The organism is Cedecea sp. P7760, assembly GCF_013386425.1.
GTDB classification, from domain to species: Bacteria; Pseudomonadota; Gammaproteobacteria; order Enterobacterales; family Enterobacteriaceae; genus Cedecea; species Cedecea selenatireducens.
Genome location: NZ_JACARU010000006.1, coordinates 57672 through 161378, shown reverse-complemented (window position 1 = coordinate 161378; position 103707 = coordinate 57672). Strand labels below are relative to the sequence as shown.

Below are 103707 nucleotides of genomic sequence, written 5' to 3'. Positions count from 1 at the left end.
GTTCCACGTTGGCTGTTTTCCCCCTCTCCCTCTGGGAGAGGGCCGGGGTGAGGGTGGAATTGCTTCCCGGCTCTCATCGCCCCCGGCCATGACCCAACTCAGGCGGGGTTGACCTGCCGGGAGCTGCGAAAGAGAGCGATCGTCGGGAACGAATGGGGAAACAGGATCACGGGTGAACGGAACCTTAACCACTTTTTCATAGACAGAGACCCTTTATGCCGAAGAATCTTCCCCCTTCCCCTACACTTTTCAACCCCCTACGAAACCCATCAAAAACGCTATATGTTGCGTGGTTGCAAATTATTAAATCAACATCTAGTATTTCTCTCAGTAAGAACACACCACCCGTCGGGCAGCAAACTGCGGCGTTCCATTATTCTAAAGGGAAATACGAATCATGCGCATTACTATTTACACTAAAGATGATTGTGTTCAGTGCCATGCCACAAAACGGGCAATGGAGAGCCGCGGTTTTGCCTTCGAGATGATCAATCTCGACCTCAATCCGGAAGCGGCAGATGACCTGCGAGCCAAAGGATTTCGCCAGCTGCCGGTGGTGGTCACCGAAGCGGAAAGCTGGAGCGGTTTTCGCCCGGATATGATCAATCGCCTCTGCGTTGCCGCCAGCGTATGAGCACCCTCGTCTACTTCTCCAGCGAGTCGGAAAACACCCTGCGTTTTATCGAACGCCTTGGGTTGCCCGCCTTGCGCATCCCCCTGGAGGTAAAAGCGCGCCTGGAAGTGACGGAACCCTACATTTTAATCGTGCCCAGCTACGGCGGCGGCGGCATTGCCGGAGCGGTACCGCCTCAGGTGATCCGCTTTCTGAACAACCCGAACAATCGCGCGCTGATCCGCGGCGTGATTGCCAGCGGCAACCGCAGCTTTGGCGAAGGGTTTTGCCGGGCCGGGGACGTCATTTCACAAAAATGCCAGGTGCCCTACCTCTACCGTTTTGAGCTATTGGGCACCCCGCAAGACATCGACAACGTGCGTAAGGGAGTAAGCGAATTTTGGCAACGACAGAAGCAGTCCGTTTAGCGACGGAGAGCGTGGACTACCACGCGCTCAACGCCATGCTCAACCTCTATGACAAAGAGGGAAATATCCAGTTTGATAAAGACAAACAGGCCGTAGCCAGCTTCTTCGAGCAGCATGTGTTGCCGCGCACCGTCAGCTTCCCCAACCTGCAGGCAAAGCTGGATTACCTGGTTACCGAGCAGTATTACGACGAAGCCGTGCTGACCCGCTACTCCCGCCAGTTCGTCCTTGAGCTGTTTGACCGCGCCCACGGCAGCGGCTTCCAGTTTCAGACCTTTTTAGGCGCGTGGAAGTACTACACCAGCTACACCCTGAAGACCTGGGACGGGAAACAGTATCTGGAACATTTTCCGGATCGCGTTTGCATGGTAGCGCTGACTCTCGCTCAGGGGGACGAGCCACTCGCCGCACGCCTGATGGACGAGATGCTAAGCGGCCGTTTTCAGCCCGCCACGCCGACCTTCCTCAACTGCGGTAAGAAGCAGCGGGGAGAGCTGGTTTCCTGTTTCCTGCTGCGCATCGAAGACAATATGGAGTCGATTGGCCGCGCGGTTAACTCTGCGCTTCAGCTTTCCAAGCGCGGCGGCGGCGTAGCGTTCCTGCTCTCCAACCTGCGTGAATCTGGTGCGCCCATCAAACGCATTGAAAACCAGTCATCAGGCGTGATCCCGGTAATGAAAATGCTGGAAGACGCGTTTTCCTACGCCAATCAGCTTGGCGCTCGCCAGGGCGCAGGCGCGGTTTACCTCAACGCTCACCACCCGGATATTCTGCGCTTCCTGGACACCAAGCGGGAAAACGCCGACGAAAAGATCCGCATTAAAACGCTGTCGCTTGGCGTCACGATCCCGGATATCACCTTCCAGCTCGCCAAAACCAATCAGCAGATGGCGCTGTTTTCGCCTTATGACGTAGAGCGAATCTACGGCAAGCCGTTTGGCGACATCAGCGTCAACGATCTTTATCAGCAAATGGTGGACGACGACCGCATCCGTAAAAGCTGGATTAACGCCCGTGATTTCTTCCAGACGCTGGCGGAGATCCAGTTTGAGTCAGGCTACCCGTACATCATGTTTGAGGACACGGTCAACCGGGCGAACCCAATTGCCGGGCGTATCAACATGAGCAACCTGTGCTCGGAAATTTTGCAGGTGAACAGCGCCTCGACCTATGACGAAAACCTCGATTACGCGCAGATTGGCAAAGATATCTCCTGCAACCTCGGCTCGCTGAACATCGCCCATACCATGGACTCACCGGATTTTGGCCGCACGATAGACACGGCCATTCGCGGCCTGACGGCGGTGTCGGACATGAGCCACATTCGCTCGGTGCCGTCGGTTGAGGTGGGTAACGCCGCCTCCCATGCCATTGGCCTGGGGCAAATGAACCTCCACGGCTATCTGGCGCGCGAAGGCATCGCCTATGGCTCTCCTGAAGGGCTGGATTTCACCAATATCTATTTTTACACCATCACCTGGCACGCGCTTCGTGCTTCCAACGCATTAGCCCGTGAGCGGAACCAGCGTTTTGCAGGCTTTGAACAATCGCGCTATGCCTGCGGCGAATACTTCCGCCAGTACCTGGAGCAGGTGTGGGAGCCGAAAACGGAGAAAGTCCGTGCGTTATTTGCCCAGGCGGGCATCGCCATTCCGGGGCGTGAGCAATGGCAGCAGCTCTGCGACGACGTGCGCGAATACGGCCTGTACAACCAGAACCTGCAGGCTATCCCGCCGACGGGATCTATCTCTTATATCAACCACGCAACCTCGAGCATTCACCCGATTGTGTCCAGGATTGAGATCCGTAAAGAGGGCAAAACCGGACGCGTGTACTACCCCGCGCCGTTTATGACCAACGACAATCTTGAGTTTTATCAGGACGCCTACGACATCGGCCCGGAAAAAATCATCGACACCTACGCTGAGGCCACCCGACACGTTGACCAGGGGCTTTCGCTGACGCTGTTCTTCCGCGATACCGCCACCACCCGCGACATTAATAAAGCGCAAATTTATGCCTGGAAGAAAGGCATTAAGACGCTCTATTACATTCGTCTGCGTCAGCTGGCGCTGGAAGGCACCGAGGTGCAGGGCTGCGTGTCCTGCGCGCTATAACGCGAAGCACCATGCGAAAGTACAAGGAAAGAAAATGACGCAACTGACGCGCGTAAGCGCCATCAACTGGAACAAAATCGAAGACGAGAAAGACCTCGAGGTCTGGAACCGCCTGACCAGCAACTTCTGGCTGCCGGAGAAGGTGCCGCTCTCTAACGACATTCCTGCCTGGCAATCGCTCAGCGACCAGGAGCAGCAGCTCGTTATCCGTGTGTTTACCGGGCTGACGCTGCTGGACACGATTCAGAATACCGTAGGCGCCCCCGCGCTAATGGCCGATTCACTGACCCCACACGAAGAGGCGGTAATGTCGAATATCAGCTTTATGGAAGCGGTGCACGCCCGCTCCTACAGTTCGATATTTTCCACGCTCTGCCAGACCAAAGACGTGGACGCCGCCTACGACTGGAGCGAGCAAAACGACGCCCTGCAGCGTAAAGCCGCGATTATTCTGGGCCATTACCGGGACAACGATCCGCTGAAAAAGAAGATTGCCAGCGTGTTCCTCGAATCCTTCCTGTTTTACTCCGGCTTCTGGCTGCCGATGTATTACTCCAGCCGTGGCAAGCTGACTAATACTGCCGATCTCATCCGGCTCATCATTCGCGACGAGGCGGTACACGGCTATTACATCGGCTATAAGTACCAGAAAGCGCTGGCCCAGCAGAGTGTGGAACGCCAGACCGAGCTGCAAAATTTTGCCCTCGATTTGCTGATGGATCTCTACGATAACGAGCTGGCGTACAGCGAAACGCTCTACCGCGAGCTGGGCTGGGAAGACGAGGTGAAAGCATTTCTGAGCTACAACGCCAACAAGGCGCTGATGAACCTGGGTTACCAGGCGCTGTTCCCGGCTGAAATGGCGGAAGTTAACCCGGCCATCCTCGCCGCGCTGTCGCCGAATGCCGATGAGAACCATGATTTCTTCTCCGGCTCGGGCTCTTCTTACGTGATGGGCAAAGCGGTGGAAACCGAGGACGAGGACTGGGATTTCTAGTAGTCTGGCCGCTGAGCATTTTTGCGAGGTGGCCTATGTCGTTATTTCGTTGTTCTCTTTTCGCGCTGCTTTGCGGCAGCGCACCGTTAGCCTTTAGCGCGCCGCTGCTGCTGGATATGGCACAGCTGGCGCACAGTAAGCAAGAAATCAGCCAGCAAAACCCGGTTCTGATGCCCGCCTGGCAAGCCCTCAAACATAAAGCCGACCAGGCGCTTATTCATCCGCTCTACAGCATCACCCAAAAAAGCCCCGGATCTCCGGCGGGCGATCCTCATGAATATTACAGCTTTTCGGACTACTGGTGGCCTGACCCAAAAGCCCCCGCCGGCCTGCCGTGGGTGCGAAAAGATGGCCAGATAAACCCTGCTGCAGTCGGCAAGCAAAGCGACAAAGCCCGGCTAAACGGCATGACCAACGACGTCTGGAATCTGGCGCTGGCCTGGCAGCTTTCCGGCAACGCGGCGTATGCGGCAAAAGCCCGCCAGCAGCTGGTGAACTGGTTTATCACGCCGGAAACCCGGATGACGCCGAATCTCGCTAACGCCCAGAGCATTCCGGGGCGAAAAGGCGTGCGCGGTACCGGCATTCTCGACGGGCGTGGCTTTGTGCGGCTGATCGACGCCATTGAACTGCTGCACGACGGCGGCCAGCTGGACGAAAAAACCTGGAACGGGCTCAGGCAATGGTATCGCGATTATTATCAGTGGCTGACCACCAGCGAAAACGGCAGGAAAGAGGCCGCCGCTGAAAATAACCACGGCACCTGGTATGACGTTCAGGCCGCCGCGATTGCCCTGTGGCTGGGGGATAAAGACGCGGCAAAACAGCGTTTGATTTCTGCCACTCAGCGCATTCCGGTTCAGTTTGACGCCAAAGGCGTGCCGGTGACGGAAATTGAGCGCACGCGTTCCTGGCATTACAGCAACTTTATTCTGGATGCCTGGAACCCGTTAGGGCTGTTGGGTGAAAAGGTTGGGGTCAACGTCTGGCAGGCGAAAAGCGGCGAGCACAGCCTGCAAAATGGCTACCTGTATATCGCCGGGTTTGTCGATAGCCAGACTCCGTGGCCCTACCCCAATATGGAGCCGTTCAAACCTGATGAAGCGCTGGAAAATATTGTCACTGCCGCACATGCCTGGCGGGAAAATAATACCTTCCAGGACAAGGCAAAATGGCTGCTAAATCGAAATAAAACCGCCGTTATAAACTTAATATCAAAACCGTAATATTCCCGTCATTTCAGCCTGAATGCATCCCATTCAGGCTGAATATTCCCCACATTGACAAAAAATATCTCACCACATTAATCCACGCTCAGCCCAGCGTTCATGGGAAATTTCTCCCATATTCAAGGGATAGATATTTTCATATCACAAAACCGAGGGTTGCCTCAGATTCTTAGTATGTTAGGGTATATACAGGTCAATATTTCCACCAGGAAACATCTATAAATAAATCAAATACAGGAAGCCGTATATTGCATGGCAATTAAATTAGAAGTGAAGAATTTATATAAGGTATTTGGCGAACATCCACAGCGCGCATTCAAATACATAGAGAAAGGCATTTCCAAGAGTGAATTACTGGAAAAAACGGGTCTGTCGCTTGGCGTAAAAGACGCCAGTCTGGCCATTGAAGAAGGCGAGATTTTTGTCATCATGGGGTTATCCGGTTCAGGGAAATCCACCATGGTTCGCCTTCTCAATCGCCTGATTGAACCCACCCGCGGACAGGTACTGATTGACGGCATCGACATTGCCAAAATATCGGAATCTGAACTCCGTGAGGTGCGCAAAAATAAGATCTCAATGGTCTTCCAGTCATTTGCTCTGATGCCACATATGACGGTATTAAATAATACCGCATTCGGCATGGAACTCGCCGGAATGCCGGTCAAAGAACGCCAGGAAAAAGCGCTGGATGCCCTGCGTCAGGTCGGGCTGGAGAATTACGCGAACGCGTATCCCGATGAGCTTTCCGGCGGCATGCGCCAGCGTGTTGGTTTAGCCCGCGCGCTGGCTATTAATCCCGATATATTACTGATGGATGAAGCCTTTTCGGCACTCGATCCGCTAATTCGAACTGAAATGCAGGACGAATTAATTAAGCTGCAGGCGAAACACCAGCGCACTATCGTTTTTATTTCCCACGATCTCGATGAAGCCATGCGCATTGGCGACCGCATTGCCATTATGCAGGGCGGTGAAGTGGTGCAGGTCGGCACACCGGATGAAATTCTGAATAATCCGGCTAACGACTATGTGCGCACCTTCTTCCGCGGCGTGGACATCAGCCAGGTCTTTAGCGCCAAAGATATTGCCCGCCGTAGCCCGGCTGGCCTGCTGCGTAAAACCACAGGCTTTGGGCCACGCTCGGCGCTTAAGCTGCTGCAGGATGATGACCGCGAATATGGCTATGTCATTGAACGTGGGCAGAAATTCCTCGGTATCGTCTCTACCGATTCGCTGAAAGCGGCACTGGCTGCGGGCGAGGGTCTGGACAATGCGTACCTGGCTTCCCCGGAGGCGGTTTCCGCCGAAACCTCACTGAGCGATCTGCTCTCTCATGTCGGCCAGGCCCCGTGCGCGGTGCCGGTAGTCAGTGAAGAGGGGCAGTACGTGGGCATCATCTCAAAAGGGGTGCTGCTTCAGGCATTAGATCGTGAGGGGGCAAATCAATGAGTGACGCAACTAATCCATGGGATAACGGCAGCGCGGCGACCGACGCCGCAACCAATCAGGCCGCAAGCTCTGCAGACGCATGGGGCGCTCCGGCGTCGGATGCAGCCACCAGCGGGGGTGCCGACTGGCTGAACTCCGCACCGGCAGCGGCACCAGAGCATTTTAATATTCTCGATCCGTTCCACAAAACGCTGATCCCGCTCGACAGTTGGGTGACGCAGGGGATCGACTGGGTGGTGACCCACTTCCGCCCTGTGTTCCAGGGCATTCGCGTGCCGGTGGATTACATTCTTAGCGGCTTCCAGCAGCTGCTGTTAGGTATGCCTGCGCCGGTGGCGATTATCGTCTTCGCGCTGATCGCCTGGCAGATGTCCAGCCTCGGGATGGGCGTCGCGACGCTGATTTCCCTGATTGCCATTGGCGCGATTGGCGCGTGGTCTCAGGCGATGGTTACCCTGGCGCTGGTGCTTACCGCCCTGCTGTTCTGTATGGTCATCGGCCTGCCGCTTGGGATCTGGCTGGCGCGTAGCGAACGGGCGGCGAAGATTATTCGCCCGCTGCTGGATGCGATGCAGACCACCCCGGCGTTCGTTTACCTGGTGCCTATCGTGATGCTGTTCGGCATCGGTAACGTGCCGGGCGTGGTGGTGACGATTATCTTCGCCCTGCCGCCGATTGTGCGCCTGACTATCCTCGGGATTAAGCAGGTGCCGGCAGATTTGGTCGAGGCCACCCGTTCGTTCGGCGCCAGCCCGCGCCAGATGCTGTTCAAAGTCCAGCTCCCGCTGGCAATGCCGACCATTATGGCCGGGGTTAACCAGACGCTGATGCTGGCGCTGTCGATGGTGGTTATCGCCTCGATGATCGCCGTTGGCGGCCTGGGTCAAATGGTTCTGCGCGGTATTGGCCGTCTCGATATGGGCCTGGCAACGGTCGGTGGCGTGGGGATTGTTATCCTTGCCATTATTCTCGACCGCCTGACCCAGTCTATAGGGCGCGACTCCCGCTCCCGTGGCAACCGCCGCTGGTACACCACCGGCCCGCTGGGTCTCCTGACTCGTCCCTTCATTAAATAAGCCTGGCGGCGGCCTCGGGTCGCCCCTCGCCCCATCACCATTAAAAAGGAATAACGATGCGACACAACGCTATTTTAGCCACAGCTCTTGCGACACTCGTTTCCACCAGCGCTTTTGCGGCAGACTTGCCGGGCAAAGGCATCACCGTTCAGCCGATACAGAGCACCATCTCTGAGGAGAGCTTCCAGACGCTGCTGGTGAGCCGCGCGCTGGAAAAAATGGGCTACACCGTGAATAAGCCAAGTGAAGTGGACTATAACGTCGGCTACACCTCTATCGCCGCCGGCGACGCCACCTTTACCGCCGTTAACTGGCGGTCGCTGCATGATGATATGTACGCCGCCGCAGGCGGTGACAAGAAATTCTACCGCGAAGGCACCTTCGTGACCGGCGCGGCTCAGGGTTACCTCATCGACAAGAAAACCGCTGACCAGTACCACATCACCAATATTGAGCAGCTAAAAGACCCGAAAATCGCCAAACTGTTCGACAGCAACGGCGACGGCAAAGCCGACATGATGGGCTGTACGCCTGGCTGGGGCTGTGAGGCGGTGATTAATCACCAGAATGAAGCCTACAAGCTGGCGAACACCGTTACCGTCAACCACGGCAACTACTCGGCAATGATGGCCGACACTATCGCTCGCTTTAAAGAAGGCAAGCCGGTTCTGTACTACACCTGGACCCCCTATTGGGTAAGCGATGTGCTGAAGCCAGGTAAAGACGTGGTCTGGCTGCAGGTGCCGTTCTCTTCCCTGCCGGGCGTGCAGAAAGATATCGATACCAAACTGCCTAACGGCGCGAACTACGGCTTCCCGGTGAGCACCATGCACATTGTCGCCAACAAGGCATGGGCCGAGAAGAACCCGCAGGCCGCGAAGCTGTTTGCCCTCATGAAGCTGCCGCTGGCGGACATTAATGCTCAGAACGCGATGATGCATAACGGCAAGTCTTCCGAAGCCGATGTTAACGGCCACGTGGACGGTTGGATCAAAGCGCACCAGGCGCAGTTTGACGGCTGGGTGAAAGAGGCGCTGGCAGCGAAATAAATCTCCCCTCACCTCCCTTTATTTCTCCCTCTCCCTTCCAGGGAGAGGGCTGGGGTGAGGGTCAATAACCGCACGATCCGACACCCACCTTCCCTACTGCTGACATAATTTTTCGCTATTATTCAGACCTCTCTTTGGCAAGTTGAAGATAATAATGAAAAACAATACTCACGGACTCAGCCCGGCGCTGATCGGCCTGATGTCCGTCGCGACCGGCCTCGCGGTGGCCAGCAACTACTATGCGCAGCCGCTGCTCGATACCATCGCAAACGCCTTCTCACTCTCGGTAAACCAGGCAGGTTTCATCGTCACAACGGCACAGCTTGGCTATGCGGCCGGGCTGTTGCTGCTGGTTCCGCTTGGCGACATGTTTGAGCGTCGTGGGCTTATCGTCTTTATGACGCTGCTGGCGGCAGGCGGGATGCTGATCACCGCCACCAGCCAGTCCCTGTGGATGATGATTCTGGGCACCGCGCTGACCGGACTTTTCTCCGTGGTGGCACAAATTCTCGTGCCGTTTGCCGCCACGCTCGCGGCACCGGAAAAACGCGGAAAAGTTGTCGGGACGATTATGAGCGGGCTGCTGCTTGGGATCCTGCTGGCGCGTACCGTGGCCGGTTTGCTGGCAAGCCTTGGCGGCTGGCGCACCGTTTACTGGGTTGCCAGCGTGCTGATGGCGCTGATGGCGCTCGCCCTGTGGCGCGGATTGCCGCAGGTGAAGCAGGACAGCCACCTCAACTATCCGCAGCTGCTGAGCTCTATCTTCAGTCTGTTTATCAAAAATAGCCTGCTGCGCACCCGCGCCCTGCTGGGCTGCCTGACCTTCGCCAACTTCAGTATTCTCTGGACCTCAATGGCGTTCCTGCTGGCCTCGCCGCCGTTTAACTATTCCGAAGGCGTTATCGGCCTGTTCGGTCTGGCTGGCGCCGCAGGCGCGCTCGGTGCTCGCCCAGCTGGCGGGTTGGTCGATAAGGGCAAAGGACACCACACCACCACCATTGGCCTGCTGCTGCTGCTGCTCTCGTGGGTCGCGATCGCCTTCGGTCAGTTCTCGGCCATCGCGTTGATTATTGGTATTTTGGTGCTGGACCTGACCGTGCAGGGCGTTCACATCACCAACCAGAGTCTGATTTACCGCATGATGCCGGAAGCGCGTAACCGACTGACCGCCGGCTACATGACCAGCTATTTCATCGGCGGCGCGGCGGGCTCTTTGATTTCAGCGAGTGCTTACCAACATGCGGGCTGGAATGGCGTGTGTATCGCCGGCGCCAGCGTCGCCCTACTAAATTTGGTAGTGTGGTGGCGCGGATACCAGCGGCAGGCCGATTAGCTCGATATCGCCACTGCCCGTAAGGGAAATTGAAGATGTAATGACGGGGACAGTCTGTTAAGGTTGTCCCCGTTTACTAATTCGAGTGACATTAACGCAGGTTATTTATTAACACCGTATATGGATAGACCCGCAACTGTTTCAGCCGACAATCGCCACAGGGCGAAACTGTTCGTCAGACTGAAAAGCAGCTTTTCCATCGCCATTTCTCCTGTCCTCAAGGCATCAGCCTCCGGCTTCGATGCCGTTAAACGTCGTTACCCTACTCGAAACCCATTTTCTTCCCCCACGCTGCTTAGCGCTCTGGGCTATGGCTTAGCGTGGTTTACGCCGATGGTGGCAACAACCAAACGTATATAAACGTATACAAGCGCATATAAACGTATAAATAATGCATTTACTTTATTTGTCACCATCGTTACTATATCGGCTGAAACTAATGAGGTTATGCCAAAATGGATAGTTCGTTCACGCCCATAGAACAAATGCTGAAGTTCCGCGCCAAACGTTATCAGGAGTTCCCGTACCAGGAGGTTCTGTTGACGCGTCTTTGTATGCACATGCAGGGTAAACTGCTGGAAAACCGCAATAAGATGCTGAAGGCGCAAGGGATCAACGAGACCTTATTCATGGCACTCATTACCCTTGAGTCCCAGGAAAATCACAGCATTCAGCCTTCTGAGCTTAGCTGCGCGCTGGGTTCATCCCGCACCAACGCGACCCGTATCGCCGATGAGCTGGAAAAACGCGGCTGGATCGAACGCCGTGAAAGCGATAACGATCGCCGCTGCCTGCATCTGCATTTGACCGAAAAAGGTCACGAATTCCTGCGCCAGGTGCTGCCGCCGCAGCATAACTGCCTGCATCAGCTGTGGTCCGCGCTCGACGCCGGCGAAAAAGAGCAGCTGGAAATGATCACCCGTAAGCTGCTCAACCGCCTCGACCAGATGGAAGAGGACAAAGTGATCCTTGAAGCGCTGAGCTAAGCTGTCACCGTCTGCACGTCCGACTACAATCCGATGTCACAACTACTCTCAGGCCAGCAATCTCCTTGCTGGCCTGTCAGGTCTAACAGGTCGGCTCAGCTGACCGGAAATAATAATAAACAGGTGGAGATTAGCATGAGCGCAAATGCGGAGACTCAAGCCCCGCAGCAACCGGCTAACAAGAAAGGCAAACGTAAGAGTGCCCTGATCTTGTTGACCTTGCTCTTTGTCATTATTGCTGTGGCATATGGAATCTATTGGTTTTTGGTGCTGCGTCACTTTGAAGAGACCGATGATGCTTATGTCGCAGGAAATCAGGTGCAGATCATGGCCCAGGTCTCCGGTAGCGTGACCAAAGTCTGGGCAGACAATACCGATTTTGTAAAACAGGGTGATGTACTGGTCAGCCTCGACGGTGCCGATGCCGAGCAGGCGTTTGAGAAAGCAAAAACTCAGCTGGCCTCAAGCGTGCGCCAGACTCGCCAGTTGATGATCAACAGCAAGCAGTATCAGGCGAACATCGAACTGCAGAAAACCGCGCTGGCTCAGGCACAAACCGACCTGAACCGCCGTATTCCGCTGGGCAGCGCCAACCTGATTGGCCGCGAAGAATTGCAGCACGCCCGTGATGCGGTGACCAGCGCTCAGGCTCAGCTGGACGTTGCCGTTCAGCAATACAATGCTAACCAGGCGATGATCCTCGGCACTAAGCTGGAAGAACAGCCTGCCGTTCAGCAGGCGGCCACCGAAGTTCGCAACAGCTGGATGGCGCTGCAGCGGACTAAAATCGTCAGCCCAATGACCGGCTATGTTTCTCGCCGGGCCGTGCAGGTTGGCGCCCAAATCAGCCCGTCCACGCCGCTGATGGCCATCGTGCCGGCCAGCGGATTGTGGGTGGACGCTAACTTTAAAGAAACCCAGCTGGCACATATGCGCATCGGCCAGCCTGCCACCGTCATCAGTGATATCTACGGCGACGAAGTGAAGTACACCGGTAAAGTTGTCGGCCTGGATATGGGCACCGGCAGCGCCTTCTCGCTGCTGCCAGCGCAGAACGCCACCGGGAACTGGATCAAAGTGGTTCAACGCCTGCCGGTTCGTATCGAACTCGACGCCAAACAGATTGAACAGCATCCGCTGCGCATCGGTCTGTCCACGCTGGTGAACGTCGATACCAGCAACCGCGACGGGAGCGTGCTGTCATCCCAGACCCGCAGCACGCCAGCGTACGAAAGTAACGCGCGTGAGCTGAATCTGGCGCCAGCTAACCAGCTTATTGACCAGATTATTCAGGCCAATGCGGGTTAATAGAGCGGAGGGCGTATGGCACAACAAAAACCGCTAGAAGGGGCCCAACTGGTCATTATGACCATCGCCCTGTCGCTGGCGACCTTTATGCAGGTGCTGGACTCCACCATCGCTAACGTGGCTATCCCGACCATTGCCGGTAACCTGGGCTCATCCCTGAGCCAGGGCACGTGGGTTATCACCTCATTTGGGGTGGCCAACGCCATTTCAATCCCGATAACCGGCTGGCTGGCAAAACGCTTCGGTGAAGTGAAGCTGTTCCTGTGGTCGACCGTGCTGTTCGCTATTGCCTCCTGGGCGTGCGGCATGTCGAACAGCCTGACGATGCTTATCTTCTTCCGCGTGATTCAGGGGATTGTTGCCGGGCCGCTGATCCCGCTGTCGCAGAGCCTGTTGCTGAGCAACTATCCTCCCGCCAAACGCAGCATTGCGCTGGCGCTGTGGTCAATGACGGTTATCGTCGCGCCGATTTGCGGCCCAATTCTGGGCGGCTATATCAGCGATAACTACCACTGGGGCTGGATCTTCTTCATCAACGTGCCGATCGGCATTGTCGTGGTACTGATGGGCCTGCAGGCCCTGCGAGGCCGCGAAACCCGCACCGAGCAGCGCCGCATTGACGGCATTGGGCTGGCGTTGCTGGTATTGGGGATTGGTAGCCTGCAGATCATGCTCGACCGCGGTAAAGAGCTGGACTGGTTCAACTCGACGGAAATCATCGTGCTGACGGTCGTGGCGGTGGTCACTATCAGCTTCCTGATTGTGTGGGAACTCACTGACGACAACCCGATAGTCGACCTGTCGCTGTTTAAGTCGAGAAACTTTACCATCGGCTGCCTGTGTATCAGTCTCGCCTACATGCTCTATTTCGGCGCGATTGTGCTCTTGCCGCAGCTCTTGCAGGAAGTGTACGGCTATACCGCGACCTGGGCCGGGCTTGCGTCCGCGCCGGTAGGGATAATCCCGGTGCTGCTGTCGCCGATTATCGGCCGCTTCGCGCATAAGCTCGACATGCGTCGCCTGGTCACCTTCAGCTTCATTATGTATGCGGTGTGCTTCTACTGGCGTGCGTATACCTTTGAACCGGGGATGGACTTTGCCGCGTCGGCATGGCCGCAGTTTATTCAGGGCTTTGCGGTAGCGTGCTTCTTCATGCCGCTGACCACAATTACCCTCTCTGGGCTGCCGCCGGAGCGTCTTGCCGCGGCGTCGAGCCTGTCGAACTTTACCCGTACATTGGCGGGTTCGATTGGCACCTCGATAACGACCACGCTGTGGACGAACCGCGAGTCGCTGCACCATGCGCAGCTGACGGAGTCGATCACGCCGTTTAACCCGAACTCGGTTGAAACCTACAACCAGCTTCAGGGCTTAGGTATGACGCAGCAGCAGGCTTCCGGCTACATCGCCCAGCAGATAACCAACCAGGGGCTGATCATCTCCGCCAACGAGATTTTCTGGTTCTCGGCAGGGGTATTTATTCTGCTGCTTGGTCTGGTGTGGTTTGCCAGGCCGCCTTTCGGGGCGGGCGGCGGAGGCGGTGGCGCGCACTAGTGCACTTTATAAAGGAGCCTTCGGGCTCCTTTTTCTTTGCCCGAACCTGGCGGTTTCGCCATACAGGTTGTCAGCTTTGCGCCAGTATCAAACGTCGTTCTTCTCCAGGATAAACAGACCACACGACCTGGAGGATCCTGATGCTGACCAACCCATCGCAAAAATACCTCGCCCACGCGCCGATTCAATTAGCAGACCGCCAGTGGCCGGACAAAACCCTGACGCAGGCTCCCCGCTGGCTTTCCACCGACCTGCGCGATGGCAACCAGGCCCTGGCCGAACCGATGGACGCAGCCCGCAAGCTGCGCTTCTGGGATTTGCTGCTGAAGTGCGGTTTTAAAGAGATAGAGGTCGCCTTCCCTTCCGCCTCAGAAACCGACTTTCAGTTTGTGCGTCAACTGATTGAAGAAAATCGTATTCCCGAAGACGTAACCATCCAGGTGCTGACCCAGGCGCGCAGCGACCTTATTGAGCGTACCTTTGCTTCGCTTGAAGGTGCCCACAGCGCGACTGTGCACCTTTACAACGCCACGGCGCCGCTGTTCCGAAAGCTGGTGTTCCGTCAGAGTAAAGAAGAGATTATTCAGCTGGCGGTGACCGCCACTCGCCAGGTGCGAGCGCTGTGCGAGGCAAATCCACAGACGCGCTGGCGATATGAATATTCCCCGGAAACCTTTTGCTTTACCGAACCGGAGTTTGCCCTGCAAATCTGTGAGGCGGTGGCAGACGTCTGGGAGCCCTCGCCCGAGCGCCCAATGATTATCAATCTGCCCGCTACCGTGGAGGTGAACACGCCCAACGTCTATGCCGATCAGATTGAGTATTTCTGCCGCCGCTTTTCCCGCCGCGATGCGGTCTGTATCAGCGTGCATCCGCATAACGATCGCGGCAGCGGCGTCGCCAGCGCCGAGCTTGCCATTCTTGCCGGAGCAGACCGGGTTGAAGGCTGCCTGTTCGGCAACGGGGAGCGCACCGGCAACGTCTGCCTGGTCACGCTGGCGATGAACCTTTATAGCCAGGGGATCTCACCGCAGCTGGACTTCAGCGATATGAAGCAGGTGGTGGAGCTGGTCGAGCAGTGTAATCAGCTGCCGGTACATCCTCGTCATCCCTATGCCGGAAAACTCGCGTTTACCGCCTTCTCCGGCTCGCATCAGGATGCCATCAAGAAAGGTTTTACCGCACGTGGGGAATCCAGTTCAGCTTTGTGGGAGATGCCCTATCTTCCGGTCGACCCGAACGATATCGGCTGTAGTTATGAGGCAGTGATCCGCGTCAACAGTCAGTCAGGGAAAAGCGGTGCCGCCTGGATGCTGGAACAAAACCATGGCCTGGTATTGCCGCGAGGGCTGCAGCAGGACTTTAGCCGTCACGTGCAGGCGCAGACCGACAGAGAAGGAAGCGAGATGACGCTGAGCGCTCTGTGGCAGCTGTTCCGCGAGCTTTATGGCCCGCATCAAACCGCGCCACGTCAGCTACAGGACTACCGGACGGAGAGCCAGGCCGACGGCTCGCTCCAGCTGTGGGCCCGCGTTCAGACGCAGGACGGCGTTATCACTCTGCAAGGCAAGGGCAACGGCTTGCTTTCCGCCGCTGCGGACGCCATCAAGTCTCGCTTTGCTCTGACGCTTTCTATTGAGGATTATCATGAGCATACGTTAGGCAGACACAGCGAAAGCCGATCGGCAGCCTATATCCGCTGTACCTTTAAGCAAGGCATGAGCCGCTGGGGAACCGGCATTGATAACGACGTCTCACGCGCTTCGCTGCAGGCGCTGTTAAATGCGCTGCCAGCGGGTTAATCAGAGAGAAAGTAATCGCTCGGTGAAACGCCGAGCGTCCGACGGAACATGGCGCTGAAGGCGCTGTGGCTCTCATAGCCCAGATCCAGCGCAACACGCAGCACGGACTGCCCCAGGGCAAGGCGGTTGAGGGCTTCCATCAGCCTTGCCCTACGCAGCCATTCGCTAAACGCCAGGCCCGTTTGCTGGCGAAAATGGCGCAGCAGCGTTCGTTCACTGACGTTCAGCCGCTCAGCGGCCAGCGCGTTTGTCCACGGTTTACCGGGCTCAGCCTGAATCTGTCGGCATAAAGCCAGCAGGCCGGGAGACTGAGGTTCAGGCAGGTTGAACGGCAGCACGGCGATCACTCTGATTTCATCGAGGATCAGCTCATAAATACGCTCCGCCCGGCTGCCAGCGGCGTAGGCCTCCGGCAGTTGAAGAGAGGTGATAATCAGCTCGCGCAGTAAAGTGGATATCTGCACAACCTGGCACACCGAGGGTAAGTCAGCCCGGGCGAACGGATCGATAAAAAGCGTGCGCGCCGCCACGTTGCCGGTGATTTGCAGGCGGTGCTGAGTCCCCGCCGGCAGCCAGACGCCACGTCCGGGTGGAACAACCCAGATACCTTTTTCGGTTTCGACTCGCACCACTCCGCTCAGCGTATGCAATAGCTGCGCACAGTCATGACTGTGCCAGGGCTCCGTTGCGCCATGAGTATAGTCATGGGCAAACGGAACCAGCGGGCGCGTGGCAAAGCTGAATTGCAGGCTGGTGGACATAGTTTATTTCGCGAGCAAAAAGATGACGATAGCATACCGCAGACGTAAAAAAAGGAGCCATAAGGCTCCTTTTTACAGTTGGCACACCGCTAGATGTGCAGCTCCTGCAGCTTCTCTTTCGGCAGGGCCAGCTCATCGTTGCTGTTGACGCTAACGTCATGCTCGATGATGTGGCGCGCGATATCTTGCGCTTCCTGCAGAGAGTGCATCTGATACGTCCCACACTGGTAAACGTTCAGCTCAGGAATTTGGTTCTGCTCTTTCACCTTCAGCACGTCCTGCATTGCCGCTTTCCAGGCATCGGCCACGCGCTGCTCTGCAGGTACACCGATCAGGCTCATGTAGAACCCTGTGCGGCAGCCCATCGGGGAGATGTCGATAATCTCAACACCGTTTCCGTTCAGGTGGTCACGCATAAAACCGGCGAACAGGTGCTCCAGAGTATGGATCCCTTTTTCCGGCATCACTTCCTTGTTCGGGACACAAAAGCGCAGGTCAAACACCGTAATAGTGTCACCGTGTGGCGTGTGCATAGTTTTGGCTACACGAACGGCTGGCGCACCCATACGAGTATGGTCGACTGTGAAGCTATCCAACAACGGCATCTGGTCACCTCCGATAAAATGATTTTTTTTAAAATAATTGAAACTATTTTTACGCACGCGAGTCTGAGTATGTGAAAGACGCGCATTTGTTATCATCATCCCTGTTATTCAGAGATGAATGTTTGGCCACAAGTATGTGGCCATTTTCTTTTTTGTCAGGCCTTCTTCTCAAGCCAGCTATCAAACGACTCTGTATCCGCCGCTTCGATATCCCGCTGACGCTGCCATGAAGCATCATGCTCCTTCTGCAACGCATCCGCTGTTAAAATTTCCAACGGTTCCTGAACCAACTGCTGACGGTATTGTTCGGCCAGAGCCAGGCCGGTGCCGCCAATCCCGTTATCAATCATAGAACGCAAAATACGCGCTGAATACGTTAATTCCGGATCGTCGAAGCTGGCAACCAGCTGGTCGCAAACCTGCTGGTATTCCTGGCTGTCGGTCATGCCGTCGAGCGTTTCCGCCACGCGGCGCAGGTCAGCAAACAGGTCTTTACCCACTTTTGACAGCGGATGTTGCGCCGTTTCACAGCCAATGCCCAGAGTCAGCCCAGGCTTACGCCCTTCCAGAATCACACGGTTCCAGTTGGTGCGGGTACACAGCAGCTCGTCGCTGCTCATCTCCGGCGCATCGGCCAGCACGCACCAAATCATAAACAGATCGAGGAAGCGAACCTGCTGCTCATCCACGCCAATCGGCGAGAACGGGTTGATGTCCAGCGAACGCACTTCGATATACTCGATGCCGCCGCGCAGCAGCGCATCTGACGGCGATTCACCGTCACGCGTCACGCGTTTTGGACGAATCGGCGCATAGAGTTCGTTTTCAATTTGCAGCACGTTAGTGTTGAGCTGCAAATGCTTGCCGTCCTTCATCAAACCAATCTTAGCGTACTCTTCCGACGGCGTTTTAATCGCCCGCTTCAGCGCATCAACATAGGTGTTTAGATCGTTGAAGGTAATACCCAGATTGCTCTGCGACTTGTTGGTGTAGCCCAGGTCGCTCAAACGCAGCGAGGTGGCATACGGCAGGTAATACATGCCGCATTCGGTTTTCTCAAACGGTAAAGCGCTCTCTTTGCCCTGCAGGAACGAAGAGCAGATAGCCGGAGAAGCACCGAACAGGTAAGGAATAACCCAACCAAAGCGGTAATAGTTGCGGATCAGGCGGAAGTAGCCGGCAGAAATCGCCTCTTTGCCGCTTTCAGCGTCCTGCACGCCACATTTTGCCTGCCAGAAAGCCATCGGCAGGGAGAAATTGTAATGCACGCCGGAAATGGTCTGCATCAGCGCGCCATAGCGGTTTTTCAACCCTTCGCGGTAGAGCGTTTTAAAGCGGCCCGCGTTAGAAGAGCCATACTGAGCCAGCTCGATGTTCTGACCGTCATCGATGTAGCACGGCATACTCAGCGGCCACATGCGCTCCTCGCCCAGCTCACGCGCCGTATGGCGATGAACGTCGCGCAGGAAGGTGAGCATATGGTCAATGTCACCATCAACCGGGGTAATAAATTCCAGGAGGGCTTCGGCGAAGTCCGTGGTAATCCATTTATGAGTAAACGCTGAACCAAGGCTTTCAGGATGCCCGGTGGTGGCTAAATCGCCTTTTGGCGTCACGCGTAGCGTTTCACGCTCAAGACCACGGCAAATGCCTTTTACTGCTTCAGGGTGCTTTTCCAGCCAGGCCAAAGCCTGTGATACGTCCGGGATCAAATTGACCTCCCGCCTGTCGAATTTATTTTAATAAGCATAATTGTTTTCGCCGGTGATGAAGACTCATCCCACGCAATTAGTGCCACCACGCCATGCCTTGTACCGTTGCAGCCGCGACAACGATGTAGCGTAGCGCTTTACCAAGGCATAAAAAGAATATCACCGGCCCCCAGCTCAGGCGTAGCCACCCGGCCAGAAGGCACAACAGATCGCCTATTAGCGGCATCCAGCTCAATAACAGCGTGGCTGGGCCAAAACGAGTCAACCAGTCGGTCGCTTTCCCCTGCCAGCGCGATTGTATACGCTGCGGGAAAAAGCGCCCCAGAATAACGTTAGTCATACCGCCAAGGCTATTACCGATTGTTGCTATTATCACAAGAACCGATACCGGACCGCTACCGGCGACCAGAAGCGCCACGAGCACCGCTTCCGAGCTGCCCGGCAGCAGAGTTGCGCTCAGGAAGCTGCTGCTGAACAGTGAGAGGAGCGACAGCGTGTCGCTCACAGTAAGCGCACGTCCACCGCATCCATTCCCGCACTGCGCGCGGCCTGAAGGCCAAAATCGGCATCTTCAAAGACAACGCACTTCTGCGGCGTTACGCCCATCAGTTCGGCGCAGCGTAAGAAGGTATCAGGTGCAGGCTTATGGTGTTTAACATGATCTGCTGCCACCACCGCCGAAAAATAGTGGCGAAGGCCCAGGTGTTTAAGCAGGGCCTCTGCGATATCGCTTTCGCTACCTGTACCGACTGACATAGGCCGGCGGCCATGCCAGGCTTTTACCACTTCAATCAGCGGCAACGGGCGCACGGTGTCTAGCAGTATCGCGCGTACAGCAGCAGTTTTTTCGGCCGCAAGACTGTGGGGATCGAGATCGGCATTGTGGCTTTCAATAATTGCGGCGGCAATTTTCCAACTCGGCGCACCGTTCAGGGCAACCATCGCCTGCTCGTCGAAGCTCATACCATAGCGGCCAAGGGTTTCATGCCAGGCTTTACGGTGGGTCGGTTCCGTATCGAGAATTGTGCCGTCCATATCAAAGATTAAACCATCATAGCGGTCGTACATCTCACCCTCACTTCGCTGAATGTCGAGGCGTTACTTTAGCGTAAATGGCTGAAATTGTCGCTGTCTGTGGTCCGGGGGGTGTTGCGAAAAAGGAGTATTAAAAATTGGAGAAAACGTGCTAATAGGGGATTAAAAAGTGCGGGGAAAAATGGTGCATCCGGGAGGATGACTCGCCGAAGGCTCGCCCTAAAGGGCCGTTGCTGAAGCAACGTTATCCTCCCTGGTGCTGGCGGAGAAATTAACTTTCTCTGTCAAACCGTCATCGCTGATGACTGGGAAGAAAATGGTGCATCCGGGAGGATTCGAACCTCCGACCGCTCGGTTCGTAGCCGAGTACTCTATCCAGCTGAGCTACGGATGCATCGGGATTACTGCTTTTACTACGCGTCTCAATTATCAACATTTGATAATCGGGAGAAGATGGTGCATCCGGGAGGATGACTCGCCGAAGGCTCGCCCTAAAGGGCCGTTGCTGAAGCAACGTTATCCTCCCTGGTGCTGGCGGAGAAATTAACTTTCTCTGTCACACCGTCATCGCCGATGACTGGGAAGAAATGGTGCATCCGGGAGGATTCGAACCTCCGACCGCTCGGTTCGTAGCCGAGTACTCTATCCAGCTGAGCTACGGATGCATCGGGATTACTACTTTACTACGCGTCTCAATTATCAACATTTGATAATCGGGAGAAGATGGTGCATCCGGGAGGATGACTCGCCGAAGGCTCGCCCTAAAGGGCCGTTGCTGAAGCAACGTTATCCTCCCTGGTGCTGGCGGAGAAATTAACTTTCTCTGTCACACCGTCATCGCCGATGACTGGGAAGAAAATGGTGCATCCGGGAGGATTCGAACCTCCGACCGCTCGGTTCGTAGCCGAGTACTCTATCCAGCTGAGCTACGGATGCATCGGGATTACTGCTTTTACTACTGAATCAATGTCACTCATCATGCCGCAACACTGATGAAGATGGTGCATTCGGGAAAATGATTCGCCGTTTGCTCGCCCTAAGGGCCGTTGCTAAGCAACGTTATCCTCCCTGGTGTTGGCGGAGAAATTTATTTCTCTGTCACACTGTCATTGCTAATGACTCGGGGGGGAAATGGTGCATCCGGGAGGATTCGAACCTCCGACCGCTCGGTTCGTAGCCGAGTACTCTATCCAGCTGAGCTACGGATGCAAAATGGCGGTGAGGCGGGGATTCGAACCCCGGATGCAGCTTTTGACCGCATACTCCCTTAGCAGGGGAGCGCCTTCAGCCTCTCGGCCACCTCACCACACACGCCTCTTTCGAGTGCTTCGAGTTACTCATAAGAGCTTCTCGTCGCTGCGTGGCGCACATATTACTTTCTGGGACTTATAAGTCAAACAATTTTTCCCGACTCGCTATCGATTGCACAAATCACGCTCGATTAGCGTAATTTGGAGACAAAAAGAGTGTTTTATCAACAGGCAAACGGCGATAAGCGTGCAGAAACGGCCCGACGATAAACGAAGCAAAAGGAGTATTAACTGGAGAGAGAAAGGAAACTGCAGGAGAGGTGCGCCTCGCTGTAGCCCAGCGAGACGCGATATCTTTAGAAATTCGTTTGTTGGGATTTTTCAGCCTGGATACGTTGGTAGATCTCTTCGCGGTGCACAGAGACTTCTTTCGGGGCGTTAACACCAATACGTACCTGGTTGCCTTTTACCCCAAGCACAGTCACGGTCACCTCATCCCCAATCATAAGGGTCTCACCAACTCGACGAGTCAGAATTAACATTCTTTGCTCCTTGAAAGATTAAAAGAGTCGGGTCTCTCTGTATCCCGGCATTATCCATCATATAACGCGAAAATGTAGCGGATGACAAATAGATAAAACGGACTCTGTCATAGCATTACACTCTGTTATATCTAAGTTTAGCCGATATACACAACTTCAACCTGACTTTATCATTATTGATAATGTGTAAATGTTAGTACGCCATAACTGAGAACAGTTATGGCGCAATACACTTTTAGTTATTTTCAGAGTTTTGCCGTAACCCAGGCTTCAACACCGGCCAGTGCGCCCGGCAGTGCCGCCGCATCTGTACCACCGGCCTGAGCCATATCAGGACGACCGCCCCCTTTGCCGCCAACCTGCTGTGCAACCATCCCCACCAGTTCCCCCGCCTTAACGCGGTCGGTCACATCTTTGGAGACACCAGCAATCAGAGACACTTTCCCTTCTGCCACGGTGGCCAGAACAATCACGGCGGAGCCGAGCTGATTTTTCAGGTCATCGACCATGGTGCGCAACATCTTAGGTTCGACGTTGCTCAGCTCGCTTACCAGTAATTTAACGCCTTTTACTTCAACCGCTTTGCTGGAGAGGTTTGCACTCTCCTGCGAAGCCTGCTGTTCTTTCAACTGCTGCAGCTCTTTCTCCAACTGGCGGGTGCGTTCCAGCACCGAACGTACTTTCTCGTTCAGGTTCTGACTATCGCCTTTCAGCAGTTGAGCAATGTCGTGCAGCTGGTCGCTTTGCGCATGAAGATTAGCCAGTGCGCCTTCGCCGGTCACAGCTTCAATACGACGCACGCCAGCCGCCGTACCGGATTCCGCAACGATGCGGAACAGACCGATGTCACCTGTACGAGAAGCGTGAGTACCACCACACAGTTCGGTGGAGAAGTCCCCCATGCTCAGAACGCGCACGTGGTCATCATATTTCTCACCGAACAGCGCCATTGCGCCCTTCGCTTTCGCCGCTTCGAGATCCATAACCTTGGTTTCGACAGGCAGGTTACGACGAATTTGCGCGTTGACGATATCTTCTACAGCGCGGATTTCAGCCGGCTTCATCGCTTCAAAATGAGAGAAGTCGAAACGCAGGCCTTTATCGTTTACCAGAGAACCTTTCTGAGCAACGTGAGTGCCCAGAACCTGGCGCAGCGCAGCATGCAGAAGGTGCGTTGCGGAATGGTTCAAGCGAATGCGAGCGCGACGGGCTTCGTCAACTTTCGCCTCAACGCTGTCGCCCACTTTCAGCACGCCGGAAACCAGCTTGCCCAGGTGGCCAATCGCCTGGCCGTATTTCTGGGTGTCGTTGACCGCGAAGTCGACGCCGTTGCCTTTCACGGTACCTTTGTCACCAACCTGGCCGCCGGACTCACCGTAGAACGGCGTTTCGTTTAGCACAACGACGGCATCCTGACCCGCAGTCACCTGGTCAACGGACTTGCCGTCAACGAACAGCGCGGTCACTTTCGCATTCAGATCGAGGCTGTCGTAGCCTTTAAATTCAGAAGCAGAATCTACACGGATCATGCTGTTGTAGTCTGCACCAAAACCGCTGGACTCACGCGCACGACGACGCTGTTCTTCCATTGCGGCTTCAAAGCCCGCCTCGTCAACTTTAATGTTGCGCTCGCGGCAAACGTCAGCCGTCAGATCCACAGGGAAACCGTAGGTGTCATACAGGCGGAAAGCGGTTTCGCCATCCAGCGTGTCGCCCTTCAGCTTCGCCAGCTCGTCGTCCAGCAGCGCCAGGCCGCGTTCCAGCGTACGAGCGAACTGCTCTTCTTCGGTTTTCAGAACCTGCTCAACCAGCGCCTGCTGTTTTGCCAGCTCTTCGCCTGCAGAACCCATCACTTCGACTAACGGCCCAACAAGCTTGTAGAAGAAGGTGTCTTTCGCACCCAGCATATTACCGTGACGAATAGCGCGACGAATGATGCGGCGCAGAACGTAGCCACGGTTTTCGTTAGAAGGGGTGACGCCGTCGGCAATCAGGAACGCACAGGAACGGATATGGTCCGCAATAACGCGCAGGGATTTATTAGACAGATCGGTCGCGCCGGTCACTTCCGCTACGGACTGAATCAGCTTTTTGAACAGGTCGATATCGTAGTTGGAGTTAACGTGCTGCAGTACGGCCGCAATACGCTCCAGCCCCATACCGGTATCCACCGATGGTTTTGGCAGCGGCAGCATAGTGCCGTCAATCTGACGGTTAAACTGCATGAACACGATGTTCCAGATCTCAATATAGCGATCGCCGTCTTCTTCAGGGCTGCCCGGTGGGCCGCCCCAGATGTGATCGCCATGATCGAAGAAAATCTCGGTGCACGGACCGCAAGGACCGGTGTCGCCCATCTGCCAGAAGTTATCGGATGCAAAGGCTGCGCCTTTGTTATCGCCAATGCGAATAATACGCTCGCGCGGCACACCGACTTCTTTTTCCCAGATTTCATAGGCTTCGTCATCGGTTTCGTAGACGGTCACCCACAGGCGCTCTTTCGGCAGCGCGAACCAGTTTTCACCGGTCAGCAGTTCCCAGGCAAAGTTGATCGCATCGTGTTTGAAATAGTCGCCAAAGCTGAAGTTACCCAGCATTTCGAAGAAGGTATGGTGACGTGCGGTGTAACCGACGTTTTCCAGATCGTTGTGCTTGCCGCCTGCACGAACACAACGCTGAGAGGTTGTGGCGCGGGAATAATTACGCTTGTCGAGACCCAGGAAGACATCCTTGAACTGGTTCATCCCGGCATTGGTAAACAGCAAAGTCGGATCGTTGTTCGGGACCAGGGAGCTGCTCGCTACAACCTGGTGGCCTTTACTATGGAAAAAATCGAGAAACGCCTGACGGATCTCAGCGGTGCTCTTGCTCATAATTATCCTGGAATCAAGCTAACGAAGAGTTGTAAACCTGCCATGACGGCCGTAACGCGGACGGCTCAGGCCAGCTTACCTGGAAAAAAGTGGGAATAAGATAAGTTTTCTGGCGTGGGAAGTAAAATCCAGTGTGGCCCTAATCAGCAAAATTTCGCCAGATCTCCTGAATGTCTTCCATAAAGAAGCCACGATAGAGAAGAAAACGCTGCACTTTCGCCTTCGCCTGCCACTCCGTTGGCAGCGGTGTGCCAAACTTTCGCTCGGCCAGCTCGCGCGCCAGCGGCTGCCAGTCAATGTCACAGGCCATCATTGCCGACTCGCCAATGGCCCGATCGATGCCCTTTTGCTTCAGCTCCTGGCGAATACGCTGTGGCCCGTAACCTTTACGGCTACGGCTGGCAATAAAGCGTGACGCAAACTGGACGTCGTCCAGCCAGCGATGTTCATAACACCACGCAATGACCTTATCGATATCCTCCTGCGCTATCTCAGGCTCATCCTCTTTGGCAAATTTGGCCGCAAAGGCAGAAGGCGTAGCCAGCTTACGGCGCAGTTCGTGCTCGCTGTGGTCGCGCATGGCCAGAATACGGGTTGCCTTATCCAAAAGACGGGCAAAGGGACTACGGCGGGGGGAGGTGATGTTATCGGGCATAGGGTCGTGTGGCACAGGTCGATATCAGGGTGGGAGAAAGCACAAAGGGCCGCGTTAGCGGCCCTTTGTATTACTTAGAAGTCTTCGTTGGTTTCGACCGCGTTTTCGTTGTGGTCATCTACCGTGAAGTCTGGCGTGCCGTCCTGGTTATTCAGCAGCATTTCGCGCAGTTTCTTCTCAATCTCATCTGCCATCGGCTTGTTCTCTTTCAGGAAGTTGCTGGCGTTTGCCTTACCCTGACCGATTTTTTCGCCGTTGTAGCTGTACCAGGCACCCGCTTTTTCAATCAGCTTGTGCTTCACGCCCAGGTCAACCAGCTCACCGTAGAAGTTGATGCCTTCGCCGTAGAGGATCTGGAATTCAGCCTGTTTAAACGGCGCTGCAATTTTGTTTTTCACAACCTTCACGCGGGTTTCGCTGCCGACGACGTTTTCGCCATCTTTCACCGCACCGATACGACGAATGTCGAGACGGACAGATGCGTAGAATTTCAACGCGTTACCGCCGGTGGTCGTTTCCGGGTTACCGAACATGACGCCAATTTTCATACGGATCTGGTTGATGAAGATCAGCAGCGTGTTGGACTGCTTCAGGTTACCCGCCAGCTTACGCATCGCCTGGCTCATCATACGTGCCGCAAGGCCCATGTGAGAGTCGCCGATTTCGCCTTCGATTTCCGCTTTTGGCGTCAGCGCCGCAACGGAGTCGACGATGATGACGTCAACCGCGCCGGAACGTGCCAGCGCGTCACAGATTTCCAGCGCCTGCTCACCGGTATCCGGCTGGGAACACAGCAGGTTGTCGATATCAACGCCCAGTTTCTTAGCGTATACCGGGTCCAGCGCGTGCTCGGCATCGATGAACGCACAGGTTTTACCGCTACGCTGCGCGGCAGCAATAACCTGCAGGGTCAGCGTCGTTTTACCGGAAGATTCAGGCCCGTAGATTTCTACGATACGGCCCATTGGCAGGCCGCCTGCGCCCAGCGCGATGTCCAGAGAAAGTGAACCGGTAGAGATCGTTTCCACGTCCATGGAACGGTCTTCACCCAAGCGCATGATGGAGCCTTTACCAAATTGTTTTTCAATCTGGCCCAGTGCTGCCGCTAACGCCTTCTGTTTGTTTTCGTCGATAGCCATTTCTACTCCTGTCATGCTGAGTGATGCGATGATTCGCAACCCCGCGTTCTCAATACTGTTTCGTTGAGGCAATTATACTGTACAGTCATACAGTATCAAGTTTATTTTTTAGAAAATCATTCCACAGGCTTTGCAGGGCATATTCCGTCGCTTGCCGACGAACGGCATCCCGGTCTCCGTCAAAGCGCTGCATCTTTGCCGACGTTCGGCCCTGCTTTTCAGCAAAGCCAAACCATACGGTACCCACCGGTTTTTCATCACTGCCACCGTCTGGCCCGGCAATACCGCTGACGGACACGGCATAATCAGCTTTCGCTGCGGCAAGTGCGCCTTGCGCCATCTCAAGCACCACGCCTTCGCTGACGGCGCCATACGCCTCCAGCGTCAGCGTATTTACGCCGATCAGCTGATGCTTGGCTTCATTACTGTAGGTCACAAAGCCCCGCTCAAACCAGGCTGAACTCCCCGACACGTCGGTAATGACTTTCGCTATCCAGCCGCCGGTACAGGACTCTGCGGTGGTCACGGTGGCCCCAAGCTGCCCGAGGGCATTCCCTACCCGCTTGCTTAGCTCAAACAATGCGCTGTCTGTCATGCTGGCTCCGATTGTAGACATATCATTACCCAACACGATAGCATTTTACGGGCGTTGCAGGGGATTACATCAGGATGCTCGGGAAAGGTTCCAGAATTGAAACGGCCAGCGAAAGCTGGCCGGAGGGAGAGGACTATTTCATGCTGTTGGCGATGGTGTTCACGTTGTGCTTGAACGCCATTTCGTAGGTGCTTGCCGGGCCGCCAGGGCCTGAAAGCGCCTCAGGATAAAGCTCACCGCCAGGCTTCGCACCTGTTGCGCCTGCGATTTGTTTCACCAGGCGTGGGTCGGTCTGATTTTCGATGAAGTAGGTGGAGATATGTTCATCTTTCAGCTGTTTAATCAGAGAAGCAACATCGCTGGCACTCGCCTGCGCTTCGGTTGAAAAGCCCACCGGCGCCAGGAACGTCACGCCATAAGCTTCGCCGAAATACCCGAACGCATCGTGGCTGGTCAGCACCTTACGGTGAGTTTGAGGCACATCCGCAAAGCGTTTTTTCGCCCAGCTATCGAGTTGCTTCAGGCGTGCTGCATAGCCATCACCGCTTTTGCGGATAGCCGCTGCATCCTGTGGGTCGGCTGCAACCAGCGCCGCGGTGATATTTTCCGCGTAGGTTGCCCCGTTTGCCGCACTGTTCCACGCATGTGGGTCAGTAATAGATTTGCCGTCCTCTTCCATACTGCGGGTATTGATCCCCTGCGAAGCGACGATAACTTTCCCTTTATAGCCGGATGCCGTCACCAGGCGATCCATCCACCCTTCCATGCCTAGCCCGCTAACAATCACCACATCCGCGTTGCGCAGCGCCACGCTGTCTTTTGGCGACGGCTCGAAGCTATGCGGGTCGCCATCCGGCCCAACCAGGCTGGTGACCTTCACATGCTCACCGCCAACCTGTTTAGCCATGTCGGCCAGCACGGTAAAGCTTGCCACCACATTCAGCGTTTTAGCCGCAGCCATCTGGCTGGAAAGCGCCAGTGCCAGCGCAATACCTATCCCTAAACGTTTCATTTAACCCCCTTTATGATTGCCAATTTCCTACGCAGCAGGCTCCCTGCAAGCACGCTGCGCGGTCCGAAAAGTATTGAGATAAAGAATGCGACGCTCGCCGTAAGCACGATGGCCGGCCCGGCGGGTAACGAGGCGTAGAAAGACCACACCAGCCCTAACCAGGCGCAAATCAGGCCGCACACTACGGCAAGCGCGATCGACCCCGGCAGCGTCTTAGCCCAGCACCGCGCGGCAATGGCGGGCAGCATCATGAGGCCCACGGACATTAATGTGCCGAGGATCTGAAAACCGGCGACCAGGTTAAGCACCAGCAGCGCCAGAAATGTGCCGTGGATCAGCGACGGCAGCAGCCGGTTGTTGACCTGTAAAAAACTGCGGTCAAACGACTCCATCACCAGCCCGCGATAGAGCAACGCCAGCGCAATCAGCGTCACGCTCGCAATCAGGCCCACAAACTTAATGGCCTCGCCATCAACGGCGAGAATCGAGCCAAATAGAAGATGCAGCAGGTCAACGCTTGAACCGCGCAAAGAAATCAGCGTCACGCCGAGCGCCAGCGAACCAAGGTAGAATCCGGCAAAGCTGGCATCTTCTTTTAACGGCGTCCTCGCGCTCACCCAGCCGGAAAGCAAAGCGACCAGCACGCCGGCGACAAACCCTCCGACGCCCATCGCCACCAGCGACATACCGGCCACTAAATAGCCCACGGCGACGCCGGGCAAAATGGCGTGAGAAAGCGCATCCCCCACCAGGCTCATGCGCCGCAGCAGGAGAAAAATGCCAAGAGGAACGGTGCTCAGGGAAAGCGACAGGCAGGCCACCAGCGCCCGGCGCATAAAACCGTAGGCCACAAAGGGCTCAATAAAGAGGTGATAAATCATGCGGTTTGTACCAGCCGTGGGCGAAAGGAAGCGTATTGCGCTAAGGCTTCGTCGACGTTGCCCCACTGGTAACCATCTGACGTGAGCAGCAAGACTTCAGGAAAATGGCGACGCACCAGCTCGTTGTTATGCAGCACGCTGATAAGCGTCTTTCCATCCCGATGCATCTGGCACATCAGTTCCATCAAAAATTCGCTGGTCTGTGCATCCACGCCGGTGAACGGCTCATCAAGCAACACCAGCGGCGCGTCCTGAACCAGCAGGCGGGCAAACAGCATGCGCTGAAACTGCCCCCCGGAGAGCACCTCAATCGGACGCAGGTAATGCTCGGTTAAGCCCACGCGCTCAATAGCTTCCATCACGCGTTCACGGTGCTTACGACGCAGGCCAGAAAATAGCCCGCGCCCCGGCCAGCTTCCCATGCAAACCACGTCATAAACCGTGGCGGGAAACTGCCTGTCCATTTCACCCAGCTGCGGCAGCCAGGCGATACGCGGCCGGGCATCGTCCTGAAAGTTTACCCGACCGGAAATCGGCGGCAGCAGCCCGGCTAAGGTTTTTAACAGCGTCGATTTACCGCAGCCGTTAGCCCCGATGACTGCGGTCATGCTGCCCCGCTGAAATCGGCCGCTAATAGCCGACACCACCACATTGCCGTAATAGCCCAGCTCAAGGTTCTTCAATTCGATCATGGCAGGATAACCGCCCAGTGAATGGCGCCCCAAAGTATGAGGATCAGCGCTGCCACAAGGGCCACGCGCAGCAGCCAGGAAAGGCTGAATAAGGAAGAGGGAGCAACAGCGGACATACCGACACCAATATTGTTTCGTTATAACATAACATAATCTACCGAGCCGACCTTGTAAATTTCTGTTTTACACCTCGGGATAAACGAACCCTCAATCGACCTCTTTTTCGCTCATCCGTCAGCAAAGCAAAAGCTTCACCGATTCTTTCACACCCCAAAAGCTTTCAAATCGATAGTTTTATATTTCACAATGAGATCTAAATAACATATTTACAGGTTTCAAAATGATTAATATGAGCCATCGCCGGGATCAACGGTGAGCACATAACCCTACAGGAGCTAAAAATGATCGACATGATTACCCACGGGGCGGAATGGTTTATTGGCCTGTTTCAGAAAGGCGGGGAGGTCTTTACCGGCATGGTGACCGGTATTCTTCCTCTGCTGATAAGCCTGCTGGTGATAATGAACGCGCTGATTAACTTCATCGGCCAGCACCGCATTGAACGCATGGCGCAACGCTGCGCCGGCAACCCCGTATCGCGTTACCTCTTGCTGCCCTGCATCGGCACCTTCGTGTTTTGCAATCCGATGACGCTCAGCCTTGGCCGCTTCATGCCTGAGAAGTACAAACCGAGCTATTACGCCGCCGCATCGTATAGCTGCCATTCGATGAACGGTTTATTTCCCCACATCAACCCCGGCGAGCTGTTTGTTTATCTCGGGATAGCCAGCGGGTTGACGACGCTGGGCCTGCCGCTGGCGCCGCTCGCGGTGAGCTATCTGCTGGTCGGGCTGGTCACCAACTTCTTCCGCGGCTGGATAACCGATCTCACCACCTCCATTTTCGAGAAAAAAATGGGTATCGAGCTGGAACGTCAGGTACGTCTCTAAGGAAAAATCATGACTCAAAGCATTCGTATTGAAAAAGGCCAGGGCGGATGGGGCGGCCCGTTGATTATCCCGGTCGACCCGAGCAAGAAGATCGTATACATCACCGCGGGGACGCGCCCAGCAATAGTGGATAAGCTCAGTGAAATGACCGGCTGCGAGGCAGTAGACGGTTTTAAAGACGGCGAGCCTCCGGAAGCCGAGATTGCCATGGCCATCATCGACTGCGGCGGCACGCTGCGCTGCGGGCTCTACCCTAAACGGCGCATTCCGACGATAAATATCCATGCGACCGGGAAATCCGGGCCAATGGCGCAATACATCGTGGAGGATATTTATGTCTCAGGCGTCAGGGAAGAAAACATCGCCTGGGCCCAGGGCGAGCCGCAGGCCGGGCTGAAAAAAGCCCCGGCACGCGACTACGACACCAGCAAAAAAATTACCGAACAAAGCGACGGCCTGCTGGCAAAAGTGGGCATGGGAATGGGCTCCGCCGTCGCCGTGCTGTTCCAGGCCGGGCGCGACACTATCGATACGGTTCTGAAAACGATACTGCCTTTTATGGCGTTCGTTTCGGCGCTGATTGGCATCATCATGGCTTCCGGGCTGGGCGACTGGATTGCGCATGGCCTGGCTCCGCTGGCCAACAATCCTGTCGGCCTGATTACCCTCGCCCTGATTTGTTCGTTTCCCCTGCTTTCACCTTTCCTCGGCCCGGGCGCAGTCATCGCGCAGGTCATCGGCGTGTTGATTGGCGTGCAGATTGGTCAGGGGCATATCCCTCCTCACCTGGCGCTGCCCGCGCTGTTTGCGATTAATGCCCAGGCCGCCTGCGATTTTATTCCGGTTGGCCTGTCGCTGGCTGAAGCCAGGCAGGACACGGTGCGCGTCGGCGTTCCTTCCGTGCTGGTCGGGCGTTTTCTGACGGGCGCGCCCACCGTGCTTATTGCCTGGCTGGTGTCCGGCTTCATCTATCAATAAGGAAGCGCAACATGCAAACCATTTACCAGACCACCATCACCCACATTGGTCGATGCGCTCGTGAGGCGCTGGAAGACAACATGCTGATTACCTTTCGGGAAGGCGCGCCGGCGGATATTCAGGATTACTGCTTTATCCACTGCCACGGCGAACTCACCGGCAAGCTTAAACCGGGCATCGGTTTTGAACTTAACGGCCAGCATTATGCCGTGACCGCCGTCGGGGACGTCGCGCAGCAGAATTTGCAGGAGCTGGGGCACATCACCCTGCGCTTCGACGGTGAGGCACAGGCGGAATATCCGGGCACCGTTCACGTCAACGGCCCGCTGCCGCAGGGCATTGAGCCGGGCTGTCGGCTGAAGTTTGTCGCATAAACATTGTCTTTAAAGAAAAGGAGTGAAGTATGAATCAGGTTGCCGTTGTCATCGGTGGAGGGCAAACGCTTGGGGCGTTTCTCTGCCATGGGCTGGCCCAGGAAGGCTACAAAGTCGCCGTAGTGGATATCCAAAGTGAGAAAGCCGCCCGCGTGGCGCAGGAGATAAACGAACAGTACGGGCCAGGCACCGCCTGGGGATTTGGCTCTGACGCCACCAGCGAGCAAAGCGTTACCGCCCTGGCCCACGGCGTGGATGAGATTTTCGGCCAGGTTGACCTGCTGGTTTACAGCGCGGGCATCGCCAAAGCGGCGTTTATTGGCGATTTCGCGCTGGGGGATTTTGATCGTTCGCTGCAGGTGAACCTGGTGGGCTACTTCCTGTGCGCCAGAGAGTTCTCGCGCCTGATGATCCGTGACGGCATCAAAGGCCGCATCATCCAGATCAACTCGAAGTCCGGCAAAGTGGGCAGCAAGCATAACTCCGGCTACAGCGCGGCGAAGTTTGGCGGCGTGGGGCTGACACAGTCGTTAGCGCTGGATCTGGCGGAATACGGCATCACGGTGCATGCGCTGATGCTGGGTAACCTGCTCAAGTCGCCGATGTTCCAGTCGCTGCTGCCTCAGTACGCGGAAAAGCTCGGCATCGCCGCTGACGAAGTGGAGCAATACTACATCGACAAAGTCCCCTTAAAGCGCGGCTGCGACTATCAGGACGTGCTTAACACGCTGCTGTTCTACGCCAGCGATAAAGCCTCTTACTGTACCGGGCAGTCGATTAACGTCACCGGCGGGCAGGTCATGTTTTAACCATCAGGTCACCGGTTCCCCCTTCTTTTAGGGAATGGGGGAACCCAGGGAGGAAACATCATGATAAACGCCCTTATCGCCCTCGCAACGATCGCGTGGCTAAGCCAGTTACTGCTCGGCGGCTGGCAGATTCGCCTGTTTAACCGGGCCTTTGACCGACTCTGCCGACAGGGCGCCGTTGGCGTTGGCCGCTCGTCCGGGCGCTTCAGGCCTCGGGTGGTGATCGCCCTGGCGTTTGACGAGCAGCAGAACGTTCGCGACAGCCTGATAATGAAAGGCCTGACGGTTTTCGCGCTGCCACAGCCTTTATCTCAGCTACACGGCATGAATCGGCAGGAATTGCAGCCTGATGTGATCTTTCCCCATGATCGGAACTGTCAGAATGCTCTATCATTAGCGCTTAAATTGAAACAGGGTTAATTTCGTTTCGAATGCTTATTGCTTGCGAAATTACCGAATCGAAATTTATTGCAAGGTAATAAGAGCCTATGAAACCACGTCAACGACAGGCGGCGATCCTCGAACACCTGCAAAAACAGGGAAAATGCTCGGTAGAAGATCTCGCGCAGCACTTTCAAACCACCGGCACCACGATCCGTAAAGATCTGGTGCTGCTCGAAACTGCCGGGACCGTTATTCGCACCTATGGTGGCGTAGTGCTCAGCAAGGACGAACCCGACCCGCCGATTGATCACAAAACGCTGATCAATACCCTGCAAAAACAGCAAATCGCCGATGCGGCGGTCAAGTACATCCATGATGGTGACTCCATTATTCTTGACGCGGGCAGCACCGTATTACAGATGGTGCCGCTGCTTCAGCGCTTCAATAACATCACGGTGATGACCAATAGCCTGCATATCGTCAACGCGCTGTCTGAGCTGGATAACGAACAAACCATCCTGATGCCCGGCGGCACCTTCCGTAAGAAATCAGCCTCGTTTCACGGCCAGCTGGCGGAAAACGCCTTCGAGCACTTCAGCTTTGACCGGCTGTTTATGGGCACCGATGGCATCGATCTCAACGCCGGGGTCACGACCTATAACGAGGTTTATACCGTCAGCAAAGCGATGTGTAACGCAGCCCGCGAAGTGATTCTGATGGCAGACTCCTCAAAGTTTGGTCGAAAAAGCCCGAACATCGTCTGCGGCCTGGAAAGCGTCGATACCATCATCACCGACAGCGGCATTAGCCATGAATTCCTCACCGCGCTGCGCGAAAAGGGCGTGAAAGTGATTGTCACCGGAGAAGAAGATGAATCAGCGAATGATTAACGCCGCAAGAGAAACCCTGCTGCTGGAGTTACAGGAAGCGAGCCGCCTGCCGGACAGGCTGGGAGAAAGCTTTGTTGCCGCCGCCAATGCCGTGCTCACCTGCCAGGGGAAAGTGATTGTCTCCGGCATGGGCAAATCCGGGCATATCGGCAAGAAAATCGCCGCAACGCTTGCCAGCACGGGCACGCCAGCCTTCTTCGTCCATCCTGCAGAAGCGTTACACGGCGATCTGGGGATGATTGAAAGCCGCGACATCCTGCTGTTTATCTCCTATTCCGGCCATGCGAAAGAGCTGGATTTAATCATTCCTCGCCTGCAGGAAAAGGCCGTGACGCTGATTGCGATTACCGGCAAAGCCCAGTCGCCGCTGGCCAAAGCCGCGCTTGCCTCGCTGGATATTTCGGTAGAACGCGAAGCCTGCCCTATGCGTCTGGCGCCGACCTCCAGTGCGGTGAACACCTTAATGATGGGCGATGCGCTGGCAATGGCCGTGATGCAGGAGCGCGGTTTTAACGAAGAGGATTTTGCCCGCTCACACCCTGCAGGTGCGTTAGGCGCGCGTTTGCTAAACCGGGTGCATCACCTGATGCGGACCGAAGAACGGCTGCCGCAGGTCGCAGACCGCGCCACGGTGATGGATGCCATGCTGGAGCTAAGCCGCACGGGGCTGGGGCTGGTTGCCGTCTGCGACAAAGAACAAAGAGTGGCCGGGGTCTTTACCGACGGTGACCTGCGCCGCTGGCTGGTAGGGGGAGGCAAACTAGAAGCCGGCATCAACGAAGCCATGACAAAACACGGCACGGTGCTAAAGGCCGAAACCAGGGCGATAGATGCCAAAGAGATCTTAATGAAGAAACGCATTAGCGCCGCGCCGGTGGTGGATGAAAACGGCAGGCTGCTCGGGGCTATCAACCTGCATGATTTTCATCAGGCAGGCATTTTATAGTCCGTGCTTATCGCCCTCCTACGAGGGCGATAAAATCACTTATTGAACGCGGGCCAGCGCCACGGCCTGCCCTAATTGCCACACCGCCATCGCATAATGGGTGCTGTGGTTATAGCGGGTAATCGCATAGAAGTTCGGCAGACCGTACCAGTACTGGTAGCGATCGCCCATATCCAGGCGCAGCAGGCTCACTTCCTGATGGTTGCCTAAAGAACCCTGCGGGCTCAGGCCGGACTGGCCAAGTGCCGCCACGGAGTATTTGGTGTTGAAGCCGTTAGCCAGCCCCGGTACCTGGCCGTTAGCCGGGACGGCAACCATGTCGCCCTTCTCCCAGCCGTGGGCTTTGAAGTAGTTCGCCACGCTGCCGATAGCGTCTTCCGGATCCCACAGGTTCACGTGGCCGTCGCCGTTGAAGTCCACCGCGTACTCTTTAAACGAAGAAGGCATGAACTGCCCGTAGCCCATTGCTCCGGCGAAAGAGCCCTTCAGCGCCAGCGGGTCATCACCTTCATTACGCGCCATTAGCAGGAAGGTTTCCAGTTCGCCCGCAAAGTATTGCGCGCGGCGTGGATAAGCAAAGGCAAGCGTAGCCAGGGCATCCACAATACGCGTTTTCCCCATCACGCGGCCCCAGCGGGTTTCAACGCCGATAATCCCGACGATGATTTCCGGCGGCACGCCATAAACCTGGTAAGCACGGTTCAGCGCAGACTCGTACTGGTTCCAGAACTTAACGCCGTTTTGCACGTTATCCGGGGTGATAAATTTACCGCGGTAGCGCAGCCACGCTCCGTTCGGCCCGGCCGGTGGGGCGGTAGTCGGCGCCTGCTGATCCATCAGGCGCAGCACGTAGTCCAGACGTTTAGCCTGGGACAACACTTCATGCAGCTGGCGGCGGTCGAAGCCATGCTCATTCACCATTTTGTCGATGAATTTCTCTGCTTCCGGGTTGTTAGCGAAGTCCCCGGTTTGCATAAAGACATCGTGCTGCGGCTGCAGCAGAAAACCACCCGACGGCGTGCCGCTTGTTTGCTGCTGTTCGGCGGTTTTCGGCTTACTGCTACAGGCGGAGAGTAAAACCAGGATAGGAAGAAGTGCTGCGGCTGAATAACGCATCTGATGGGCTGTCCCTGTGAATGTTCGCGAAAGTTTCCCAATAATGGTAATCCATAATTCCCCATCTGAGTATGCCTCTCTTTGCCCTTCTGCCTTTAAAATAATATCGGCAACCCAAGAGCTCGCTTCACTTCATCAGCCGTTTGCTGGGTTAGTGCCCGTGCTTTTTCACTCCCGGCCTTCAGCACTTCGCTCAGATACGCCTTGTCCTCAATAAAACGATTTCGCCGCGCTCTGATTGGCGCCAGCAGATTTTGCAGGCAGGTTTCCAGCTCGTTTTTACACTGCCGATCGCCCAGGCCACCGCGCTGATAGTGCTCCTTCATCGCAGCCACTTTCTCTTTGTCTTCATGGAATGCATCCAGGTAGGTGAACACCACGTTACCTTCAACTTTTCCCGGATCGTTGACGCGCAAATGATCCGGGTCGGTAAACATGGCGCTCACCGCCTGGTGAATCTGCTGCTCGCTGGCAGAAAGGGTGAGCGTGTTGCCCAGGGATTTTGACATTTTGGCGTTGCCGTCAACGCCCGGCAGGCGGCTTACCGGGCTAAGCAGCGCCTTGCAGCTGGTTAATAGCGGCGTCGCCGTCAGGCTATTCATCTTGTGCACGATTTCATTGGTCTGTTCGATCATCGGCAGCTGATCGTCGCCAACCGGGACCAGAGCCGCCTTAAAAGCGGTGATATCGGCGGCCTGGCTTATCGGGTAAACAAGGAACCCGGCAGGCAGAGAGCGGGCAAAACCTTTCTGCGCAATCTCGCTTTTCACCGTCGGATTTCTTTCCACACGAGCGACGGTCACGATGTTCATATACAGCATGGTGAGTTCAGCCAGCGCGGGCAGCGAGGACTGCAGGCAGATAGTCGTTTTCTGCGGGTCAATGCCCACCGCCAGATAGTCCGCCATCACCTCCAGAATATTCCCTGCGACGCGCTCAGGGCGGCTGCCGTTATCGGTTAATCCCTGCAGGTCGGCTACCAGAATGTACTGTTGATGCTGGTGCTGAAGCTGAACGCGCTGGCGAAGTGAGCCAACATAATGCCCGAGGTGAAGCTGCCCGGTTGGGCGATCGCCGGTAAGAATGGTTTGCTGCAAAGGATGTGAGCTGTTCATAAATGCCTCCTGAGACTGATAAATCTGGCCGGAGGGCGAACGGATAAAACGAAATAGCCGCCTTCCGGCGGCTATTAGAAAAGGGTGAACGAATTCCTGCCGCCTCTAAAGAGACAGCCACCAACGGGTAACGATAAAGGCGGTGTGTTTTCTGTTCATTGCTCTACCCTATCACATTTCGCGACGGTTTCCGTAGCGGGATTTAAAAGTTTATAATTTCACTATCGTTCGCAAGATCCCCTCGCGACGTACAGATAAAAGGGAAATTTGGGAAACTATGGTTGTTATGAATGATCCTTCGCCTGGCGTACTGTCGGTCTTTGATTTCGACGGTACGCTAACCCATAGCGATAGCTTTGTCCCGTTCCTGCGGTTTGCGTTTGGGCGCAGAACCTTTGCACGCAAAATGATGCGCATGGTATTACCGACGCTCAAATGCCTGCGCCGGAAACTGACCCGAGATGAATTAAAAGAAGTGCTGATCTCAACCTTCTTAACCGGCGTCAACGAGCAGTGGGTTAAAGAGAAAGCCGAAGTTTATTGCGCGAAAAACTTCGAAAAAATGATGCGTCCGCGCGGGCTTATGGCGGTCGCCGCCGAGCTGCGTTCTGGCGCCGAAGTGACGCTGTGTTCTGCGTCTCCGGCTATCGTGCTGCAACCGTTCGCCGAACGCCTTGGCGTTAAGCTTATTGGTACTCAGCTTGAAGTGATTGATGGCATGCTGACCGGCCGCATTAACGGCCATAACTGCCGCTGCGACCAGAAAATTCAGCGTCTGGAGCAGGTCTATGGCCCGCTGAATCAGCTTCATTTGCGCGCATGGGGAGATTCACGAGGGGACTATGAGCTGCTGACCGCCGCAAGGGATTACCACTGGCGCTATTTCCATCGCTCCAGGCCTCGCCGCCGCTCACCTATCGAAAGATTACGCCTCGACAAACATCTCTGAGTCGCGTCATCAGGACGCCTTCGCCTGAAGGCGTCCTTCAATTGCTTAGTTCTTACTGTCGCTTGATTCAGCTTTTGCCGGGAACATCACGCTAAGGATGATGCCCACGGCCAGCACACCCAGCACAACGTACAGGCTGGCGGTGGCCGAAATGCTGTAACCATGATGCCAGATGTGTTCGCTGGCATTAAGCCCAAGTTTAACGGCGATAAAGAACAGCAGCACCACCACCGCTTTTTCCAGGTGAACGAGATACTGTTTTAACGCTTCCAGTACGAAATAGAGAGTACGCAGGCCAAGTATCGCGAACATCATTGCGCTGTAGACGATAAGCGGTTCACGGCTGACGGCAATAATGGCAGGGACGGAATCAAAAGCAAACATCACGTCAGAAAGCTCAACCACCGCCACGCACAGCATCAGAGGCGTAGCATAAAGCGCGGCTTTTTTGACTCGCCCAACGGTGATGGCCTGGTTTTCTGGCTTCTCCAGCTCCCGGTCGACTTCGGCCTGGCTAAGCAGAAACTTGCGCCCGGCAAGCTTTGGCCAGATAGGGAAAAAGCGTTTTACCAGCCGATAAGCCAGATGCTGAGAGTAATCCTCAACTTCGTCTTCCCCATCGTTGCCTTTGAGCATCATTACCGCCGTCCAGGCGACAATCAGCGCAAAGACGATTTCAACATAGGGCCCCAGCGACAGCAGCCCGGTGCCGATAGCCACAAAAATGCCCCTGAAAACGATCGCGCCGATAACGCCCCAGTACAACACGCGGTGTCGGTAGCGATCCGGAATGCCGAACCAGGCAAAAATCGCCATCATCACAAACAGGTTATCGACCGAAAGCACCTTCTCAAGCGCGTAGCCGGTGACAAACAGGCTGGCGACTTCTGCGCCATGATGAAGATACAAAAAACCGGCAAAAAGCATTGCCACTGCAACCCAGAATACCGACCACAATGCGGCACTTTTCAGCGAGATGGGCTCGTCCTTGCGGTGCATAAAGAGGTCGATGAAAATGGCACCCACCGAGAGCGCAAGAAACACCGCCACCGTTTCGGTCGGGAAGCCAATATGTGTAGATACCATGTTTTATCCTTCAGGAATGACAGAAGCAGCGTCGGGGAGTCCGGGCGCCGCTTCACTCCATTCAGGATAAGTCCTTCCGGCAAAAATGGTATATTTTTTCTGGTATTGGCGAATAAACAGGCAGCGGTGTTAAATCGAGCTGGCATCGCCTGCATACTGCTGCACCGCTTTTTGTAGCCCCGCCGTCTGGCTGTCGTTAGCCGGGCTTACCATCGCATAGTTATAGCGACGATCGCTCCAGTATTGCGCCTTGAGGTTATCGGCCTGCCGCTCCCCTTTGCCCAGGGTTATTGAGCCTGAAGGCCGGATATACCAGGCGACACGCGTTCCCTGCGCGTCCTGGTAAATTACCAGCGCTGCCGGGCCCTGCTCGGTAACCATTAAGCGCCCGCCCACCAGCGTAAAACCGTAATTATCCAGGTTAGGAGCCTGCGCGCCATCAATAAAGTAGCGGCTCATCCAGCCGTTTACCGCATCTCGATCGCTGGCAACAACGTCCAGCGCCTTAACGTTGCCGTTGTTCACCAGCCGGTAGGCCTGCACGGCATCCTCCATCGGCAGCATTTGCCGCAAAATCTCACTGGCATGCAGCTGCCAACCGGTCACGCCGCCGATACCCACGGCAAAAAGCAGGCTAAAGGCAAAGGCAAAACGCCACTGACGGCTGCGGCGGATCCGCTGGCGAACCAGCTTCACCTCCGCGCTGGCAGAAGAAACCTGGGGCACATACTCATCAACAGAGAGGCGCAGGCGCTGGGCATCCGCCTGCCATTTTCTCACCTGTGCTGCCAGCTCCGGATGCTGCTGCAAATAGTGTTCAACCCACTTTTTGCGCTCTTCATCCAGCTGCCCGTCAACCCAGGCATGGAGATCCTGTTCTTCAGGAAGGAGCGGTTTCATTTTAATCTCCTTAACGCCGGGGAGGATGACGTATCCTCATCCCACTTTTGCAGCTGTTTTCTGGCACGTGATAAGCGTGACATCACGGTACCTAAAGGAATATCCAGCGACTCCGCCGCCTCTTTATAGCTCAGCCCTTCAACGCTGATGAGTAACAGCAGCGCGCGCTGCTCAACCGGGAGCTGGCTGAAGATAGCGAGCATGTCGTCATTGATCAGCATCTCTTCCGTTGAGGCGGCGACCTGGTTTTCATCACCGGTAAACAGCGACAAAATGCGCTGGTAGCGCCTTTTACGCCGTTCACCATCAATAAAATGCCGATAAAGGATCGAGAACAGCCAGCTGCGCAGGCTCTCTCGATCGGCCAGATCCTTTTTTCGCGTAAAAGCTTTTTCCAGGCAGGATTGCACCAAATCCTCTGCGGAATGAGGATTACGCGTGAGCCATAAGGCAAAACGCTGCAGATGCGGCAGCATTTCCCGTATTTCCTGTTCGCTCAGTGTTGACATGATTTACTCCGCTGCGCGACGTTAACCACGGCCTTTGTAGCCCGTCATACTGCTGAACACCCCATCACGCAGCAGCAGCGCATGGAACAGTGCGGCAGTCAGATGCAGGATAACGGTGACAAAAAGCAGCAGCGCAAGCCCCGTGTGCAGCGGCCGCAGCAACGCATAGAGTTCGATATTTTTAGCCACCAGCGCCGGTAATGTTATACCGGCCCCTAACGTCACCGGGTAGCCCGCAGCAGAAAGCATAGCCCAGCCTACCAGCGGTTGAGCCGCCATCAGCAAATACAGCAACCAGTGGGATAAATGTGCCGCAACCACCTGAAAAGCGGGTAAATGAGCCGGGAGCGACGGCGTTTTATAGCGCAGACGCAGGTACACCCTCAGAATAACCAGCAGCAAAATGGCGACACCAAGGGGTTTGTGCAACGAGTATAAAAACGCGTGCAGACCTGACACGGTGGACACCATACCCACGCCGATAAACAACATCGCCATAATCATCAGCGCCATCGCCCAGTGAACAACGCGCAGCAGCGGGTGAAAATAGGTCACCTTGTTCATAATCCTGCTCCTTTGTTTGCCTGAGCTTCTTCATGCGTGCGGCGATTGAAGGATGACGAATAAGCAGCAGAGCGGGCACTCAGCAGCGGATCGTCAGAGCCAGAGATGCCATCCGGCAGTATCAGCGGATCGTAGTTAATGTCGCGGCAGCCGCCGTCGGCCTGATCTTGTGCGGAAGTCAGCACCAGCGTGCCTGCGTTAAGCTTTTGGTGGCTATCGGGCCAGGCTTTTGTCGCGTCATTGGTCGCGTCTCCCTTTTCAGCCACGCTGATAATTAAATCCCATTTTAGCGGCCCCTGCTGCAGGCGCTGCCTGATGTCCTGCTGAAGGAACAACGGGTTAGCTTTGTCTTCCGCCGTCACCGGCACGCCAGGAGTTTGCGCCTGCATACTCCAGCGCACGCCGCGAACGTCCCCTGCTTTATTGGTAAACAAGAAGGTATTCAGGCTGTTGTAGCTGTCGCTGGCCCAGCTTGACGTTGGCACATAGCTCTTCACCCACGCAAAAAACGGCTTTGCCTCCGGGTGAGCGCTGATAAAAGCTTTCATTTTGGCCGGATCGGGTTTGCCCGTTTTAGGATCGGGAATACCCGCCATTTGCTGATCGTAGAAGCCCTGAGGTGTAGCAACGCTAAAGAACGGCAGCGCGTTCATCCCCGTGCGCCACTCCTGGCCATCGCGGGTGATAAACTGCAGCGCCATACTGCGCACCGGAACCGCACCGTCAGGCGCGTTGGGGTTACCGCCGGCAATCGCCAGACGCCCAATAACTGGCGTATTGCCAGGCAGAAACACCGTTGCTTTTGACAGGGCGCTGGCGCTGCCGTTGGAGTCAAAATACCCCGCCACGCAGACGCCTTTGGCATGATTGCGACGATAGCCGGGATGCTCCCCTCCCGTTTTTTCCAGCGCATTAACCAGCTTGTCGGGGGATAAACGCCCCGGCGTCAGGGCTCCCCACGCCCAGGCAAACAGCAGGCAAAGGGCTAACGGAATGGCGACTATCACGGCGCTACGCAGCAAAAATTGCTGCGGATAGCGCAAATTTTTAAACAACGCGCAGAAAGACGGACGGGGTTCTCGCATAGGTTCGGCTCACAATGATGAAACGGCATTTGGCTGTTGAGCACATAGGACGAACGAAATGGAAGTTTATTCCCCGGTTATCAATTTTTTCACGTCCCTTCCAACAATAAACAAAGGAAAGTGAATACTCAGCGGGCGGCGCAGCAGCTTAATAGAATTGTCGACGGCGGGGAGCTGAGACTCCCCGCTATTTTTATTTCGGGAAATTAATCACCAGGTGGCTGTTGTCGTCCTTATCGTTCAGCGAGCAGCCAGGGGCTTTATCGCTCACACTGAAGGAAACCACGGGGCCAGGGCGCATATCTTTAGGCCCTTGCTCACGGCTATGATGAAAATGACCACCGCCGCCCCAGACCAGCGTTTTACGAGCGCCAATGGCACGCTCTTCCTTTTCTGTCGCAGCGTTCCAGGCAATATTGAGCGCCAGCCGCTTGTTCATATATTTGATGGCTTCCATCGGCGTTTTGGGCGCAGCACCGGGAATATGCCGGTCAATGCCGGCGACGGAAATGCCGGCTTTGTGCGCTTCATAAACTGCCCCGGCAACCTTATCCACCCAGGCCTCACCGTGTTTTGACCAGGCATTCATGATGAAGTTTTTTGTCGCCTCTTTGCCATGCGCCAGCGCTTCGCGAAACAAGGCGTTATCGCTGTACTTCACAAACTCTATCGCCAGCAGATCTACTCCAGCCTTTTTCAACTCGGGAATGGCATGTCCGACAAACTCAGGGATCGCAAGCTGACCATGCACATCGCCCAGATAGGCAAGCTTGTTATCGCGGAACAGGTTTGCCAGCGCCTGAACGGGATCGTTCACCGGCGGCTTAATGTTAATATCAGGATGAATCCTTCCGCTGGCGTTAAGGGCGGCGGGCTGAATGCGATTTGACTGACCGACTGCAGAAAACATGGTTATCTCCGATGTTGGGATGTTTTCTGGTAAGTGGCTGGCAAAAAATTCAGTTCCTGGCTGAACGGAGAAAAATATGTTTCTAAACGCGATGCCCCGATCCACGCAAACCTCCGCTGTTTTCCTGCCCCTGATACTCCGTTATCATGGGCCATCTGCGGGACGATTTCCCTGAACAGTTTATTCCGTATTAGTGAGCAACAATGAGAACCAAAAAAATCACTAACCACTTAAAATTCAAAGAAATGGACATCACCACGCCATGAGCACTAGCGAAACCTTCGACGCCCATACGCCCATGATGCAGCAGTATCTGCGTCTCAAATCCGAGCACCCTGACATCCTGCTGTTTTACCGTATGGGTGACTTTTACGAGCTGTTCTATGACGACGCAAAGCGCGCCTCTCAGTTGCTGGATATCTCGCTGACCAAGAGGGGTGCTTCCGCGGGTGAACCTATTCCGATGGCCGGTGTGCCGCATCACGCGGTAGAAAACTACCTGGCGAAGCTGGTCAATCTCGGTGAGTCAGTCGCTATCTGCGAGCAGGTTGGCGACCCGGCTACCTCTAAAGGGCCGGTTGAGCGTAAAGTTGTGCGTATCGTCACGCCGGGCACCATCAGCGATGAAGCGCTGCTACAGGAGCGCCAGGACAACCTGCTGGCGGCTATCTGGCAGGACAGCAAAAGCTTTGGTTATGCCACGCTGGACATCAGTTCCGGGCGCTTCCGCCTTACTGAGCCAGAAGACCGCGAAACCATGGCGGCTGAGCTTCAGCGCACCAATCCGGCAGAGCTGCTGTATGCGGAAAACTTCGCGGAGATGAGCCTGATTGATGGCCGCCGCGGCCTGCGCCGCCGCCCGCTTTGGGAATTCGAGATTGAAACCGCACGCCAGCAAATGAATTTGCAGTTCGGTACGCGTGATTTGACCGGCTTCGGCGTCGAGAACGCCCACCATGCGCTTTGCGCCGCCGGGTGCCTGTTGCAGTACGTGAAAGATACCCAGCGCACTTCTCTGCCGCATATTCGCTCCGTGACCATGGACCGGCAGCAGGACAGCATCATTATGGATGCCGCCACCCGACGTAACCTGGAGATAACCCAGAACCTGTCCGGCGGCGTGGAGAACACGCTGGCCTCGGTGCTGGACTGCACCGTCACGCCGATGGGCAGCCGTATGCTCAAACGCTGGCTGCATATGCCGGTGCGCAACGTCGATGTGCTTACCAAACGTCAGCAAACTATTGCCGCCCTGCAGGAACGTACCGCGGAAATTCAGCCAACGCTGCGCCAGGTCGGCGACCTTGAGCGTATTCTCGCCCGCCTGGCCCTGCGCACCGCTCGCCCGCGCGACCTCGCACGTATGCGCTATGCCTTCCAGCAGTTGCCCGCGCTGCGCGAAACGCTGTCTGACGTTAGCACCGACTATGTGCAAACCCTGCGCGAGCAAATGGGCGAATTTGTGGAGCTGCGTGAGCTACTGGAACACGCGGTTATCGAATCACCGCCGGTGCTGGTGCGTGACGGGGGCGTAATCGCACCGGGCTACAATGAAGAGCTGGACGAGTGGCGAGCCCTGGCCGACGGCGCGACTGACTACCTGGATCGCCTTGAGATTCGCGAGCGCGAGCGCCTGGGCCTGGATACGCTGAAGGTCGGTTTTAACGCCGTGCACGGCTACTACATTCAGGTCAGCCGCGGTCAAAGCCACCTGGTGCCGATCAACTATGTTCGCCGCCAGACGCTGAAAAACGCCGAGCGCTACATTATTCCCGAGCTGAAAGAATACGAAGACAAGGTACTGACCTCCAAAGGCAAGGCGCTGGCGCTGGAGAAACAGCTTTATGACCAGCTGTTTGATTTGCTGCTACCGCACCTGGAAGCGCTGCAAAAAAGCGCCACCGCGCTGGCGGAGCTGGACGTGCTGGTGAACCTGGCCGAACGTGCTTATACCCTGAACTACACCTGCCCAACGTTGACAGACAAACCCGGTATTAAACTGGTCGGCGGTCGCCATCCGGTGGTGGAGCAGGTGCTCAGCGAGCCGTTTATCGCTAACCCACTGACCCTTTCTCCTCAGCGCAGAATGCTGATTATTACCGGCCCAAATATGGGCGGTAAAAGTACCTATATGCGCCAGACCGCGCTCATTGCGCTGCTGGCCTATATCGGCAGCTTTGTGCCGGCACAGCAGGCAGAAATTGGGCCTGTGGACCGCATCTTTACGCGCGTGGGCGCCGCTGATGATCTGGCTTCGGGCCGCTCAACCTTCATGGTCGAAATGACCGAAACCGCCAATATTCTGCACAACGCCACGGAACACAGCCTGGTGCTGATGGATGAGATTGGCCGAGGGACATCGACCTATGATGGGCTGTCGCTGGCCTGGGCCTGCGCCGAAAGCCTGGCAAACCGTATCAAGTCACTCACGTTATTCGCTACCCACTACTTCGAGCTGACCACGCTGCCGGAAAAAATGGAAGGCGTGGCTAACGTGCATCTGGACGCCGTGGAGCACGGCGATACCATCGCCTTTATGCACAGCGTGCAGGACGGTGCGGCCAGCAAGAGCTATGGCCTGGCCGTCGCCGCGCTGGCGGGCGTGCCAAAAGACGTGATTAAACGTGCGCGCCAGAAGCTCCGCGAGCTGGAGAGCATTTCCGGCAATGCGTCAGCAAGCCAGGTAGACGGCACGCAAATGTCGCTGCTGGTTGCGGCAGAAGAGACATCTCCGGCCGTTGAAGCGCTGGAAAATCTGGACCCGGACTCGCTCTCTCCTCGCCAGGCGCTGGAGTGGATTTACCGGCTGAAGAGCCTGGTGTAGTTCCCCTCCCCGTAGCGGAAGGCAAAAGAAAAAGGCCAGTCATCGCTGACTGGCCTTTTTGATGGAAACTTTGTTATTCGCGGAACAGCGCTTCGAGATTCAGCCCCTGAGTCTGCAGGATTTCACGCAGACGGCGCAGGCCTTCAACCTGAATCTGACGAACGCGTTCACGAGTCAGGCCGATTTCACGACCCACATCTTCCAGCGTTGCAGCTTCATAACCCAGCAAACCAAAACGACGAGCCAGCACTTCACGCTGCTTAGCGTTCAGTTCGAACAACCACTTCACGATGCTCTGTTTCATATCATCGTCTTGCGTGGTGTCTTCCGGTCCGTTGTCTTTCTCGTCCGCGAGGATATCCAGCAGCGCTTTCTCAGAGTCACCGCCCAATGGGGTGTCTACCGAGGTAATGCGCTCGTTGAGACGCAGCATACGGCTAACGTCATCAACCGGTTTATCCAACTGCTCGGCAATCTCTTCCGCACTCGGCTCGTGGTCGAGCTTATGGGAGAGTTCGCGAGCGGTACGCAGGTAAACGTTCAGCTCTTTCACAATGTGAATCGGCAGGCGAATCGTACGGGTTTGGTTCATGATTGCCCGTTCGATGGTCTGACGAATCCACCATGTGGCGTACGTTGAGAAACGGAATCCACGTTCTGGATCGAACTTCTCAACGGCACGAATAAGCCCCAGGTTACCCTCTTCAATCAGATCCAGCAAAGCCAGACCGCGATTGCTGTAACGACGGGCAATCTTGACCACCAGACGCAGGTTACTTTCGATCATGCGTCGGCGGGAGGCTACATCACCGCGCAGTGCGCGGCGAGCAAAGTAAACTTCTTCTTCGGCTGTTAATAATGGAGAGTAACCGATCTCTCCAAGATAAAGCTGAGTCGCATCCAGTACACGCTGTGTAGCACCCTGTGACAACAGCTCTTCTTCTGCAAGGTCGTTATCACTGGGTTCCTCTTCTACAAGGGCTTTTTCGTCAAAAGCCTCAACTCCGTTCTCATCATATTCCGCGTCTTCGTTTAACTCGTTAACTTTCAGCGTATTCTGACTCATAAGGTGGCTCCTACCCGTGATCCCTGGGCAATACACTCAATGAATGTCTTGCCGGTTTATCGCTGCGGCAAATAACGCAGCGGGTTTACGGATTTCCCCTTGTAACGAATTTCAAAATGCAATCGTGTAGAACTGGTTCCGGTGCTACCCATGGTAGCGATTTTTTGCCCCGCCTTAACTTCTTCTTGTTCCCGGACCAGCATTGTATCGTTATGGGCGTAGGCACTCAGATAATCATCGTTGTGTTTGATGATGATTAGATTACCGTAACCGCGCAGTGCGTTACCGGCATATACCACGCGCCCTGCGGCAGTCGCGATAATTGCCTGTCCTTTACTGCCGGCGATATCGATACCTTTGTTGCCCCCTTCGGTCGCCGCAAAGTTTTCGATGATCTTACCGTCGGTCGGCCAGCGCCAGGTCGAGATTGGCGAGCTGTTAGACGTACTGCTGACGGTTGGTTCGGTAGAGCTAACCACAGGTGCCGTAACCGGTGCTGTGACGACAGTCTCAGCTGGCTTATTGCCCGGTAACATTTTGGTAGCACTCTGTTCACCTGAATCCTCAGAATACGTAATTGTCGGTTTAGAAGCAACTACCCTGGTCGAGTTTTGTTCAACTGGCGTAGTCACGCCCTGCGCGCGGGCATCGGCTGCGGTAACCGCGTTGCCACCGGTGATTGGCGTCCCGGATGCGTTGCCCACCTGAAGGGTTTGCCCCACCTCGAGACCATACGGTGCCGCTACGTTGTTACGCTGGGCCAGGTCACGGAAGTCGTTCCCGGTAATCCACGCAATATAGAACAGGGTGTCGCCGCGCTTAACGGTGTAGGTGCTGCCGCCCGCATAGCTGCCTTTGGGAATATTCCCATACTGGCGGTTGTAGACGATGCGGCCATTTTCCGTATGCACAGGTTCGGAGGCGACGGGCTGGGCCTGAGGCTGACGAACGGGCTGGATTTGCGGCTGCTGAACGGGCTGAACCGGTTGAATCTGCGGTTGCTGAACCGGGGTAGACATTGTCGGTGGCTTAGTCACCAGCAGGCTGCCGGTTGAAGAGCCTGAAGCATTGCCGTTGCCGCCAACGGAACTGATCGGTGCCTGGGTGTTATTATTGCTCGTACAGCCTGCCAGCCAAAGGCTGGTTAGCGTCAACACCGCCGCCCGGCGTAAAGTGAAAGTTGGGCTTCCCGCGCTCATTTATCCCCCAAAATGATAACAACCAGATATTCATGAAAACACTGTAGAAAAGCGGCGTAAACCACGCCAGCTTTTGCTGAATTCGGCTACGTTACGCCGAATCAACAGCAAGAAAACCGGATATTTCCGGGTTATGCTAATTCGCCGGGCACTAAGGGCACAAAGCGAACAGCTTCTACCGTGTCGATTGAAAATTCGTCTCCGTGGCGACGGACGCGTTTTAAAAACTGCTGGTCGTCGCCCACGGGTAAAACAAGAATGCCGCCTTCGTCCAGCTGCGACAGTAGCGCAGTCGGAATTTCCGGCGGGGCCGCCGTCACAATAATAGCGTCAAACGGGGCTTTCGCCTGCCAGCCCTGCCAGCCATCGCCGTGACGGGTCGAAATATTGTGTAAATCGAGCTGCTTCAGGCGACGTCTGGCGTGCCATTGCAGCCCTTTGATGCGCTCTACGGAGCAAACATGCCCCACCAGATGCGCCAGAATTGCGGTCTGGTAACCCGAGCCAGTGCCAATCTCCAGCACCTTTGAATGCTCCGTCAGCTCCAGCAACTCCGTCATCCTCGCCACCATATACGGCTGAGAGATAGTCTGACCAGACCCAATAGGTAACGCGGTATTTTCCCAGGCTTTGTGTTCAAACGCTTCGTCGACAAACTTCTCGCGCGGCACCTGCGCGATAGCCTCAAGAACCTGTTCGTTCTTGATGCCCTGGGCACGAAGCTGATCGAGAAGGGTTTGTACGCGTCTGCTTACCATTGCGCCTCAACTCCGGCCTTTTCCAGCCAGTGGCCAACGACTTCATGGGCGCTATGTGCGGTTAAATCGACGTGCAGCGGGGTCACCGAAACGTAGCCTTCGTCGACGGCAGCAAAGTCGGTGTCCGGCGCCGCATCCAGTTTTTCTCCCGGCGGGCCAATCCAGTACACCGTGTTGCCGCGCGGATCTTGCTGGCGAATAACCTGGTCTGACGGATGACGGCTGCCGCAGCGGGTAACGCGAATGCCTTTGATTTGATCGAGCGGCAGGTCGGGGACGTTGATGTTAAGAATGCGCCCGGTGCGCAGCGGCTCGCGAGCCAGCGCCCGTAGAATAGAACAGGTTACCGCCGCCGCCGTTTCATAGTGCTGGTGGCCATCGAGCGAAACGGCAAGTGCCGGAAGCCCTAAATGGCGCCCTTCCGTCGCGGCCGCAACGGTACCGGAATAGATAACGTCGTCGCCGAGATTAGGCCCGGCGTTAATGCCCGACACCACAATGTCTGGCCGGGGGTGCATCAAAGCATTCACGCCGAGATAGACGCAGTCCGTCGGCGTGCCCATCTGCACGGAGATATCTCCGTTGGCGAGGGTAAAGGTTCTTAGCGATGACTCGAGCGTCAGCGAGTTAGATGCGCCGCTGCGGTTTCTGTCCGGGGCAACCACCTGCACCTCGGCAAATTCACGCAACGCCTCCGCCAGCACCTGAATGCCAGGGGCCTGGACTCCGTCATCGTTACTCAGCAATATTCGCATAATCACCCGCTGTGTTCATGAGTTCCCTGACAACGCTGGTGGCAAAGCTTCCCGCCGGCAGCCAGAAATTCAGCTCGACGGTCACATCATCCCACCAGTTCCAGCTCAGCGCTTTAGGCTGAACCAGCATCGCCCGGCGCGCAGCTTCCACGCGTTCACGCTTCAACAAGCCCAGCAGGACATCTTCTTCCGCCACGCATTGTTGCTCAAAAGCCAGCGCTGCGTTTTGCGTTCCCCACTCGCCGTCACCCGGCAGCGAAGCCGTGATCAGCAGTTCGCCGTCATCTACTCGCTGTTGCAGGGTTGGGAGTTCTTCCGGGGTCGCCACAAACCAGCTGCCGCGTCCTGCCAATTGTAGCGCATCGCCATCAACAACTTGATTAAAGTCTGGTTTTTTCAGGCGCTGGCTAACAATCTGATTAAACAACGCGCTGCGTGCTGCCGACAACCAAAAACTGCGTTTATTTCTGTCTCGCAGCGGCGCATTACTCTCCGCCCAGCGCTTCGCCTGATGCAGGTTGTTACCGCCAATACCAAAACGCTGGCTGCCGAAATAGTTAGGCACGCCCTGCTGCGCCACGGCCTGCAGGCGCTGCTCCAGTTCGCTACGATCGCTGACTTCGCGCAGGACGAGGGTAAAGCGGTTCCCTTGCAGCGCGCCCAAACGCAGCTTGCGGCGATGGCGGGCAAACTCCAACACCTGGCAACCTTCGAGCGCAAAGGCGCTCATATCAGGCATCTCTTTGCCCGGCAGGCGGACGCAGAACCACTGCTCGGTCACGGCATGTTTGTCTTTCTGCCCGGCAAAGCTGACTTCGCGAGCATGGACTTTGAGGAATTTCGCCAGCGCATCGGCGACAAAACGCGTATTGCAGCCGCTTTTCAGAATTCGCAGCAGCAGATGCTCGCCGTCGCCGTCGGGGCCAAAGCCCAAATCTTCAATCACCACGAAGTCTTCAGGGCTGGCCTTGATAACGCCGCTGCCCTGCGGCTTACCGTGCAGCCAGGTCAGGTTTTGCATATCCATTACTTGCTGGCCTTATGCAGCAGCGCCACGGCTTCACAGGCAATACCTTCCCCACGCCCGGTAAAGCCGAGCTTCTCGGTGGTGGTCGCTTTAACGTTGACGTCATCCATATGGCAGCCGAGATCTTCGGCGATAAACACGCGCATCTGCGGGATGTGCGGAGCCATTTTCGGTGCCTGAGCGATAATCGTCACGTCGACGTTCCCAAGCGTAAAACCTTTAGCCTGAATGCGACGCCACGCTTCACGCAGCAGTTCGCGGCTGTCCGCACCTTTGAAGGCAGGATCGGTGTCCGGGAACAGCTTGCCGATATCTCCCAGCGCGGCGGCACCCAGCAGCGCATCGGTCAGGGCATGCAGGGCAACGTCGCCATCAGAATGGGCCAGCAGCCCTTTTTCGAACGGGACACGAACGCCGCCAATAATAATCGGGCCTTCACCGCCAAAAGCATGAACATCAAAACCATGTCCGATACGCATTATAAATTCTCCGTTTGGGTTAACCGCGTAAGATAGAAAGCCGCCAGCGCCAGATCTTCAGGGCGAGTCACCTTGATATTATCAGCCCGAGCGTTAATCAGTTCTGGATGAAAGCCGCAATATTCCAGGGCCGAGGCTTCATCGGTGATGGTGGCGCCTTCATCCAGCGCGCGCAGCAGACAGCTGCGCAAAAGTTCGAGAGGGAACAGCTGCGGCGTAAGGGCATGCCAGAGATCTTCACGATCTACCGTATGCGCTATCAGCGCTTTGCCGGGCTCGCCTCGCTTCATAGTGTCGCGAACCGGAGCGGCCAAAATGCCGCCGACTTTGCTGGTAGCGGTAATCGCCAGCAGATTTTCGAGGTCGTCCGGGTGCAGACAGGGGCGCGCAGCGTCGTGAACCAGCACCCATTTCGCATCGCCTGCGGCCTGCAGGCCAGCCAGAACGGAATCTGCACGCTGTTTCCCGCCCGTCACCACGGTGACGCGAGGATCGGAGGCCAGCGGCAGAGAAGAAAAGTAAGCATCGTTGGGGCTGACAGCGACGATCGTCTGGCCCACGCGAGGGTGCGCCATCAGGCTAGCCACCGCGTGTTCGAGAATCGTTTTGTCGCCGATGTGTAGGTACTGCTTAGGACATTCCGTTTGCATACGGCTGCCGATACCGGCGGCCGGTATCACGGCAATTACGTCCTGGGAGGAGTCTGCCATGCCTTTCACTTATGCTGAGTTATCGATTATTTTGCCCGGCGTTAGGGGGATTTCCGTTGGCTGCGCGTTTGGAGGCTTCCGGCACCAGGCGATAAAAAGTCTCCCCCGGCCTGGTCATGCTGAGTTCGTTGCGAGCGCGCTCTTCAATCGCTTCCTGGCCACCGTTGAGGTCGTCAATTTCGGCAAAAAGCTGATCGTTGCGAGATTTTAATTTGGCATTGGTTGCCTGCTGCGCAGCGACATCTTCGCTGACGCGCGTGTAATCGTGTACGCCGTTTTTTCCGAACCACAGCGAATACTGAAGCCAGACCAGCAAGGCCAGCAACAGCAGCGTTAGTTTACCCATCCTGCCCCCTGAAAAACGGCACAATCATCCCACAACTTTTTCGTCGACTCCACAATGGCAAGCAACCCTGCCCGCCAAATCGCGCCAGAATTTACCACATAACGCGCATTCATGCGCGATTGCAGCAAGTTTAGCTTAACGTTGCCCAAAAATAGTCTGTTACGGTTTGACGCAGTTCGGCACGGCTAACCCATTAGCCACATAAAGAGTACGCCGAACATCAGCGCGACGGAGAGCAGCGTAGCCAGGCAGCTAAACAGCAGCCTGCCGCGCAAAATGGAGTGCAACGCTATCCCCACCACCACCGCGACCGGCATCAGCGCCAGGAAAAATGGCCACGTGTAGAGGAAGAAAAACAGCGTGTTAGGGCCGTAGACCAAAAAGGGAATACCTAGCGCCATCAGCCACGACAAAAAGCCGATAAACGCCCCGGGCAATGACCAGGTTGTTTCCTCGACCGTCGGGCTGGGTTCAGCCTGAGAAATAACGATATTCGTGCTGTTGCGCATAACTGATTTCATAACCCTGATGGCCGGAAGCGTTGTGCTTCCGGGCGTCTTCAGCAATTGATGATATCGTCACGACGCAGCAGGTCTAATATTTGGGCCACTAAATTTGTTACTAATTGTTCGCCGTCTAAGTGTATTTCCGCCTGTAGCGGCGCCTCATACGCCGAATCAATACCGGTAAAATTCTTTAATTCCCCTGCCCGAGCCTTCTTGTACAGCCCTTTAGGATCGCGGGTTTCGCAAATCGCCAGCGGCGTATCCACAAACACTTCGTAGAAGCGCCCCTCTCCGGCACGTTCGCGTACCATTTGCCTTTCGGCACGGTGTGGCGAGATAAACGCGCTGAGCACGACAAGGCCCGCGTCCACCATCAGGCCGGCAACTTCACCTACCCGCCGGATGTTTTCTTTACGGTCTGCATCGCTAAAGCCCAGGTCGCTGCATAACCCGTGGCGCACGTTGTCGCCGTCGAGTAAGTAGGTGCTTACGCCAAGTTTATGCAGTTCCTGTTCGAGCGCGCCGGCCACGGTTGATTTCCCGGAGCCGGACAAGCCGGTAAACCACAGCACCGCCCCGCGGTGCTTGTGCAAAGCTTCACGCTGCTCACGCGTAACGGGGTGAGCATGCCAGACCACGTTTTCATCATGGTCGGCCATTACTTGCCTCCCAGCAGGTCACGCGCGCCCCAGTGTGGGAAGTGGCGGCGCACCAAAGCGTTAAGCTCAAGCTCAAACGCACCGTATGCCGACGGTTCCTGATAAACATCTTCCTGCGGCTCACGCACCATGCCTGCACCCACGGTCACGTTGCTCAGGCGATCGATGAAAATCAGCCCGCCGGTCACCGGATTGGTCTGATATTTGTCGAGCACCAGCGGCTCATCGAAGGTCAAATCCACCAGCCCAATGCCGTTCAGCGGCAGGCTTTCCACCACGCGCTGAGTCAGAGAGTTAATCTCAACCTGGTACTGAATATTGTCGACGCGCGCGCGGGTTTTCTTCCCGGCGATCTTGATATCAAAGCTCTGCCCCGGCACCAGCGGCTGCTCCGCCATCCATACCACATCCACTTTAGCGCTCTGTACCGCGGCCAGTGATTCACCGGAATCAACCAGCAGGTCGCCCCGGCTGATGTCGATTTCATCTTTCAGCACCAGGGTTATCGCTTCGCCCGCGCCGGCTTGTTGCAAATCTCCATCAAAAGTCACGATTCGGGCGATGTTCGACTCCACGCCGGACGGCAGCACTTTGACGCGCTGTCCCACGCTGACGGTGCCCGAAGCCAGCGTCCCCGCGTAGCCACGGAAGTCCAGGTTGGGACGGTTAACGTACTGCACCGGGAAGCGCATTGGCTGCTGCTCCACGCTGCGAGTAATTTCTACCGTTTCCAGCACTTCGAGCAGCGTCGGGCCGCTGTACCACGGCATCTGGCTGCTGGAGCTTGCCACGTTATCCCCTTCCAGCGCGGAAAGCGGCACGAAGCGTATATCCAGGTCCGCCGGCAGCTGCTGGGCGAAGGTCAGGTAATCCTGTTTGATCTGCTCGAAGGTCTGCTCGCTGAACGCCACCAGATCCATCTTGTTGATCGCCACCACCAGATGTTTGATCCCCAGCAGCGTGGAGATAAAGCTGTGGCGACGGGTTTGATCCAACACGCCTTTACGGGCGTCGATCAGCAGGATCGCCAGGTCACAGGTTGATGCGCCGGTCGCCATATTGCGGGTGTACTGTTCGTGCCCCGGCGTGTCGGCGATGATAAATTTGCGCTTCTCGGTGGAGAAATAGCGATAGGCCACGTCAATGGTAATGCCCTGCTCACGTTCAGCCTGCAGGCCATCCACCAGCAACGCTAAGTCGAGTTTCTCGCCCTGGGTGCCGTGACGTTTACTGTCGGTGTGCAGCGAAGAGAGCTGATCCTCATAAATCTGGCGCGTGTCGTGCAGCAGGCGGCCGATCAACGTGCTTTTGCCGTCATCGACGCTGCCGCAGGTCAAAAACCGCAGCAGGCTTTTGTGCTGCTGCGCGTGCAGATAGGCTTCTACGCCGCCTTCGTCAGCGATTTGTTGTGCAATAGTGGTGTTCATCTGGCGGCTCCTTAGAAATAACCCTGGCGTTTTTTCAGCTCCATGGAGCCGGCCTGGTCGCGGTCAATCATGCGTCCCTGGCGTTCACTGGTGGTGGAAACCAGCATCTCTTCGATGATCTCCGGCAGCGTCTGCGCGGTAGATTCCACCGCGCCGGTCAGCGGCCAACAGCCCAGGGTACGGAAGCGCACCATACGTTGTTCAATCACTTCGCCCGGCTGCAGATCGATGCGATCGTCGTCAATCATCATCAGCATGCCGTCACGCTCCAGCACCGGGCGCGGAGCCGCAAGATACAGCGGAACGATGTCGATATTTTCCAGGTAGATGTACTGCCAGATATCCAGCTCGGTCCAGTTAGAGAGCGGGAACACGCGAATGCTTTCGCCTTTGTTAATCTGGCCGTTGTAGTTGTGCCACAGCTCAGGGCGCTGGTTTTTCGGATCCCAGCGGTGAAAGCGATCGCGGAAGGAATAAATACGCTCTTTCGCGCGCGACTTCTCTTCGTCACGACGTGCGCCGCCAAAGGCCGCGTCAAAACCGTATTTATTCAGCGCCTGCTTAAGGCCTTCGGTTTTCATGATGTCGGTATGTTTGGCGCTGCCGTGAACAAATGGGTTGATGCCCATCGCCACGCCTTCAGGATTGCGATGCACGATAAGATCGCAGCCGTAGGCTTTCGCCGTGCGGTCACGGAATTCGTACATTTCGCGGAATTTCCAGCCGGTGTCAACGTGCAATAGCGGGAACGGCAGCGTACCAGGGTAGAAAGCTTTACGGGCCAAATGCAGCATGACCGAAGAGTCTTTACCAATGGAATACATCATCACCGGATTAGAAAATTCGGCAGCGACCTCGCGGATAATATGGATGCTTTCAGCCTCCAGTTGCCGCAAGTGAGTGAGTCTTTTCTGGTCCATAACCTTCCCTTAAGCAGATGCGCCGCGGCCGTTCATCGCAGCCGCTTGAGATTTAATCTAAGGGGACTATAAGTCTTGGGCTTATTTGTTATGAAATTACGAATTGGAATGACTAGTTCCCGAAAAGAATAACGCCCCGGCAAAGCTAACAACAAAATGTGCTTAACCTGCCGTTTTTTCGCGGGTTTAAGAGCAAATGAAATTGTTTAACCTGGCTCACAGTTTCATACTAACGGTGCTTAAAACTTCCGACTAATAAAGATGAATAAGGACGTACTATGTTTTCCGCATTGCGCCGCTCGGTGATTTGCCTGGCACTGGGCGCGTGCTTTAGTTTTCCCGCCGTAGCGAAGACCACGCAGCAAGGCGATATTGCCGACCAGCAAACCCGCCACATCGCCACTTATTTTCCTGGCCGAATGACCGGCAGCCCGGCCGAAATGCTGGCCGCAGACTATCTTCAGCAGCAATTTAAAAGTTGGGGTTACCAGAGCGATATTCGTCAGTTTAATACCCGCTACCTTTACACCACGAAAGCGGGCCATCAAAACTGGCATAACGTCACCACCAGCAGCGTGATTGCCGCCCGCGAAGGTAAGCTGCCGCAGCAAATCATTATCATGGCGCATCTGGATACCTATACGCCGCTGAGCGATAAAGACGTGGACAATAACCTCGGCGGCCTGACGCTGCAGGGCGTGGACGATAATGCTTCCGGTCTCGGCGTCATGCTGGAGCTGGCCGAACGCCTGAAAGATATACCTACCCGCTATGGCATCCGCTTTATTGCCACCAGCGGAGAAGAGATTGGCTCGCTGGGTGCGAAGAACATCCTGCAGCGCATGAGTAAAGAAGAGCAGGCCAACACGCTGCTGGTTATCAACCTTGATAGCCTGATCGTGGGCGATAAGCTTTATTTCAATAGCGGAGTATCAACGCCTGCGGCCGTGCGCAAACTGACCCGCGACCGGGCGCTGACTCTTGCGCACCGCGCAGGGATTCAGGCTACCAGCAATCCAGGATTGAATGCGAAATTCCCGAAAGGCACCGGCTGCTGCGGCGATGCAGAGCCTTTTGATAAGGCAGGTATTCCGGTGCTTTCCGTCGAGGCAAGCAACTGGACGCTGGGAGCGAAAGACGGTTACCAGCAGCGCGGTAAAAACAAGGCGTTCCCAAACGGCACCAGCTGGCATAACGCGACTATCGACAACCTCGACTATCTGGATAAAGCGCTGCCGGGCAGAATTAAGCGCCGCAGCCATGACACGGTGCGCGTTTTGCTGCCGCTGGTGAAAGAGTTGGCGAAGGCCGAAAAATGATGTTCCCTCGCCGTTCAGGTGAGGGATTAGTCATTCGTGCAAGCCGCACTCGCGCTTCAGGCCAAAGAACCGGGTTTCTTCTTCTGCCATGCCCGGCTCCCACTTACGCGTGGTGTGGGTATCGCCGACGGAAAGATAGCCCTGATCCCACAGCGGATGATACGTAAGCCCGTGCTCGGTCAGATACTGATATACCGTGCGGTTATCCCAGTCGATGATCGGCAAAATTTTAAAGACTTCGCGTTGTACCGCCAGCACCGGCAAATTGGCACGGCTACCGGACTGTTCGCGACGCAGACCAGCAAACCAGGTTTTTGCCTCCAGCGTTTTCAGGGCGCGGTTCATCGGCTCAACTTTGTTGATGTCGTTGTAGCGCTCAATACCTTCCACGCCCTGCTCCCAAAGTTTGCCGTAGCGCGCTTCCTGCCATGCCGGGCTTTCGGTCGCACGAAACACCTGCAGGTTCAGCTTCAGCTTGTCGGTCAGCTCGTCGATAAACCGGTAGGTTTCCGGGAACAGATAGCCGGTATCGGTCAGGATCACCGGGATATCAGGGCGCTGCTGCGTGACCAGATGCAGGCATACGGCGGCCTGAATGCCAAAGCTGGACGAGAGGACAAACTCACCAGGCAGGTTTTCCAGCGCCCAGGTGACACGCTGCTGCGCGCTAAGTTTTTCCAGCTGAGCGTTCACTTCGGCGAGCGCCATGACGCGTTCGACCTTAGGAAGGGCGTTCAGAGCGTTAAGATCGAGTACGGACATACATGCCTCACTTAGTGATAAATGACCCTCACCCCGGCCCTCTCCCTGGAAGGGAGGGGGGGAAACCGAATGATTCCCTCTCCCCAGCTCTCTCTGATAGGGAGAGGGAAAAGCCAGATTCAGTATTCTTTGTCTGTTAATCCCCTCTCCCCTTTGGGGAGAGGGTTAGGGTGAGGGGATAAAAACTAGTCCCACAAGTCCCTGGCAGGGTCGAGCACCGGGCGAATAATCCCGGCGCGCACGGTGAAATCGCCAAAGCCTTCATCGGCCTCACGCTCATTCGCCCAGCGCCCCACCAGCTCGTCAATCGAGCTGAGGATTTCCGGCTCCGTGATATTTTCACGGTACATACGCGGAATACGCGTCCCGATACGGTTGCCGCCAATGTGCAGGTTATAGCGCCCCGGCGCTTTCCCCACGAGGCCGATTTCGGCCAGCATCGCACGGCCACAGCCGTTCGGGCAGCCGGTGACGCGCATCACAATGTGCTCATCCGGCACCTTGTGTTTATCCATCACCTGCTCAACTTTGGTGACAAACTCAGGCAGGAAGCGTTCGGCTTCCGCCATCGCCAGCGGGCAGGTAGGGAAAGACACGCAGGCCATCGAGTTCTCGCGCTGCGGCGTGACCGCGTTCATCAGCCCGTGCCCGGTAGCCAGCTTCTCTATTTTAGCCTTTTCGCTTTCCGGCACGCCGGCGACGATCAGGTTCTGGTTTGCCGTCAGGCGGAAATCACCTTTATGGATCCGGGCTATCTCCAGCAGGCCTGTTTTCAGCGGGCGATCCGGGTAATCCAGGATACGGCCGTTTTCGATAAACAGCGTCAGGTGCCATTTGTCGTCGATGCCCTTCACCCAGCCGATACGGTCGCCACGGCCGGTGAATTCGTAAGCGCGGGTCGGCTCAAACTTGATGCCGGCGCGGCGCTCAACTTCCGCCTTAAACACCTCCACGCCCACGCGCTCAAGGGTATATTTGGTTTTGGCATTTTTACGGTCGGTACGGTTCCCCCAGTCGCGCTGGGTCGTCACCACCGCTTCCGCTACGGCCAGAGTATGCTCCAACGGAATGTAGCCGAATTCGCTCGCCGTACGGGCATAGGTATTTTTATTGCCGTGCTCAATGGACAGGCCACCGCCAACCAGCAGGTTAAAGCCAACAAGCTTGCCGTTTTCTGCAATCGCAATGAAGTTCATGTCATTGGCGTGCAGATCTACATCGTTCTGCGGCGGGATCACCACCGTGGTTTTAAACTTACGCGGCAGATAGGTCGGCCCCAAAATCGGCTCTTCATCCGTGGTGGCAACTTTTTCTTTATCCCACCAAATCTCGGCGTAGGCGCGGGTGCGCGGCAGCAGGTGCTCTGAAAGCTTTTTCGCCCATTCATAGGCTTCCTGGTGCAGCTCAGACTCCACCGGGTTAGACGTACACAGCACGTTGCGGTTCACGTCGTTAGCGGTCGCCAGCGCGTCCAGGCCGACCTCGTGCAGCATTTCATGCGCGGGTTTGACGTTCTTCTTCAGGATCCCGTGGAACTGGAACGTCTGGCGGTTAGTCAGGCGGATGCTGCTGTAGATAGTCTTATCTTCGGCAAATTTATCAATAGCCTGCCACTGTTGGGTGGTGATGATCCCGCCCGGCAGACGGCAGCGGAGCATCATCGCGTGGCGCGGCTCCAGCTTCTGCTCCGCACGTTCGGCGCGAATATCGCGGTCATCCTGCTGATACATACCGTGAAAACGGATCAGCAGGAAGTTGTCGCCGTTGAAACCGCCGGTCAGGCCATCCTGCAAATCTTCTTTAATGGTGCCGCGCAGGAAATCGCTATCGCGCTTCAGCCGTTCGGCGTCGACCAGTTTGCCTTCGACCACCAGAGGGCCAGGGTGTTTTTCGCTCATTAGTAGACATCTCGCTGATAACGGCGCTCAACGCGCAGCTCACTTAAAAATTCATCTGCCGCTTCGGTGTCCATGCCACCGTGGACGGCCACCACTTCCAGTAACGCCTGTTCAACGTCTTTCGCCATACGATTGGCGTCGCCGCAGACGTAAATGTGGGCACCTTCTTGAATCCAGCGCCACAGTTCCGCGCCTTTCTCGCGCAGTTTGTCTTGTACGTATATTTTATGCTGCTGGTCGCGGGACCAGGCTAAATCGATGTTCGTCAGCAGGCCGTCTTTGACGTAGCGCTGCCATTCCACCTGATACAGGAAATCTTCGGTAAAGTGCGGGTTGCCAAAGAACAGCCAGTTCTTGCCGCCCGCACCGTCGTTATCACGCTGCTGAATAAAGGCGCGGAACGGGGCAATGCCGGTGCCTGGGCCAATCATGATGACCGGTGTTTCCGGGTTTGCCGGTAAGCGGAAGTTATCGTTGTGCTCAATGAACACGCGCACTTCACCCTCTTCTTCAAGGCGGTCAGCCAGGAAGCCGGAAGCCCCGCCGCTGCGGGCACGGCCTTCGATGTCATAGCGCACCGCGCCCACGGTAATGTGGACTTCGGTTTCAGCTTCCGCCTGCGAAGAGGCGATTGAGTAAAGACGCGGCGTGAGCGGGCGCAGCAGGCCAACCAGCTGTTCAGCCGTCAGCTCCGCCGGGGCGTAGCGAGCCATATCCACAATCGGCGTGGTCTGCGCGTAATGCTGTAATTTTGCTTTATCGCCCACCAGCTCCAGCAGCGCCGTGTTGCGGGTCAGCTGGGCGTAGCTTTCAACGATATTGCCGGTGTTCACCGTCAGTTCGAAGTGCCACTGCAGGGCTTCGCTCAGCGGCAGCGTTTTGCCGTCAACGGTGACGCTTTCATCGCCTTTCAGCCACAGCAAATCGGTCAGCTCTTTCACCAGCGCCGGATCGTTCTGGTACCAGACGCCAAGCGCATCGCCCGGCCGGTAGCGCAGGCCTGAGTCACCAAGATCGATTTCGATGTGGCGCACGTCTTTATCGGAATCGCGGCCGGTAATCTTCTGGTTAACCGCGAGCGTGGCGGTTAACGGGGCTTCTTTGCTGTAAGGGCTGGTGAAAATTTCGTTGCTCACGCCAGTGGCGGTCGCGGTCGCCTGAGCCGGGGTTTCCGCCGGTACGCGAGACTTCAGTAGTTCGACAATTTTGCCACGCCATTCCTGGGCCGCAGGCTGGTACTCGACGTCAGTATCGACGCGATCCAGCAGGCGCTCACCGCCTAATTCCGCCAGCTTGCTGTCGAAGTCTTTGCCAGACTGGCAGAAGAATTCATAGGAGCTGTCGCCGAGGCCAAAGACCGCAAACGCGGTACCGTTAAGCTTTGGTGCCTTCTTCGAAAACAGGAATTTGTGCAGGGCCACGGCTTCTTCCGGCGGCTCCCCTTCCCCTTGCGTGGAACTGACGACAATCAGCAGCTTTTCCTGGGCAATTTGCTTGAATTTATAGTCGCCCGCGTTCACCAGGTTGACGTTCAGCTTCGCCGCCAGCAGGTCGTCACGCAGCTGCTCGCTCACGCGGCGCGCGTTGCCGGTCTGCGAAGCGGAAATCAGCGTGATAACCGGCACTTCTGCCGCAGGGGCCGGAGCCGCCGCGACAGCGCCAGGCTGCTGGTTAATCATTCCCCAGAAGTAGCCGGACAGCCAGGCCAACTGAGTGGTCGAAAAATCAGTGGTCGCCGCCTGAAGGCGTGCCAGCTGGTCCGGCGTTAGCGGCAGCAAAGCGCTCGGTGGAACCTGAGAAGTCATACGTATTTAGCTTCCAGTAGCAAAGTGCAAAAAAGGGCTTACAGACTGTAATGAGTCAAGGTTAACCAGCAGGTTATCAACAATTAAAGAAGGGATGGAAATAATAAATAACTAAAACGACTAATCGTTTTTTCAGGTAAATCATAGTGTTAAAAGTGATTAACTAACTAACTGATGAATAAAAGATTTTCGCTCATTCACCGTTACTTACAGCATGTAGCCGGGCCGCGGGCCGTTTAGTTAATGCGAAAAATAGTCCATTCCGCTATCATGCGGCGGTTTTTTGAATTCCAGAGAGTTGAATGATGTCCACCACCCTGTTTAAAGATTTTACCTTCGAAGCCGCTCACCGCCTGCCGCACGTGCCGGAAGGCCACAAATGCGGTCGCCTGCATGGCCACTCCTTTATGGTGCGCCTGGAAATTACCGGCGAGGTAGATCCCTATACCGGCTGGATCATGGACTTTTCCGAGCTGAAGGCGGCGTTTAAGCCGACTTACGATCGCCTCGATCACTATTATCTGAACGATATCCCAGGGCTTGAAAACCCAACCAGCGAAGTGCTGGCGAAATGGATTTGGGATCAGATGAAGCCCGTCGTTCCGCTTTTGAGCGCGGTGATGATCAAAGAAACCTGCACCGCCGGCTGCGTTTACCGCGGTGAATAAGAACGAAAAAAGTCCGGAAATCACGCCGGACTTTTCCCGTCTGCGCACCTCATCAAGCTAATTTTCTTCCCGCTTTGGTAAGCTACTCCGTCGCAACTAAAAGGTGCACGGGATGGCCACTACAGATTTCGATATTATCGTCGTAGGTGCAGGGATCGCAGGCTCCTGCTGCGCGGCAGAGTGCGCGCGCGCCGGGCTAAATGTTCTGCTTGTTGAGCGGGCAAGCCAGCCCGGAGGCAAAAACCTGTCGGGCGGCAGGCTTTACACCGCCGTGTTTGACGATCTCTTTCCTGACTTTTCTCGTACTGCCCCGCTTGAGCGCTGTATTACCCATGAAAAACTCTCCGCTCTGACGCCGGACAGCGCCACTACGCTCAGCTTTCAACAACCCACGGCTTCTTCATACAGCGTGCTTCGCGCACGTCTCGATCCGTGGCTGTTCCAGCAGGCTGAACAAGCCGGAGCCCAGTGCCTTGCGGCTACCCAGGTCGATGGCCTGCATGTCGAAAACGGCGTGGTGAGCGGCGTAGTGATTGACGGAGAAGTGCTGAGCACCAGAGCCGTGGTTATTGCCGAAGGTGCCAATACCCTGCTGGCTGAGCAGCATAAGCTATTGAACAAGCTGCCCGAGCACGGCGTTGCGGTCGGCGTTAAGGAAGTGCTTGCGCTGCCGAAAGAAGATCTGGAAAACCGTTTTGCCCTCGAATGTAACGAAGGCGCGGCCTGGCTGTTCACCGGTGGCGTCTGCGGCGAGCAGCCCGCAGGTGGTTTTCTCTATACCAATAACGATACGCTTTCTGTCGGCATCGTCTGCCCGCTCTCTTCACTCCGGGCTTGCTGCGCAGCGCTTCCTGACCTGCTGGAAAACTTCAAACAGCACCCAACACTACGCCCGCTTCTGCGCCGCGCCGAGCTGGTGGAATATGGCGCACATCTCATTCCTGAATGCGGCCTGAACGGGCTCCCCGAACGCCTGGCCGGCCCCGGCTATTTGCTGGTGGGCGATAGCGCCCGTTTCTGTATCAATACCGGCTTCACCGTGCGCGGCATGGATTTGGCTGCGCTTTCGGCAAAAGCGGCGGCACAAACGCTAATTACGTCACTGCAGCGGGATGAATGCGTCGATCTTAATCAGGTTTATAGCCAGCATCTGGAGCGCACTACGCTGTGGGGCGTGCTGGAGCGCTACCGCAAAATGCCCGATTTTTTACAAACGCCAGGGCTGTTTCAGGACTATCCGCACCTGCTGGCCGAGCTGCAGCGTGATATCTTTGATCCCAAAAGTTCACCGCCGCCCCGCCTCGGCAGCCTGCTGTGGAAGCATGCCCGCAGGGCCGGTATTTCCCGGCTGGTTAAAGACATTTTTCACGGAGGACGCAGCCTGTGAACCTGCATGAGAAACTGGCAAAGAACGCCTGGCAATCCGCAGAGAAACCGCACATTGTTCCTGCAGACAGCCCCGACAGAGAAAGCCTTGCCCTGCTGGTACGCGCCTGCCCCGCAGGGTTATACCGCCAGAAGGAAGACGGCAGCCTGCAGATTGATAATACCGGCTGCCTGGAGTGCGGCACATGCCGCCTGCTTTGCGACGAACAAACCCTCAGCCGCTGGCGCTACCCGCCCGCCGGCTGCGGCATCCAATTACGCTTTGGTTAATGGAGTTCAAGCTGTGTCCCTGATGTCCCTACTCAAGCAACACCCGCTGATTGCAGCGGTAAAAGATAACCAGAGCCTGCAGCTGGCGCTGGAGTCCGACTGCCAGGTTATTTCCGTGCTGTACGGCAATATCTGCACGATTACCGGCATCGTGCAGCAGATTAAAAAAGCGAACAAATACGCGCTGGTGCACGTCGATTTACTGGAAGGCACGTCGAATAAAGAAATTGTGATTAACTTCCTGAAGCTGGTGACCCAGGCCGACGGCGTGATCAGCACCAAGGCACCGATGGTAAAAGCGGCCAGGGCGCAGGGGTTCTTTGCCATTCACCGGCTGTTTATCGTCGACTCTATCTCTTATCACAACATCGATAAGCAGATCGCGCAGTCAAACCCGGACTGCATTGAAATACTGCCCGGCTGCATGCCGAAGGTGATGAAGTGGGTGACGGAGAAAATCGACCTGCCGGTGATAGCGGGCGGCCTGGTGTGTGACGCGGAGGATGCCAACAACGCCCTGAACGCCGGCGCGCTGGCCATCTCAACCACCAATACCGGCGTCTGGCAGCTGGCTAAATATCTTCCCTGACGCAGTTTTGCAGCTCGGCTAACACCGGCAGCAGGTCATCCACAATCCCCACGTCGGCATGGCGAAAAATTGCCGCCTGTGGGTCGCTGTTGATGGCAACGATAAACCGGCTGTGGGCAATGCCGCTGATAAAGGCAGGTGCGCCGGAAATACCTGCGGCAATACAAACGTCGGCGGCAACCTGAGTGCCGGACATCCCTAACAGCTTGTCCATGCTGCACCAGGCGTGCATCACCGCTTCCCGGCTCGCGCCGGTTTCCATCCCCAGCGCGCTGGCGCAGGCTTCAACCTGTTCCATCGCCTGCTGGCTGCCTACTCCTCGCCCCACGGCCAGCACAAGCCTGACTTCAGCCAGCCCGGACGCACTTTCCTCAGCAATAGACGTACATTCAACCAGCCAGGCAGGTTTCTGTTCCGCTACGGGAATCTGCGAATATTCTATCTCTGGCTGCCAGTTCCCTGCGCCCGGCGAGGACGCAACGCTCAGGCACCAGGGTTTATTTTGCAGCCGGAGAGTAGCCACCAGCGCGCCGCCGCAGGCATTTTTGTGCACCGTTTTTTGGGTAATATTTACCCCACTGACGGCACTCCAGGCTTCCCCCTTCAGGCGGCACGCCAGCCGGGTTGCCAGCTCCGCGCCCTGCCAGCCTGAAGGAAACAGCAAAACATTTGCAGGGGACTGAGCATAGTGCGCGCATAACGCGTTCAGCAGCGGCTCGCTGTATTCAGTCTCCGGCAGCAGCCAGCCTTCAAGCTGGACTTTTTCAGTCTCGCTACACGAAATAAAATTCCCGAACTCGTTCAGCACGGCAGCTTTCCGGGATTCGGGCAGGATCAGGGCAATTTTCATGGCTGCATCCTTTTACGTAGCCAGTCGCGGTAAAGGCTACGGGCCTTCTCACCCGCATCGTTTCCCTGAATAATTAAGCCGCCGCGCTGTCGCTGAGGGTTATCCAGTTCGACCAGGGCAGGCGTGGCTACCTCGGCACCCAACGTTTCCGCAGGCAAAACCTCAACGTCCGAGGCCTTTACCGCCAGTTTTTGCCGCAGGCCCGGCGTTCTCAGGCAATATTCTCCCCGGCTTTCAATCATCAATACCGCAGGCAGCCGCACGGTAAGGCGGCGTTTTCCGGTAGCACATCGCTGTTTCAGCTCAACCTGCTGTAGCGTCTGATTCACCGAAAAATCATAGACCTGACTGAAGCACGGCCAGCCAAGCTGTTCAGCCAGATAAAACCCCGTCTGGCCGCTGTTGCCCTCGGCGCTGCGCGACCCCAGCAGCACCAGAGATTGAGGGTTTTGCTGCTGCCAGGCCGCCAGTAAAGCGGCAACCGAGGCAGGTGCAAAAGTCATTTCACCTTCCCGCTTCAGCCTCACCGCCCGCTGGAACCCCAGCGCCTTAAACTGGCGCAGAAAGCTGTCAGCACGTTCGTTACCAATACTTAATCCCGTGAGGTTCAGACCCTCTGGCTGGCGCAGCAGCATCTCGGCGGCGGCCTGCTCATCTTCCCCCAGGCAAGGACGAGTTATCGAAGTGTCCAGCCCTTGATGTTTCGCGGCCAGCCAGTCTTTTTCCGCCAGCATGGCGAGGTCTGGCTCGGCCTTAAAGGCTAACAGAATGTTCATGGTTAACTCCCGGAGGCTGCTCTTTATTCCCGGATGCGGTCACGAGGCTCATGTTTCGCGTTTCCGGCGCCCAGAAAACGGAAACCAGCAGGCCCAGCATCAGAACCGCGCTCAGCAATAGCATGGTGTTCTGCACGCCGAAGGAGACCAGCGCCACAGGCAGCAGGCCGGTGCTGATGGCCGAGCCGAAGCGGCTCATCGAAGTCGCAAAACCGACGCCGAGCGAGCGAATATCGGTCGGGAAACTCTCGGCGGGCAATACGCCCACCAGATTGCTGACCGCTGAAATCGTCAGGGTAAAAATGAAGAACAGCAACAGGATGATCGTGCCGTGTTGTTCCGGCACCAGCGCCAGCGCGGTGAGGCTTAAGAACAGCACCAGAAAGCCGCCGATCAAAAAGCCGCGACGAGAACAGCGGTGGGTCAGCACAAGGCCCGCAATCGCCCCTACCACCAGCACCATATTCAGCAGCAGGCTGGCGGTCAGACCATCCTGCATACCCAGCAGCCCGGTAATAGACGGCAGCCAGGTGTAAATCGCAAACCACGGAATAACCAGGCAAACAAAGAACAGGCTATTGAACGCGGTGCGCCGCCAGTATTGCTCGGAAAACAACGTCCGAAGATGGCGGGAGGTCGGCACCGCAATTTCATCGCTGATAACAACATGTTCGCCAAAGCAGCGACACACAATCTGGTGAGCCTCGGACACTCTCCCCTGGCGCATCAGCCAGCGGGGTGACTCCGGAGTACCCCAGCGTAAGAACGTGATTAACAGCGCGGGAAACGCTGCGGAAGCCAGCAGCCAGCGCCAGGCATCCGCCCCGCTGTCCACCATTAAATGGCCAATCAGGCTTGCCAACACGTAGCCCAGCGTCCAGACCACGCTGAACGCGCCTAGCAGCACGCCGCGATGTTTGCGTGGGGCAAATTCGGCCAGCATGGTATGGCCCACAGAATAGTCGCCGCCCAGCCCGATGCCGATCAGCACCCGCAGCAGGATCAGCTGTTCCACGTTGCTCACGAAAAACTGTAAAAAAGAGGCCAGCGTGATGAGCACAAAGCTGAAGTTAAAGATTTTCTGCCGGCCAATATGATCGGAGATCCAGCCCAGCACCAGGCTGCCAAGAAACAGCCCAAACAGCGCCGAACCGCCTACCAATCCTTCCTGTAGCGGCGTCAGGCCCATTTGCGGCGTAAGCATCACCAGCGCAAAGCCAATCACGCCCAGCACGTAGCCGTCCGTCAGGTGGGCGCCGAAGGTCAGCCCGGCAATGCGTAAATGAAAGCGATTAAGCGGCAGGTCATCCATACGAACCGGGTCGGCGTGCATACTGATTCCTTTGTCGATCCGTAAGTAGAAAAGTCGGCTCCTGAGAGCCGACCTGTACGGTTACTTTTCAATCGACCAAATCGTGCCGGTATTCATGATGCCGTTTGGATCGTATTGATCTTTCAGACCTTGCATGATTGGCCATGCGGTGCCGTGCTCCAGCTTAGACCAGTGCACGCGGTGCTTGCCGATCCCGTGGTGGTGCACCATCGATCCGCCGAGGCGAATCGTCTCTTCCACGATGATTTTGTTCAGCGGGTTGTGGTACTTGTCGATCTCCTCTTCCGGCTTGCAGTCCACCACGTTGTAGTCGTAAACGAAGTACATGTTGGTGCCGTTGATGTAGCTGTGGGAGGAGTGGCCGCCCAGCATAGTGATGTCGCCTGCATGAGGGAACTCATTACGAATGCGCTCGATCACATTGTGGTAAATCTCATGGATGCAGCTCCAGCTGCCGGAAACTTCGGTGGTAAAGCCCATGTTGCCGGTTTTCATGATCTGCACGCGTTCGGCGGCCACTTTTTCCGGGCCCCAGTTCAGGTTGTTGAACCAGGTTTCGATCAGCTTGCTGTCCACTTTCTTGCATTCCGGGTAAAGAGCGACGATCTCTTCGATACCTGCACCTGTCGCTTCCGCCAGGCGCTTAGAGCCTTCCGCCATAAAGATAAGCACGCATTTGCCTTCGGCAAAATGGGTGAAGTGCTGGGTGCCGTCTTCGGCGTCATACAGGCGGGCAATCGACGGACGATAGCCTTCGGCCATCACTTCACGCAGGATGTTGAAGCCGGTTTTCATGTTGTCGAGGATGTAGCCGTAGAACAGGTTGTTTTCCGGCATGTATTTGAAGATTTTTACCGTCACTTCGGTGATGTAGCAGAGCGCCCCTTCATTACCGATAATCACATGGCGGATATCCGGGCCAGCGGCGCGGCGCGGCACGTTTTTAATGCGCGTAATGCTGCCATCCGGGAACACGGCTTCCAGGCCAACGACCATGTCCTCAATCGCCCCGTACAGGGTTGAGAACTGGCCGATGCTGCGGGTAGCGACCAGGCCGCCCATTTGTGCCAGCGGCTTGGATTGCGGAGAGTGGCCGGTGGTGTAACCCTTTGCGCGAAGCGCATCTTCCAGCACTTCCAGCGGAACGCCGCATTGGGCGGTCGCCTGCATGTTTTCAATATCGATATCGATAATTTTGTTCAGCCCTGAGCCGTCCAGCACCACGGTGTTTTTCACCACGGTTTCCAGGCCGCCTTCCGTTGCAGAGGCGCCGGTACGCGGGATACAGGTGATGCGGTTGCTGTTCAGAAACGCCAGCACGCTGGAGACTTGCTCAGCGCTCTGTAATTTCACTACCGCGGCCGGCAGCGGCTGAGTGTACACGCCATGAATATCCGCATATTTTCTGAACCGGTCGATACTGTTTTTCTGCAATACTTTCTCATCGGTAATAACCTGCTGTGGGCCAACGATTTCTTTTAATTGATCCACAATTGCTTCGCGAGATAAAGACATGACAACTCCTTCCTGACAAATAAGGGAATACGGATAAAAATAATAGAAAGCAGGAACCACCCTGCGAGAATTACCTGACCAAATAACCACCATCAACCACTAATAAATGGCCATTCACATAATCTGAAGCGCGACTGGATAAATAAACCATCGCCCCCATAAGATCCTGAGTTTCACCCCAGCGGTTGGCTGGAATATGATCAAGTACGCGTTTATTGGTTTCCGGATTTTTACGAGTTTCAGTAGTAATATCGGTGGCATAATAACCAGGCGCGATACCGTTCACCTGAATATTATATTGACCTAACTCATCACAATACGCTTTCGTTAAGCCGGCCAGGGCGTGTTTTGTGGCGGAATAAGCCGGAGACCACTGCCCGCCAAGATAAGAAAATAACGAACAGATATTAATGATTTTTCCGTGCTTTTGCGGAATCATCACTTTTGCCGCTTCGTGGCTTAATTCAAACGCGGCGGTCAGGTTGATATTGATCATCGGGTCCCAGTCGGCGCGGCCGAAGTCCAGCACCTTGTTGAGCTTACAAATCCCGGCGTTGTTGACCAGAATATCCACCGAGCCGAAGGTTTCAAGGCACCGGGCAATGACCTGAGCAGGCGCGCCTTTTTCGGTAATGTCGACGGTCATAAAGGCCACTTTTACGCCTTGCTGTTCAATAAGTTGACGCGTTTCTCCTTTCTCTTCCACCACCGTTGGAATAAACACATTCGCCCCGGCTTTCGCCAGCGCCATGGCAAACGCCTGCCCCAGCCCGCTGTTGCCGCCGGTGACAATCGCCGTCTTCCCTTTCAGCGAGAAGAAGTCCAGTGAGAATTCGTTGAGTGCGCTGAGCGACATGGTGAACTCCTTAAGTTTTTTAAACGCAAAAAAAATGAGAAAAGTAAGCTCCCCCCGAAAGGGAAGTTACTTTTCTCATCGTCTCTAGTAACTGGCTAAAATAAGTATCACAGCGGCAGACTGCGTTATGTGATCAACATCACAACTCATTAACGCGAAGGTTTTAACGCTAAATTATTCACCGTGAAAACCAATAGCGTGATATTTCTCACACTAAAAAACAGCGTCTCATGATAATAATCTCCGCAATTACTAGAGCCTATGAGAAAAGTAATCAGCCCCCACAAGGGATTGGTTGCTTTTCTCTTTTTTTTGCCTTCAACAACCCTACTCACTGAGAGCACACCATGCGTGATTCAAATTTTCGTCGCTGGCTAACGCTGGCAATAATAAGTATCAGTGGTGGCGTAAGCTTTGACCTTGCTTATTTAAGGTATATTTACCAAATCCCAATGGCAAAATTTATGGGATTTAGCAATACCGAAATAGGCTTAATTATGAGTACTTTCGGAATAACCGCAATTATCCTTTATGCGCCCAGCGGAATTATTGCCGACAAATTTTCTCACCGCTTAATGATGACCCTGGCAATGATTGCCACCGGCCTGCTGGGCATCGTCATGGCTTTCTACCCTCCGCTCTGGGTGATGATAGTTATTCAGGTTGCCTTCGCCATCACCACGATTCTGATGCTGTGGTCGGTTTCCATTAAAGCCGCGTCCCTGCTGGGCGATCACAGCGAACAGGGGAAAATCATGGGCTGGATGGAAGGCCTGCGAGGCGTGGGAGTCATGGCGCTGGCGGTCTTCACCATGTGGGTATTCTCACGCTTCGCCCCGGAAGATGCCAACAGCCTTAAGGCCGTTATTCTGATCTACAGCGGCGTTTATATTGCGCTCGGCGTGCTGTGTTGGTTCTTCGTCAGCGATGGCTTTACCGGCCGCACGGAGGATGCTCAGGAAGCTAAAAAACCGGCGTTCCAGCTCAAAGATATTCTGTCCGTATTGCGCATCAGCACCACCTGGTACTGCAGCATGGTTATCTTCGGGGTCTACACTATCTATGCAATCCTGAGCTACTCCACCAACTACCTGACGGAGATGTACGGCATGTCGCTGGTGGCCGCCAGCTACATGGGCATCGTGATAAATAAAATCTTCCGCGCCTTTTGCGGCCCGCTGGGCGGCATCATTACCACCTACAGCCGAATTAAGTCGCCGACTCGCGTTGTGCAGTTGCTTTCTATTGTCGGTGCCGTGGCATTGGTTGCGCTACTGGCGACAAACTCAAATCCTCAGTCCGTCGCCATGGGCATTGGCCTGATCCTGCTGCTGGGCTTCACCTGCTACGCCTCGCGCGGGCTTTACTGGGCCTGCCCGGGCGAAGCCAGAACGCCGCCCTACATTATGGGTACCACCGTCGGCATCTGCTCGGTCATTGGCTTCCTGCCGGACGTGTTTGTTTACCCGCTTGTCGGCCACTGGCAGGACACCCTTCCGGCCGGGGAAGCCTACCGCAACATGTGGCTGATGGGATTAGCCGCGCTGTGCATGGTTATCGTGTTTGCCTTTTTGCTGATTCGTAAAATTCGCGCAGCCGACGTGACACAGGAAAAATTGGCATCGCTGGCCGCAACAGGCGAGTGATGAGGGAAAATTGAAGGAGAAAGGCAATGTCGAAGAAATACATCATTGGGATTGATGGTGGCAGCCAGAGTACAAAAGTCGTGATGTACGATCTGGCGGGCAATATCGTCTGCGAAGGCAAGGGGCAGCTCCAGCCGATGCACACGCCTGATGCGGATACCGCCGAGCACCCTGACGACGATCTGTGGGACTCGCTGTGCCGCGCCGGGCAGGATTTGATGAGCAATTTTACGGGCGACATGAGCGCCATCGTCGGGATTGGACTCGGCTCCATACGCTGCTGCCGTGCCTTATTAAAAGCCGATGGCACCCCTGCTGAGCCGCTGATCAGCTGGCAGGATGCTCGCGTCACCCGGCCTTACGAGCACACTAACCCTGATGTCGCCTGGGTGACATCATTCTCGGGGTATTTGTCGCACCGCTTAACCGGGGAGTTCAAAGACAATATCGCCAACTATTTTGGCCAGTGGCCGGTGGATTACAAAACGTGGTCGTGGAGCGACGATGGCGAAGTGCTGAAGAAATTCAACATTCCGCGCACCATGCTGTTTGATGTTCAGATGCCGGGCACGATCATCGGCCATCTTACGGAGAAAGCCGCCAGGGCAACGGGATTCCCGGCAGGGTTACCGGTGGTTTGCACCACCAGCGATAAACCGGTCGAAGCGCTGGGGGCCGGGCTGCTGGATGACGAAACCGCGGTGATTTCCCTCGGCACCTATATCGCGCTGATGATGAACGGCAAAGCGCTGCCAAAAGCGCCTGTCGCCTGGTGGCCAATCATGTCGTCCATTCCGGAAACGCTGCTGTATGAAGGTTACGGTATCCGCAAGGGGATGTGGACGGTGAGCTGGCTGCGGGACATGCTGGGCGAGTCGCTGATTCAGGATGCCAAAGCGCAAAATCTCTCGCCGGAAGGGCTACTGAATAAAAAGGCTGCTCTGGTGCCACCTGGCTGTAACGGCCTGATGACCGTTCTGGACTGGCTGACCAATCCGTGGGAACCGTTCAAACGTGGGATCATGATTGGGTTTGATTCCAGCATGGACTACGCATGGATTTACCGTTCAATCCTCGAAAGCATCGCGCTGACGCTGAAAAACAACTACGACAATATGTGCCATGAGATGGACCACTTTGCCAAACACGTGATAATCACCGGCGGCGGTTCCAACAGCGATCTGTTTATGCAAATCTTTGCCGACGTGTTCAATCTGCCGGTCAGGCGTAACGCCATCAACGGCTGTGCAAGCCTGGGCGCGGCCATCAACACCGCCGTTGGGCTAGGGCTGTATACCAGCTATGAAGAAGCCGTCGAAAAAATGGTGCGGGTCAAAGATGTGTTTATGCCTGTTGAAAGCAACGCTAAGCGCTATGAGGCGCTAAACAAGGGGATTTTCAGGGAGTTAACGCAGCATACTGATGCCATTTTGAAGAAATCATATCAGGTACTGCACGGAGACCTGGAGAACACAGACGCTATTCAAAGCTGGTCCAACGCTTAACCACGCGTTCAAAGCCGGGTGCCCTTTCGGCGCCCGGCTTAACGCATCAGGCAATATTCAGATACTTATGCGTTTGCATCGACAGACGCCAGTTACGCGCAATACAGGTTTCAATACACAGGCGCGTCGCATCGTCTTTTTGGCTGATCGGCTGTAAGGCAATAATCCGACTCTTCTCGTCCGTCAGCGTGGCAAGCAGTTCGTCCAGCGCTTCAACGTCGCGCATGCGGCCCACTGGATGCTTAATTTCATCCGCTCGCTCCAGCGCCTGCGACAGAATGTCGTAGCCGCCACGCATGTTCACCTTAGGGGAAACCGTCACCCAGGTATTCGCCGTGCAGCGCACTTCGTGAGTGCCGCTGGTTTCTATCTGGCAGCTAAACCCGTTTTTCTCCAGCAGATCGGTCAGCGGCGTAAGATCGTGAATGCAAGGCTCGCCGCCGGTGATAACCACATGCCGCGCGGTATAGCCCTGACGGCCAATCACCGCCAGCAGATCTTCGGCGCTTCCCGCGCCCCATTTGTCGCTTTCTTTGGTTTTGGCCAGGATGCTAAACAGCGAAACTTCGCGATCCGCGAGCTTATCCCAGGTATGTTTGGTATCGCACCAGGCGCAGCCTACCGGGCAACCCTGCAGGCGAATAAAAATGGCGGGCACGCCGGTAAAATAGCCTTCCCCTTGCAGGGTCTGGAACATCTCGTTAATCGGGTACTGCATAATCATCTCGGTCATAGTCACAAAAAGTAATTATCGCAGAACTGGCGATGGAGATCATGCGAAAGCGGCTGCGCCGCGGCGATGTCAGATGCACGTCCTATGATTCAGCCCGAAGCAAAACCTCCATTTTCACGGTTACTGTGTACCAGCTCTCAACTTTCTCACGGTGATTAATTGTTCGCTCCCGATGTTGATCGTCGTCATCACGGCACGTATTGCTAAGTCCTAGCATCCATCTGGCTTTCCCCTGAAATCACATAAGGAAATGATAAATGGATAATTCTTCTGTTCCCGGACAACAAAGAGTGGGGCTCAGCGCCTGGTTTAGTTTGCTATTTGCGATGGTCTTTTTTTCTGGCCTGTTGGGCGGGAAAAACTGGTATGGCGTGTTTGACTTCACCACGCTAAACGGCGCCTTCGGCAAAGTTGTCAGCGGCGTTAATCCAGCCGGAGAATCGCTGGATGTCGCCAAAAGCGCCTTCCGCGGCAACGGCGGGTATGGCGCAATGGACGGCTTTCTCTTCGCTTTCGGCCTGATTCCTGCCGTGATGTTTGCGCTGGGCATGATTAACGTGCTGGAACACTACGGCGCACTGCGGGCCGCAAGAAAGCTGCTGACGCCTCTCCTCCGGCCCTTGATGGGCGTTCCCGGTGCCACTGGCCTTGCGCTAATCGGCAGCCTGCAAAGTACCGACGTTGGCGCGTCACTCACCCGCGTGCTGGCTGATGAAGGTCAGATTACCGAAAAAGAAAAAACCGTGTTCACCATGTTCCAGTTTTCCGCCGGAGCCATGATCACCAACTTTTTCTCTTCCGGGGCGGTGCTCTTCACGCTGATCGCCGTTGACGGCAGCCAGGCCGTGCCAAGCTCTATTGGCATGTGCGTCGCCGTGATATTCATTATGAAAATCGTGGGGGCAAACATGATGCGCCTGATCCTGAACGTCACAGAGCGCAAAGCAAAAACAGAGGTGCAGCATGGCTGATACAGCAAAACCGATGATCACCGATGTCTTTGTGGCCGGGGCGCGCAAAGGCTGGACCATAGCCACTACCAGCACGCTGCCCAATGTATTGATGGCATTCATTATTATCTATGCGCTTGAGCTGACGGGCGCGCTGCAGGGTATGGCGTGGCTGTTTGGCCCGGTAATGAAACTCTTCGGGCTGCCCGGTGAAGCCGCGGCGGTACTTATCGGCGGCTGGATGTCGATGGGCGGCGGCGTAGGCGTCGCTATCAGCCTGTTTGAAAGAGGAATTCTCAGCGGAGAACACCTGGCTATTCTCGCGCCGGCCATCTATTTGATGGGCTCGCAGGTGCAGTATGCCGGGCGTATTCTCGGCGTCGTTGGCATCCCTGCGAAACGCATTCCGCTGATGATAGCCCTTTCCGTACTCAACGCATTTTGCGCCATGCTGATCATGCGCGTTCTTATTCTGGAGTAATTCATGGACCTGAAACAGTATCTTCAAGAGTTAAAAAGAGTCGTGAATATCGACTGCGGCACCGCCACCCTTGCTGGTGTGGAAGAGGTCAGCCATATCTTTCAGCAATGGTATCTGTCAGAAAACTGGCACTGTGACAGCGTTGATCTGGGGAACAAAGTGGGGCCGGGTCTGTTTGCCACCAATAAACCCAATGCCACGTGGTACGACGTTTTACTGGTGGGACATATGGATACCGTATTCCCGCCGGGAACCGTTTCAGAGCGCCCTTTCAGCATTGAAGGCGATCGCGCCTATGGGCCAGGCGTTTCGGACATGAAAAGCGGGCTTCTGGCAATTCTCTGGGCTCTGCGCGGGCTGGAAAAAGCGGATCTTGAGCGGCTCGCTATCGCTGTGGCCATGAACCCGGACGAAGAAACTGGCTCGGCCTATTCGCACGAATGGATCGGCGGCATCGCAAAACGCAGCCGCTGTGTGCTGGTGTGCGAAGCCGCAAGAGCCGACGGCTCACTGGTAAAAGCGCGAAAAGGCATGGCCCGCTACCGCCTGGCTTTTAAAGGCGTTGCCGCCCATGCGGGTAACGATCCGGAAAAAGGGCGTTCGGCGGTTAAAGCGCTCGCTCACGCGGTGCTGGCGATAAGCGATTTGGCCGATCCGACTAAGGGTACCACGCTGAACACCGGCGTTATTTCCGGCGGCGTCGGGGCGAATATAGTGGCGGATCGCGCGGAGATGATTGTCGATCTTCGCTTCAATGATAACGACGAATATCTGCGGGTTAACGAGGCCGTTCAGTCGTTCAGCCAGCGCCAGTTCGAACCAGATGTGCTAACAACCGTCGAACAGCAGGCACAAACGCCAGCGATGTCGCCTTCCGCCGAAACGGAAAAACTGATGAAGCTGGTGGAAAAAGCCGGTGAGGCTGTCGACGTTGAAGTCCGCTGGCAGGCGGTGGGCGGTGGCTCAGACGCCAATCACACGGCGGCCCTTGGCATACCTTCTCTGGACGGATTTGGCCCTATAGGCGCGGGCTTCCATTCCCCTTCTGAATACCTGGAGCTGAACAGCATTGAACCTCGGGTTCGACTGCTGCGTGAAGTTATTCGCTCGCTGTAAAAAAAAGGCCGGGATCTTCCCGGCCTGCTTCATTATTTTTTCAGTTTAAAATCAATCACCATGCGGCCTTTGATCTTGCCGCTCTCCATTTCATGGAAAATGGTATTAATGTCCTCCAGAGGACGTAGCGTCACCTTCGGCGTTACCTTTCCTTCCGCTGCAAACTGGAATGCCTCGGTCAGGTCCTGACGCGTACCGACCAGCGAGCCAACAACCTCAATGCCGTCCAGTACCAGGCGAGGAATGTTCAGGCTCATGGACTCCGGCGGCAGGCCAACGGCCACGATACGAGACCCGGCACGAACAGCGTCAACGGCAGAGTTAAAGGCTGCTTTAGCAACGGCAGTCACTACCGCGGCGTGGGCACCACCGGTTTTTTCCTGAATGATTTTTGCCGCGTCTTCGTTACGGGAGTTGATCACCAGATCGGCCCCGCTCTCTTTGGCGAATTCGAGCTGAGCGTCGTTGACGTCAACCGCAATAACCTTCGCGTTAAAGACGTTTTTGGCGTACTGCAGCGCGAGGTTGCCGAGGCCACCTAAACCGTAGATAGCAATCCACTGGCCCGGCTTAATATGGGAAACTTTTACCGCTTTATAGGTTGTTACCCCGGCACAGGTAATGCTGCTGGCTTCGGCAGATGCCAGGCCATCCGGCACTTTTACCGCATAGTCAGCCACCACGATGCACTCTTCCGCCATGCCGCCGTCTACGGTAAAGCCCGCATTGGTTACGCTACGGCACAGGGTTTCATTACCAGAATTACAGTATTCACAGTGGCCGCATCCGCGGAAGAACCAGGCCACGCTTGCCCGATCGCCTACTTTCAGCGAGCTGACACCCGGCCCAATCGCCTTCACGATGCCAATGCCTTCATGCCCCAGCGTGGTGCCGGTAACATCGCCAAAGTCGCCGTTTTTAACGTGCAAATCCGTATGGCAAACGCCACAGCATTCCATAGCCAACAGCGCTTCACCATGCTCCAGCGAACGCACGGGTTTATCAACGATATCGACTGAATGGTTCTGACTTACTACTGCTGCTTTCATATGCGGTCTCCTGACCTGATGTGAATAACCCGACAAGCCTGGCCCAGCAGGCCGAAGGACGCAACAGATAAGCGTTAATTAAGCATTTGATGTGAAAGGTTTTAAATTTAAGACGAAAAAAAACCCGCCGAAGCGGGTTTTTCAAAGTCTAAAGCAGCAGTAAGAAATTACTGGCCTTTAACTTCTTTCAGACCGTTAAACGGCGCTGGGGTGCCCTGTGCAGCCAGTGCTTCTTCGATACGAATCAGCTGGTTGTACTTAGCAACACGGTCAGAACGGCTCATAGAACCGGTTTTGATCTGGCCAGCAGCGGTACCAACAGCCAGGTCAGCGATGGTAGCGTCTTCGGTTTCGCCTGAACGGTGAGAGATAACCGCAGTGTAGCCAGCGTCTTTCGCCATTTTGATCGCAGCCAGAGTTTCGGTCAGGGAACCGATCTGGTTGAATTTGATCAGGATGGAGTTAACGATGCCTTTTTCGATACCTTCTTTCAGGATCTTGGTGTTGGTTACGAACAGATCGTCACCAACCAGCTGGATTTTGTCGCCCAGAACTTTGGTCTGGTATGCGAAACCAGCCCAGTCAGATTCGTCCAGACCGTCTTCGATAGAAACGATTGGGTAATCTTTGGTCAGGTTTTCCAGGAAGTGAGTGAACTCTTCGGAGGTGAACGCTTTGTTGCCTTCGCCAGCCAGAACGTATTTACCGTCTTTGTAGAATTCAGACGCTGCACAGTCCATTGCCAGAGTAACGTCTTTACCCAGCTCGTAACCTGCTGCTTTAACCGCTTCAGCGATTACAGCCAGCGCTTCTGCGTTGGAACCCAGGTTAGGCGCGTAGCCACCTTCGTCACCAACAGCAGTGTTCATACCTTTGGACTTCAGCACTTTAGCCAGGTTATGGAACACTTCAGAACCGATACGTACCGCTTCTTTCAGAGTTTTTGCGCCAACAGGCTGAATCATGAACTCTTGAATATCAACGTTGTTGTCAGCGTGCTCGCCGCCGTTGATGATGTTCATCATAGGCAGAGGCATAGAGTATTTGCCTGGGGTGCCGTTCAGTTCAGCGATGTGAGCGTAAAGCGGCAGGCCTTTAGAGGCAGCAGCAGCTTTAGCAGCAGCCAGAGAAACAGCCAGGATGGCGTTAGCGCCAAACTTGGATTTGTTCTCGGTGCCATCCAGATCGATCATGATCTTATCGATGTTAGCCTGGTCTTTAGCATCTTTGCCAAGCACAGCTTCAGCGATCGGGCCGTTAACAGCAGCAACAGCTTTCAGTACGCCTTTACCCATGAAACGAGATTTGTCGCCATCGCGCAGTTCCAGAGCTTCACGGGAACCGGTAGAAGCACCTGATGGTGCAGCTGCCAGACCAACGAAACCGCCTTCCAGGTGAACTTCGGCTTCAACAGTCGGGTTACCGCGGGAGTCGATGATTTCACGACCGATCACTTTCACAATTTTGGACATAGTAGGTTTTCCTCAAGTCACAACGTTAAACTAAAACTCCAGACAAACAACGCGCGAGAATGTCGCGCGTTGCCGTTCTAACTCTACTTACTTCGCCTGGCGTTTCTGGTACTCACCGGCGGCTTTCACGAAGCCTGCAAACAGTGGGTGCCCGTCACGCGGAGTCGAAGTGAATTCCGGGTGGAACTGGCAGGCAACAAACCATGGATGGTTTGGCACCTCAATGATTTCCACCAGTTGGTCATCACCGGAACGACCTGCAACACGTAAACCAGCTGCTTCAATCGGTTTCAACAACATGTTGTTGACTTCATAGCGATGGCGATGGCGTTCAACGATAGTCGGCTCACCGTACATCTGACGAACCAGGCTACCGTCGGTCAGCTGACATTGCTGCCCGCCGAGGCGCATTGTGCCGCCCAGATCGCTCTTCTCGGTGCGCACTTCAACGTTGCCTTCTTCATCGCGCCACTCGGTGATCAATGCCACCACAGGGTACTTACAGTCTGGCACAAATTCAGTGGAGTTGGCGTTATCCATGCCCGCCACGTTACGGGCGAACTCGATAAGGGCAACCTGCATACCCAGGCAAATACCGAGGTACGGGATGTTGTTTTCACGGGCATAGCGCGCGGTAGCAATTTTGCCTTCAACGCCGCGATAGCCGAAGCCGCCAGGGATCAGGATAGCATCCAGACCTTTCAGCAGCTCAACGCCACGAGTTTCAACATCCTGTGAATCAATCAGCTTGATGTTCACGGTCAGACGGTTTTTCAGCCCGCCGTGTTTCAGCGCTTCAATCACCGATTTATAGGCATCCGGCAGTTCAATGTACTTACCGACCATACCGATGGTGATTTCGCCCGTTGGGTTGGCTTCTTCGTAGATAACCTGTTCCCATTCTGCCAGATTGGCTTCCGGCGCGTTCAAGCTGAATCGTTTACAAATATAATCGTCCAGCCCCTGTGATTTCAACAGGCCTGGAATTTTATAGATAGAATCGACGTCTTTCAGAGAGATTACCGCTTTCTCTGGAACGTTACAGAACAATGCAATCTTCGCACGTTCGTTGGCCGGTACAACGCGGTCAGAACGGCAAATCAGCACGTCTGGCTGGATACCAATGGAAAGCAGTTCTTTTACGGAGTGCTGAGTCGGCTTAGTTTTCACTTCACCGGCTGCGGCCATGTAAGGCACCAGCGTCAGATGCATGTAGAGGGTGTGCTCACGGCCCACTTCTACCGCCATCTGGCGAATCGCTTCCAGGAACGGCAGGGATTCGATGTCACCGACGGTACCGCCGATTTCAACCAGCACCACGTCGTGGCCTTCGCCGCCTTCCAGAATACGTTCTTTAATGGCGTTGGTGATGTGCGGGATAACCTGCACGGTCGCGCCAAGATAGTCACCACGGCGTTCTTTACGCAGAACGTCAGAATAGATACGGCCGGTGGTGAAGTTGTTACGGCGGCTCATCTTGTTACGGATAAAGCGCTCGTAGTGACCCAAATCCAGGTCGGTTTCAGCGCCGTCTTCGGTAACGAACACTTCCCCATGTTGAATAGGGCTCATGGTACCCGGATCGACGTTGATGTACGGATCGAGTTTCATGATGGATACGTTGAGGCCACGGGCTTCAAGAATAGCTGCGAGGGAGGCTGCGGCAATGCCTTTACCCAGAGAGGATACGACCCCGCCGGTCACAAAAATATAGTTCGTTGTCATGCTGAACCTGAGAAGTTAGGTTTAAAGACGATGGAATAACCAGGACGGGAAAGCAGTATACCCGAACAGCATGGGTGCCACAAACATTCATTCTGTCCTGTGGATTTTCTCCTGGCCCCACAGTCAGGCTAAGAAAATAGCCCTTCCGTGATAAATGTTTTTGACGCAAATCAATCGCTTGTTAAATAAAAAGCGCCATAAAGCGCACTTGATAGCAAAAACGCTTTAGATATCAGTTTCCTGGCGTTTCACTTCCTGCCAGGCCTTTTCCATAATCTCCAGCCCCGCCTGCTCCATGGTCAGCCCCTGAGCGGCAACAATCGCTTCCACTTTTCGGAAACGGGCCTCAAATTTTCGGTTCGCTTTTTGTAAAGCGACCTCGGCTTTGGTGCCCAGATGACGAGCCAGATTGACGGTAGCGAACAATAAATCGCCCACTTCTTCTTCCAGTTTTGCCTCATCCACCACGGCCTGCTGGGCTTCAAACATCACTTCATCAATTTCTTCGTGCACTTTATCCAGCACCGGGCCAAGCGTCTTCCAGTCGAAGCCGACGTTTGAGCAGCGTTTCTGGATTTTTTGCGCCCGCATCAGCGCGGGCAGCGCCTCGGGGATATCGTCGAGTGCAGAGTGTTGTGCCTTCTGCGCGCGTTCTTCAATTTTGATTTGCTCCCACTTCGCCAGCACTTCACCGCTGGTCGTGGCGTCCCCGTCAGCAAAGATATGCGGGTGGCGACGCTCAAGCTTGTCGCTGATGCCCCGACAGATATCCTCAAAATTAAAGCGCCCTTCTTCCTGCCCCATCTGTGCGTAAAAAACCACCTGGAATAGAAGATCGCCCAGCTCACCGCGCAGATCGTCAAAATCTTCGCGGTTAATGGCATCGAGCACTTCATAAGTTTCTTCGAGAGTGTAAGGGGCGATGGTGGCAAAGGTTTGTTCGCGATCCCACGGGCAGCCATTTTCAGGATCGCGCAGGCGTTGCATGATCCCGAGCAGGCGGTCGATTTGAGTCATTGTTATTCCTTGTTTTTTTACCCTCACCCTAACCCTCTCCCTAAAAGGGAGAGGGAACTGGATCGAGTAGAATCGTTCTCAGGAGTGAGGGGCAATAAATTAGCCGTGCAGCCTGCGAGCGTCGATAATATCCGGCACCTGATTCAGCTTGCCCAGCACGCGGCCAAGCACCTGCAGGTTGTAGATCTCAATGGTCATATCGATAGTGGCCAGCTGCTGCTTCGTGTCGCTTCGGCTGGCAACGCCAAGCACGTTAACCTTTTCGTTCGCCAGAATCGTCGTGATGTCGCGTAGCAGACCGCTGCGATCGTTCGCCGTCACGCGCACCACCAGCGAATAGCCGCTGGAGTAGCTTTCCCCCCAAACGGCATCAACGATACGTTCCGGCGCATGAGACTGCAGCTCTGCAAGCTGGTCACAGTCCGCACTGTGAATCGAGATCCCTCGCCCCTGGGTGATGAAGCCGACGATTTGATCTCCCGGAATCGGCTGACAGCAGCGGGCGATGTGGTGCATAAGATTTCCTACGCCCTCCACAACGACGCGGCCATTGTCTTTGCTGCGCGACTGCGGCGGGGCATAGGTTTTTTGCGTCAGCTGACGCAGCGCGGCGGCATCCTGTTCTTCTGCGCTCGGCTTATTAAACTGCGCCTGCAGGTAGTTGCTCATCTGATTGAGGCGGATATCCCCCCCGCCGATGGCCGCCAGCAGCTCTTCAATTTCGTTGAAGTTGTAGCGCGGCAGCAGCGTTTTCTCAGCCTCTTTCAGGCTGATCCCCAGATGCTCAATTTCGTCGTCCAGGATCTGGCGACCGGCAAGAATGTTCTTGTCCCGATCCTGCTTGCGGAACCAGTTATGGATCTTCGCGCGCCCGCGGCTGGTGGTAATGTATCCCAGGTTTGGGTTCAGCCAGTCGCGGCTCGGGTTTGGCTGCTTCTGGGTAATGACTTCAATCTGGTCGCCCATCTGCAGCTGGTAGGTGAACGGCACGATGCGCCCGCCGATTTTCGCCCCGATGCAGCGATGCCCGACATCGCTGTGGATGTGGTAGGCGAAGTCCAGCGGCGTCGAACCGGCCGGCAGGTCAACAACATCCCCCTTCGGCGTAAACACGTATACGCGGTCGTCAAAGACCTGGCTACGGACTTCGTCGAGCATTTCGCCGGAGTCGGACATCTCTTCCTGCCAGGCGATAAGCTTGCGCAGCCACGCAATGCGGTCTTCATGACCTGAGCTGCCGCTGCGCGCATTGCCCTCTTTGTACTTCCAGTGTGCGGCCACGCCCAGCTCGGAATCTTCATGCATCTGCCTGGTGCGGATCTGTATCTCTATGGTTTTGCCGTTCGGGCCGAGCACCACGGTGTGAATGGACTGGTAGCCATTCGGTTTAGGGTTTGCGACATAGTCGTCAAACTCATCCGGCAGGTGGCGGAAGTGAGTGTGGACTATCCCCAGCGCCGCGTAGCAGTCCTGCAGGCGCTCGGCAACGATGCGCACGGCACGCACGTCAAACAGTTCGTCAAACGCGAGATGCTTTTTCTGCATCTTGCGCCAGATGCTGTAGATATGTTTTGGCCGGCCATAAACTTCAGCCTTTACGCCCTCTTCTTTCATCGAAGAGCGCAGCGTGCCGACAAAATCGTCGATGTACTGCTCGCGATCGATACGGCGCTCGTGCAGCAGCTTCGCTATACGCTTGTATTCTTCCGGGTGCAGGTAGCGGAAGCAGTAATCTTCCAGCTCCCACTTAAGCTGGCCAATGCCCAGGCGGTTCGCCAGCGGCGCATAGATATTGGTACATTCTTTCGCCGCCAGCACGCGCTCATCTTCCGGCGCGTCTTTCACTTCGCGCAGATGGGCGATACGTTCCGCAAGCTTAATGACCACGCAGCGGAAGTCGTCCACCATCGCCAGCAGCATCCGGCGAACGTTGTCCACCTGGTCGGAAGAAACGGAGTCGTTGTGGGTCGCTTTCAGGTGGCGAATAGCGTCCATGTCACGCACGCCGTGAATCAGGGTAACCACCTGTTTGCCGACGCTTTCCAGCATCACTTCTTCACTGACCACGCCCGCGTCCGCCAGCGGGAACAGCAGCGAGGCGCGCAGCGTATCGTTGTCCATACTCAGCATCGAGAGGATTTCGACCATCTCCACGCCACGCCACAACAGCAGCTCGGCGTCGGGATGTCCTTTGGTCTGGCGTTCACAATACGCCCAGGTTTCGGCTAAGCGTTCACACGACTGCTGGTTGGAAATCCCGAGGCTTGCAATCCATTTTTCGGGCGCAAATTCGCCAGCTTTGTTGATATGTGCACTTCTTACCGCAACCATTATCCTCTCCTGTCGGGCTAACGCTCAGGCCAATGCGCCTGATTAACCCTTTTAATTACGCTCAAAGAGCGCCATAGACTCCAGATGCCCGGTGTGGGGGAACATATCGAGCATGGCCAGTCGTTTAATGTGGTACCCGGCGGCCAACAACGCTTCGCTGTCGCGCGCCAGCGTGGTCGGGTTACAGGAAACGTACACCACGCGGCTCGGCGCCAGCTTGATGACGTGCTGCATAACCCCCGCCGCGCCGGCCCGCGCCGGGTCGAGCAATATTTTAGTAAATCCTTGCTGCGCCCACGGCTGACGCGTCACGTCATCTTCCAGGTTTTCATGGAAGAATGTGACGTTTTTCAGCGAATTACGCTGAGCATTATATTCACCTTTCGCTACCAGCGCAGCAACGCCTTCAACGCCCACCACCGCGGCGGCTCGTTTTGCCAACGGCAGGGTAAAATTCCCCATTCCGCAGAACAAATCTAGCACCCGATCCTCAGGCTGCACCTCCAACCACTCGATAGCCCTGGCCACCATTTGCTGGTTCACCGCATCATTCACCTGGATGAAATCTCGTGGGCTAAAGGTTAAGCGTAGCCCGTCTGAATGATACCAGGGCTCGTCCTCCGCCAGCGATTCCAGGCTGTCGCTGTCCGGGGCGAGGAACAATGCCACCTCATGGGAATGCGAAAACCGTTCCAGTTTTTGCCGGTCACCCTGACTGAGCGGGGCCAAATGCCGCAGCACCATCAGCGGCCCGCCGTCGGCCAGAACCAGCTCCACGTGCCCAAGACGGTTGACGATACTTAATTCAGACAAGCACAGGCGTAAAGGTTCAAGTAATGCTTCAAGCCGGGGCGCCAGCACGGGGCAATGGTGAATATCCACCAGCGCCTTGTCGCTCGCCTTACGAAAGCCCATCTGTAGGGTTTGCGTACGGGGCTGGTAATTCAACCCCAGCCGTGCGCGACGGCGGTATCCCCATGAATCAGCAGAAATAATGTCGTCCACCAGGCGCGGCTGTTCGCGCTCGCCCATCATGCGCCCAAGCGCTTTTGACTTCGCCTCCTGCTGCAGCGCCACGCTAACGTGCTGCTGCTGGCACCCCCCGCAGACGCCAAAATGCGGGCAGCGAGGTTTTACGCGCTCAGGGCTGTCGTTTAAACGGCGCTTTACCTCTGCCTGAGCGTAGCTACGCTTATCTTCAGTAATGCGAACCTCGACCTGTTCGCCCGGCAACGCGCCACGAATAAACAGCGCCTTGCCTTTGTGACGTGCAACGCCCTGACCGAACGGGTCAAGGTCGGTTACGGTCACGGTAAGTAATTCACGATTCGTATCGCGTCGCTTTGCAGAGTAGAATTGCGCCATGATGTAAGTAGATATGTTCTCGAATGTCACTGTTGCTTTTATTGTCCCATATCGGAACCCCATGACCAACTACAGCCTGCGCGCACGTATGATGATCCTGATTCTGGCCCCGACGCTTTTGGTCGGTTTGCTGCTCAGCATCTTTTTCGTTGTCCACCGTTACAATGACTTACAGCGCCAGCTGGAGGATGCGGGCGCCAGCATTATCGAACCGCTGGCGGTTTCCAGCGAGTATGGAATGAACTTCCATAGCCGGGAGTCGATTCGCCAGCTGGTCAGCGTGCTGCACCGACGCCATTCGGACATCGTGCGCGGCATCTCTATTTACGATGAAAGCAATAAGCTGTTCGTTACCTCTAATTTTCAGCATAACGCCGTTCGCCTGAAGCTGCCCGATGGGGCAAAGCTGCCGACCGATCTCACCGTAAACCGGGCCGGCGACGTGATGATCCTGCGGATGCCGATTATTTCCGAAAGATATTCGCCGGATGAATCTGCTGAAACCAGCGTTAAGCAGAGCAACAGCACGCTTGGCTATGTAGCCATGGAGCTGGATCTCAAGTCTGTTCGGCTTCAACAGTACCGCGAGATCTTTATTTCCACGCTGATGATGCTGTTCTGCATCGGGATCGCGATGCTGTTTGCCTACCGCCTGATGCGCGACGTGACCGGGCCGATTCGCAACATGGTGAATACAGTTGACCGCATCCGCCGTGGGCAGCTGGATAGCCGGGTGGAAGGATTTATGCTCGGCGAACTGGATATGCTGAAAAACGGCATTAACTCAATGGCAATGTCGCTGACCGCCTACCACGAAGAGATGCAACACAACGTTGATCAGGCCACATCCGACCTGCGCGAAACCCTCGAGCAGATGGAAATTCAGAACGTGGAGCTCGATCTTGCCAAGAAACGTGCGCAGGAAGCCGCCCGTATTAAATCCGAATTTCTGGCAAACATGTCCCATGAGCTGCGTACGCCGCTTAACGGGGTTATCGGCTTCACCCGTCTGACGTTAAAAACGGACTTGAATCCCACCCAGCGCGACCATCTCTATACGATTGAACGTTCGGCCAATAACTTACTTACTATCATTAACGACGTGCTGGACTTCTCCAAGCTGGAAGCGGGCAAGCTGATGCTGGAGTCCATTCCGTTCCCGCTGCGCAATACGCTGGATGAAGTAGTCACGTTGCTGGCACATTCTGCCCATGACAAGGGCCTTGAGCTGACGCTCAACATCAAAAATGACGTGCCGGACAACGTGATAGGCGATCCTCTGCGCCTGCAGCAGGTCGTCACTAACCTGGTGGGCAACGCCATTAAGTTTACCGAAACTGGCAACATCGACCTGCTGGTGGAAAAACGCGCGGAAGGGAATAACAAAGTTCAGATTGAAATGCAGATCCACGATACCGGAATCGGCATTCCTGAACAGGAGCAGTCGCGGCTCTTCCAGGCTTTTCGCCAGGCAGATGCAAGTATCTCGCGCCGCCACGGCGGTACGGGCCTTGGGTTGGTTATCACCCAGAAACTGGTCAATGAGATGGGCGGCGATATCTCCTTCCACAGCAAACCTCATCGTGGCTCAACCTTCTGGTTTCACATCAGCCTCGACCTGAACTCGAATGCCGTCAACGACAGGCAGGCGATGGACAAACTGGCGGGCAAGCGCCTGGGTTACGTTGAACCAAACGGCACCGCCGCGCAGAGTACGCTGAATTTGTTGCAGAACACCCCGCTGGAAGTGGTCCACAGCCCGTCGCTGTCCGGGCTGCCAGATGAGCATTTTGATATCCTGCTGTGCGGCATTCCCGTCACCTTTACGGAAACGCTCACGCTGGCGAACCCTAAGCTCGCCAAAGCGGTGACCATGGCGGACTGCCTGATTCTGGCGCTGCCTTGCCACACTCAGGTTGGCGCTGAGGAGCTTAAACGCCAGGGCGTGGCGGGCTGTCTGTTAAAACCTATCACCTCCACGCGTCTGTTCCCAATGCTGCTAGAAAGCTGCCCTAAAGCGAATCTGACGCTGCCGTTTATTGAGCAGGACGATAAGCTGCCGATGGCGGTCATGGCGGTGGATGACAACCCGGCAAACCTGAAGCTGATAGGCGCCCTGCTGGAAGACAGAGTGCAGCAGGTGGTGCTGTGCGAAAGCGGCTCACAGGCGCTGGAACGCGCCAGGCAGATGAATATCGACATTATTTTAATGGACATTCAAATGCCGGAAATGGACGGAATTCGTGCCTGCGAACTGATACGCCAGCTGCCACATCATCAGCAAACCCCGGTGATAGCCGTCACCGCGCACGCGCTGGCAGGGCAAAAAGAGAAGCTGATGAGCGCCGGCATGAACGACTATCTGGCCAAGCCGATTGAAGAAGAAAAGCTGCATCGCCTGCTGATGCGCTACCATCCGGGCAACATCGGCTTGCTTCCTGCCCAGCAGGAAGAACCCGCACCTCCGGCTATTAACATCAATAAAACGCTGGATTGGAACCTGGCGCTGCATCAGGCCGCGAACAAAGCCGATCTGGCCCGCGAGATGCTTGAAATGCTGCTGGAGTTTTTGCCGGAAGTGAGAAATATTCTGGAAGAACAGCTGGTTGGCGACAAACCCGAAGGACTTATCGATATCGTCCATAAGCTCCACGGCAGCTGCAGCTACAGCGGCGTTCCGCGCATGAAAAAACTCTGTCAGACGCTGGAACACGAATTACGCAGCGGCACCGCGCCGGAAGAGATGGAACCTGAAATTCTGGAGCTGCTGGACGAAATGGATAACGTTGCGCGTGAGGCGAAGAAGTACCAGATTTGAACGCGGCATTAAAGGCAAAGGGGAAATGTTCAGCGCCCTCTTTGCCTGTAGAGATAAACGTGCTGCGGCTTAGCCTTTGGTCATGCCGCGCCACATCACGTCAAACCCGGCGGATTTGTACTCTTCCCTGCGCGAAGGTTCACGCCCGGCAAATTCCATCGTGGTTTCCGCCAGCCCGAAGAAAATAGCATCGGCAAAGGACGATTCAATGCCGGTCAACGCCTCGTTGGTCACGCACTCCTTCGACAAATCCCGCAGGTCAGGATACGCCTGGTAAACCTGCTCCAGCGTTTCAGACGTGATCTTGCCGGAAACGGCCAGCTGGCGCATCGCTTTACGAGCGTTAATGTTCACCAGCCCCCAGTCGATATAGTTTCCCCACACCGTTCTTGAGCGCTCTTTACTTGGCGCGTGGCGGTCATAAGTCTTCATCAGCTCGCTGCCGAGATCTCGCTTATGATGAAGATAAACTGCATTCAGCAACTCGTCTTTGGTCGGGAAATAACGGAACAACGTCCCTTCGGCCACGCCCGCCTTTCTGGCAATTAAAGACGTTGCCGCCCCTAATCCCAGCTCCGCAATCGCATCGGTAGCCGCATCGAGTAATGCTAATCGTTTATCTTCACTTTTTGGACGAGCCACGGTTCCTCACAAGCCAGTTATCTGTATGGATAGGATTTCAGCGAACGCTGGATAGAAACGATCGCTGAACGTCATGTTCTTTATCATACCGTAAATTTTGTTGACGGTTGACCTTACCTGCCTATAATGAGTGTTTACTCACTCAATAGCAATATTACCCGCATAAATCCCAAGAGAATCCTTTATGGCTGCCGCGCATTCTGGCAAGCGTTCGTTAACCCTAAAATTCATGGTCGTGATTATGTTATTAGGCCTTACTGCCACTAGCGCTGCGCTGTTCCCGATGACTGAATTTGGCAAATTGCCGCAGGGCAGCCGTCTCGAACGCATCCAGCAATCGCCCCAGTACCGCGACGGCAAATTCCACAATCAGCAAGACACGCCAATGATGACAGACAAGCGAGGTCGCCTGGCGGCGCTGTGGGATTTCTTCTTCTCCCGGCCGGATACGGTAAAACCCGATCGTCCCCTGCCGCTGGTCAAAACCGACCTGGCCGCGCTTGATAAGCAGCAGGATCTGGTGGTGTGGCTCGGGCACTCGTCCTGGTTTATCCAGCTCGGTGGCAAACGCATTCTTATCGATCCGGTATTCAGCCACTATGCCGCGCCGTTCGCCTTTCTGAACAAGGCCTTTGCCGGAGACTATCCGTGGCGAGCGGAGGATATGCCGGAAATCGACACCCTGATTATCTCTCACGATCACTGGGATCATCTGGACTACCCGACGCTGCGCGCGCTGAAACCGAAAATTAAGCAGATCGTCACCCCGCTGGGCGTTGGCGCGCACTTTGAAGCCTGGGGCTTTGATCCAACGCTCATCCACGAACTCGACTGGCAGGAAAAAGTGGCTATTGATAGCGAGTTAACGATCCACGCTCTGCCGGCTCGTCATTTCTCCGGCCGCGGTTTAACCGGCAACAAAACGCTGTGGGCCAGCTTTATGTTGGTCACCCCGCAGCGGAAAGTTTATTACAGCGGCGACACCGGCTATGGCCCCCACTTTAAGCAAATTGGCGAACAGTTTAACGATATCGATCTCGCCATTATGGAAAACGGCCAGTACGACGAAGGCTGGAAGTACATTCACATGATGCCGGAAGAAGCGGCGCAGGCCACGGATGAGCTGGGCGCTAAAACGATGGTGCCGGGACATGCGGGTCGATTTGCGCTGGCGAACCATAGCTGGGACGAGCCCTTCCGCCGCATCGCTGCCGCAAGCGCGGGCCGCGGCTACCAGCTGCTAACGCCGGAAATGGGGCAAATACTGGCAGTCAGCAAATCACACCAGGTCTTCGACTCCTGGTGGGAATAGGTTTATCAATCATCGAACGATCAAGATGTAGAAGGAGGTGATATGTCCATGCCTAAAGATTTTATGGAATCTCTGCTTGAGTGGGTCGACGGCAACATGCAGCGCCCGCTGCGTATTGAAGAAGTCGCCAGGCAGTCCGGCTACTCGAAGTGGTACTTACAGCGGATGTTCTCAGACTGGGCGGGGAAGAGCCTCGGTGCCTACATTCGTGAACGCAAGCTGCAGCTGGCGGCGGAAGATCTGAAAAATACCGAGGATAAAATCCTCGATATCTCGGTACGCTACGGTTTTGATTCGCAGCAGTCCTTTACCCGTACGTTCGGAAAAAGGTTCAACACCTCTCCCGGCGCCTACCGTCGCGAGCACGATCAAACGCTTAATTAAGATTTTTCAGGGCGGCCAGGCATGGCTTTTCCGCCCTGCCTGCACTCATTTCAGCAAAGTCGCCCACTGCTCAACCCACGGGCCAGAAATGACTTCAGGCTCCGGGTGGTCGTTGGCGTCAATAGTCAGCACGTCAGAAATCCGCGTTGCCCCCTGCTCCTGAAGCATGGCATCAAACTGCTTACCCCCGCCGCAGAAATGGTCGTAGTTGCTGTCACCCAGGGCAATCAGTCCGTAATGCAGCTCAGGCTGGTAGCCAAGCCGATCTTTAATGGCCTGGAACAAAGGGACAATACTGTCCGGCAGATCGCCCTGCCCGGTCGTGGACGTCACCACCAGCGCATAATGGTTGCGGTAATACTGCCAGTCCGCCAGTTCAGGATCTTCAAACACCTTTGCCTGATGGCCGTGTTTTTTAAGAATGGTTTCGGCTTCTTCCGCCACTAACAGCGCGTTGCCGTACATTGTGCCTACAAAAATACCCACTTCGGCCATCGGTAACTCCTTAAGAATTAGGGACAAGGCTTATCCTGGCGGCTCGCCGGATCAAACTCAATATTTTCAACATCCGGCAGTTGGCCGCGCCAGCCAAATTTTGTCAGCATTTGCATCCAGGTGTCATCCAGTCCCGCCCGGATCGTCAGCGGCTCTCCGGTAACCGGATGGTTTAACGAGAGCTGGCTGGCATGCAGCATCAGACGCTCGCAGCCAAAATGTTCCGCCGCGCCTCGGTTCTGGCGCAAATCACCGTGTTTGGAATCACCAATAATGGGATGGCGAAGATGCGACAAATGCCGACGAAGCTGGTGTTTACGGCCGGTCTTTGGCTCAAGCTCCACCAGGCTGTAGCGAGCGGTAGGATAACGTCCTACGGCCACCGGCATCTCGACCGTCGCTAAGCCACGATAATGCGTCACCGCAGGCTGCGGGGCTTTATCCTGGTCGCTAAACTTATCGGCGATTTTATCCAGCTCTTCCACCAGCGGATAATCCAGCACCGCTTCATCCTCGAGCCAGCCACGCACCACGGCATGGTAACGCTTCTGCATCTGGTGCTGCTCAAACTGCTGCGACAGCAGGCGTCCAACCTCGCTGGATAACCCCATCAGCAGTACGCCGGAGGTTGGCCGGTCAAGGCGATGCACGGTAAAAACATGCTGGCCAATCTGGTCGCGAACGGTTTGCATCACCACGACTTTTTCGTGCCTGTCCAGCCAGCTACGGTGCACCAGCCAGCCGGACGGTTTGTTTACCGCAACCAGCCACTCATCCTGGTAAATAATCTCCAGCATCAGTCCTGTTCCGCCTCAAACAGTGCGTCCAGCTCAAACAGCACGGCGAGAAGGGGTTCGCGTACCGCATGCGTAGCATCCAGCGCCATTTCGTAATAAGGCGCAACGGCAAACGCATTTGGCAAAGGATGCTGGCTGTCCAGCAGCGCATTCATACGGGGGATCAATACCCATTGCAGCCATTCATGAGGCTGCAGCGTATCCATGCAGAAAGGCTGCGTGCTCTCAAAAGCCGACGGATCCGGAGGCAGGCCCTGCCAGAGGGCGTGATCGCGCAGGATCTGCTCAAGGGTGAGTAAATGGCGGCGAACCAGCTTCTGGCGCTCCATGGAAACCTCATACTTCAGTGAAAAAGAGCGGAACAGAATAACACTTCTTCTCTGCGCGTGAAAAAGGCATAAAAAAAGGGAGCACTGTTTACACAGTGCTCCCGGTTCGTTTCGCAGCTAATCCGGCTACTTTTCGTGCTCCCTGCTCATCCGTGACAACTTTGTCCTCTGGTCTCCTGACCGACAATCCATCGCTAAAGCTTCCTGCGACCGTCATCCTGATGGTGTCCTGCATCACCCTGACGCTAGTTCCTTGAGTCTTCCTGACCCACCGTACTCCTGTTACGGCTCTCTTTCTCCATCCTGGAGGTGTCCATTACTCTTCCTGAGTGATCCATGCTTCATCTATGAAGCCTTCCCTGTACGCCATCCCGGCGGGTTCCTGTTCGTGATGAAGCGGCATCATCCTGATATCTCCTTCATTACGTCGACGTCCTGTCGATGGATATAGAATCCTCTATTTACCCGCTTGTGACAAGGGATGCAGCGGAGTCACGGGCAAAAACTTTCATTCGGAACTATCCGAAAATAAAAATAACCCATTGTTTTATATGAACATCAGCAAATGAGAGTCGCTTTCATCTGTCGCTAAATGTAGCGATCTCTCACAACGCATGTAAGAGATCTCTCACAAGAATCTGGGTAAAAAAGCTAAACCACCTGCGGTGTCAGGGCATGGAGGAAATCAGGGAGAGAAGCGGAAAGCACGGTGCGCTGCGGGGTGCCGATTTTCTCAATCACGACTTCGCCCGTCAAGTTGCACAGAGAAACGACTTCCATTTCATCTTCCGTGGTAGCTAAAAACAACGTCGGCGACAATTTCAGGCGCTTCTGCGTCACCAGGTGACCAATCAGGTTCTCCTGCACCCGCACGAAATCGTCCTCACTCCATGTCTGCAGCAGCGTTAGCGCGGTGTTACCGTGCACGGCGGGCATATCTCCGGCAAACTGCGTGGTGTAAAACGCCTCGACGGCAGGCTGGAGAGAAATATCCAACGCTCGCTCCACGGCGCTTAAATCGGCGTCGGGCGTAAACGGCTGTGGCTGCCAGCGCACATCGCCGCCCGTAGTCGTCACAATACACGGGGACGGAATGCCGTATAGCGCTTCACTGGCGGGCCAGCCTCCCGTTTCTTCCTGCCACCGATCGCAAAAACGGCGGGTAAACTCTTTGAGGGCAAAGGCGACTTCGTTCATTAATTTCTCACTCGCGTAGGCTGGGGTACAATAAAAGCCAATTGTACCTTTATCTCGGTGAAACATGTCCTACGAAAATCACCAGGCTCTAAGTGGCCTGACGCTGGGTAAGCCAACCGCTTATCAGGATCAATACCAGCCATCGCTGCTGCAGGCCGTACCGCGCAGCCTGAATCGCGACCCGCTTGGCCTTCACGCCGACAGCCTGCCGTTCAGCGGCGGTGACATCTGGACGCTTTACGAACTGTCCTGGCTAAACAACAACGGCCTGCCGCAGGTCGCCGTGGGCCATGTGCAGCTGGATGCCAACAGCGTGAATCTGGTGGAATCAAAAAGCTTCAAGCTCTACCTGAACAGCTTTAACCAGACGCGCTTCGCCGACTGGGAAACCGTCCAGGAAACCCTGAAGCGCGACCTGAGCGCCTGCGCCGAAGGTGACGTCAGCGTGGTGCTTTTCCGCCTGCATGAGCTCGAAGGCCAGGAAATCGCCGCCTTTGGAGGCGAGTGCATCGACGAGCAGGACATCGCTATCGACAGCTACGACTTCAACGCGGATTACCTCCAGCAGGCCGCGGGCGATGAGATCGTAGAAGAGACGCTGGTTAGCCACTTGCTGAAGTCCAACTGCCTGATAACCCATCAGCCAGACTGGGGTTCCGTACAAATTCGCTACCGCGGCCCGAAAATCGACCGTGAAAAGCTGCTTCGCTATCTGGTCTCCTTCCGCCATCACAACGAGTTTCACGAGCAGTGCGTGGAGCGCATCTTTAATGACCTGCAGCGCTTCTGCCGGCCGCAAACGCTTAGCGTCTACGCACGCTATACGCGCCGCGGCGGCCTGGACATTAACCCGTGGAGAACCAATACCGATTTCCATCCTGCTTTTGGCCGCCTGACTCGCCAATAATTGCGAAATAGCTCGCAGCGCCAAAAGTGAATGCGGTTTACGGGTTGTTAAAGTGAATAAGCCAGGGCTATTGTAATCTGTGAGAACGGCACTTTTCGTTCCGTAAGGAGTTCACTTGATTACACATATTAGCCCGCTTGGCTCAATGGATATGTTGTCGCAGCTGGAAGTCGATATGCTTAAACGCACCGCCAGCAGCGACCTTTACCAACTGTTTCGTAACTGCTCGCTGGCGGTTCTTAATTCCGGCAGTCAAACCGACAGCAGCAAAGAGCTGCTGTCCCGCTATCAGAGCTTTGACATCAACGTGTTGCGTCGTGAACGTGGCGTAAAACTCGAACTGATTAATCCCCCGGAAGACGCCTTTGTCGACGGCCGTATCATCCGTGCACTGCAGGCTAACCTGTTTGCCGTCCTGCGCGATATTCTGTTTGTTAACGGCCAAATCGACAATGCAGGCCGTTTCCAACATTTAAATAAAGAAAACTCTATTCATATCACCAATATGGTGTTTTCTATTCTACGAAATGCCCGTGCGCTGCACGTCGGTGAAGCGCCAAACCTGGTGGTTTGCTGGGGCGGCCACTCCATTAACGAAAATGAATACCTCTATGCTCGCCGCGTGGGCACCCAGCTTGGGCTGCGTGAGCTGAATATTTGTACCGGCTGTGGGCCGGGTGCGATGGAAGCACCGATGAAAGGTGCCGCCGTGGGCCACGCCCAGCAGCGTTACAAAGAAGGCCGCTTCATCGGCCTGACGGAACCCTCTATCATCGCCGCTGAGCCGCCTAACCCGCTGGTCAATGAACTGATCATCATGCCGGATATTGAAAAACGGCTTGAGGCATTTGTCCGTATTGCCCACGGCATTATTATCTTCCCTGGCGGGGTTGGTACCGCAGAAGAGCTGCTGTACCTGCTCGGTATTCTGATGAATCCGCATAACCACGATCAGGTTCTGCCACTGATCCTCACCGGGCCGAAAGAAAGCGCCGATTATTTCCGCGTGCTGGATGAATTTATCGTTAGCACCCTGGGCGAGCAGGCGCGCCGTCACTACAAAATCATCATCGATGACGCGACAGAAGTCGCCCGCGTGATGAAAAAAGCCATGCCTCAGGTGAAAGAAAACCGCCGTGAAACCGGCGATGCCTACGGCTTCAACTGGTCCATTCGCATTTCGCCCGACCTGCAAATGCCGTTTGAACCCACCCACGAAAACATGGCTAACCTGCAGCTCTATCCGGATCAGCCTGCGGAAAAACTGGCGGCATCGCTGCGCCGTGCCTTCTCGGGTATCGTGGCGGGTAACGTCAAAGAAGCCGGTATTCACGCCATCGAGAAATACGGCCCGTACAAGCTGCACGGCGATCCGGAAATGATGAGGCGCATGGACGTTCTTCTGCAGGGCTTTGTCGCCCAGCACCGCATGAAGCTGCCGGGCAGCGCCTACATCCCCTGCTACGAAATCGTGCGTTAACCTTCCAGGGCGGCCAGCGGTCGCCCTTCTTTTTCCCCCTTCCCGAAGCCATTTAATCGATTGCGCTCACACTCAAAAGCACAAACATCACGCCCTGATGCAAATACTCGTTAAAAAACGCTGTTTTAGGTACTTTCTCTGGCAAAAACCGAGTTATTTGGTCGGGTTTAATTTATTGCATCATCGGCTAGTGATAGGCTTCGCGACTATAAATATCACTTAGATGTATATGAACAGACTGTTATGCGGATTTGTTGCGTAACAAAGGTGGATTATCGCATTTGGGATCGCGATCACTGATACAGAGATGACATAACTGTATCTTTCCGCCCGCCGATAGTTACGGGACACAACTACTACAAAAATGCCCGCGGCCAGAATTTAGTTTCAGCCGTTAAGACCTTGATAGCGTTTTAACGGCGAATTTTTCAACATTGCACGAAACATTCCTTTGGAGATGTAAATGGAAACCACTCAAACCGGCAGTATTGTCTCTGCTGAGAAAAAAGGCGCATGGCGCAAGACCGACACCATGTGGATGCTGGGCCTGTACGGCACGGCAATCGGTGCAGGCGTCCTGTTCCTGCCAATCAACGCCGGCGTTGGTGGCCTGATCCCGCTGTTCATCATGGCGATTCTGGCTTTCCCAATGACCTTCTTCGCACACCGCGGTATGACCCGCTTCGTGCTGTCCGGTAAAAACCCGGGCGAAGACATCACCGAAGTTGTAGAAGAGCACTTTGGGGTTGGCGCAGGTAAGCTGATTACCCTGCTGTACTTCTTCGCTATCTACCCAATCCTGCTGGTTTACAGCGTGGCAATCACCAATACCGTAGACAGCTTCATTACCCACCAGTTGGGCATGGCTTCTCCACCACGGGCGATTCTTTCTCTGATCCTGATTGTCGGCATGATGACCATCGTGCGCTTCGGCGAGCAGATGATCGTGAAGGCGATGAGCATCCTGGTATTCCCGTTTGTTGCGGCTCTGATGGTTCTGGCGCTGTACCTGATTCCTAACTGGAGCGGTGCGGCCTTTGAAACCCTGTCCTTCAGCGCAACGCCGGCAACCGGCAGCGGCCTGTGGATGACCCTGTGGCTGGCTATTCCGGTGATGGTGTTCTCCTTCAATCACTCCCCGATCATCTCCTCCTTCGCGGTAGCGAAGCGTGAAGAGTACGGCGAAGGCGCTGAGAAAAAATGCTCCAGCATTCTGGCTCGTGCACACATCATGATGGTGCTGACCGTCATGTTCTTCGTCTTCAGCTGCGTGCTGAGCCTGAGCCCGGCTGACCTGGCGGCGGCAAAAGCGCAGAACATCTCTATCCTGTCTTACCTGGCTAACCACTTTAACGCACCGGTTATCGCCTGGATGGCGCCAATCATTGCGATGATTGCCATCACCAAATCCTTCCTCGGCCACTACCTGGGCGCACGTGAAGGCTTCAACGGTATGGTTATCAAATCTCTGCGCGGCAAAGGCAAGAGCATTGAAATCGGCAAACTGAACAAAATCACCGCGCTGTTCATGCTGGTGACGACCTGGGCAGTGGCTACGCTGAACCCAAGCATCCTGGGTATGATTGAAACCCTGGGCGGCCCGGTTATCGCGATGATCCTGTTCCTGATGCCGATGTACGCGATTCAGAAAGTCCCGGCAATGCGTAAATACAGCGGCCACATCAGCAACGTATTCGTTGTGATTATGGGTCTGATTGCCATCTCCGCTATCTTCTACTCGCTGTTCAGCTAAGCATTTTAAAGCCGCCCGCCCGGGCGGCTCTCTCCTCTCAAGTCACTTACGCAGGGAAATCTTATGATCAGCGTATTCGACATTTTCAAAATCGGTATCGGTCCATCCAGTTCGCATACCGTCGGCCCGATGAAGGCTGGTAAACAATTTTCTGATGACCTGATTGAGCAAGGGATCCTGAGCGATGTCACCCGCGTTGTTGTAGACGTCTACGGCTCGTTATCCCTGACCGGTAAAGGTCACCATACCGATATCGCGATTATCATGGGCCTGGCGGGTAACCTGCCGGACACCGTCGATATCGACGCCATTCCTCACTTCATCCAGGACGTGAATACTCACGGGCGCCTGATGCTGGCCAACGGACAGCGTGAAGTAGAGTTCCCGGTTGACTGCTGCATGAACTTCCATGCAGACAACCTGGCCCTGCACGAAAACGGCATGCGTATTACCGCGCTGGCGGGTGATAACGTTCTGTATTCACAAACTTACTACTCCATCGGCGGCGGCTTTATCGTCGATGAAGCGCATTTTGGCGTAGAAAGTGAAAACCCGGTAAGCGTGCCGTACCCATACAAAAACGCTGCAGACCTGCAGAAGCACTGCCGTGAAACGGGTCTGTCGCTTTCCGGCCTGATGATGCAGAACGAACGAGCCCTGCACAGCCAGCAAGAGATCGACGCTCACTTTGCGGCGGTCTGGGAAGTGATGAGCAACGGCATTGAACGTGGTATCACCACCGAAGGCGTGCTGCCGGGCAAAATGCGAGTACCACGTCGCGCTGCCGCGCTTCGCCGCATGCTGGTCACCACCGATAAAAACAACTCGGACCCAATGGCCGTTGTGGACTGGATCAATATGTTCGCGCTGGCGGTAAACGAAGAAAACGCCGCCGGTGGCCGCGTGGTTACCGCTCCGACGAACGGCGCCTGCGGGATTGTTCCTGCGGTGCTGGCCTATTACGACAAGTTTATCCGTCAGGTGAACGCTAACTCCTGCGCCCGCTATTTCCTCGCCGCTGGCGCTATCGGCTCCCTGTACAAAATGAACGCCTCTATTTCCGGTGCGGAAGTGGGCTGCCAGGGTGAAGTAGGCGTAGCTTGCTCAATGGCGGCAGCAGGTCTCGCCGAGCTGCTGGGCGGGAGTCCGACTCAGGTTTGCATCGCCGCTGAAATCGGCATGGAGCACAATCTGGGGCTGACCTGCGACCCGGTTGCCGGTCAGGTACAGGTTCCTTGCATCGAGCGTAACGCCATTGCGGCAGTTAAAGCCGTGAACGCTGCGCGTATGGCAATGCGCCGCACCAGCGAACCGCGCGTCTGCCTGGATAAGGTTATCGAGACGATGTATGAAACGGGCAAAGACATGAACGCCAAGTATCGCGAAACATCTCGCGGTGGCCTGGCGCTAAAAATTGTCGCCTGTGACTAAAAAATTAAGGCTCCCGATTGGGAGCCTTTTTTACTAAAGCGCGGCTTTTAAACGCTTAACGGCTTCAACCAACTGCTCGTCGGTGGCCGTAGCGTAAGAGAACCGCAGCGTGCGTTTATCCGCATGATCGCTAAAGAAGAATTCACCCGGCACGTAAACCACGCCTTTCTCCAGCGTTTTTTGCAGCCACGCCGTGGTGTCGAAGTCATAGCGGAATGAGGCCCAAAGGAACATCCCGCCCTGCGGCTGGTTGAAGGTAATGTGCTCGCCGAGTTCCTCTTCCAGCAGGCGCGAAAGCGTCAGGCACTTCTGCTTGTAGGCTTCACGAATCAGCTCAATCTGCGGGTCCAGACGGCCCAGCGTAAGGTAAGCCGCCGTCAGCGCCTGGGTAAACGAGTTGGCGTGCAAATCCGTCGCCTGCTTAATGATAGCGACCTTTTGCTTCATCCATTCAGGCAAAATAATCCAGCCCACGCGCAGGCCCGGCGCCAGAATTTTAGAGAACGTTGAGGTATAGACCACGTGGTCTTCATGCCCCAATTCTTTCGCGACCTGAATCAGGGTCTTCTCGCGGCGATCGGTAAAGCTAATGGCCCCATACGGATCGTCTTCGATAATCACGAAATCATATTCGGCGGCCAGTTTTACCAGCTTCTCACGGCGTTCGGCGCTCAGCGTCGTGCCGCTTGGGTTACCAAAAGTAGGCACCAGATAAACGCCTTTAACGCGCGTGGTTTTCAGCAGCGCTTCGAGCTCGTCGACAATCATGCCGTGCTCATCCCCGCCCACAGACTCCACTTTCGCGGCGGTCAAACTGAGGATTTGCAGCGTGGCCAGGTAGGTTGGGCGCTCAACGACGAAAACATCGCCTTCATCCGCCAGCGCGCGGATCAGCAGATCCAGCGCCTGCTGCGAACCAGAGGTGATCAGCAACTGGTCGCTACGCGTGGTAATCCCGCGCGCTTTGCACAGCTCAACCAACTGGTCGCGCAGCTCGGTATTGCCTTCGGTCAGGCCATACTGAAAAGCATCGTTAAAGTTCTCTTCAACGACCTTACGGGTCGCCAGCTCCAGCCCTTGCTTGTCAAAAAGCTCGCTGGAGGGAATACCGCCCGCCAGCGAAATCACGCCGGGCATTTTGCTGTGCTTAAGGAGTTCGCGGATGGCCGAAGGTTGCAGGTTTTGAATGCGTTGCGCGAGGTGTTTAGTATTACTCATATTGATATTCTCTATTTTTATATGCGTTAGAAATATACATAGCCCGCTAACAACTACGCAATGGCTTTCCACCCTTTGCCAACAAGGTTTTTGCGAGAGAGGTTCCTGAATTCTGTGATGAGAATAGCTCATCATGGCGGGAAGTGTTAGGGTAAGTCCATCAGAGTGACCGGTAAATTTCTTATGGCTATTCATTTACTTATCGTCGATGCATTGAACCTTATTCGCCGCATACACGCGGTTCAGGGCTCACCTTGTGTCGACACCTGCCTGCACGCCCTGGACCAGCTCATCGGCCACAGCCAGCCGACCCACGCGGTGGCGGTCTTTGATGACGAAGAGCGCCGCGAAGGCTGGCGGCATCAGGTTATGCCCGACTACAAAGCGGGCCGTTCGCCGATGCCTGACGATCTGCATGCCGAAATGCCCGCCCTGCGGGAGGCGTTTACCCGCCGGGGCGTGCAGTGCTGGCATTCAAAAGGTAACGAAGCGGACGACCTTGCGGCCACGCTGGCGGTAAAAGTCGCCTCCGGCGGCCACTGGGCAACGATCGTCTCTACCGATAAAGGCTATTGCCAGCTTCTGGCACCCACCCTGCAAATTAGGGATTACTTCCAAAAGCGCTGGCTGGATGCGCCGTTTATTGCCCAGGAGTACGGCGTGCAGCCGGAACAGCTGGGCGATTTCTGGGGGCTGGCGGGCATTAGCAGCAGTAAAATCCCCGGTGTCGCGGGCATCGGGCCAAAAAGCGCCACGCAGCTAATTAACCAGTTTTCCAATCTGGAAGCACTGTATCAGCGGCTGGATGAGGTTCCGGAAAAATGGCGTAAGAAACTTGAACAGCACAGGGAGAGCGCGTTTATCAGCCGCCAGGTGGCAAGGCTACAGACGGATTTACAGCTCGATGGGAACTTACAGCAGCTCAGGCTGCCTGGGGCATCGCCTTCAGCCTGAAGAAGGGAAAACCCCTCACCGTGAACAGGCGAGGGGTAAAGCCATCAGCGCTCGTCGCGGCGCCCACCCACGGCTGCCCACCAGCGGCGGATGTGAACCGTCACTTCTTCACGGTCGTGGTAAAGCTGGCGCGCTTTGATCTCAGCGTTAATGCCGTTGCTTTCGAGGATTTCCCGGATCTGCGCCAGGTTTTGCGACACCTCTTCGTAGCGCTTTTTCATCGGCAGCTTGAGGTTAAAAATGGTTTCACGGCACCAGCCGTTTACCAGCCATGTCGCCATCAGATGGGCCACTTTCGCCGGTTTTTCTACCATGTCGCACACCATCCACGAGATGTTGGTGCGCGTTGGGCGGTACTTAAAACCGTCTTCACGCAGCCAGGTTACCTGTCCGGTATCCATCAGGCTTTGCGCCATCGGGCCGTTATCGACGGAAGAAACCCACATATTTCGCTTCACCAGCTGATAGGTCCAGCCGCCTGGGCAGGCACCTAAATCAACGGCATACATGCCGTTGGCCAGGCGTTCGTCCCACTCATCGGCAGGAATAAAGACGTGAAACGCCTCTTCCAGCTTCAGCGTGGAACGGCTTGGTGCATCCGCCGGGAACCTGAGGCGCGGGATGCCCATATAGAACGCTGAGTTGTTGGTGGTGTAGGAATAGCCCGTGTAGCAGCAGCCCGGCGCGATAAAGAATACATGCACCACCGGGCGCTTCGGCGTTTCATAGTTGGTCAGCACCCCAGCCTCGCGCAGGCTGGCTCGCAGCGGCACGGTAAACTTGCGGCAGAACTTCATCAGCTCTTTGCTTTCGTTGGTATCGGCCACTTCAACGCGCAGGTCGCCGCCCTTCTCTACCACGCCCTGCAGCATACCAACGACAGGCGTTATGCGGTCTTCCGGCGGCAAATCTTTTAGCAGCTCACCGGCAACAAACATCTGGCGGGCAAAAATCAGGTCGCTGAACGGCAGTTCCCGCGCCAGCTTATCCGCCTCTTCCGGCTGGTAGCATTCAAAGATGACGTACCCGCTCTGCTCTTTAACTCGGGCAAAGCCGTAGACGCCGCGCTGGCCAGCTTTGTCGGTTATCTCTGCCGCACACTCTTTCTCAAATCCCTGTCGGCAGTACAAAATCACTTTATTCATGGCTTACGCCCTTACGTTTCAGGCGCACAGCACCAATTAACATCAATATCCAGCCGGCCAGGAAGCTTACGCCGCCCACCGGTGTTACAAACGCCCACAGCCGCAGGTGCGACAGGGCCAGGCAGTACAAACTGCCGCTAAATAATACGGTGCCTAACGCCATAAAGACGCTGCTCCAGTAGAACCAGATACTGATGCGGCGCTGCATCGCGACCGCAAGGCCAAAGATAGCGAGCGTGTGGAACGCCTGGTACTCAAGGCCGGTCTGGATCCACCCCATCTCCGCAACACCCAGAGATTTGCTTAACACATGCGCCCCAAAAGCGCCCAGGGCAACAAAAACAAAACCGCTGATGGCGGCAAATATCAGCATGAATCGGCTGGTCATGGTGTAACCCTAAAGTAGAGCGTGGCCTGGCCACGCGAAGGTTGCTTATTGTTCGTAGCGAAAACGGAATTTCTCTTGCTCACTGGCCGCCTTTGCCAGGATCCACTGTCGAAACGCCGCTATTTTACCCAGTTCTGCCTGGCTGTCATGACAAACCAGATAAAAGGCGTTTTTACTCACCAGCACATCGTTAAACGGACACACCAGTCGACCGGCCTCGATTTCCGTTTGTGCCATCACGTTATTGGCCAGCGCAATGCCCTGGCCGTGGATAGCGGCCTGCAACACCATTGCGCTGTGGCTGAAGATGGGCCCTTGCTGGACATTAATATGGCTCACGCCAAGCTGGCGGGTATAAGTCTGCCAGTCGCGGCGTGAGGCGTCATGCAATAAAGTATGCTTTGCCAAATCTTCCGGCGTTTTAATCGGTTTATCACCGGTTAGCAGCATAGGTGAGCAAACAGGGAGCAAATATTCAGCATAAAGCTTTTCAACTCTAAGCCCAGGCCAGTTTCCTCGCCCATAGAATATCGCCACGTCAACGTCATCGGACAATTTGTCTTCCTGGCGGTCCACCGCCTGGATGCGCACGTCGATCCCCGGATAAGCTGAGTTAAAGCTTGTTAAGCGAGGAACCAGCCAGTGAATCGCAAAACTTGGCAATAAACTCACCGTCAGCGCGCCTTTTGCACTGCGCGCCTGCAGCTTGCGTGTGGCTTCGGTCAGCTGGGAAAAAATCTCTTTAATATCCTGATAATAGCTCTGACCTTCTTCGGTCAGCAGCAGCGAACGGTTGCGGCGGCGGAACAGCTTCAGGCCAAGAAAATCCTCCAGCGACTTGATCTGGTGGCTTACCGCAGCCTGAGTAACGAAAAGTTCTTCAGCCGCTTTAGTAAAACTCAAGTGACGAGCCGCAGCGTCAAAAACGCGCAGCGCATTCAGAGGGGGTAATCGCTTAGACATGAGGTTATTTGGCTTAAGTGTTAATAACAGTTAACAAACAGATAGCGTTTGTTTACCTATTAGTTTTTTTTATCTGAGCCATTATAAATTGTCCGTTGAGGATGCACCAGCAAATACCTATAGTGGCGGCACTTCCTGAG

General features: G+C 55.5%; 97 protein-coding genes and 5 tRNA genes. 40 read left to right on the top strand and 62 right to left on the bottom strand.

The window, feature by feature from the left end:
- The first annotated feature begins 397 nt into the window (after positions 1-397).
- The 13 genes from nrdH (at position 398) to leuA (ending at position 15944) form a co-directional block, all read left to right on the top strand.
- A complete protein-coding gene (gene nrdH / locus HX778_RS02385) occupies positions 398-634 on the top strand; it encodes a glutaredoxin-like protein NrdH (RefSeq protein ID WP_038479580.1) in 237 nt (78 codons plus the stop codon).
- A complete protein-coding gene (gene nrdI / locus HX778_RS02380) occupies positions 631-1041 on the top strand; it encodes a class Ib ribonucleoside-diphosphate reductase assembly flavoprotein NrdI (RefSeq protein WP_008458227.1) in 411 nt (136 codons plus the stop codon). The genes nrdH and nrdI overlap by 4 nt, the downstream gene beginning before the upstream one ends.
- On the top strand, positions 1014-3158 hold the full coding sequence (gene nrdE, locus HX778_RS02375) for a class 1b ribonucleoside-diphosphate reductase subunit alpha (protein WP_038479577.1): 2145 nt from the start codon (positions 1014-1016) through the stop codon (positions 3156-3158). Before nrdI ends, nrdE begins: the two co-directional genes overlap by 28 nt.
- Entirely contained in the window at positions 3058-4155 is a 1098-nt protein-coding gene (gene nrdF / locus HX778_RS02370) for a class 1b ribonucleoside-diphosphate reductase subunit beta (RefSeq protein WP_255483317.1), read from the top strand. The genes nrdE and nrdF overlap by 101 nt, the downstream gene beginning before the upstream one ends.
- Positions 4156-4190: 35 nt before the next feature.
- Positions 4191-5381, top strand: a complete 1191-nt coding sequence (locus HX778_RS02365) for an alginate lyase family protein (protein ID WP_176981201.1) — start codon at positions 4191-4193, stop codon at positions 5379-5381.
- 255 nt (positions 5382-5636) lie between these two features.
- Positions 5637-6836: a glycine betaine/L-proline ABC transporter ATP-binding protein ProV gene (gene proV, locus HX778_RS02360; RefSeq protein WP_176981200.1), complete on the top strand. Its 1200-nt coding sequence runs from the start codon at positions 5637-5639 to the stop codon at positions 6834-6836.
- Positions 6833-7912 (top strand): glycine betaine/L-proline ABC transporter permease ProW, encoded by a 1080-nt coding sequence (gene proW / locus HX778_RS02355; RefSeq protein WP_176981199.1) that lies wholly within the window; start codon positions 6833-6835, stop codon positions 7910-7912. The genes proV and proW overlap by 4 nt, the downstream gene beginning before the upstream one ends.
- Before the next feature lie 56 nt (positions 7913-7968).
- Positions 7969-8961 carry a glycine betaine/L-proline ABC transporter substrate-binding protein ProX gene (proX, locus tag HX778_RS02350; protein WP_038479562.1) on the top strand — a complete coding sequence of 331 codons (993 nt, stop codon included), beginning with the start codon at positions 7969-7971 and terminating at the stop codon, positions 8959-8961.
- Between the two features lie 154 nt (positions 8962-9115).
- Positions 9116-10294, top strand: a complete 1179-nt coding sequence (locus HX778_RS02345) for an MFS transporter (protein WP_176981198.1) — start codon at positions 9116-9118, stop codon at positions 10292-10294.
- A 455-nt stretch (positions 10295-10749) separates the two neighbouring features.
- Positions 10750-11280 (top strand): transcriptional repressor MprA, encoded by a 531-nt coding sequence (mprA, locus tag HX778_RS02340; RefSeq protein WP_038479555.1) that lies wholly within the window; start codon positions 10750-10752, stop codon positions 11278-11280.
- A gap of 135 nt (positions 11281-11415) precedes the next feature.
- Positions 11416-12588: a multidrug efflux MFS transporter periplasmic adaptor subunit EmrA gene (gene emrA / locus HX778_RS02335; protein WP_038479552.1), complete on the top strand. Its 1173-nt coding sequence runs from the start codon at positions 11416-11418 to the stop codon at positions 12586-12588.
- Positions 12589-12603: 15 nt separating this feature from the next.
- On the top strand, positions 12604-14142 hold the full coding sequence (gene emrB / locus HX778_RS02330) for a multidrug efflux MFS transporter permease subunit EmrB (RefSeq protein ID WP_038479549.1): 1539 nt from the start codon (positions 12604-12606) through the stop codon (positions 14140-14142).
- A gap of 140 nt (positions 14143-14282) precedes the next feature.
- Positions 14283-15944 (top strand): 2-isopropylmalate synthase, encoded by a 1662-nt coding sequence (leuA, locus tag HX778_RS02325; protein WP_176981197.1) that lies wholly within the window; start codon positions 14283-14285, stop codon positions 15942-15944.
- On the opposite strand, the gene HX778_RS02320 is transcribed toward leuA, so the two are convergent.
- The 18 genes from HX778_RS02320 to HX778_RS02235 all read right to left on the bottom strand — a co-directional run bounded on the left by HX778_RS02320 (position 15941) and on the right by HX778_RS02235 (position 29696).
- Positions 15941-16705 carry a helix-turn-helix domain-containing protein gene (locus HX778_RS02320; RefSeq protein WP_176981196.1) on the bottom strand — a complete coding sequence of 255 codons (765 nt, stop codon included), beginning with the start codon at positions 16703-16705 and terminating at the stop codon, positions 15941-15943. The two genes, leuA and HX778_RS02320, sit on opposite strands and share 4 nt — an antisense overlap.
- An 89-nt stretch (positions 16706-16794) precedes the next feature.
- Positions 16795-17310, bottom strand: a complete 516-nt coding sequence (luxS, locus tag HX778_RS02315) for an S-ribosylhomocysteine lyase (protein WP_038483231.1) — start codon at positions 17308-17310, stop codon at positions 16795-16797.
- 155 nt (positions 17311-17465) lie between these two features.
- A complete protein-coding gene (gshA, locus tag HX778_RS02310; RefSeq protein ID WP_038479540.1) occupies positions 17466-19022 on the bottom strand; it encodes a glutamate--cysteine ligase in 1557 nt (518 codons plus the stop codon).
- A 76-nt stretch (positions 19023-19098) separates the two neighbouring features.
- Positions 19099-19527, bottom strand: coding sequence for a YqaA family protein (locus HX778_RS02305; RefSeq protein WP_038479537.1), 429 nt, complete (start codon positions 19525-19527; stop codon positions 19099-19101).
- Complete coding sequence (gene yqaB / locus HX778_RS02300; RefSeq protein WP_038479534.1) at positions 19524-20090, bottom strand: fructose-1-phosphate/6-phosphogluconate phosphatase; 567 nt, start codon at positions 20088-20090, stop codon at positions 19524-19526. The genes HX778_RS02305 and yqaB overlap by 4 nt, the downstream gene beginning before the upstream one ends.
- A gap of 284 nt (positions 20091-20374) precedes the next feature.
- Positions 20375-20451, bottom strand: a tRNA-Arg gene (locus tag HX778_RS02295).
- 194 nt (positions 20452-20645) lie between these two features.
- Positions 20646-20722, bottom strand: a tRNA-Arg gene (locus HX778_RS02290).
- A 194-nt stretch (positions 20723-20916) separates the two neighbouring features.
- Positions 20917-20993, bottom strand: a tRNA-Arg gene (locus HX778_RS02285).
- Between the two features lie 196 nt (positions 20994-21189).
- A tRNA-Arg gene (locus tag HX778_RS02280) sits at positions 21190-21266 on the bottom strand.
- A gap of 4 nt (positions 21267-21270) precedes the next feature.
- Positions 21271-21363: transfer RNA gene (locus tag HX778_RS02275), tRNA-Ser, on the bottom strand.
- 300 nt (positions 21364-21663) lie between these two features.
- Positions 21664-21849 carry a carbon storage regulator CsrA gene (gene csrA, locus HX778_RS02270; RefSeq protein ID WP_008458257.1) on the bottom strand — a complete coding sequence of 62 codons (186 nt, stop codon included), beginning with the start codon at positions 21847-21849 and terminating at the stop codon, positions 21664-21666.
- Positions 21850-22094: 245 nt separating this feature from the next.
- On the bottom strand, positions 22095-24722 hold the full coding sequence (gene alaS, locus HX778_RS02265) for an alanine--tRNA ligase (protein WP_038479531.1): 2628 nt from the start codon (positions 24720-24722) through the stop codon (positions 22095-22097).
- Between the two features lie 139 nt (positions 24723-24861).
- Positions 24862-25377: a regulatory protein RecX gene (locus HX778_RS02260; RefSeq protein ID WP_176981195.1), complete on the bottom strand. Its 516-nt coding sequence runs from the start codon at positions 25375-25377 to the stop codon at positions 24862-24864.
- Positions 25378-25451: 74 nt separating this feature from the next.
- A complete protein-coding gene (gene recA, locus HX778_RS02255; protein WP_038479525.1) occupies positions 25452-26516 on the bottom strand; it encodes a recombinase RecA in 1065 nt (354 codons plus the stop codon).
- A gap of 85 nt (positions 26517-26601) precedes the next feature.
- Entirely contained in the window at positions 26602-27111 is a 510-nt protein-coding gene (gene pncC / locus HX778_RS02250; RefSeq protein WP_038479522.1) for a nicotinamide-nucleotide amidase, read from the bottom strand.
- A 133-nt stretch (positions 27112-27244) separates the two neighbouring features.
- Positions 27245-28123, bottom strand: a complete 879-nt coding sequence (locus tag HX778_RS02245; protein WP_038479519.1) for a metal ABC transporter substrate-binding protein — start codon at positions 28121-28123, stop codon at positions 27245-27247.
- Positions 28120-29004: a metal ABC transporter permease gene (locus tag HX778_RS02240; RefSeq protein ID WP_038479516.1), complete on the bottom strand. Its 885-nt coding sequence runs from the start codon at positions 29002-29004 to the stop codon at positions 28120-28122. Before HX778_RS02240 ends, HX778_RS02245 begins: the two co-directional genes overlap by 4 nt.
- On the bottom strand, positions 29001-29696 hold the full coding sequence (locus HX778_RS02235) for a metal ABC transporter ATP-binding protein (RefSeq protein WP_176981194.1): 696 nt from the start codon (positions 29694-29696) through the stop codon (positions 29001-29003). The genes HX778_RS02240 and HX778_RS02235 overlap by 4 nt, the downstream gene beginning before the upstream one ends.
- Before the next feature lie 401 nt (positions 29697-30097).
- On the opposite strand from HX778_RS02235, the gene HX778_RS02230 reads away from it, so the two are divergent.
- From HX778_RS02230 to gutQ, 7 genes are all read left to right on the top strand, one after another.
- The gene (locus HX778_RS02230) at positions 30098-30646 is read left to right on the top strand and encodes a PTS glucitol/sorbitol transporter subunit IIC (RefSeq protein WP_008458272.1); all 549 of its coding nucleotides are present in this window, start codon (positions 30098-30100) and stop codon (positions 30644-30646) included.
- 9 nt (positions 30647-30655) lie between these two features.
- Positions 30656-31624 (top strand): PTS glucitol/sorbitol transporter subunit IIB, encoded by a 969-nt coding sequence (locus HX778_RS02225; RefSeq protein WP_038479509.1) that lies wholly within the window; start codon positions 30656-30658, stop codon positions 31622-31624.
- Between the two features lie 11 nt (positions 31625-31635).
- Positions 31636-31998: a PTS glucitol/sorbitol transporter subunit IIA gene (srlB, locus tag HX778_RS02220; RefSeq protein WP_038479506.1), complete on the top strand. Its 363-nt coding sequence runs from the start codon at positions 31636-31638 to the stop codon at positions 31996-31998.
- Between the two features lie 29 nt (positions 31999-32027).
- On the top strand, positions 32028-32807 hold the full coding sequence (gene srlD / locus HX778_RS02215; RefSeq protein WP_038479503.1) for a sorbitol-6-phosphate dehydrogenase: 780 nt from the start codon (positions 32028-32030) through the stop codon (positions 32805-32807).
- A gap of 60 nt (positions 32808-32867) precedes the next feature.
- Complete coding sequence (gene gutM, locus HX778_RS02210) at positions 32868-33227, top strand: transcriptional regulator GutM (protein WP_038479500.1); 360 nt, start codon at positions 32868-32870, stop codon at positions 33225-33227.
- A gap of 68 nt (positions 33228-33295) precedes the next feature.
- Positions 33296-34081 (top strand): DNA-binding transcriptional repressor, encoded by a 786-nt coding sequence (locus HX778_RS02205; RefSeq protein ID WP_176981193.1) that lies wholly within the window; start codon positions 33296-33298, stop codon positions 34079-34081.
- Complete coding sequence (gene gutQ, locus HX778_RS02200) at positions 34062-35027, top strand: arabinose-5-phosphate isomerase GutQ (RefSeq protein WP_176981192.1); 966 nt, start codon at positions 34062-34064, stop codon at positions 35025-35027. Before HX778_RS02205 ends, gutQ begins: the two co-directional genes overlap by 20 nt.
- 39 nt (positions 35028-35066) lie before the next feature.
- On the opposite strand, the gene mltB is transcribed toward gutQ, so the two are convergent.
- A complete protein-coding gene (gene mltB, locus HX778_RS02195) occupies positions 35067-36143 on the bottom strand; it encodes a lytic murein transglycosylase B (protein ID WP_038479491.1) in 1077 nt (358 codons plus the stop codon).
- A gap of 95 nt (positions 36144-36238) precedes the next feature.
- Positions 36239-37258, bottom strand: a complete 1020-nt coding sequence (gene trpS / locus HX778_RS02190; RefSeq protein WP_176981191.1) for a tryptophan--tRNA ligase — start codon at positions 37256-37258, stop codon at positions 36239-36241.
- Positions 37259-37535: 277 nt separating this feature from the next.
- On the opposite strand from trpS, the gene HX778_RS02185 reads away from it, so the two are divergent.
- Positions 37536-38207, top strand: coding sequence for an HAD-IB family hydrolase (locus HX778_RS02185; RefSeq protein ID WP_144244055.1), 672 nt, complete (start codon positions 37536-37538; stop codon positions 38205-38207).
- A gap of 45 nt (positions 38208-38252) precedes the next feature.
- Here the strand turns inward: HX778_RS02185 and HX778_RS02180 are convergent, their stop codons facing one another.
- The 6 genes from HX778_RS02180 to HX778_RS02155 all read right to left on the bottom strand — a co-directional run bounded on the left by HX778_RS02180 (position 38253) and on the right by HX778_RS02155 (position 43261).
- A complete protein-coding gene (locus tag HX778_RS02180; RefSeq protein WP_061274723.1) occupies positions 38253-39293 on the bottom strand; it encodes a TerC/Alx family metal homeostasis membrane protein in 1041 nt (346 codons plus the stop codon).
- A gap of 129 nt (positions 39294-39422) precedes the next feature.
- Positions 39423-40193 (bottom strand): anti-sigma factor, encoded by a 771-nt coding sequence (locus tag HX778_RS02175; protein WP_176981190.1) that lies wholly within the window; start codon positions 40191-40193, stop codon positions 39423-39425.
- A complete protein-coding gene (locus HX778_RS02170) occupies positions 40190-40702 on the bottom strand; it encodes an RNA polymerase sigma factor (protein WP_038479480.1) in 513 nt (170 codons plus the stop codon). The genes HX778_RS02175 and HX778_RS02170 overlap by 4 nt, the downstream gene beginning before the upstream one ends.
- A 21-nt stretch (positions 40703-40723) precedes the next feature.
- Positions 40724-41266, bottom strand: coding sequence for a cytochrome b (locus tag HX778_RS02165; protein ID WP_176981189.1), 543 nt, complete (start codon positions 41264-41266; stop codon positions 40724-40726).
- The gene (locus HX778_RS02160) at positions 41263-42351 is read right to left on the bottom strand and encodes a catalase family peroxidase (protein WP_255483316.1); all 1089 of its coding nucleotides are present in this window, start codon (positions 42349-42351) and stop codon (positions 41263-41265) included. The genes HX778_RS02165 and HX778_RS02160 overlap by 4 nt, the downstream gene beginning before the upstream one ends.
- A gap of 193 nt (positions 42352-42544) precedes the next feature.
- The gene (locus HX778_RS02155; RefSeq protein WP_176981188.1) at positions 42545-43261 is read right to left on the bottom strand and encodes a Type III secretion system effector HopBA1; all 717 of its coding nucleotides are present in this window, start codon (positions 43259-43261) and stop codon (positions 42545-42547) included.
- A gap of 262 nt (positions 43262-43523) precedes the next feature.
- On the opposite strand from HX778_RS02155, the gene mutS reads away from it, so the two are divergent.
- Positions 43524-46085 carry a DNA mismatch repair protein MutS gene (gene mutS / locus HX778_RS02150; protein WP_038479475.1) on the top strand — a complete coding sequence of 854 codons (2562 nt, stop codon included), beginning with the start codon at positions 43524-43526 and terminating at the stop codon, positions 46083-46085.
- A 73-nt stretch (positions 46086-46158) separates the two neighbouring features.
- Here mutS and rpoS read toward each other — a convergent pair whose 3' ends face one another.
- From rpoS to cysD, 12 genes are all read right to left on the bottom strand, one after another.
- On the bottom strand, positions 46159-47151 hold the full coding sequence (gene rpoS, locus HX778_RS02145) for an RNA polymerase sigma factor RpoS (RefSeq protein WP_038479472.1): 993 nt from the start codon (positions 47149-47151) through the stop codon (positions 46159-46161).
- 56 nt (positions 47152-47207) lie between these two features.
- Positions 47208-48350, bottom strand: coding sequence for a murein hydrolase activator NlpD (nlpD, locus tag HX778_RS02140; protein ID WP_176981187.1), 1143 nt, complete (start codon positions 48348-48350; stop codon positions 47208-47210).
- Between the two features lie 131 nt (positions 48351-48481).
- The gene (locus tag HX778_RS02135; protein WP_038479466.1) at positions 48482-49108 is read right to left on the bottom strand and encodes a protein-L-isoaspartate(D-aspartate) O-methyltransferase; all 627 of its coding nucleotides are present in this window, start codon (positions 49106-49108) and stop codon (positions 48482-48484) included.
- Complete coding sequence (surE, locus tag HX778_RS02130) at positions 49102-49863, bottom strand: 5'/3'-nucleotidase SurE (RefSeq protein ID WP_176981186.1); 762 nt, start codon at positions 49861-49863, stop codon at positions 49102-49104. The genes HX778_RS02135 and surE overlap by 7 nt, the downstream gene beginning before the upstream one ends.
- A complete protein-coding gene (truD, locus tag HX778_RS02125; RefSeq protein WP_038479460.1) occupies positions 49844-50890 on the bottom strand; it encodes a tRNA pseudouridine(13) synthase TruD in 1047 nt (348 codons plus the stop codon). The genes surE and truD overlap by 20 nt, the downstream gene beginning before the upstream one ends.
- Positions 50890-51369, bottom strand: a complete 480-nt coding sequence (gene ispF, locus HX778_RS02120) for a 2-C-methyl-D-erythritol 2,4-cyclodiphosphate synthase (RefSeq protein ID WP_038479457.1) — start codon at positions 51367-51369, stop codon at positions 50890-50892. The genes truD and ispF overlap by 1 nt, the downstream gene beginning before the upstream one ends.
- On the bottom strand, positions 51369-52079 hold the full coding sequence (ispD, locus tag HX778_RS02115) for a 2-C-methyl-D-erythritol 4-phosphate cytidylyltransferase (protein ID WP_176981185.1): 711 nt from the start codon (positions 52077-52079) through the stop codon (positions 51369-51371). Before ispD ends, ispF begins: the two co-directional genes overlap by 1 nt.
- 19 nt (positions 52080-52098) lie before the next feature.
- On the bottom strand, positions 52099-52425 hold the full coding sequence (ftsB, locus tag HX778_RS02110; protein ID WP_038479451.1) for a cell division protein FtsB: 327 nt from the start codon (positions 52423-52425) through the stop codon (positions 52099-52101).
- 185 nt (positions 52426-52610) lie between these two features.
- Entirely contained in the window at positions 52611-52934 is a 324-nt protein-coding gene (locus HX778_RS02105) for a DUF3561 family protein (RefSeq protein WP_038483219.1), read from the bottom strand.
- Positions 52935-52984: 50 nt separating this feature from the next.
- Entirely contained in the window at positions 52985-53590 is a 606-nt protein-coding gene (gene cysC, locus HX778_RS02100) for an adenylyl-sulfate kinase (protein WP_038479448.1), read from the bottom strand.
- On the bottom strand, positions 53590-55017 hold the full coding sequence (cysN, locus tag HX778_RS02095) for a sulfate adenylyltransferase subunit CysN (protein WP_176981184.1): 1428 nt from the start codon (positions 55015-55017) through the stop codon (positions 53590-53592). Before cysN ends, cysC begins: the two co-directional genes overlap by 1 nt.
- An 11-nt stretch (positions 55018-55028) precedes the next feature.
- Positions 55029-55937 (bottom strand): sulfate adenylyltransferase subunit CysD, encoded by a 909-nt coding sequence (gene cysD, locus HX778_RS02090; protein WP_008458345.1) that lies wholly within the window; start codon positions 55935-55937, stop codon positions 55029-55031.
- A 278-nt stretch (positions 55938-56215) separates the two neighbouring features.
- Here cysD and HX778_RS02085 point away from each other — a divergent pair, with 278 nt between their 5' ends.
- Entirely contained in the window at positions 56216-57256 is a 1041-nt protein-coding gene (locus HX778_RS02085; RefSeq protein WP_038479442.1) for an aminopeptidase, read from the top strand.
- Between the two features lie 30 nt (positions 57257-57286).
- Here the strand turns inward: HX778_RS02085 and cysH are convergent, their stop codons facing one another.
- The 3 genes from cysH to cysJ form a co-directional block, all read right to left on the bottom strand.
- A complete protein-coding gene (gene cysH, locus HX778_RS02080; protein WP_176981183.1) occupies positions 57287-58018 on the bottom strand; it encodes a phosphoadenosine phosphosulfate reductase in 732 nt (243 codons plus the stop codon).
- Between the two features lie 185 nt (positions 58019-58203).
- Positions 58204-59916 (bottom strand): assimilatory sulfite reductase (NADPH) hemoprotein subunit, encoded by a 1713-nt coding sequence (cysI, locus tag HX778_RS02075; protein WP_176981182.1) that lies wholly within the window; start codon positions 59914-59916, stop codon positions 58204-58206.
- Positions 59916-61721 (bottom strand): NADPH-dependent assimilatory sulfite reductase flavoprotein subunit, encoded by a 1806-nt coding sequence (gene cysJ / locus HX778_RS02070; RefSeq protein ID WP_176981181.1) that lies wholly within the window; start codon positions 61719-61721, stop codon positions 59916-59918. The genes cysI and cysJ overlap by 1 nt, the downstream gene beginning before the upstream one ends.
- Before the next feature lie 302 nt (positions 61722-62023).
- On the opposite strand from cysJ, the gene queD reads away from it, so the two are divergent.
- The 4 genes from queD (at position 62024) to HX778_RS02050 (ending at position 64634) form a co-directional block, all read left to right on the top strand.
- On the top strand, positions 62024-62389 hold the full coding sequence (gene queD / locus HX778_RS02065) for a 6-carboxytetrahydropterin synthase QueD (protein ID WP_162473299.1): 366 nt from the start codon (positions 62024-62026) through the stop codon (positions 62387-62389).
- A 112-nt stretch (positions 62390-62501) separates the two neighbouring features.
- Positions 62502-63776 (top strand): FAD-dependent oxidoreductase, encoded by a 1275-nt coding sequence (locus HX778_RS02060; RefSeq protein ID WP_176981180.1) that lies wholly within the window; start codon positions 62502-62504, stop codon positions 63774-63776.
- Positions 63773-64045: a 4Fe-4S dicluster domain-containing protein gene (locus tag HX778_RS02055; protein ID WP_176981179.1), complete on the top strand. Its 273-nt coding sequence runs from the start codon at positions 63773-63775 to the stop codon at positions 64043-64045. Before HX778_RS02060 ends, HX778_RS02055 begins: the two co-directional genes overlap by 4 nt.
- Before the next feature lie 13 nt (positions 64046-64058).
- Positions 64059-64634 (top strand): glycerol-3-phosphate responsive antiterminator, encoded by a 576-nt coding sequence (locus HX778_RS02050; protein ID WP_038479425.1) that lies wholly within the window; start codon positions 64059-64061, stop codon positions 64632-64634.
- Here HX778_RS02050 and HX778_RS02045 read toward each other — a convergent pair.
- From HX778_RS02045 to HX778_RS02025, 5 genes are all read right to left on the bottom strand, one after another.
- Positions 64618-65484 (bottom strand): electron transfer flavoprotein subunit alpha/FixB family protein, encoded by an 867-nt coding sequence (locus HX778_RS02045; RefSeq protein WP_176981178.1) that lies wholly within the window; start codon positions 65482-65484, stop codon positions 64618-64620. The genes HX778_RS02050 and HX778_RS02045 overlap by 17 nt on opposite strands.
- Positions 65481-66260: an electron transfer flavoprotein subunit beta/FixA family protein gene (locus HX778_RS02040; protein ID WP_176981177.1), complete on the bottom strand. Its 780-nt coding sequence runs from the start codon at positions 66258-66260 to the stop codon at positions 65481-65483. The genes HX778_RS02045 and HX778_RS02040 overlap by 4 nt, the downstream gene beginning before the upstream one ends.
- The gene (locus tag HX778_RS02035) at positions 66238-67593 is read right to left on the bottom strand and encodes an MFS transporter (protein WP_218166993.1); all 1356 of its coding nucleotides are present in this window, start codon (positions 67591-67593) and stop codon (positions 66238-66240) included. Before HX778_RS02035 ends, HX778_RS02040 begins: the two co-directional genes overlap by 23 nt.
- 60 nt (positions 67594-67653) lie before the next feature.
- Positions 67654-69108: an FAD-binding oxidoreductase gene (locus HX778_RS02030; RefSeq protein ID WP_176981176.1), complete on the bottom strand. Its 1455-nt coding sequence runs from the start codon at positions 69106-69108 to the stop codon at positions 67654-67656.
- Between the two features lie 70 nt (positions 69109-69178).
- Entirely contained in the window at positions 69179-69964 is a 786-nt protein-coding gene (locus HX778_RS02025) for an SDR family oxidoreductase (protein WP_038479409.1), read from the bottom strand.
- Between the two features lie 347 nt (positions 69965-70311).
- On the opposite strand from HX778_RS02025, the gene HX778_RS02020 reads away from it, so the two are divergent.
- Together HX778_RS02020 and HX778_RS02015 are read left to right on the top strand one after the other, a co-directional pair.
- The gene (locus HX778_RS02020) at positions 70312-71610 is read left to right on the top strand and encodes a nitrate/nitrite transporter (RefSeq protein ID WP_176981175.1); all 1299 of its coding nucleotides are present in this window, start codon (positions 70312-70314) and stop codon (positions 71608-71610) included.
- Positions 71611-71636: 26 nt separating this feature from the next.
- Positions 71637-73115 carry an FGGY-family carbohydrate kinase gene (locus HX778_RS02015; protein ID WP_176981174.1) on the top strand — a complete coding sequence of 493 codons (1479 nt, stop codon included), beginning with the start codon at positions 71637-71639 and terminating at the stop codon, positions 73113-73115.
- A gap of 46 nt (positions 73116-73161) precedes the next feature.
- Here HX778_RS02015 and queE read toward each other — a convergent pair whose 3' ends face one another.
- Positions 73162-73833 (bottom strand): 7-carboxy-7-deazaguanine synthase QueE, encoded by a 672-nt coding sequence (queE, locus tag HX778_RS02010; protein ID WP_038483216.1) that lies wholly within the window; start codon positions 73831-73833, stop codon positions 73162-73164.
- 272 nt (positions 73834-74105) lie between these two features.
- Between queE and HX778_RS02005 the strand changes: the two genes are divergently transcribed.
- From HX778_RS02005 to HX778_RS01995, 3 genes are read left to right on the top strand one after another with little or no spacing between them, the layout of a single operon-like run.
- Positions 74106-74819 (top strand): nucleoside recognition domain-containing protein, encoded by a 714-nt coding sequence (locus HX778_RS02005; protein ID WP_176981173.1) that lies wholly within the window; start codon positions 74106-74108, stop codon positions 74817-74819.
- Positions 74812-75279, top strand: coding sequence for a YjiG family protein (locus HX778_RS02000; protein ID WP_038479397.1), 468 nt, complete (start codon positions 74812-74814; stop codon positions 75277-75279). Before HX778_RS02005 ends, HX778_RS02000 begins: the two co-directional genes overlap by 8 nt.
- 3 nt (positions 75280-75282) lie before the next feature.
- Positions 75283-76395: a M20 family metallopeptidase gene (locus HX778_RS01995; protein ID WP_176981172.1), complete on the top strand. Its 1113-nt coding sequence runs from the start codon at positions 75283-75285 to the stop codon at positions 76393-76395.
- 32 nt (positions 76396-76427) lie between these two features.
- On the opposite strand, the gene adhP is transcribed toward HX778_RS01995, so the two are convergent.
- The 6 genes from adhP to rlmD all read right to left on the bottom strand — a co-directional run bounded on the left by adhP (position 76428) and on the right by rlmD (position 85354).
- Complete coding sequence (gene adhP / locus HX778_RS01990) at positions 76428-77444, bottom strand: alcohol dehydrogenase AdhP (protein WP_038479390.1); 1017 nt, start codon at positions 77442-77444, stop codon at positions 76428-76430.
- A gap of 167 nt (positions 77445-77611) precedes the next feature.
- Positions 77612-78916, bottom strand: coding sequence for a phosphopyruvate hydratase (eno, locus tag HX778_RS01985; RefSeq protein ID WP_016538007.1), 1305 nt, complete (start codon positions 78914-78916; stop codon positions 77612-77614).
- 87 nt (positions 78917-79003) lie between these two features.
- Entirely contained in the window at positions 79004-80641 is a 1638-nt protein-coding gene (pyrG, locus tag HX778_RS01980; RefSeq protein ID WP_038479387.1) for a glutamine hydrolyzing CTP synthase, read from the bottom strand.
- A 225-nt stretch (positions 80642-80866) separates the two neighbouring features.
- Positions 80867-81658, bottom strand: a complete 792-nt coding sequence (mazG, locus tag HX778_RS01975) for a nucleoside triphosphate pyrophosphohydrolase (protein WP_038479385.1) — start codon at positions 81656-81658, stop codon at positions 80867-80869.
- Positions 81659-81757: 99 nt separating this feature from the next.
- Positions 81758-83989, bottom strand: a complete 2232-nt coding sequence (gene relA / locus HX778_RS01970; protein ID WP_176981171.1) for a GTP diphosphokinase — start codon at positions 83987-83989, stop codon at positions 81758-81760.
- Between the two features lie 51 nt (positions 83990-84040).
- The gene (rlmD, locus tag HX778_RS01965) at positions 84041-85354 is read right to left on the bottom strand and encodes a 23S rRNA (uracil(1939)-C(5))-methyltransferase RlmD (RefSeq protein ID WP_176981202.1); all 1314 of its coding nucleotides are present in this window, start codon (positions 85352-85354) and stop codon (positions 84041-84043) included.
- A gap of 61 nt (positions 85355-85415) precedes the next feature.
- On the opposite strand from rlmD, the gene barA reads away from it, so the two are divergent.
- Positions 85416-88172, top strand: coding sequence for a two-component sensor histidine kinase BarA (gene barA / locus HX778_RS01960; protein ID WP_038479376.1), 2757 nt, complete (start codon positions 85416-85418; stop codon positions 88170-88172).
- A 69-nt stretch (positions 88173-88241) separates the two neighbouring features.
- On the opposite strand, the gene HX778_RS01955 is transcribed toward barA, so the two are convergent.
- Positions 88242-88814, bottom strand: a complete 573-nt coding sequence (locus tag HX778_RS01955; protein ID WP_038479373.1) for a TetR/AcrR family transcriptional regulator — start codon at positions 88812-88814, stop codon at positions 88242-88244.
- Positions 88815-88998: 184 nt separating this feature from the next.
- Between HX778_RS01955 and HX778_RS01950 the strand changes: the two genes are divergently transcribed.
- Entirely contained in the window at positions 88999-90126 is a 1128-nt protein-coding gene (locus HX778_RS01950; RefSeq protein WP_052049010.1) for an MBL fold metallo-hydrolase, read from the top strand.
- Between the two features lie 42 nt (positions 90127-90168).
- The gene (locus tag HX778_RS01945; RefSeq protein WP_038479370.1) at positions 90169-90510 is read left to right on the top strand and encodes a helix-turn-helix domain-containing protein; all 342 of its coding nucleotides are present in this window, start codon (positions 90169-90171) and stop codon (positions 90508-90510) included.
- Between the two features lie 45 nt (positions 90511-90555).
- Here the strand turns inward: HX778_RS01945 and HX778_RS01940 are convergent, their stop codons facing one another.
- From HX778_RS01940 to syd, 4 genes are all read right to left on the bottom strand, one after another.
- Positions 90556-91005 carry a flavodoxin gene (locus tag HX778_RS01940; protein ID WP_038479365.1) on the bottom strand — a complete coding sequence of 150 codons (450 nt, stop codon included), beginning with the start codon at positions 91003-91005 and terminating at the stop codon, positions 90556-90558.
- A 17-nt stretch (positions 91006-91022) separates the two neighbouring features.
- Entirely contained in the window at positions 91023-91802 is a 780-nt protein-coding gene (truC, locus tag HX778_RS01935; protein WP_176981170.1) for a tRNA pseudouridine(65) synthase TruC, read from the bottom strand.
- Positions 91802-92131, bottom strand: a complete 330-nt coding sequence (locus tag HX778_RS01930; protein WP_038479359.1) for a YqcC family protein — start codon at positions 92129-92131, stop codon at positions 91802-91804. Before HX778_RS01930 ends, truC begins: the two co-directional genes overlap by 1 nt.
- 651 nt (positions 92132-92782) lie before the next feature.
- Positions 92783-93328, bottom strand: coding sequence for a SecY-interacting protein (gene syd / locus HX778_RS01925; RefSeq protein WP_038479356.1), 546 nt, complete (start codon positions 93326-93328; stop codon positions 92783-92785).
- Between the two features lie 64 nt (positions 93329-93392).
- Between syd and queF the strand changes: the two genes are divergently transcribed.
- From queF to HX778_RS01905, 4 genes are all read left to right on the top strand, one after another.
- Complete coding sequence (gene queF / locus HX778_RS01920) at positions 93393-94235, top strand: NADPH-dependent 7-cyano-7-deazaguanine reductase QueF (protein WP_038479353.1); 843 nt, start codon at positions 93393-93395, stop codon at positions 94233-94235.
- Positions 94236-94350: 115 nt separating this feature from the next.
- Positions 94351-95715, top strand: coding sequence for a nucleotide 5'-monophosphate nucleosidase PpnN (gene ppnN / locus HX778_RS01915; protein WP_038479350.1), 1365 nt, complete (start codon positions 94351-94353; stop codon positions 95713-95715).
- Positions 95716-96178: 463 nt separating this feature from the next.
- Complete coding sequence (locus HX778_RS01910) at positions 96179-97468, top strand: HAAAP family serine/threonine permease (RefSeq protein WP_038479347.1); 1290 nt, start codon at positions 96179-96181, stop codon at positions 97466-97468.
- 63 nt (positions 97469-97531) lie between these two features.
- Entirely contained in the window at positions 97532-98899 is a 1368-nt protein-coding gene (locus tag HX778_RS01905; protein WP_176981169.1) for an L-serine ammonia-lyase, read from the top strand.
- 33 nt (positions 98900-98932) lie between these two features.
- Here HX778_RS01905 and HX778_RS01900 read toward each other — a convergent pair whose 3' ends face one another.
- Complete coding sequence (locus HX778_RS01900; protein WP_038479341.1) at positions 98933-100117, bottom strand: PLP-dependent aminotransferase family protein; 1185 nt, start codon at positions 100115-100117, stop codon at positions 98933-98935.
- A 183-nt stretch (positions 100118-100300) separates the two neighbouring features.
- Here HX778_RS01900 and xni point away from each other — a divergent pair, with 183 nt between their 5' ends.
- Complete coding sequence (gene xni, locus HX778_RS01895) at positions 100301-101071, top strand: flap endonuclease Xni (RefSeq protein WP_176981168.1); 771 nt, start codon at positions 100301-100303, stop codon at positions 101069-101071.
- A 44-nt stretch (positions 101072-101115) separates the two neighbouring features.
- Here the strand turns inward: xni and rlmM are convergent, their stop codons facing one another.
- From rlmM to gcvA, 3 genes are read right to left on the bottom strand one after another with little or no spacing between them, the layout of a single operon-like run.
- Positions 101116-102216 (bottom strand): 23S rRNA (cytidine(2498)-2'-O)-methyltransferase RlmM, encoded by a 1101-nt coding sequence (rlmM, locus tag HX778_RS01890; RefSeq protein ID WP_038479335.1) that lies wholly within the window; start codon positions 102214-102216, stop codon positions 101116-101118.
- The gene (locus tag HX778_RS01885) at positions 102209-102604 is read right to left on the bottom strand and encodes a DUF423 domain-containing protein (RefSeq protein ID WP_008458426.1); all 396 of its coding nucleotides are present in this window, start codon (positions 102602-102604) and stop codon (positions 102209-102211) included. The genes rlmM and HX778_RS01885 overlap by 8 nt, the downstream gene beginning before the upstream one ends.
- A 45-nt stretch (positions 102605-102649) precedes the next feature.
- Positions 102650-103567: a glycine cleavage system transcriptional regulator GcvA gene (gene gcvA, locus HX778_RS01880; RefSeq protein ID WP_016538028.1), complete on the bottom strand. Its 918-nt coding sequence runs from the start codon at positions 103565-103567 to the stop codon at positions 102650-102652.
- Positions 103568-103707: the final 140 nt, after the last annotated feature.

Coding starts and splice junctions, on each gene's coding strand:
- HX778_RS02060 (WP_176981180.1), top strand. CDS start 62,502: ATGGCCACTACAGATTTCGATATTATCGTCGTAGGTGCAGGGATCGCA.
- truD (WP_038479460.1), bottom strand. CDS start 50,890: ATGGATATGCAAAACCTGACCTGGCTGCACGGTAAGCCGCAGGGCAGC.
- syd (WP_038479356.1), bottom strand. CDS start 93,328: ATGAACGAAGTCGCCTTTGCCCTCAAAGAGTTTACCCGCCGTTTTTGC.
- HX778_RS02045 (WP_176981178.1), bottom strand. CDS start 65,484: ATGAAAATTGCCCTGATCCTGCCCGAATCCCGGAAAGCTGCCGTGCTG.
- emrB (WP_038479549.1), top strand. CDS start 12,604: ATGGCACAACAAAAACCGCTAGAAGGGGCCCAACTGGTCATTATGACC.
- adhP (WP_038479390.1), bottom strand. CDS start 77,444: ATGAAAGCAGCAGTAGTAAGTCAGAACCATTCAGTCGATATCGTTGAT.
- yqaB (WP_038479534.1), bottom strand. CDS start 20,090: ATGTACGACCGCTATGATGGTTTAATCTTTGATATGGACGGCACAATT.
- emrA (WP_038479552.1), top strand. CDS start 11,416: ATGAGCGCAAATGCGGAGACTCAAGCCCCGCAGCAACCGGCTAACAAG.
- HX778_RS02155 (WP_176981188.1), bottom strand. CDS start 43,261: ATGTTTTCTGCAGTCGGTCAGTCAAATCGCATTCAGCCCGCCGCCCTT.
- HX778_RS01930 (WP_038479359.1), bottom strand. CDS start 92,131: ATGGAGCGCCAGAAGCTGGTTCGCCGCCATTTACTCACCCTTGAGCAG.
- mutS (WP_038479475.1), top strand. CDS start 43,524: ATGAGCACTAGCGAAACCTTCGACGCCCATACGCCCATGATGCAGCAG.
- surE (WP_176981186.1), bottom strand. CDS start 49,863: ATGCGAATATTGCTGAGTAACGATGACGGAGTCCAGGCCCCTGGCATT.
- srlB (WP_038479506.1), top strand. CDS start 31,636: ATGCAAACCATTTACCAGACCACCATCACCCACATTGGTCGATGCGCT.
- HX778_RS01945 (WP_038479370.1), top strand. CDS start 90,169: ATGTCCATGCCTAAAGATTTTATGGAATCTCTGCTTGAGTGGGTCGAC.
- queF (WP_038479353.1), top strand. CDS start 93,393: ATGTCCTACGAAAATCACCAGGCTCTAAGTGGCCTGACGCTGGGTAAG.
- luxS (WP_038483231.1), bottom strand. CDS start 17,310: ATGCCGTTGTTGGATAGCTTCACAGTCGACCATACTCGTATGGGTGCG.
- HX778_RS02085 (WP_038479442.1), top strand. CDS start 56,216: ATGTTTTCCGCATTGCGCCGCTCGGTGATTTGCCTGGCACTGGGCGCG.
- xni (WP_176981168.1), top strand. CDS start 100,301: ATGGCTATTCATTTACTTATCGTCGATGCATTGAACCTTATTCGCCGC.
- rpoS (WP_038479472.1), bottom strand. CDS start 47,151: ATGAGTCAGAATACGCTGAAAGTTAACGAGTTAAACGAAGACGCGGAA.
- HX778_RS02205 (WP_176981193.1), top strand. CDS start 33,296: ATGAAACCACGTCAACGACAGGCGGCGATCCTCGAACACCTGCAAAAA.
- cysJ (WP_176981181.1), bottom strand. CDS start 61,721: ATGACTTCTCAGGTTCCACCGAGCGCTTTGCTGCCGCTAACGCCGGAC.
- proV (WP_176981200.1), top strand. CDS start 5,637: ATGGCAATTAAATTAGAAGTGAAGAATTTATATAAGGTATTTGGCGAA.
- HX778_RS02235 (WP_176981194.1), bottom strand. CDS start 29,696: ATGATCGAATTGAAGAACCTTGAGCTGGGCTATTACGGCAATGTGGTG.
- HX778_RS02170 (WP_038479480.1), bottom strand. CDS start 40,702: ATGTCAACACTGAGCGAACAGGAAATACGGGAAATGCTGCCGCATCTG.
- pncC (WP_038479522.1), bottom strand. CDS start 27,111: ATGACAGACAGCGCATTGTTTGAGCTAAGCAAGCGGGTAGGGAATGCC.
- gcvA (WP_016538028.1), bottom strand. CDS start 103,567: ATGTCTAAGCGATTACCCCCTCTGAATGCGCTGCGCGTTTTTGACGCT.
- HX778_RS02105 (WP_038483219.1), bottom strand. CDS start 52,934: ATGCGCAACAGCACGAATATCGTTATTTCTCAGGCTGAACCCAGCCCG.
- ftsB (WP_038479451.1), bottom strand. CDS start 52,425: ATGGGTAAACTAACGCTGCTGTTGCTGGCCTTGCTGGTCTGGCTTCAG.
- HX778_RS02165 (WP_176981189.1), bottom strand. CDS start 41,266: ATGAACAAGGTGACCTATTTTCACCCGCTGCTGCGCGTTGTTCACTGG.
- csrA (WP_008458257.1), bottom strand. CDS start 21,849: ATGTTAATTCTGACTCGTCGAGTTGGTGAGACCCTTATGATTGGGGAT.
- HX778_RS01905 (WP_176981169.1), top strand. CDS start 97,532: ATGATCAGCGTATTCGACATTTTCAAAATCGGTATCGGTCCATCCAGT.
- HX778_RS02225 (WP_038479509.1), top strand. CDS start 30,656: ATGACTCAAAGCATTCGTATTGAAAAAGGCCAGGGCGGATGGGGCGGC.
- barA (WP_038479376.1), top strand. CDS start 85,416: ATGACCAACTACAGCCTGCGCGCACGTATGATGATCCTGATTCTGGCC.
- gutM (WP_038479500.1), top strand. CDS start 32,868: ATGATAAACGCCCTTATCGCCCTCGCAACGATCGCGTGGCTAAGCCAG.
- truC (WP_176981170.1), bottom strand. CDS start 91,802: ATGCTGGAGATTATTTACCAGGATGAGTGGCTGGTTGCGGTAAACAAA.
- HX778_RS01995 (WP_176981172.1), top strand. CDS start 75,283: ATGGACCTGAAACAGTATCTTCAAGAGTTAAAAAGAGTCGTGAATATC.
- HX778_RS02160 (WP_255483316.1), bottom strand. CDS start 42,351: ATGCGAGAACCCCGTCCGTCTTTCTGCGCGTTGTTTAAAAATTTGCGC.
- gutQ (WP_176981192.1), top strand. CDS start 34,062: ATGAATCAGCGAATGATTAACGCCGCAAGAGAAACCCTGCTGCTGGAG.
- rlmD (WP_176981202.1), bottom strand. CDS start 85,354: ATGGCGCAATTCTACTCTGCAAAGCGACGCGATACGAATCGTGAATTA.
- mltB (WP_038479491.1), bottom strand. CDS start 36,143: ATGCGTTATTCAGCCGCAGCACTTCTTCCTATCCTGGTTTTACTCTCC.
- HX778_RS02175 (WP_176981190.1), bottom strand. CDS start 40,193: ATGAAACCGCTCCTTCCTGAAGAACAGGATCTCCATGCCTGGGTTGAC.
- cysN (WP_176981184.1), bottom strand. CDS start 55,017: ATGAACACCACTATTGCACAACAAATCGCTGACGAAGGCGGCGTAGAA.
- cysH (WP_176981183.1), bottom strand. CDS start 58,018: ATGTCCGTACTCGATCTTAACGCTCTGAACGCCCTTCCTAAGGTCGAA.
- queD (WP_162473299.1), top strand. CDS start 62,024: ATGATGTCCACCACCCTGTTTAAAGATTTTACCTTCGAAGCCGCTCAC.
- HX778_RS02135 (WP_038479466.1), bottom strand. CDS start 49,108: ATGGTAAGCAGACGCGTACAAACCCTTCTCGATCAGCTTCGTGCCCAG.
- HX778_RS01910 (WP_038479347.1), top strand. CDS start 96,179: ATGGAAACCACTCAAACCGGCAGTATTGTCTCTGCTGAGAAAAAAGGC.
- HX778_RS02005 (WP_176981173.1), top strand. CDS start 74,106: ATGGATAATTCTTCTGTTCCCGGACAACAAAGAGTGGGGCTCAGCGCC.
- leuA (WP_176981197.1), top strand. CDS start 14,283: ATGCTGACCAACCCATCGCAAAAATACCTCGCCCACGCGCCGATTCAA.
- proX (WP_038479562.1), top strand. CDS start 7,969: ATGCGACACAACGCTATTTTAGCCACAGCTCTTGCGACACTCGTTTCC.
- HX778_RS02030 (WP_176981176.1), bottom strand. CDS start 69,108: ATGTCTTTATCTCGCGAAGCAATTGTGGATCAATTAAAAGAAATCGTT.
- HX778_RS02035 (WP_218166993.1), bottom strand. CDS start 67,593: ATGCACGCCGACCCGGTTCGTATGGATGACCTGCCGCTTAATCGCTTT.
- HX778_RS01885 (WP_008458426.1), bottom strand. CDS start 102,604: ATGACCAGCCGATTCATGCTGATATTTGCCGCCATCAGCGGTTTTGTT.
- trpS (WP_176981191.1), bottom strand. CDS start 37,258: ATGAACAGCTCACATCCTTTGCAGCAAACCATTCTTACCGGCGATCGC.
- HX778_RS01900 (WP_038479341.1), bottom strand. CDS start 100,117: ATGAGTAATACTAAACACCTCGCGCAACGCATTCAAAACCTGCAACCT.
- HX778_RS02230 (WP_008458272.1), top strand. CDS start 30,098: ATGATCGACATGATTACCCACGGGGCGGAATGGTTTATTGGCCTGTTT.
- queE (WP_038483216.1), bottom strand. CDS start 73,833: ATGCAGTACCCGATTAACGAGATGTTCCAGACCCTGCAAGGGGAAGGC.
- HX778_RS02000 (WP_038479397.1), top strand. CDS start 74,812: ATGGCTGATACAGCAAAACCGATGATCACCGATGTCTTTGTGGCCGGG.
- HX778_RS02020 (WP_176981175.1), top strand. CDS start 70,312: ATGCGTGATTCAAATTTTCGTCGCTGGCTAACGCTGGCAATAATAAGT.
- recA (WP_038479525.1), bottom strand. CDS start 26,516: ATGGCTATCGACGAAAACAAACAGAAGGCGTTAGCGGCAGCACTGGGC.
- ispF (WP_038479457.1), bottom strand. CDS start 51,369: ATGCGTATCGGACATGGTTTTGATGTTCATGCTTTTGGCGGTGAAGGC.
- alaS (WP_038479531.1), bottom strand. CDS start 24,722: ATGAGCAAGAGCACCGCTGAGATCCGTCAGGCGTTTCTCGATTTTTTC.
- HX778_RS02240 (WP_038479516.1), bottom strand. CDS start 29,004: ATGATTTATCACCTCTTTATTGAGCCCTTTGTGGCCTACGGTTTTATG.
- nrdH (WP_038479580.1), top strand. CDS start 398: ATGCGCATTACTATTTACACTAAAGATGATTGTGTTCAGTGCCATGCC.
- HX778_RS02025 (WP_038479409.1), bottom strand. CDS start 69,964: ATGTCGCTCAGCGCACTCAACGAATTCTCACTGGACTTCTTCTCGCTG.
- rlmM (WP_038479335.1), bottom strand. CDS start 102,216: ATGAATAAAGTGATTTTGTACTGCCGACAGGGATTTGAGAAAGAGTGT.
- cysC (WP_038479448.1), bottom strand. CDS start 53,590: ATGGCCGACCATGATGAAAACGTGGTCTGGCATGCTCACCCCGTTACG.
- mprA (WP_038479555.1), top strand. CDS start 10,750: ATGGATAGTTCGTTCACGCCCATAGAACAAATGCTGAAGTTCCGCGCC.
- HX778_RS02365 (WP_176981201.1), top strand. CDS start 4,191: ATGTCGTTATTTCGTTGTTCTCTTTTCGCGCTGCTTTGCGGCAGCGCA.
- HX778_RS02015 (WP_176981174.1), top strand. CDS start 71,637: ATGTCGAAGAAATACATCATTGGGATTGATGGTGGCAGCCAGAGTACA.
- proW (WP_176981199.1), top strand. CDS start 6,833: ATGAGTGACGCAACTAATCCATGGGATAACGGCAGCGCGGCGACCGAC.
- eno (WP_016538007.1), bottom strand. CDS start 78,916: ATGTCCAAAATTGTGAAAGTGATCGGTCGTGAAATCATCGACTCCCGC.
- pyrG (WP_038479387.1), bottom strand. CDS start 80,641: ATGACAACGAACTATATTTTTGTGACCGGCGGGGTCGTATCCTCTCTG.
- nrdF (WP_255483317.1), top strand. CDS start 3,058: ATGCCTGGAAGAAAGGCATTAAGACGCTCTATTACATTCGTCTGCGTC.
- relA (WP_176981171.1), bottom strand. CDS start 83,989: ATGGTTGCGGTAAGAAGTGCACATATCAACAAAGCTGGCGAATTTGCG.
- HX778_RS02260 (WP_176981195.1), bottom strand. CDS start 25,377: ATGCCCGATAACATCACCTCCCCCCGCCGTAGTCCCTTTGCCCGTCTT.
- HX778_RS02040 (WP_176981177.1), bottom strand. CDS start 66,260: ATGAACATTCTGTTAGCCTTTAAGGCCGAGCCAGACCTCGCCATGCTG.
- HX778_RS02185 (WP_144244055.1), top strand. CDS start 37,536: ATGGTTGTTATGAATGATCCTTCGCCTGGCGTACTGTCGGTCTTTGAT.
- HX778_RS01950 (WP_052049010.1), top strand. CDS start 88,999: ATGGCTGCCGCGCATTCTGGCAAGCGTTCGTTAACCCTAAAATTCATG.
- cysD (WP_008458345.1), bottom strand. CDS start 55,937: ATGGACCAGAAAAGACTCACTCACTTGCGGCAACTGGAGGCTGAAAGC.
- HX778_RS02320 (WP_176981196.1), bottom strand. CDS start 16,705: ATGTCCACCAGCCTGCAATTCAGCTTTGCCACGCGCCCGCTGGTTCCG.
- HX778_RS02345 (WP_176981198.1), top strand. CDS start 9,116: ATGAAAAACAATACTCACGGACTCAGCCCGGCGCTGATCGGCCTGATG.
- cysI (WP_176981182.1), bottom strand. CDS start 59,916: ATGAGCGAAAAACACCCTGGCCCTCTGGTGGTCGAAGGCAAACTGGTC.
- HX778_RS02245 (WP_038479519.1), bottom strand. CDS start 28,123: ATGAAACGTTTAGGGATAGGTATTGCGCTGGCACTGGCGCTTTCCAGC.
- srlD (WP_038479503.1), top strand. CDS start 32,028: ATGAATCAGGTTGCCGTTGTCATCGGTGGAGGGCAAACGCTTGGGGCG.
- ispD (WP_176981185.1), bottom strand. CDS start 52,079: ATGGCAGACTCCTCCCAGGACGTAATTGCCGTGATACCGGCCGCCGGT.
- nlpD (WP_176981187.1), bottom strand. CDS start 48,350: ATGAGCGCGGGAAGCCCAACTTTCACTTTACGCCGGGCGGCGGTGTTG.
- nrdI (WP_008458227.1), top strand. CDS start 631: ATGAGCACCCTCGTCTACTTCTCCAGCGAGTCGGAAAACACCCTGCGT.
- mazG (WP_038479385.1), bottom strand. CDS start 81,658: ATGACTCAAATCGACCGCCTGCTCGGGATCATGCAACGCCTGCGCGAT.
- HX778_RS01940 (WP_038479365.1), bottom strand. CDS start 91,005: ATGGCCGAAGTGGGTATTTTTGTAGGCACAATGTACGGCAACGCGCTG.
- HX778_RS02180 (WP_061274723.1), bottom strand. CDS start 39,293: ATGGTATCTACACATATTGGCTTCCCGACCGAAACGGTGGCGGTGTTT.